Origin of the sequence: Treponema peruense (assembly GCF_016117655.1) — a bacterium.
In the GTDB taxonomy this organism is placed as follows: domain Bacteria; phylum Spirochaetota; class Spirochaetia; order Treponematales; family Treponemataceae; genus Treponema_D; species Treponema_D peruense.
In genome coordinates, this window is the sequence record NZ_CP064936.1 from 1 (window position 1) to 115,343 (window position 115,343).

Sequence of the window (115,343 nt, forward strand, 5' to 3'; positions counted from 1 at the left end):
ATGAGTGAACAGAATTACAAGGCTTTCTGGGATGAAGCATTAAAACAGATACACGAAGAATACAAGTCACAAGGTCAGGAAGACCAGTTCTCGCTATGGTTCAACATGACTTATCTTGAAGATTCAATTTCAGAGATAACTGTAACCGTTCCTTCTTCATTTATGTGGGGACAGATGGTAAAAATGGGGAACGTAGCCAAAGTTGAATCAAAAATTAAAGAACTCTGCGGCCAGACAATTTCAATCAATTATATAGTAAAAAAAGCTGAACCAGCACCAGAGCCGGTTACCACACAGACACAATCTGTACCCAAAACTGAACCCCAAATTCAGGCTGAACACCTTGAAACAACAGACACTTCTTCTGATAACACAAATTCTGTAAGTCAAACAGACAACGCGGCGGCATCTGTACCCAAAACTGACACCGTACAATTCAGAAAACATCCGTTACTACGTGAAGATTATACATTCGACAGATTCGTAACAGGTGACAACAGTGAATTTGCATACAGTGCCGCACTGGCCGCCGCTAAAAATCCCGGAAGAAGATTCAATCCTCTTTTGATATACGGTGGCGTAGGACTTGGAAAAACCCACCTCATGCAGTCAATAGGCAATTACATCTACAACAATGCAGACCCTGACTCAAGGCTCAAAATCTGTTACATAACTGCAGAAAACTTTACAAATGAATTTACAGCTTCACTCAGAAATAACACAATAGAAAAGTTCAAGTCAAAATACAGACAGCTGGACGTACTTTTACTGGACGACATCCACTTTTTAAAGGACAAGGTCGGAACCCAGGAAGAACTGTTCCACACTTTTGAAGCTTTGTCTCAGAAACACGCGCAGATGGTATTTACATGCGACCGCCCTCTTTCAGAACTGAACGGTATTGAAGAAAGACTTAAGTCGCGCTTTTCTCTGGGAACACCTATTGACCTGCAGCCACCAAACTACGAAACAAGGCTTGCCATTCTTCAAAAAAAGCAACACCTGAACGGAACACAAATATCTGACGAAGTAATTGAATATATTGCAAAAAATGTTCAGTCAAACGTAAGGGAATTAAGTTCTTGCCTGGACAAAATGGTACGCTATGCAGAAGTTATTCAAAAGCCTGTCACTATAGATATTGCCCAGCGTGAACTCAGGGACTTCTTTAGTGAATCGGCAGGTGGTTCTGTAAACATAGAAACCATACAGAAAGTCGTTGCAAACCATTACAATATTTCACTGAGCGACATAAAAAGCAAAAAGCGTAACAAAAAATTCGTTGTTCCACGCCAGATTGCAATTTACATCGCACGTGAGCTTGCAGATCTTTCCTACCCTGAACTTGGTAATGAGTTCGGAGGAAGAGACCATACTACGGCAATGCACAGTTACGAAAAAGTTGTTGACCAGCTCAAAACCGACTCAACACTGAATTCGACTGTTCAGCTTTTGATTAGAGAGGTTAAAGACTATAAAAAAATATAATTACCTGTGGAAAAACAGGTACCTTTATGATAAAATACTGTGGAAAACCTGTTAGATTCTTGGTATTCTGTGTAAAAGTGAAAATCCTGTGAATTCAAACACACCGGTTATGCACTTTGCAATTTTATTCAACAAAAAGAATTAAATGATTTTTCCACGAATTCACAGGCCTTATTATTATTACTACTAAATTTTATAAATTTATAAATTTAATAAGAGCGTGAATTAAATTTGAAATACCCGGTGTAATCCCAAAAGATTACCTTAATAAATTATAGGAGTTTTTATGAAATTTACTTTTGAAAAAGATGCGATGATAAAAGAAATATCTATCGCCCAGGAAATTATTTCTACAAAGAATGCCGGTTCTATGCTTTCAAATGTTCTGTTGATTGCAGAGAATAATACTCTTACCATTAAGGCAACAGACATAAAAGTAAATTTCCAAACACAAATTCCTGTAAATATTGATATAGAAGGAACAACGACAGTTTACTGTGATAAATTTATGGGAATTCTCCAGTCACTGCCGGAAGGTGATGTTGAATTCATTCAGGAAGAAAGCCCTGACAATGAAAAATCAATAACAGTAACAATCAAACCTGTTCTTAAAAAAATCAAATTCCAGATGAAGAGCATGTCAGAAGAAAAGTTCCCCGAATTTGATTCTGCAGAAAAAGTTCCTTATTTTGAGATTCCTTCTAAAGAACTTAAGGAAATGATTCTTCATACAGCATTTGCAGTAAGTGTAGATGAAACACGCTATTTTATGAACGGCGTATATTTTGAGAAAAAAGATGATTCGCTGAATCTTATTGCAACTGACGGTCGTCGCCTGAGTTTTGCTTCAAAAAATATTCTTGCCGGAGTAAGTGATTTTACACCTGCAATTGTTCATCCCAAAATTCTGAATATTATTTTAAAGCATGCTCCTGTTGAAGGAAACATTTTTATGGCAATTGTGGACAAAATGATTTTCTTTAAGTTCGGAAGTTACAGTTTTGGTTCAGTGCTTATTGAAGGACAGTTTCCCAATTATTCACGTGTAATTCCCGACCACCAGGATTTTGTGTTCAAAGTACAGAAAGATGAACTTATGGGTGCATTCAAGCGTGTTGCACTTATGGTAGACAAAAAGTCAGGAAGAATTTTCTTTGACATAAGCGATGGTGTACTTAAAATAAGTTCGCAGCAGGCAGACCTTGGAAGTTCATCAGAAGAAATTCCGTGTGAATATTCCGGTGAACCTGCAGTCATAGCACTTAATTACCGCTATATTGATGAGCCTTTGCGCGGAATGGACTGTGAGAGAATAGCCTTCGAGTTTACTGCCGAGATGAAAGCAATAACAATGCGCCCTGAGCCGGCCGAAGACTATTTTGACATAATAATGCCGATGCAGAAAGAATAGTGCCGTTTCTATCTCTTAATCCCGTAAATTTCAGAAATCTCAAAAACGAGACAATCGATCTTCTTGCGAGAGAAGTTTATTTTACGGGAGAAAACGGCCAGGGTAAAAGCAATCTGCTTGAGGCCCTTTACTATTCTGCCTACGGAGCGTCTTTTAGAACAAGGGCAGACTCTGAAATTATACGGAATTCTGAATCTGCCTGTGCGCTGCATACTTTATACAGGGAAGAAAACGGTTCAACTCATACAACTTCAATAAAGATTATAAGGAATGCAAACAAAATAGACAAAAAAATCGAAAAAGACGGAAAAATCCTTCATGATCGTAAGGAATTAATTAATACGATGCCGTGTGTTCTTTACAATCATGACGATTTGGATTTTGCTGTTGGTTCTCCGGAGAGGCGCCGTTTTTTTATAGACCAGTCCCTGAGCATGTACGATGTTCTTTACATTGACGTTATGCGCCGTTACAAGCGTGTTTTGAAAAACAGAAACCTTTCGTTAAAAAACAAAGCCTTTGATTTGATAGATACTTATGATGCCCAGCTTGTTCAAAACGGAATTGAAATACAGAAAAAAAGAAATGATGCAGTTTTCAGCTTTAACCAGATTTTCGGTAGGCTTTATGAGGAAGTAACCGGAATAGACGGCGTAAGTATAAGATACTGCCCTTCATGGAAAAAAAATGCAGAAGTCTTGCCCTCCCCTTCCGAAGTGTATGACATTGTTCACTCACACCGCGAGGCTGAACGTGTAATGGGTACAACACTGACCGGTCCCCACCGTGACAGAATTGTTTTTGTCCGCAAAGGAAGTGCCTTTGTTCCGACTGCATCTACAGGACAGAGACGGCTTCTTGCCCTTATACTCAGAACTGCACAGGCTGTATTTTATACTCATGCAACTTCAAAAAAGCCCGTTCTTCTTATGGACGATGTGCTTTTGGAACTGGACCCCGAAAAGAGGCGGCGTGTAACGACACTTCTTCCCGATTACGACCAGCTTTTTTGTACATTTCTCCCGGGTGAACCTTATGAACATTACAAAACCGATGCGACAAGGGTTTATTCAATTGAAAAAGGAAACTGGAAGCAAATATAGACTGAATCATTCAGTTTTTGAAAGGGAAAAAAATGGAAGAAGCAGAAAAAATATCTTTTGTAATAGAAAGTGCATTTGAAAATATACGTACGGCAAATGCAGGTGATGCTCTGAATATTTACAATGTGTGGAAAAATGTTCTTTGCCGCATAAAAGGACGTTCCCCAAACGAAGGACAGAAACTTGCAGACCACAGTCGCGTAATTGACTACAAAAATGGAATTCTTCTGGTAGAAGCAGATCATCCCGGCTGGATAGAGCTGCTGCGTCTTCACAAAAAATATATCATGACCGGACTTGAGCGTGATATTCCACAGATAAAGATTACGAATGTAGTTTACAGACTTGCAGGACACCGCGGAGAAATTTTTGACACGCGTAATATGCAGGAAAAAGACAGCGATACCAGATCAAAAATGCAGCAACGTCTTGATGAAGAAGAGAAAATTATTGAAAAAACAGGAATTTCTGTTGATAAAAAGCATGGAACTGCTCCAAAAAAGGCTCTTCCGCCGGAATTGGCAGCAATTTTTGACGATTTAAGGCAAAGTATGTTGACCAATTCAAAAGATTAATGGTAATATACGCACTACTGTAATCGAAATTATTATTTTTATATAGGAGTCATCATATGTTACGCACATACCAACCTAGTAAAGTAAAGCGCAATAGAAAATTCGGATTCCGCGCACGCATGGCAACCCGTGGTGGTCGCATGGTTCTCGCGAGAAGAAGAGCAAAGGGTCGCCATAAGCTTACTGTTTCTGACGAAAAGAAGCCTTACTGATTTTTCTTAGCGGATGGAAGCGGACTTGTTAAAAACGGGGCGTTTTAAGCGTGAAGAACATATAAAGCGCCCTGCCGACATCCAGAAACTTTTTAAGACAGGGAAGCGAGTCAGTGTTGCTGGAGCAAAGCTCTTCTATATGCTGAATGACCGAAACATAAATCGAATCGGATTTCCACTTCCCCGCGGTTATGGAAACGCTGTGGAGCGAAACACATCCAGGCGCTACAGCCGTGAAACATATCGCTTTTTTAAGACACACCTGAACACCGGATACGATATGCTCCTTCTAGTATATCCCGGAAATGACTCGTTCCAATCGCGGTGTGAAAAATTTAAGACATTATGCCAAAAGGCTGGTTTATTAAAGGATTAAGGGATTTTTTTACAAAATTCCTGTGTTCTTTAATACGTTTTTATCAAGTTTTTATCTCTCCTTTATTTCCGCCGAGTTGCAGATTTACACCGACGTGTTCTCAGTATGCTATGGAAGCAATAAGAAAACACGGCCCGCTAAAGGGTTTTTATCTTGCCGTAAAAAGAATAATCAGATGTAATCCGTTCAATAAAGGCGGATACGATCCTGTTCCATAATCCGGCGAAAAAAAGGAAAATAATATGGACAAAAATACCATTCTGGCTATAGTTCTGTCTACTTTGGTACTGTTTGTGTCTCTTTTTGTACAGACAGTTTATGTTGCTCCAAAACAGCAGGCCGCAGCCCAGGCACAGCAGATTGAACTTGAAGCACAGAAAGCTCTGGAAGAAGAAAAAGCACGCGAAGAACAGTCTTTGATAGACAGCGTTGTTTCTGCAGATAATGAAACTTCAAAAGTCGATCAGATTCCTCTTCAGGAATTTACAGTCACTACAAAAAAAGCAAAAGTTGTTCTTACAAACAGAGGCGGAGACATAATAAGTTACCAGCTTCTTGAACATAAGGATAAAGATACTGGTCTGGGTGTCGAAATGGCAGACAATGTTTCTGAAATGAACAGAGCCTTTTCACTTTCGTTCGGCGGACCGGAATCTTCTGTAATTAACGAAAACTTCAATGTAAAAGTATTTGACGATTATACAATCGGTTTTTTCAAAACGTATGAGTTTAAGGACGAGTCAGGAAATACACGCCCTGTAACTCTCGGAAAAAAGTATACCTTTATGCCTGATGATTATGTTTTTAAACTGGATGTTACCTTAAAAACTGGTGACGGCGGACTGGACTTTAACGGAGCTTCCTATACCATAAGAACGGCTCCGCAGATTGGACCGCACTATGACAGAAAGCATGACCGCTACGAAGTAAGACAGTTTATTTCGTTCAACGGGTCAAAGAAAACTGTAAAACCAATAACAGATAAAACATATGACAAGCCGTATGACTGGGCTGGTGTTGCAGGAAAATATTTTACTACCCTTGTAAAACCTGTTGCTCCTCTAAACATGCAGAACAATGTAAAGACTTCTGTTCAGAGCAGCAATGACTATGAAAATGCCCAGATTTTCCTTACAAGAAATCCTGTTGAGTCAGGCGATGTAAATGATTCTTACTACATTTATGTCGGACCAAGAAGTGAAAATGAGCTCATTAAATACAATTCAAAGGAAAAGAACTCCTGGGGTCTTTCTGGAGTAAAATTCAATCAGGCTTTGCAGACAAGCGGAATGCTTTCGTGGATTGAAATTGTACTCAAGTGGATTCTCGAAAAAATAAATATTGTAATGAAGAACTGGGGAATTTCTATCATAGTTCTTACAATTATCTTGAAGATTGTTTTGTTCCCGCTGAATAAGAATTCTGCAATGGGTTCCCTTAAAATGCAGGAACTTCAGCCAAAAATGACAGCGCTTCAGGAAAAGTACAAAGATGACCAGCAGAAACTTAGTATAGAAATGCAGAAACTTTATAAAGAAGTCGGGTATAATCCTATGAAGGGTTGTCTTCCGATGATTCTGCAGATGATTATCCTGTTTGCTCTTTACAATGTATTCAACAATTACTTTGAGTTCCGCGGAGCAGAATTTATTCCGGGATGGATTGACGATCTTTCAAAGGGAGACGTTCTGTTTACATGGAACAAACATATTCCGTTTATTTCGGGATTTACGATGAATACTTTGCGTCTTCTTCCGTTTATTTATACTGCTTCACAGCTTTTGAACGGTGTTATTACACAGTACGGCGGTTCGGCAGGTGGCGGTGCTGCACAGAAACAGATGAAATTCATGATGTACGGTATGCCTATTATGTTCTTCTTCCTGTTCTATAATGTACCGAGCGGACTTCTCCTTTACTGGACTGTAAGCAACATTCTTCAGATTGGACAGCAGCTTGTTATTAACAATGTAATGAAGAAAAAGCGTGCCGAAATGGAAAAAGCAAAACCGGTTGTTAACAGTAACGTTCTTAAATTCAAGGGCGGAAAGAAAAAAACACGCTGATTATTGAGTAAAATTCTTGGAGGAATAAAATGGTTTACGAATATGAAGGAAAAACAGAAAAAGAAGCTGTAGAAAAGGCAGCTGTTGAACTTGGTCTTGAAAAAGATCAGTTTGATGTAGAAATTCTTGAGTCACAGAAAAATACTCTTTTCAAAAAAGGTTATGTAAGAATCAGAATTCACACTGTTGACTCTCAGGATCATGTTTCCCCTGAATTTGACGGAAAAATTCCGAATGCAACTGTCCGCGCAAATAATCCTGCGATGGTTGCAAATCCCATGCCTCAAGGTGAATTCGAATCAAAAATCATCGATTTTGTTACTGAGATGATAAACAAGATGGGATACGAAGTTACTGTTGAAGTTATGTTCCGCGAAGAAAAGAAAATTGGAATAAAACTTACAAGCGACAGTTCTTCTATTCTTATTGGACGCAAGGGAAAGAATCTTGATGCAATGCAGCTTCTTGTAAATGTTTATGCAGGCCACCTTGGACACGAAGATGTAAGAATTATTCTTGACAGCGAGAATTACAGAATCCGCCGTGAGGAAAGTCTTGTTCGTCTTGCATACGTTACTGCCGATAAGGTCAGACAGACAAAGAATTCAATTCTTCTTGAACCGATGAATCCTTTTGAGCGCCGTCTTATTCACACAACTCTTAATGACATTGGCGATATTGAAACTAAAAGCGAGGGAGATGGTTTATATAAGCAGGTGCGCGTAATTTACAAAGGCGTGCGCTGAAAATCATTTTCAGGACTGTGTATGGCGGAAAACCTAAAGAAAAAAATTCTGCTTGTTGCTGTCTGTTTATTTTCCGGACTGGAAGTTTTTGCATTTTCAGCCCGGGACATTGTTGACAGTTCAATTTATGATAAACTTGTTTCTGACGGAAAGATTCAGGTTAATCACTTTAAAGAAAAGACATACGAACTTAAGCTTTTGCCAAAGACAGAGCTTAGTAAAAAAATTTCTTCAGTCTGGCCTTCTGAGTTTGGGATTCCGGTTATTTATGTAGAGAATCTTTACCTGATTCCAAAGAAGAACCTGAACAGTTCCAATCCGCAGAGTGTTAATATTGAAAAGGCATCACGTGTAATCCGTTCGGTAAGCAAAATGGATAAAATGCCGTATATTGACGAAGGTGTTGAAAAAATTCTTTACAAGGAAGCCTACTGTATTGCAGGTCCAAGAGACAGAACAAGAGTTGCTGACCCTGTTGACGGTGACATTGACGGTAAAAAAGCTTATGTTCTTTTAAACGATAAATCGCTTGGAAAGATTAATTATGTTCTTAACTATTTTGGTAAAGAACAGGAAATTGCTGCAGATTTTGCAAATTGTAGTGACGTTTATGTTGGTCCGATTAAATGTGTAGAAACTGAGCAGCTTAGAATTAATCTTGTTGTAATGGATTGTGAAGAAGACCTTATGGTTTATATGCTGGTTCAGACAAAAGTACCGGCGATTTCGTTTCTTGAAAACAAATTCTATGATACTTTTTCAAAGAGACTTGATGCAATTTACCGCTGGTTTTTGAAACAGTTTTAGGCAACCGTATAGGAGGGCAATATAAATGAAAAAAAATTTGGCTGTGCTTCTTTTTGGAGCTGTATTATTAAGTTGCGGAGGATGTAAACCCATGGGAAACAGTTTGAAATCTATCGAAGGCAAAGACGGACTTTTTGCTGATATAGAAACAACACGCGGTGATATTGTTGTAGAACTTTATTACAAGCAGACACCACTTACTGTTGCTAACTTTGTTGGTCTGGCAGAAGGAACACTGGACAGCCACAAGGGAAAGAAATTTTACGACGGACTCAAGTTCCACCGTGTTATTGCAGATTTTATGATTCAGGGTGGAGATCCTGCAGGAAACGGAACAGGTGGTCCCGGATATAAATTTGCTGATGAAATTGTAGAAGAACTTGACTTTAAGGGACCGGGAGTTCTTGCTATGGCAAATGCAGGACCCGGAACAAACGGAAGCCAGTTCTTTATTACACATGTAGAAACACCGTGGCTTAACGGGCACCACACAATTTTTGGACATGTTGTTGATGACGCAAGCCAGGATGTTGTTAATGCGGTTAAGCAGAATGATGAAATCAAGAGCGTAAAGATTATCAGACACGGTGCAGAAGCAGAAGCTTTTGGTACAACACAGTCTGATTTTGATAAATATGCCGCTGTTGCAAAAAAGAATGCCCTTGCAAAGAAGGAAAAGGCTCTTAAGGACAAGATTGCTGCTGTAGAAAAAGCTTTCCCCGGATTTGAAAAGGATGAAAACGGAATTTACTTTAAGACAACAAAGGAAGGCTCTGGAAGTAAGTGTGGTGCCGGTAAAAAAGTTGCCACTGAATACAAGGGATATTTTGTTGACGGTCTGGTTTTTGATAAGTCTGAAGGCCGTGGTCCATTGGATTTTGTTACTGCAGCCGGCCAGATGATTCCGGGTTATGATGTTATGGTTCAGGATATGAAGCTTGGAGAAAAGAGAACTGTTGTTCTTCCTCCTGATATGGCTTACGGTGAAAATGGAATTCCGGGTGCTATTCCGCCGAATTCTTATCTTGCCTTTGATATTGAACTTGTTTCTATAAGATAATAAAGAATATAAAAACTTGCGTATTCTTTATTGGCGGTTTTTAGAACGGTTTCTTTCTGTATATTTGCGGGAAGAAGCCGTTTTTTGTTTTAAATTTTTGGTTTTTGTGCTAAACTTTCTGCATGTTTGAGAAGAAGGCTGCAAACCCTGCCCTACCCTTTTTTACAGCTTTGTGTATGTTTCTTTCTGCCGTGGAATATGCTGTTCCCAAGCCGCTGCCGTTTATGAGGCTTGGACTTGCGAATGTTCCGTTAATGCTGGCTTTTGGGTTTATGAATTTTTCTTCTGTCCTTTTGCTTGCAGCACTTAAGGTTTTTGTTCAGGGTGTAATTTCTGGGACTTTGTTGAGCTATGTTTTTGTGATGAGCTTTTTTGGCACTTTTTTGAGCGTTATTTTTTCTTTTGCGGCGTATTCTCTTTTTTTTGAAAAAAAAATGATTTCTTTTGTCGGAGTTTGCATTTTTGGTGCGCTGGGAAATGTTCTGTCGCAAATGTTTTGGTGCCGCATATTCTTTTTTGGAGAGACGGCGCGCGCGGTTTGGGCGGGGATTGTTGTCTGGGGATTTGCAGCGGGAATTATGACTGGATGTTTTACTAAGAAATTTGCAGATTGTTCGCAGTGGTATGCCGGTTTACGGGCGGGAACGGTTAGGTTTTTGCGCGCGCCGGTGTCAGTTAACGAAAAAAAGCGTTTTAAATTTACAGACGCGGCGCTTTGGCTCACAAGCGCCGCGGGTGTGGCAGGACTGATGTTTTGTAAAAATATTTTTGTCATGTGGGGAATCTGCGCGCTCTTTTTCATAGCGGCGTCTGTCAGGAGAAAAAAGTGTGTGCGAATTTTACCAGGACTGGCGGTTGTTTTGTTTATGACAGCGGCTTCTGTTTTTACGCCATACGGAAAGATTTTGTTCAGCGTGGGGTCAGTTATGGTTACTGAAGGTGCTGTTACAGTCGCTTTGATGAAAGCCGCAAGACTTTTGGGAATATGCTGGATTTCGCAGACGGTGGTTGCCAAAGAAATATATTTTGGCACAAGCGGCCATATATTTTCTGAAGTAATTGCTTATTTTGACGCTCTTACCGGACAAAAATGGAGACTCGGAAAAAAAGGATTTTTTAAATCTCTGGACGGAATTCTTACTGAGGTATGTACAAATGTCTGATATTGAAAAACTGCCGGTTTATGAGTACCTGGATGAAATCTGTGAAAAACTGAAGAATTCCCCTTCCCGCTTTCTTGTGCTGACTGCAGAAACGGCCGCCGGAAAATCTACTGCAGTACCTGTAAGTTTACTAAAGCATTTTTCGGGACAGATACTGATGCTTGAACCCCGCCGCCTGGCTGTTGTAAATATTGCTTCACGGGTTTCCGAACTTTTGGGAGACGTACCCGGCGGCCTTTGTGGCTATACTGTTCATCTTGAAAAAAAAGTAAGCCCCAGAACACGCTTTACGGTGCTTACAGAGGCTGTTCTTACGCGCATGATGCAGTCTGACCCTGTTTTGGAAGGTGTGTCGGTTGTTGTAATTGATGAGTTCCATGAAAGAAGTGTACATTCAGATTTGGCACTGGCTTTTCTTAAAGAAGCCGTGGCTTTGCGGGATGACCTTTTTGTAATAGTTATGTCGGCAACTATTCAGACAGATCACCTTTGTTCTTATCTTGGTGAGTCGTTTACGGGGTCAGATAAGGGTACAGATTCTGTACCCTTTGTTCCTGTAATGAAAATTCCGGGCAGACGCTTTCCTGTTACTGTGGAATATGAGCCCAATCTGTCACCGTCGCGTGCTGTTATTAAGGTTTTGTCTGAATCTGTCACCGTTAATAAATCTGTACCCAAAACTGTACCTGTTGAAGAAAATAGGAAGAAATCTGACACCTTATCTGTACCTGTAAATGCTTGCCCGGGTCAGGACATTCTTGTATTTTTGCCTGGAATTGCAGAAATAAGGCGTACTAAAACCGAGCTGGAATCGCTGTTAATAGGTACATATTTGGAGAAGGGTACAGAAATTTTTGTTCTTCACAGCTCTGTACCCTTTGACGAGCAGAAGAAAATTCTTAAAGGACACAGCTACTCAAATTCTGCGGATTGTGCAGAAAAAAGGCGCGTAATTCTGAGCAGTTCCATTGCAGAAACGTCTCTCACAGTACCTGACGTTGGGATTGTCATTGATTGTGGTTTAAGCCGCTACAATATTTTTAACCAGTCACTTCTTATGGACACTCTGGTGACCCGCAGTGAAAGTATGTTCAGCGCGCAGCAGAGGGCAGGACGTGCAGGCCGTATGGGTCCGGGTCGCTGTATAAGGCTCTGGAGGCAGTCTGAACCGCGTCCCGAGTCGTTGTCGCCCGAAATTCTTCGCAGTGATCTGAATTCACTTGTTCTTGAGTGTGCGGAATGGGGTGTTTCTTCGCGAGAAGGTCTTTCTTGGCTTGATGTGCCGTCAGAGTCTGCGTGGAACAGTGCCGTGCAGGTTTTGGAACTTTTGGGCTGCCTTAAGGAAGGCAAAATTACTGAGTTGGGTAGGGCATGTCTTTTTCTGGGACTGAACCCGCGTGTTGCATGCGTTGCGTTAAGCGGAATTCCGTTTGGAAAAGTGGAGTTATCCACATGTATCGCGGTAAAATGTGCACTGGGTGGGACGGTGACAGACAGAATGCAGCAAATGTATGAGCAGGACCTTAAAAAACGGGTACAGATTTACGCAAGAAATCCACAGGTTGTGGATATTTTTGCACTTGAATTCACAGAATTTTCCACAGGTTGTGCACTTTTGTGTGGATATCCCGACCGATTGGCAGTTGCGGATGTGGAAAACCGAGGCAGATATAAATTTGCCTCCGGGCGTGAGGCAGTTTGTTCTGAAAAAGGCAGATCGGCTTACGGCGGCTCGCTTAGCACTTATATTGTTGCTCCTGAAGTTGATGCCGGCAGTTCGTGCGCGCGCATTTATGACTGGGCTTCTGTTGACGAGGCTGCAGCTTTGTCTTTTATGAACAGCCGCGCGCACAGTTTTTCTACAGCAGCATTTTCTTCTGACGGCAAACTGGTCAAGACAGAAGGCCGGGCATACGGTAAAATAATTTTGGAGAGCCGCCGTTCTGCGGTTAGCGAAGAGGATTATTCTAAAGCTGTATGCGCTGCGGTTAAGGCTGACGGGATAGAATGGCTTCCGCTTGAAAAAAACAGCATGGATTTTTTGAAACGGTGCGGGTTTTATGCCGAAAATTGCGGTTCCGGGGAAGACGGGTTCAGGCTTAAATTGAAAAATCTTGCTCTTAATGCAGAAGAATGGCTTGTTCCTTTTATTCCGCGAGGTGAAAAAGTGAATGCGCAGTCTGTTTATAATGCCCTGTACTGGTATCTGGACGGCGCTAAGGTATGTGAATGTGTTCCGGCTGAAATTACGCTTGAAAACGGGCGGCACCGTAAACTTTTGTATGAAAAAAACGGTGACAAAACTGTACCCGTTCTTGAAGTGATTATCCAGCAGGTGTTCGGGTGCTTTTCTACGCCGCGTGTGATGGGAGTTCCTGTACTGATGCGGCTGCTTTCTCCTGCCAGGCGGCCGCTTCAGGGTACTACAGATTTGGAAAACTTTTGGAATGGTACTTGGAAAGAAATTTGCTCTGAAATGAAGGGGCGCTATCCAAAGCATAACTGGGATTATACTGTGAGTGAGGGGGAATAATTTGAATAAGGCTGAATTGAATAATATTGAATTGCACAAGGTAGAATTCAGAAATGCGTGTGCTGGTGACATTGACTCAATTATGGACGTGGAAAGGGAAGCTTTTATTCCCGAAATAAACGAAAGCCGCAGTGTTTTTCTGGAAAGAATGAATGTTTTTCCTGAAGGATTTTTTGTTCTTTTGGATGAAGGAGAGGTGTGCGGTTACTTTTGCTGCGAAATATGGAAAGACGTTCCGAGCGGTAAGCTGTCGTTTGTTTTGGGACATTCGGCGGCGGCCAGTCACTGTTACGAAGGCGGCGTACTTTATATAAGTTCGGTGGCTTTGCTTAAAAAATGCCGGGGACGCGGTTTGGGCAAGCGCATGTTTGCAGAGTGTGTTTCACGGGTTTTGCAGAAGTTCCCCGGTGTTCGTGAATGCGTGCTGCTTGTGTGCGAAAAGTGGGGAGCCGCCAGACGCATTTACGAAGATATGTCTTTTTGCGAATACGGCCGTCTTGAGGACTTTTTTCCTTCGGCTGCGCGTGCTTTTGGTGAAGGCCGTGACAGTTTGGAAAAAACAGGCGGCTTTGACTGCGGGATTTTAATGAAAACAGACAGAGAGTCTTTGGAAAAAAGTGTGGGAAATGTTTCGGGAGGAAATGTATGACAGAAGGGCAGTGGAAGGCATTTTGCAGTTACAGGGATGGGTACAGATCATTGTGTGCCAAGTGGAATTCTTTGGCAGGAAGTCTTTTTCCGCTTCAAAAGGCGGCTGCTTTGAAAGACACTCCCGAATATCCTTTGCAAAATGCAGTTGTATATAACACGGCCTATGATAAAGTGACGCAGGATGATGAAATAAATTACATTGTTATAGGTGACAATCCTGGTAAGGAAGAGCAGCTTAATGCAAAACGTGCATATCTTGTTGGCCAGAGCGGGCGCATTGCAGAAGGGTTTTTTAAGCGGAATGCCGAATTTTACACTGACTTCAGGAAGAATGTTATTATAATGAACAAGACTCCTGTTCATACTGCAAAAACTGCGCATCTTAAGTTTCTTAAGAAAAACGGCGGTCCGGAAATCTGTACCCTTATTGATGACAGCCAGCGTATTATGGCACAGATGGCTGCGGAACTGCACCGTTCTCTTTATGAATATGCGGCGGAAGGTGGACGAAAACCGGAACTTTGGCTTGTGGGATATTCGGAACTTAAGGAAAAAGGGATTTTTTCTATTTACAGGGACACGCTGCTTTCTTCTTATAAAGGCGGGAAAGACAGTGCGTGGGAGTCGGTTTTTGTGTTCCAGCACTTTTCGATGAATCGTTTTCTGGTTGATTTGAATAAATTTAAGGATGAAAATCCCAGTTTTACGAACGAACGGTCGTTAAAAACTATCGGTCGTAAGCACAGAATCGAGATTTTTGGGATATGATATTTGTAAACTAACGAGTGGTTGTAAAACACCCCTCCTGGTCGGCCGGTGAAACCGATAACCGGTTTTTCAACAAAGTATGTACTCATACTTTGTTGAAATTACTTGATTTGATTTTTGCTTGGAAACTATCGTATGTCGCTTCGCGACAGCTAAAAATCAAATCATTATCGTTTCCCTCGTCCTCCCGCGCGGGGAATTTATTTAACTAACGTTAGTTTTCATATATCGTTTTAGTTAAGAATTAAGCTCTTTAAGGAGGGCCAGTTTTTTTTAACTAACGTTAGTTAGTAAAATAAATTCCTCATTTTATTTGAAATGGTAAAGGAGATGTATATGAATGTTCATATTTTGGAAATGCCACTGGATTATGGCGGACGGCGTCATGGCAGCGATATGGGGCCTTCGGCTATTCGTCTGGCGGGGCTGCGCGAAAAGATTGAAAGTCTTGGGCATAATGTTTTTGTAAACAAAAAAGGCTTTAACATTGTTGCGCAGGAATATGCCGATGCAGGTTCAAATCCGAAGGCAAAGTATCTTGATGCTATTGTTGATGCCTGTACAGATCTGGCACGCGAAGTAGAGGCCGTCAGTGACACGGGGGATTTTCCGCTTGTGCTTGGAGGCGACCATTCGATAGCGCTCGGTACACTTGCAGGACTGGGTGCTTCATACAAAAAGAGCGGAAAAAAACTGGGCGTTCTTTACGTGGATGCACATGGCGACTTTAACACCGCAGAAACTTCTTCTACGGGAAACATTCACGGCGAGTGTATGGCTGCGAGCGCGGGTTACGGACTGGAGCGGCTGGTGAATCTGTATTATGAAGGCCGTAAGGTTGATCCCAAAAACATCTGCTATGTGGGAATACGTGATCTTGATCCCGGGGAGAAAAAACTTATGCATGAAGCAGGCGTTACTGTTTTTACGATAAGTGACATTGACCGCATGGGATTTTCTGAAATTATAAAAAAAGTTAAGGTGTTTTTCAAAACCCACTGTGATACAGTGCACATCAGTTTTGATATGGACTCGCTGGATCCTTCCATTGCACCTGGTACCGGTGTTCCTGTTCCGGGGGGACTTAGTTACAGGGAAGCGCTTCTTTTGATGGAAGACATGAGTTCACTTGGAATGGTGCGTTCAATGGAGATTGTAGAAGTGAACCCTATTCTTGATGTAAGAAACGACACTGCGGCTATGGCTGTTGCTCTGGCTGCACGTATTCTTGGGGAAAAACTTTTTTAGTTCCGGCCGGATTCAGTCTTTTTAGAGCTGTTCAAGTTCATCCAGGTACTTCTGGAGTTTTCCACTCAGAAGAATATCCGAAATAACTGTCTGGTTAAGTGACGAAAGCGGGCATTCGAATCCTTCATAGCGTGATTTGTATTCTTCTGCAAGTTTTTTTGGAAGAACTGCAAAAGCCGCTTTTATTGTTCCAAATGTGGAAGTTTCAAAAGAGTTTGTGTAAATTACCTTGTCGGAATTTTCGTGAAGGAAGGGTGTAGCGTCTTCGGAACAGGTGGATGTGTCGTATTCTATTATGTATCTGTAAGGTTCGGCTGTGACCCATGAAAGAATTTCGTTTCTTCTGGAATCCAAATCTTTTAACGGACTGTCGCTTGGGGGAACATCGGTTGGTGTTGTAAAAACCATTGTTGCGCCGCTTGTGACAAGGAAGTCAAAGTTCATTCCTGAGTCATCCTGCGGAATTTCTTTTACGGGCTTTCCGGTAAGTGAGAGTATTTTTTTCATTGTCCTTTCTGTTCCTTCGCAGATTGCAATTGAAGGATTTACGTTTGGATGTCCGTTTCCTGAAGAAAGTTCTGCAAGTTGGAGAAGACCGTGTCCCTGTGATTTTATTCCGTTTTCTGAAAGAGACGGGAGTGACAGTATGTTGAATATAAGCTGCTTTATGTCTGTCCCGATTATTATGTTTGCCGGGTTTACGTCTGTTTTGCGGAAGTTGTATAGGAATGCAGCTACTGCGATTCTGAGAGTTTCGTCTCCAATCAAAGAGTCTTCTTTGTTTACTTTGTGCTGTTTGTTTTTTATGAATGCCTGTCTGTAAAGTTCTGAAAGTTCCTGTTCGGGGGTTGAAAGAGACGTTTTGTTCAGTTCTGAATTCAATTCAGCAGAAGACTGGATTACCTGGCCTGAACTTAATATTATGGGTGCAGATTCGCTTTGTTTGGGTACAGTTGGTTCGTTGCGTGTGTCTTCTTCTGAATCAAACGGGTCTGCCATTACAAAAGTGTCTTTTTTTGATTCAACGGCGGCGTCCATTATTGATTCTACTGTGGGAATCTGGTCTTCCTGGTTTGTGTTGATTGAGTTCAATTCTAATGTTTCTCCCGGTTTTTTTACAAAGAAGCCGCTTTTGGGTACAGATGTAATGTAGCCGGCTTTTTCGAGTTCTTCATATGCTTTTGTTACTGTATTTTTGCTTATGCCTTGTTTCTGGGACATTACGCGCACTGAAGGTAATTTTGTTCCTGTTTTGAGAGTGTTGTTTTCTATCTGCCCGGATATTTCGCGGAAAAGCTGATAGTACAATTTTCTTTTGCTGTCTTTGTCGAGTTCAAAATCTTTCAACAGAATGTCCCCTCTTTTTATTTCTGAACTTTTTTATCTGTACCCATATTATAGGGTTGAACGTCTGAAAAAGCAAATTTTTTTTGTGTCAGAAGTCGGGCTTTTCTATTGGCGTCAGACAGAATCTTGAGGCAAAGTCGCGAGCCTTCCATGCGTTGAATATTACGTCTGAAGGATGGTGTGCGTCTGAATTGCAGATTACTCTTGCGTTTGAGCGCGATACCATTTCCCAGAATTCGCAGTACGGATAGGCGTAGCGGATTCCGCGGCGGGTGTCACTTGGTGTGCGTGTTATTCCGAGTCCGTTTATTTCGAGCGGCAGGTCAAGATCGCAGGCTGCATCGAGTATGGCCTGAAGGCATGCTTTTGACTGTTCGTCCCATTCTTTGTAGCCTGCCATAAAAAGGTCGGGGTGTGCTACAAAGGCGAAGTTTCCGGAACGCATGCCGTCTATTGTCTGGTCAATGTATTTGTTGAGAAGCATGGGGTTGTCTATGTCGGGCGCGTAAATGTGGCTTGAACCGTCTGTTACCCAGTGTGGCCCCAGAACAAGATAGTCTGCTTTGTAAGTAGATTTGAGGTCGTCAGAATACCATGCCGAAAAATCGCTGTCCCATTCACATTCGTAGCCTGTGTAGACGGGGAACGGAGCGGCTTCTTTTGCTTCTTCTATCCATTCAAGGTAAGTGGGAACTTCATCTATGGACATTCTTATGTTGGGCCAGCAGTCATCGAAAGAGTCCGGGTAAGGGCAATGGTCTGAAAATCCAAGCTGTGTGCAGCCTTCACGGATTGCCTGTTCAACATAGTCGAGGGGCGTTCCTTCTGCATGATTGCAAAGCTGTGTGTGTGTATGAAAATTTGATATTGGGTTCATGGTATTATTGTAACATATTTTGAGTTTATTTTCATGCTGTACTGGCGGGTTGGCTATGGGTGCTTTTTACTGCACTGGCTGCATCCTGTGACAATTACGTGCTTTTTTCCTGAAGTTTTGTTAAAGAGCCTGGCTACGAGGTGGCCGTCTTTTACAGGAACTTCTTTGTGGCAGACAGGACAGATTCTTTTTATGCCAGGTTCGGGGTTTGGAAAGCAGTGCGGGCAGCCACTTATGGTACACAGCTGGTCGGGTACATTCATTGGCCTGTAGACGCGGCTTATGAGGTCTTCTCCCGGAAGAAGAGGAGTGTTGCAAAGGGGACAGTTTATCAAAAGGCCTTTTGAGGCTGCTTCCTGTTGTTTTTGCCGGGCGAGCTTTTGCCTGTGTTCTGATTCACCGTAGGCTTTCCACTTTATGTAGAAGTTCAGGAGCAGTATAATGAGTATTGCGGCTGCTGCCATGAGAATAAAGGTTAGTGTGCCGGACATTTTATTTCCTTAAAATAAAACAGTTGTGCAAGATCTGAAATAAAAAAGGCTCCATGCAAAATACATGAAGCCTTTACAATGGGCGGTGAGAGGATCGAACTCCCGACAACCTGGGTGTAAACCAGGTGCTCTCCCAGCTGAGCTAACCGCCCGATGTTTTTATATGATAGCATATAATTTTTTTTGTGTCTAGTGGGGAATGTGGGTTTCTGCGTATTTGGGGACCTTTTTGTTTAAATTTCGTAGGCCTGCAGGCATTTGTATCCCGGGTGAATAAATGTGCTGAACTTGTGACCGTAGATTTGTTCAAGAATTTGCGGTGACATAACTTGGTCAAGGGAGCCTGAAACAAGGGAGCCGTTTTTCTGGAGAAGGGCCAGTCTGTCTGCGAAGCGTGCGGCTGTATTAAGGTCGTGTATGCAGACGAGTATGCCTTTGTTTTCGCTGTGTGCCAGTTCTTTAAGGAGTGCGAGAAGGTCGTTTTGGTATGCAAAGTCAAGGTTGGCGACCGGTTCGTCCAGCAGAAGAAAGGCCGTGTTCTGCGCGAGGGCGCGCGCTATTCTTACTTTTTGGTACTCGCCGCCGGACAGGGACAGAATGTTTTTGTCGGCAAGGTTTTGTATCTGTACCTTTTTTATGGCTTCTTCTGCGGCGGCGTAATCGATGGGTGTGTATATGCCTGATTTCGCGCGCCCGAATCTCCCGGTTAGCACAACGTCGCGGGCGGTGTAATTCCACGCGGGGAATTCAGCTTGTGTCAGGTAAGCGATGTGGCTTGTTATTTTAAGGCGTGACAGTGCTTTTAGGGGGACAGAATCGAGCAGAATATCTGTACCCTTAAGGCCGTTTTTCCTAATGCCGGCCATGAGTGTAAGGAGAGTGGATTTTCCGCTTCCGTTTGGGCCAGAAAGACAGACAAATTCTTTTGTGTTAAGGTCAAGGTTTATGTTCTGTAGTACGTTTTTTTTGTTCCACGAGGCTGTTAGATTTTTGGCGCTGAGAGTGTGTGTATCTGTACCATTATCTGTCGCTGTTTGTAAAACTGTACCCGTTTCTGTACCTATATCTGTGCCTTTAACTGTACCTGTATTTGGATTTGTTTTTATATCTGTACCCATAACTGATCCCTTAACTGTACCCTTATTTTTTTGAAAGGAGCAGCCATACAAAAAACGGTGCGCCAAGAAGTGCTGTGACTGTTCCGACTGGAATTTCTGCAGGTGCGGCGGCTGTTCTGCAAACAGTGTCTGATATGAGAAGAATTATGGCTCCACACAACATGGATGCCGGTAAATGTACAAGAGCTTTTGGTCCTGCAAGTTTTCTGGCACAATGCGGGGCAATGAGTCCTATAAAACCGATTGTTCCGCCTGCGCAAACTGCCGCTGATGCTGCAAGTGTTCCTGCGAGGAGTGTCTGCGTTCTGAGTTTTTGTACTTCAAGTCCAAGGGACGCAGCTGTTGTTTCGCCTGCGTAGAGTAAGTCGAGTTTTGGGCTTAGTAAAAGAAGCGCCGGTATTGAAATGAGTGCGGGTATTGCAACAAGTTTGAGTTCGTTCCAGCCGCGCCCGCTGAAGCTTCCGAGCATCCAGATGTACATTGACTGGATTTTTTGGGAATTGAGGGAAAGTGTTATTGATGTAAGTGCGGAATACAATGTTCCGAGTGCTGTTCCGCAGAGGAGTATGGCTGTAGTTGAAGCTTCGCGTGTTTGTGAAAGGAGTGCCACTGCAAGGCCTGCGATGAGGGCTCCTAAAAAAGATCCCGCGTTTAGTATTGCGCCTCCTGCAAAGCATGCTGCACTTACCGCGCCAAGTGTTGCGCCCGATGTGATTCCCAGGATGCCAGGTTCTGCGAGCGGGTTTCGGAATAAAAGCTGAAAGGCGGCGCCGGATCCACCGAGCATTATGCCTGCTGTGGCTGCAAGTAGTGTTCGTGGCAGTCGAATTTGCAGCAGAATATTCTGCGCCGCCGTGTTTGTGTTTGCGAGGAGCTGTTTGAAGTCCAGATTTGTGGCACCGAGCGCGATGGAGAGAGCAGCAGTCAGTAAGAGGATAATTGTTAGCAGAGTGAATTTGGTGGCGGTTTTCATACTGGGTGTTTGTTATTGCAGAGATGCGGTTTGGGTTGGGGCGCTGGTTTGTGGAGCGGGGATGCTGTTGTCGCACAGGATTTGTTCAACTTGTTTTAGTGCAAGAGTGATTCTTGGTCCCGGACGTGAAATTATGTCTGCGTTTATTGTGTAGATTTTTTTGTTTTTTACGGCGCTTATTGTGTTCCAGCCCGGGCGCTGTTCTACCTGTGAAGGGGAAATTCCGTTTGAGTCTGGAAGAATTATTACGTCGGGGTTTGCGGCAATTATTGCTTCTTCTGACACGAGCGGATACTGCGATTGCAGAGAGGAAAATATATTTGTTCCTCCGGCGGCCTGAATTATTTCTGTTATATAGGAAGATTTTCCGGCGCTCATGTAGGGTGAATTCCATACTTCGTAATAGACGTTTTTTTGTTTGGAGAGAGACTGTTGGACTTGCGTTTTGTTTTGTGCTGCGGTGAATGCGTTTTGTATGCTTTGCGCAAGTTCGTTTGCTTTTTTTGTGTGGCCGGTGAGTTCCCCCATGTAAATAATTTCCTGTATAATAGAAGAAACTGATTCAGCTTTTGACAGATAGACTTTTATTCCGGCTGATTCGAGCTGTGGTTTTGCAAAGTCGTGCATTCCTTCTGAACCGTAAACCATGTCCGGTGAATAGGAAATTATTTTTTCTATGCTGAGCGATTTTTCTGAAAAGCCGCCGACGCTTGGTTTTTGCTGCATTTGTTCTGGCCAGTCGCAGAAGTCTGTTCGGGCAGCAATCTGACTATATGCGCCTATTTCACAAAGGATTTCGGCCGCAGACGGTGAAAGAACGACTATGCGTTTTGGAACGTAGCGCGGGGAAGCGGCGGCAACGGTTTGTGCATTTGCAGTTTGGGAAGAGTCGGTTTTTGTTAATGGAACTGCGCTTTTTGTTTTTGCACAGCCGGCAGCAAGTAATGACGCTGTTAACGAAATTATTGCTGCGGCTGCCAAAATAAGTGCGCGCGTTTTTTTTGTTTTGTTCAATTTATTCTGCTTGTTCTGCGCTTTTTGTTTTTGCACTTTTTTCTCTTTTGCTCGATGTTACCGGGCGCCCCATTCTGCGTAGTAAGCGTCGATTTCTTTTTTGAGTTCGTCGGTAATTATTCCGTTCTGGCCGGGTTTGTAAAGATATTCAACTACGTCTTTCATTGTTACGATTGCGCGTGCAGGGAAGCCGTATTTTTCTGTTATTGCGTCCAGTGCGCTCTTTTGTGAGTCGAGTGCGCGTTCCATTCTGTTGAGCGAAACCATTTCTCCTACAATTGTTATTGCGTCGGGTGTTGTTCCCTGGGCTTTTACTACGGGATATGTTTCTTCGATGGATTTTCCTGAAGTGGTTACGTCTTCTATTATTACTATGCGGTCACCGTCGTGTATTTCACTTCCGAGCAGATTTCCTTTGTCTGCACCGTGGTCTTTTGCTTCTTTTCTGTTTGAGCAGTAGCGTATTTCTTTGCCGAACAGTTTCTGGTAAGCGATGACGGTTGCTACACTGAGCGGAATTCCCTTGTATGCGGGGCCGAACAATACGTCGAAGTTGTCTCCGAAGTTGTCGTGTATTGCGTGCGCGTAGAATTCGCCGAGTTTTGCGAGCTGGCTGCCTGTTACGTATGCACCTGCGTTCATGAAGAAGGGTGATTTGCGTCCGCTTTTGAGGGTGAACGAACCGAATTTGAGTACTTTGCACTCGACCATGAAGTCAATGAATTCTTTTTTATACTGTTCCATGCTTTGAATAATAGCGTATTTTTAAAATTTAATATACAATTTTTTAATAATGTATCAAAACAAAAAAGTGGAATTATCATAGAAGTTAACATGCTCAGATTTAGGAGGTGTTTTGATGATGAACTTTGAAGAACTTAACATAGAGACTTTGAAGGAAGGAAACCATTTTGAAGCAAAACTTGCAAAAGGTGGAATTCCTAACAGCCTGTGGGAAACTTACTCATCATTTGCTAATACTGATGGAGGAATAATCCTTCTTGGTGTGAAAGAAAACAAAGATCATACCTTTATGATAGAAGATATTGAAAAGCCTGAACAGATGGTAAAAACCTTTTGGGATAACATAAACAACAAAAAAATCGTAAACATAAATATTCTCAGCAATAGTGATGTTGAAATTAAGGAAATTGGAGGAAAACATACTATTTGTATTACAGTTCCACGTGCAGAACGAATTTATCGCCCTGTTTTCAAAGGAACAGATATGTTTGCAGGAACATATAGAAGAAATGGAGAAGGGGATTATCTTTGTTCCAAAGAAGAAGTCTCTGCCATTTTTAGGGATGCTGGACAAGTTACCCAGGATAATAAAATTATTACTGAAATAAGCCTTGATACTCTTTGTAAGGAAACAATTGCACATTACAGACAGCGTTTCGTTCTGATTCATCAGGGACATGTTTGGAATGATCTTTCTGATATAGATTTCTTGAAAAAACTCGGTGCTGCAAAAATCAATTCAGAAGATGGAAAGGTTTATCCGACTGCAGCAGGGCTTTTGATGTTTGGTTATGAATCAGAAATCCTGTATGAATATCCTCAGTATTTTCTTGATTATCAGGAGCACTTTGATGAATCAACAAGATGGTCAGACAGGATTGTTTCAAGTTCCGGCGAATGGAGCGGAAATTTATTTGACTTTTTCTTTAAGACTTTCAATAAACTTTCAGAGGATGTAAAAAAACCTTTCATTCTTAATGGAATTACAAGAGTTGATGATACACCTGTTCACAAGGCAATTCGTGAAGTTCTTTTGAATACTCTTGCAAATGCGGATTATTATGGACGACGTGGAGTTGTTATAAAAAAATATAAAGATCATTTTTCTTTTGAAAATCCTGGATTATTCAGAATAAGCATTAAGGAAGCTTTTGACGGCGGAGTATCAGATCCGCGCAATGCAACAATCTTAAAAATGTTTTCAATGATTGATATTGGTGAGCGGGCTGGAAGTGGAATTCCTGGAATTGTTTCTGTCTGGAGTAAGGAATATGGATATGAACCTGAATATTTTCAGGCTGTAAATCCTGAAAGAACTTGTACTGTTTTGAAATTAAAGAGTGATAGTTTAAATGATAGTTTAAATGATAGTTTAAATCTTTCTGACAGTGAAAACAAAGTTTTTTCTGAAATAAAAAAGAATAATGCAGTAACTATTGAAGAATTAATAAAGTTGGCTGGTATTTCTGAACCAACAGTGAACCGTTGTTTGAAATCGTTGAAAGAAAAGGGAGTTCTTGATAGAGAAGGATCAAAGAAAACTGGCAGTTGGAAAATATTAGAGTAGAAATATCGAAAAATCATCGCTATGAGTTTATATTGGAGAGTAATATGAAAAAACTGATTCAAATTATCCTAACGTGTTTAACAGTGCTCTTTGCGTCCTGTTCTTCAATGCCGATGGAAAATGTAGAAAGTGTAGAAAAAGGCGTGGCACTTGAAAAGAATTGGGGATATGTAATTGCAAGAGTGATTAATCCTGATGCGGGAAAAACTATTCCTGCTTATAATCTGGACGGCGAAGTATCAGAATATATAAAACTGAATTCGGATGTTACTTTTGAAAACAAGTATCGTGTATTTGGTTCAGGCAAGTTTGTAAATGACGAAGCTCCTGTGCAGTTATATTTTTGCAGGATAAAAAAAGGCAGTTATTATGTTTCTCAAGTCGGAACAAATTCAGTTTATAAACCTGCTTATTTTTTTAATGTTAAAGAAGGCAGAATAAATTATATCGGCGATTTTTATATTGATTTGGTTCATGGCGGATTAATAACACTTAAGTTTGGGCATGACTGGTATGATTTAACAGTCAAAGATAATTTTTCTGATCTTGCAGATTTTGATTCTTATTTGTCTGAATATAAAGAATATGAACTGGTTAATTCTTCATCGGAATATAAAAAGAAACCGTGGATCTGTCCTGTTGACCGGAGTTATGTTACACCGAATACTGCTTCACAGAATACCGCGAAATAAGTTTACAACAATATAATAAAATATTATAATATTGTTTTGGGAGAGCAAAATGAAAAAACTGATTCTGTTTGCAATTTTATTGCTGGCTGTTCCGGTTGTATTTTCAAAAGAAACGGGACAGGAAGAGGACGTTATAAGTCTTGGTTCGGTTTCGTGCGAAGATTATGAAAAGAAGCGTATAGATTATAATCAGAAGACGTGGTTTTGGTTTTGGGGAATTGCATACAGGTTTGAAAATACAAATGAAAACTTGTCAAAAAATGAACTGAATGAAATTCTTGCTCCTGTAGAGGGCAATGTAAGTTTAATTAAAAAAAGTGATTTTTGGGACAGATTTACTATCGGGCTGTTAAGCTTTTGCCTTGCAAGCGGTGTTGTCTGCGCTTTTTCTGATACATATTCACCAGTGCAGTTTGTAACAGGTTCGATGAGTCTGCTTTCTTTGGTTTCGCTGAATTTTACAAACATTGCTTCTGAAACTTACCGGATGCACGCGGTTGATAATTACAATCTTTATTTGACTGAGTGAAAGGAAAAGATGTTTACAAAAATATAATAAAATATTATAATAACATTATAGGAGTACAAAATGAAAAGAATAATTTTTATGTGTATGGTTTTGTCTGCTTTATTTTTAAGCTGCAAAAATGAATTTGAAGAAGACTTTATTGTTTCTTTATCTTCTGAAAAATCAAGTGCAAATTTTACAAGTAAAATTTCACACTTAAAAGAAATAGGTTTATTTGATTCAATATTACAAGAGAAATCAGATAGAGCCATTGAAAACAGTGGTGATAAAACAGAAGTTAATTTATTTATTGAAAATCCAGATAAATATATTGAAGAAAATTCCAATGACGATAGTGAAGAAAGTTTGAACTTATTTACTTTAATATATGATGGAGGAACAATAGAGGATGTTTATAATTCTATGTTGGTTGTTTCTCCCGAAATGGCCGAAGAATATCTTGATACAGTTACAAAATCAATTAACAGTAGCGAAACTTCAGCAGGAAGAACCGCAATGGCGGTTGACAGCATAAAATCAATTAATCTTTCATTTTTTGAAAATAGCTATGATAATATGTCAAGAGGTATTTATGCCTCTAATTTAAACCGTGATACTGTAAACTGGTATTATGGAATGTGTGCTACTACAATTGCAGGATTAACAGCTTATAAATTCTTTAGTTGGTGGCAACCTTGGGTTAGAGTAGCGGGATTGGCAACAGCGATTGCCGGCGGTGCGTCTATGGCTTTTCAATTAGGGGTTTGGTATGTCTGTACGGATTTTAAGGCTTGGGTAACATCGTTTGTAAACCGAGATTCTGAAGAAGCAACAAAGATTTTGAATTCAGAAATAGGATTAAAAGTATTGGGAATTTCTACTGCAACAGCAGGTGTTGTAGCCTACTGTTATTTTGTAACACCAGAACTTTCAAGACCTGTTATAAAATTTGTTAAAGAAAAATGGAATTCAATAGTTATATTTATACGAAATGCTATCAATACAAATATAAAATTATCATTTTTTCATATACCGTTAGATTTATTATAAAAAAGAGATTACTATGAAAACAAAATTAAATCTAATTATCCTAACGTGTTTAACAATGCTTTTTGTGTCCTGTTGACCGGAGTTAGGCCTTATGTACAAGAAATTAATTTGTTTTATAAGCCTCTTTGCTTTGAGTGGTGCTTTATATTCGCAGACAGCAAATAAAGATGAGCATATTGCATTTGATGGTGATTTTAAATTTTATACACCAAGTCTTTTTGGACATGTCGCGGGTAATAACGCTTATTTGGGAATAAGAGAAAATAAGGATGAACTTGATGACTGTTATACTGGTTTTATTGAAACCAGATTTTCTACTGTTAGTATAAAAAATTTTACATTAAGTTGCAGTTTTGCATTGGGTCCTTATGTTGACTATGGTAAAGATTCTTCGTCGGTTACTTCAATGAATCTTTCTTTGGGTGGAGGATTTTATTATCACAATAAGCCGTCGTTTTTGTTAACGGGATTTACATTTTACCTGTACCCGGTTTATCAGATTTCAATTTATTCACCAGAAAATTATGAGCCATATTTGAAATGGAAAATGGCAGCGGATGTTGGTTATACATTTACTATTTTTAACAGTCTGACAGTTTATCCCTATGTAAGAAATATTATTGGTTGGAACGACAAAGAATTTCGTTATGGCTTTGACTGCGGAATTGCACTTGGAATTTATTTTCCGGATGATAAATCTCAATATATAACAGGTCCTGTTGGCGAGTAGAAGGGAAAAAATGAAAGCAAAAATTTTTATAATTATCTTAACGTGTTTAACATTAGTCTTTGCGTCCTGTGCGACGATGAATGTGAATAATGTAAATAAAGGCGAAGCGCTTAAAGGCGGCTGGGGATATGTAATTGCAAGAGTGATTAATCCGACTGCAGGAAAAACTGTTCCTTTTTTTAAGTCGGATGGGGAAGTGTATAAGTATTACGAATTGAATTCAGATATAAAATTTGAAAACCGTTATTATGGCTTCAGTCCTTTTGAATTAAAGAATAATGAAGCGCCTGTTCAGTTGTATTTTTTAAAGGCAAGAAAAGGCACTTATTATATTTATGAAGTTGGAAAAAACTCAATGTATAAGCCTGTTTATTCTTTTTATATTGAAGAAGGAAAAATAAATTATATAGGCGATTTTTATCTTGATGTGATTCGTGGAACAATATCAAATCTTATTATAGGCCGTGACTGGTATGATTTGACAGTCAAAGATAATTTTTCTGATCTTTCAGATTTTGATCTGTCTGAATACAAACAGTATGAAACGGTTAATGCATCTTTTGAATATAAAAATGAGCCTTGGACAAGTCCAGTTGAACGGAGTGATGTGTCGGAGTATACAGGACATTAGGGAAGTTTTCTGAAAGCTGAATCTTTATCTTTGAAAATACAATCTTTATGTGCGGACGTTGCGTTAACAATTACGCATGTACGGGAAGATAATGTAGGGCTAACAAAGGTGCTTAAATGGCGCGTCTTTGTTGGGGCAAATGTTTTTTGCAGTTTAAGGGTAGAAATAAAAAAAACCGGTCATGCGACCGGTTTTTTTTATGCCAGGCTTATGCCTGACAGGTTTTGTGCTTACTCTGCAACTTCTGTTTCGTTTACGATGTCAACAAGCTCGAGTCTTCCTGTAAGAGTCTGTCCCTTGTAAGCATTTGTATAGATACCAAGGTCATACTGTGTAGCTTTCGTATCACCAGTTTCTTTTGCAGGAATTGTATAGCCAACAATCTTTTTGTCTGCTGAATTGTCATCTTTTACTGTAGAAACAGTAATTATGTAAGATCCATCACCTTCACCGTCTTCTACTTTTCCGTCTTTGTCAGTGTCCTCGCCACCTGCAACAACGTCTACACGGTATGTAACAGGCTTTGTGATGTCAGATGTATAGTTAGTGTAAGTTTTAAGCGTACCTTTATATTCAGTTGCTTCGCAGCCATCTTCTCCAATCATTACACCTTTAAGATCTGTAAAATTCTTTTTTTTGTTGATATTTGTATCATCAACAGCTACTTTCTTGAAGAAAGATGAGTATGCCATCAACTGACCCTCCTTATTTCTTCCAAGACCAACAAGTCCAAAGTTTTTTGCACCTGTTGGTGTTCCTTTAGAATCACTTACGTCCTGGATGTGGTAGATGAAACCGATAATTCCGTCTCCATTATCATTTTTACCGTTCATTGCACCAAGAGTAATGAGTGCAGATGCAGATGTATGCTTTGTCTTGAGAGACTTGTAACCGCGCTTGTATCCAGTGGTAGAGTCGTTGGTAAGTTCAAGATCTTCACCAATTGAGCCTGTTTCTCCTGCAACTTCCGGGCATCCAATAAACATGGTTGATGCCATCAAAAGAGCCATTCCACCCATAAGAATCTTTGTTGAAAGTTTCATATCGTATCTCCTGTAAATTAAGAGATTGGTTTGGTTGTGATTCCGACAAACCTTTCTCTTTAGAAATAATTGATATATACAATGTATTACAAGTCTTTGTGTAAATCAAGTCTGTTTTATTAAAATTGTTTTAAACTTTTCTCCCGCGGACGTTACGTTAACAGACGCTCATTTACGGGAAGGTCCGCGTGGTAAGACGCAGTTTCTTTAGATAAGGGGCAGCGATAGGTTAAAATGCTCCCAGTCAGCCGCGGAAATCGAAAACCGGGCCATATGGCCCTTGATGTGATTTTTGCGTAGAAACTATCGTATGTCGCTTCGCGACAACTAAAAATCAAATCATTTCCGCTTCCCGCGTCCTCCTTCGCGCATTTTAACTCTATCTAAGATTTATCTATTTAAAGGTAGCGTCTTCTCCCGCGGACGTTACGTTAACAGTCTGGTTTTTAACATCTTGCTAACATTCTGTTTCTGTGATATAATACACAAGTTACGCTCTTGATTGTGGTCGGGGCGTAATTCTCTGGAGAGTTCCTGCCGAACCTGGCGGGACGCCGAAGGGTTAAGGTTATTCCAGCCGATATCTCAGGCAAAGTGGACAGAAAACTTTTTTCAACACACACTCTTTAGAGAGCCGGTATGAACCTGTAAATATGGTTATAGTCCGGCTCTTATTTTTTTCTCAAAGGAATACTTTATGTTTGAAGAAATCCTTGGTAAAATTGATGACATTGTATGGGGAATTCCTACAATCGCGCTCATCCTTGTAACTGGTATTGTTGTTACAATAGCAACAAAGGGAATCCAGTTTTCAAAATTAGGCCGTGCTTTTAAGGGCATTTTCAAGCAGAACGAAGGTCATGGTGAACTTTCGGGATTTGCAGCTCTTTGTACAGCACTTTCTGCTACAATCGGAACAGGAAATATCGTTGGTGTTGCAACAGCAGTTGTTGCCGGCGGACCGGGCGCTCTCTTCTGGATGTGGGTTGCCGCTATTCTGGGAACAGCAACAAAGTTTTCTGAATGTATGCTTTCTATCAAATACCGCGAAGTAAAACCGGACGGACACGTTCTTGGCGGACCGTTCTATACTATAGAAAAGGGAATGGGAAAGAACTGGAAGTGGCTTGCAGTTCTCTTTGCCATCTTTGGAACTTTCGTTGGTCTTTTTGGTATCGGAACATTTACCCAGGTAAACGGAATTTGCGGTGCTGTCCAGAATGCATTCGACCCCGAAAATGCACACATTGCATTCAGCCTGTTTGGTCACGACTATTCATGGGCAATAGTAATCGGTGGTGCAGTTATTACAATTTGTACAGCCTTGGTTGTTATTGGCGGACTCAAGCGCATTTCAAAAGTAGCAGAAAAAATTGTTCCGGTTATGGCAATTATTTATGTCTTCCTTGGACTTTCTGTAATCATAATGAACGCAACAAAGATTCCGGCTGCATTCGGGCTTATCTTTAAGAGCGCATTTGGATGGACTGCTGTTGCCGGTGGTGCAGCAGGTTATGTTCTTAAACAGGTTACCGATTCTATGCAGAAAGGTATTGCGCGCGGTATTTTCAGTAACGAAGCAGGACTTGGTTCAGCTCCAATCGCGGCTTCTGCTGTTCAGACAAACGAACCTGTTGAACAGGGACTTGTTAACATGACAGGTACAGTTATTGATACACTTATTATTTGTACAATGACAGGTATTACCCTTGTTATAGCCGGAATGAATGAAGGTATCTGGACTAACCTTACAAGCGCTTCGGGCGAACCACTTAAGGGTGCAGCTCTTACGGCAGCATCTTTCTCTAAAGTTCTTGGAGGAGACCAGCACAGCGTTCAGTTCCTTCTTATGCTTTGTCTTGTGTTCTTTGCATTTACTACAATACTTGGATGGGACTACTATTCAGAAAGGTGTCTTGAATATCTTTCTGGCGGAAAAATGGGAATTGTTAAGGTATACAGATGGCTTTATATTATTGCCGTTGCAATCGGACCTTATATGACAATTTCTGCTGTATGGACAATTGCCGATATTACAAACGGTCTTATGGCTATTCCTAACTGTATTTCCCTTCTTGTTCTGAGCGGAATTATCGCAAAGGAAACAAAGGTCTACTTTAACAAGTGCCCGACACTGTAATTTTTTACTAACTGAGGGTTGGTTTAGAAAACTGACCCTCCTGCGCAGGAAGACGCTGCTTCTAAAAAGATACCCCTTAACGAAAGTATTTCATGAACAACTCAAATAGCGTTGTTCATGAAAACTTCAGTTGTTGCACAACTGCCTTTATTAACGTATACGCTCACGCGTACTAATTGTACTCAATCGCAAGTTGATACTTGCTCAATCGTACAATTTTATGGAAAGTTAAAATGCGCGAAGGAGGACGGGAAAGGCCGAAATGACTTGGTTTTTTGCCGTCGCGAAGCGACAAACAATAGTTTCCTTGCAAAAACCACGTCAAGGGCCTTATGGCCCGGTTTTGGACTTTACCGGACGACTGGGAGCATTTTAACACTCGCTGCACTTATCTAACTAAACTGCGTCTTACCACGCGAACCTTCCCGTTATTATAAAGCCCGACGCTGTTTACATTGATTTTTTGCTTAATTTGGGCTATAATAAGATATGCTAGAACTTAATGTTAATGCACGGTCGCCGGCCGCGATAAATACTGCATTTAAGAAAATCAAGGAAATGGTAACCAGCGGTGCCGTTTCAAAGACTACTCCTGTTCATATTCTTCTTGAACCCGGTTCCTACAGAGAGATTGTAAAATACAACATGTCCAATCCCCTTGTCATGGAAGGCGTTTCCGGCGCAGGTCCGCAGGATTGTGTAATTCAGGCCGACAACTGTGAATCTTTTAACAAGGGTGCAGAAAACCGCAGCATTCTTTCATTTGGCCCTAACTGTACAAACATCACTTTAAAAAATTTTTCGGTAACAAATGCCCATTTGAAAAATTCCGCAGACACAAACGCATTGTCAGACAGTGCCGAAGCTCTTTCGTGGAACAACACAACCGGAACTCTTTTTGCCGAAAATATGCATTTTGAAGGCCGCAAAAATACACTTGGCCTTAAGGGATTCAGCTGGTTTTTGAACAGTTATGTAAGCGGCGACGTAGATTTTATATATGGTGAATGCGATACGGCTTTGTTCGAAGACTGCGAGATTCATGTTCGTGAGGATAACCGTGGTGATTTTGACGGGTATGCTGTAAAAAGCAATGCCCTTGCAGAAAAGAGCGGTTTTGTTTTCCTTTCATGCCGTTTTACTGCAGAAAAGAGACGCAAGAGCAGCGTGTATGTTTACAGAACAGAAGGCCGAGGATCTTCTGCTTCCCCAAAGAACTGGGACAGCGCGGCATTCATTAACTGCTACATAAGTGATGTTTTTGACCCTGAACTTGCGTGGGATGACGATATGTCAATGCAGATTTACCCGCGTGGAAATGCAAAAAACGGAATTCGCGAGTACAATACGCGTGTTGTTACAAAGAGCGGTAAAGTAAGTGAAGATGACACTTCACGCAGGAATATACGCTCTTACACAATGACAGAAGATGATTACTTTCGCGGTTATGCAAGCCGTTATCTGATACTGCATGATACACCGTTTGCTGCTATTACACAGGAAATTTAGTCAATTTCCTGTTAATTAAGGATTATTTATGAAAGTTGTTACATTCGGCGAGCTGCTTCTGAGACTGGAACCGGAAGGTTACTACAGGTTTGTTCAGGTAGACAAAATGACTTCCACCTTTGGAGGGGCAGAAGCGAATGTTGCTGTTTCGCTGGCCAATTTTGGAATTGACTCTTATTACGTGACAAAACTTCCCTGTCATGAGATAGGTCAGAGCGCGGTTAACTCTTTGCGTCGTTTTGGTGTTCATACTGAATATATTTCGCGCGGTGGAAGCCGTGTCGGCATTTATTACAATGAGCGCGGGGCAAGTCAGCGGCCTTCAAAGTGCATTTACGACCGTGCACATTCTTCTATTGCAGAAAGTGTCCCCGAAGATTTTGACTGGGATTCAATATTCAAAGACTGCAGCTGGTTTCATCTGACCGGCGTTACGCCAGCCCTCGGAGGGAATCTTCCTCTTATTTGCGAACAGGCATGTGCTGCTGCAAAGAAAGCCGGAGCCATAGTGAGTGTAGATTTAAATTACAGAAGCAAGCTTTGGACACGTGAAGAGGCGCGCGCTGTAATGGAAAGAATATGCCGTTATGTAGATGTATGTGTCTCAAACGAAGAAGACGCGCGCGACGTGTTTGGAATAGAAGCCTGCGGTTCCGATGTAGAAAACGGTCTTATTAACCGCGAGTCGTATAAAGAAGTTGCAGTTAAGCTTGCACAGAAATTTGGCTTTAAAAAAGTGGCTGTTACTCTTCGCAAATCTGTTAACGCAAACAACAACCGCTGGAGTGCACTGCTTTATGACGGAAGTGAATTTTATCTGAGCCGCGAATATGACATGGTGATAGTTGACAGGCTTGGTGGCGGTGACAGTTTCTGCGCAGGGCTTATTTATTCTTTGCTGAACGGTTTTAACAGCCGGAATGCAGTGGAATTTGCGTCTGCCGCATCTTGTCTTAAACACAGTGTTGAAGGCGATTTTAATATGGTAACAGCCGACGAAGTAAACAGACTGGCGCGCGGTGATATTACCGGCCGCATTCAGCGTTAGGCGTTAAGAGCCGCTTTTGTCTGCACCAAGTCCAAAGAGTGCAAAGTCCGCGCGCACCGGGTCATCGGGAAACACCTGCCGCAGGCATTCCGTTAATTGAACGGCGGTTTTGAGAGAAGCGGCGCGCGGTTTACCGGACAGGGCCGGCGGTATAAGTTCAAGATTTGTTGCTTCCTGCATGACGTGTGTGTCCAGTGGCATAAGAAGATCCTGCTTGGGGTACCAAGTCCATAGCCCCAGGTCTACAGGAGAATTGCCCCTTACCATCCAGCGCAGAAACATATTCAGCTTTTTTGAGGCACTTTCTGCTGTATGCGGAATAAGATTGCATTCTGAGGGAAAAAGACTTGAGATAAGTGGTGCCAGTAGTGGAGAGCCGCTGAAGGCCGCTGCATATTTAGCATTACCGTTGCGCGCCGTTTCGTAAAGTTTTTGCATGTGCGCGCCAAGAGTTTCGCTTTCGTTAAGAATTTTCCTTATTGTGTCAAAAAACAGGCGCATCGAAGAAAAAGTGTACATTCTGTAAAAAGATGCGGCCGACTCTGGAAAAAAAGATTCATATTTTTTGTCCAGAATCCACTGTGCAGGGGAAGAGCCGGAGCGGTCAAGAATCTGCTCTATGTGCAAAAGAATCTGTTCGCGGCGCCCAAAAGCCAGATTTGCCGAAATAAAAGCAACTATTTCCTTATCCTGTACGGAATTATATCTGTGCATAAACTGTGACGGGTCTTTTTTTAGAAACGCTGCCGTTTCATATTTTTGTGCAAGTTCAATAAGAGTGGCTTTTGTCTGGTCATTCATGCCGTGATTTTAGTGTTTTGCAGTTGAATTTACAATAATTTAATCAATTCTGAATAGTATTTTTGCATTCAGCCTTTAACAAAGATATGGACGACTGGGAGCATTTTAACCTGCGCTGGCGCTTATCTAAACAAACTGCGTTTTACCACGCGGACCTTCTAGTACACACGCGTCTGTTAACGCACGTCTGCGCGGGAAGACGCTACCTTTAATTAAATAAATCTTAACGAAAGTTAAAATGCGCGAAGGAGGACGGGAAAGCACGAAATGATTTGATTTTTAGTTGTCGCGAAGCGACATACGATGGTTTCACCGCAAAAATCATATCAAGGCCAATATTGGCCGGTTTCGTGATTTAACGGACGACTGGGAGCATTTTAACATTAGCTGGCGCTTATCTAAAAAATTAAATTCCGGACTAACAGTTTTTTAAGTTGCAAACCTTTTGCAAAATACCCTGATTGTGTTATAATTCAATACCGCAGAGGGCATTTGTTTTATGGCACAGATAAAAAAGATAAAAGTCGACGCTTCCAAAGTTCAGCTGGCAATCAGAGCCGGAATTCCGCTGACACTTACTACATATACTCTTCCGCATGCGATGGAAGAATATATCTGTGAAATTCTAAAAATTTTTCTAGAAGATTTGGGCCAGAACCACATGGTCGACAGCCTTACTTACTGCATTAAGGAACTTGTAAACAACGCAAAAAAAGCCAACACCAAGCGCATTTATTTTCAGGAAAAAGGGCTTGATATAAACAATTATTCTGATTATGAAAAAGGAATGAAGACCTTTAAGCAGGATACCCTCAACAATATCCGCTATTATATGGAACTTCAGCGCAGAAAAGGCTACTACATTAAGGTTTCGCTTCAGACACGCAATAATAAAATCAAAATAGAAGTACGCAACCGGGCTGAACTTACTGTTTTTGAATACAAGCGCATTCATGACAAGATTACCCGCGCACAGCAGTATTCGTCTGTAGAAGACGGACTTGTACAGCTTTTGGATGAGTCAGAGGGAGCCGGTCTTGGTCTTGTTATAATGATTCTTGTTCTGCGCAAAATTGGCCTTACCGAAGAGAACTTCCAGGTTAAATGCGAAAATGGCGAGACAATTACAAGACTTATTCTTCCGTTCAGTGCGGCTACACTCAATGATATTAATGCTCTTTCTACTGAATTTGTTAATCTTATTGACGGGCTTCCTGAATTTGACGAAAACATTATGCAGATTAACCGCATTATTGATGACCCCAAGAGCAAAATGAGCGATATTGCCATGAAGATTTCAAACGATGTGTCGCTTACTGCCGAACTTCTTAAAATGGTTAACTCTGCCGCATACGTTTTGTCTACTCCGTGCAGTTCTATTGGAGACGCCGTTAAAATAGCCGGAATCCGCGGTATACGCAACCTTTTGTTTTCTATCGGAACTATGCATAAACTTACGGTCAATTCAACCGGCAAAAACAAAGAGATGTGGGACCATTCCTACCGTGTGGCTTTTTATGCATACAATATCGCGCGCAATTTCTGTGCAAAAGACAGAGGTTGTGTAGATGACAGTTATGTATGTGGTCTTCTGCATGATATGGGCAAGATTATTTTTGAAAACGCCATGCCCGATGTCCTTTACAAGATTAATTCCCTCTGTACCATGCGCGGAATTGAACCCGAACTTTTCGAAAGAATGATTTCGGGCGTTAACCACGGCGAACTTGGTGCAAAGATTGCACAGAAGTGGAATTTTCCGCAGGTTTTTGTTGATGTAATCCGCTATCACCACGAGCCCGCTGAAGCTCCTGAAAATGTGCGCAAACTTACCAGCGTAATCTATGTTGCAGACATTATGACTCATTACGAGGAAGGCAAGGTTTTGTTCGAAGATATTGATTCCGCAGTGCTCAAGACTATTGGAATAGAAAAAGAAGAGCAGTTCCACGGAATTTCTGAAAAGCTGAGCCACGCATTCAGGCGCGAAAAATAATTTTTTTAACAAATGTCAGTTGTTTTTTAGAAGGGCATTTGTCCATGCCTGCATAAGAATTCCAAAGGCAACTCCTACGTTAAGTGACGCTTTAAGGCCTGTCATTGGAATTGTTACGCGCCCGTAGCTTGCCCTGTGGAGTGCTTCCGGACTTACGCCAAGTTCTTCTGAGCCTATTATTACTATTCCTTCTTTTGGAAAGTTGAATTCATTTATTGGTGTTCCGCCGGTTTCTAGTACAAAAACCGGCCTGTCTTTTGGAAGTTCTTCGAGCGGGCATCTTGTGTAACCCATCGTTTCTATGCAGCCCATTCCACTTCTTAATGCTTTGCTTTGTTCGGGGTCGGTGCATTGCGGTGAAATATACACGCTTTCACAGCCCATTGCTTCTGCCGTGCGGAATATTGAACCTACGTTGAACGGCGAGCGGATGTCTTCTGCATAGACGCTTACTCCCTTAAAGAAGCTGCGCTTTTGTACGCTGAGTTTTTCGTTTGCGTGTGGTGCTATTACAAGATCCCATTCTGCCGGGAAGGTTCCTATTACTGCAAGCAGCGCATTTCTTGCTTCGTTGCATAAGCGCCGCTCGTCTGTGTCTTTTTCTGAAAGAAGTGCGGCTATTCTTTTTGCGGCATCCTGGGGAAGTTTGGGGTCGTCCAGTACGATTTTTGCAAGTTCGCGCGTGTATTCCAATCGTGTCAGTTTTTTAAAGTTATATTCCAGACCGCTCTCTGCTATTCCAGCTATGTCACGTTCCAGTTCACCAAAGGTAAGTGCCAGTTTGCGTCTTTTTTGTCCCGCCGTAAGCTGAAAAAGTTTGTCGGGTGCTATCATCAGTATGCCTTCTTTATTAGTTCAAACAGGTCATCTGTTGTCATGCTGCGCTGGAGGGAATCTATTAGATCTGTTTGTCCTGCGTCTTCTACTGCGAGTGAAAGCTGTTCTATACTGAGCGAAAGGTCTTTGAGACGGGCCGGAATGTTTATTTTGGCAATGCGCTGCCTTATGTATTCGGCAAGTGACAGGGCTTTTTTTTCGTCAGTGTCTTCGTTGCTGTCTGTTATTCTGTAGATGTCGGCAATTTTGGCGAGTTTTGCGGCTGCAAATGTTGTTGCATCTTCGATTATGTAAGGAAGAAGTATTGCGCTTACCAGTGCACGCGGTATTTTATAGCGTGTATTGATTGTCAGTGACAAAAGTGTCGAAGCTCCTGCTGAACAGGATGCCAGTCCGAGTGATGCCATGCAGCCGGCCTGTGTATAAAGAACTTCGGGTGGGGTTGTGACTGTTAGCGTAGGGGAGCCGTCTGCCGCGTATGACATGAGCTGGAGCGCTTTTTCTATAAGCATGTCGCTGAAGAAAGTTGATTTGCGGCTTAAATAAGCTTCGAGTGCCATGCTGAATGTTTCGAGACCCATTGCGGCACTTTGTTTGTCGGTAAGCGTGAGTTCAAGATTGGGGTCCCAGAGAACCAGTTTGCAAATACCGTTCTGTGTTTTTATTATTTTTGCGCTTCCTGAACGTGAGTCGCAGAGGGGAACTCTGTCTGTGAAAAGAAAAGCGTCTCTTATTGTTGTAGGTACGCATATAAGCGGAATTGTGCCTGCTGTTGGTGTACCGCCGTCTATGTAGTCGTAGGAAGTGTGCGGTTCGTTAAAAAGTGCGCAGGCAGCTTTTGCAAGAGCGAGTGTTTTTCCACCGCCTGCAGCGATTATTCCGTGTATGTGGGAATTTCTGGCAAGGTTGAGTATTGTTTCAAGAGTCTGGGTGTCGGCAGCCTGTGTAAGTTCGTCAAAGACAAAATATTCTATTTTGCGTTCTGCGAGTGGTGCCGTTATTTTTTCTGCAGTGCCGGTTTCTTTGAGGATAGGGTCCATTATTACCATGTAGCGTGAACCCCATTCCAGAGCATTTTGTCCCAGCCGTGTTACTGTGTAGGGACCAAGTATGATATTTGGTGAAATTTTGAATATGAAATCTGTCATTTTAGTGAACTCCCGTTTGCTTTATCGTATAATCATTATGCAAAATATGCAAAAAAAAAGAGCGGAAAATTAAATTCCGCCCTTCTTTTCCCGTGAATTCCCACTGCTACAAAATTAGAATCCGTATGCGCTGAGAATTCTGTCTGCTGTTGAAGCAATTGTGGCTTCGTTAAGATAGTTCGGATCCTGAATTTTCTGCTTGATCTGTTCGACAAGCTCGGAACGAACATCGGGTGTTTCATCCGCAATCTGGCTAATCATGCGGGCTTCTGCCATTGCCTTTGCTTCGTCTGAAAGAGTGATTTCATCAGAAGAAACCTTAACACTCTGAGTAGTACTTGTGCGCTTGGTATTCGTTAAACTGGTTAAAGGATTAACTCCTGAAATCTTGTCTATCATCATAATATCCTGCCTCACTTACATTATCGGAACTTTCGTCTGAAAGTTTAGCATTTTTGTCACCGGCAATGAAAACTGCGAATTCTCCCTGAATTTTGCTTCTGGAAGCGTATGATTCAAGTACTTCGCTTGCGGCGGCGTCCGTTATTTCTTCGTGCATTTTTGTAAGTTCGCGGCCTACAACTACACGCCTTGTACTGTCAATTTCGGCAATATCCTTCAGTAATTTTACTATTCTGAAGGGACTTTCGTAAAGTATTACGGCGTATCCCGTTGCCATAAGTTCGCGAAGTCTTGCCTTTCTGCGTCCCGGTTTTGGGGAAAGAAATCCTTCAAAAACCAGGGTTTTTCCTCCTGCTCCGGCTACACTTGCCAATGTTGCAAAGGCGCTTGCTCCCGGAATGGGAATTACTGTGTGTCCGGCTTGTCTGACGGTTCCGGCTAGTATTGCGCCGGGGTCGCTTATTCCCGGAGTTCCTGCGTCGCTTGCGTAGGCTACGTTTTTGCCTTCATCAAGAAGTGCGATTATCTTTTCTGACGCAAACTTTTCGTTCTGCGAGCGGCAGCTTATGAGCGGTTTGCGTATTTCAAAATGATTCAACAGCTGAAGAGTATGCCTTGTATCTTCTGCCGCAATTACATCGACGCTTTTTAGCGTTTCCAGCGCGCGGAATGTAATATCGCCCAAGTTTCCTATGGGTGTTGCTACAATATATAGTTCGGACACATTTTAATTATATATAGAAAGAATATGAAATTCAAGTAAAACCGCGCGGATGTTGGGTTTACAAAGAAGTTCGTTAACAGACGCTGGTGTAGAGGAAGGTCCGCGCGGGAAGACGCCTCTTTTAGATAAGTGACAGCGCAGGTTAAAATGCTCCCAGTCAGCCGGTGAAGTCCAAAACCGGGCCATAAGGCCCTTGACGTGGTTTTTGCAAGGAAACTATTGTTTGTCGCTTCGCGACTGCAAAAAACCAAGTCATTTCGTACTTCCCCGTCCTCCTTCGCGCATTTTAACTTTTGCTAAGTTTTATCTTTTTAGAAGCAGCGTCTTCCTGCGCGGACGTTTGGTTTACAAAGAAGTTCGTTAACAGACGCGTGTGTAGAAGAAGGTCCACACGGAAAGACGCAGTTTAGTTAGATAAGTGTCAACGAGTGTTAAAATGCTCCCAGTCGTCCGCGGAAATCGAAAACCGGCCAATATTAGCCTTGACGTGATTTTTGCTGGGAAACTATCGTTTGTCGCTTTACGACGGCAAAAAATCAAGTCATTTCCGCTTCCCGCGTCCTCCTTCGCGCATTTTAACTTACGTTAAGTTTTATCTGTTTAGAAGCAGCGTCTTCCCGCGTGGACGTTGCGTTTACAATATTCTACTATAATATTGACCTTGCCTTTTATTTTAGGCATTATAATGATATGAAAATAAAAATAGATCATCTTTCCAAGACGTATTCTACTTCTGACGGAACGATTACGCCTGTAAATGATATTTCTCTTGAGATTCCGGATAATACAATTTTTGGAATTATAGGCCGCAGTGGTGCCGGTAAGTCTTCTCTTGTAAGGCAGATAAGTCTTTTGGAAGCTCCTGATTCGGGAAGCGTTTTTTATAATGACGAACGTGTTGATAATCTTCCCAAAAAAGAGCTTATTCAGCGCCGCCGACGTATTGGAATGATTTTTCAGAATTTCAATCTTTTTACTTCAAGAACGGCTGCAAAAAATATTGCTTATCCACTTGAAATATGTGGTACTCCTAAAGAAGAAATCAATTCACGTGTAGAAGAAATGCTTGCCCTTGTCGGGCTTGAAGGAAGGGGAGATGCGCCTGTGAGTACACTTTCTGGCGGTCAGAAGCAGAGAATTGCCATTGCGCGTGCCCTTTCTACAAAACCTGATATTTTGTTCTGTGACGAAGCGACCAGTGCACTTGATCCGCAGACAACACGTTCAATTTTGGATTTGATTCGCGAGATTCAAAAAAAGATGAATCTTACCGTCGTGATGATTACCCACCAGATGGAAGTCGTAAGAGATGCATGTGAAAAAGTTGCGGTTGTTGATGACGGCCATATTGTTGAACTTGGTCTTGTTACAGATATTTTTTCCAACCCTAAGTCTTCTGTTACAAAAGATTTTATTATGCATATTTCTCCTGCTTCTTCAGGCGGAACCTGCGGTGCTGAAAATAATTCGCTTGTGAGATGGTCTGAGGACGGTGGTAAGTATGAACTGCATTTTATTGGTTCTGATACCGGTAAGCCTGTTATAAGCGAAACAATTCGCATGTTCAATGTAGACTTTAATATTCGTGCCGGCGGAATTCAGCATTTGCCTGACCGCGATATTGGTACGATGATTGTTGACATTGACGGCGATAGTGCTGAAGTTAAAAAAGCGATTGGTTATCTTGTTGACCGCGGAGTTATTGTTGATGTGCTGGAGAATTCAAAATGATTAGTCAGATTTTTATTTTGGTCGGAACTGCGACTTTACAGACTTTGCAGATGGTTTTCTTTTCTACTGTTTTTTCTCTTGTACTGGGATTTCCTCTTGGCGTTTTTTTGTGCATGACTGATCCTACGGGAATTACACCCCGGCCGGTTTTGAACCAGGTTTTGAGCCGCATAGTTAATGTTCTGCGTTCGTTTCCTTTTATTATTCTGATGATTATTTTGTTCCCGCTTTCGAGACTTATTTTGGGTACAAGTATCGGTACTACGGCTACGATTGTTCCGCTTTCTATTGCTGCGGCTCCTTTTGTTGCAAGAATTATTGAAACTGCGCTTAACGAAGTTGATCCTGGAATGATTCAGGCTGCGCGTGCGATGGGTTCAACAAACTGGCAGATTGTGTACAAGGTTCTTATTCCTGAAGCAATGCCTTCTATTATTTCGGGAATTACGCTTACGATTATTAATTTGATTGGATATTCTGCTATGGCCGGTGCGATTGGCGGCGGCGGACTTGGCGATTTGGCCATTCGTTACGGTTACCAGAGATTCCGCACTGATATTATGATTGCGGCGGTTATTGTTATTCTTGTTCTTGTAGAAGTGATTCAGTTTGTGGGAACGCGGCTTAGTAACCGTGTTCTGGCAAAGAGATAACGGACGCGGACGGTTCCTTAACAGACATGTCTGTACGGGAAGGTCCGCATGGGAAGACGCGGTTTTGTTTAGATAAGTGGAAGCAATAGGTTAAAATGCTTTCAGTCAGTCAAGGAAATCGAAAACCGGTTTAGGTGACATGTGATGTAAGTCTTTCTAACCTACGAATTTAGTAGACTTTTTTCATTCTTACAATTATATTTAAATTATAAGCAGGAGGTTGTATGAAAATTGCTTTTTATGATACCCGTTCCTATGACAGGGATGCGTTTACTGCGGCGAATAAGAATTTTTTGTTTGACATTGATTTTTTTGATTTCCACCTGAATGAAAAAACGGCTTTTTCGGCAAAAGGTTATGATGTTGTTTGTGCTTTTGTTAATGATACTTTGGATTCTAAAGTTCTGCATATTCTTAAGGACTGCGGCATTTCTCTTGTTGCGATGCGCTGTGCCGGTTACAACAATGTTGACTTAAAGGTCGCCGCTGAACTTGGACTCAAGATAGTTCGGGTTCCGGCTTATTCACCTCATTCTGTTGCTGAACACGCTGTGGCTCTTCTTATGTCACTTACACGAAGAATTCCGCAGGCTTATATGCGTACCAGAACAGGAAATTTTACGCTTAACGGACTTACAGGCCGTGATTTGTTTGGTCTTACGGCAGGAATTCTTGGCACTGGAAAAATCGGTAAAATTATGGCAGAGATTCTTTCGGGCTTTGGAATGAAAATTGAACTTTATGACGTGTATCCTGATAAAGATTGGGCGGCTTCCCATGGATTTGAGTATGTTATGCTGGACAAGCTTTTTAAGGATGCAGATGTTTTGAGTCTGCATTGTCCTCTTACTGACGGAACAAAGCATATTGTCAATGACAAGTCTCTGGCTCTGATGAAGAATGATGCTGTGATTATCAATACCGGTCGCGGTGCACTGATTGATACACGTGCTCTGGTTAATGCCCTTAAACGCCGTGAGATTGGCGGTGCCGGACTTGATGTTTATGAAGAAGAAAGCAAGTATTTCTTTGATGACTGGTCGGTTGATGTTATTAAGGATGATACTTTGGCACGGCTTATGACTTTTCCGAATGTTATTATTACCGGACACCAGGCGTTCCTTACTACAAATGCGCTTTCTGCTATTGCAGATGTTACTTTGGGGAATATACGCGACTGGATGAACGGTACAGCACTTGCAAACGAAGTTAAATGATTTTCGTCTTCCCGCGCGGACATTGCATTAACAGGCACGCATGTACAGGAAGGTTCGCGTGGTAAGACATAGTTTAGTTAGATAAGTGTCAGCGATAGGTTAAAATGCTCCCAGTCAGCCGGTGAAGTCCAAAACCGGCCAATATTGGCCTTGATGTGATTTTTGCGTAGAAACTATCATATGTCGCTTCGCGACAACTAAAAATCAAATCATTTCGTACTTCCCCGTCCTCCTTCGCGCATTTTAACTTTCGTTAAGGGGTATCTTTTTAAAGGTAGCGTCTTCCCGCGTGGACATTGTGTTTACAAATCCGTTCGTTTACAGATACTCATGTACGTAAAGGGTAGGAAACAATTTATTTTCCGTATATGAGGAAGATGGCCGGGACTTTGTTTATTGGCGGGGCGGGGAGTTTTTTCCATTCGGCGGCGGTATGTGCGGCAATGAATTCTTGTTCTGTTGTCATTCCGGCGGCAATGCATATTTTTGTGTCGGGGCGGCAGGTCTGTGCAAGTGTTTCGAGCATTTTAAGATTGCGGTACGGTGCTTCTATAAACAGTTGTGTTTGTTTTTCTTTCCATGCGCGGCCTTCAAGCTGACGGATTTTTGCTGCACGTTCCTGGTTTTTTACTGGAAGGTACCCGTTAAAGGCAAAACTTTGTCCGTTAAAACCGCTTGCCATTACTGACATTATCATTGATGAAGGGCCTGCGAGCGGTATTACCTGCAGATTTTTTTTGTGTGCCTGTTCAACTACGATTGCGCCAGGGTCTGCTACTGCCGGACATCCTGCTTCTGAAATGACACCCATAGGAAGTTTTTGTTTTTGCAGCGGGTCCAGGTAACCGCTTATAGTGGTAAGATCTGTGTGTTCATTCAGTTCATAAAATGTGAGCGCGTCTATGTCTATTCCTTTTACAGCCTGAACTAAAAATCTGCGTGCTGAGCGTATATTTTCTACAATAAAGTGTTTTATTCCCGCGATAATCTGGCGGTTGTAGGGCGGAATTACGCGGTCCAATTCTGTTTCTCCAAGTGTTACCGGAATCAGATAAAGTGCATTTTTTATTTTGGAACCGTTAGTTTTTGGAGCCGGTGCAGAGGCGGAATTTACGGCTTTTTCTGCAAGTTCCGATATTTTGTCCCAGCTGTTTGTTTTTACAAGATCTTCTTTTACCATCCAGCTTCCGCCGACAGCAAGTACGTTGGGGCAGGAAAGGTATTCCGCCGTGTTGGTTTCATTTATGCCGCCGGTTGGAATGAATTTTACCTGCGGAAAAGGACCCGCGAGGGATTTGAGCATTTTTGTACCACCGCTGATGTCTGCGGGAAAGAATTTTAATACGGTAAGATTTTTTGCGAGCGCGGCTTCTACCAGAGTGGGGCTGTTAACGCCGGGAATTATTGGTACGTCGCGGGAAATACACCAGTCCACGGTTTGTTCATTGAATCCCGGCGCTACGATAAAGTCGGCTCCTGCTTTTTGGGCAAGTTCGGCAAGGCGGGGGTTGATTACGGTTCCGGCGCCAATGAGCATCGCTGGGTGTGCTGTTCTGACGGCTTTTATGCATTCAGCTATTTTTTCGAGGTCTTCTTCTCCCTGCGTTGTGCGGAATGTTATTTCAATTGCATTTATTCCGCCCTGGAGAAGAGCACCTGCAAGATTTACGGCATTTTGTGGAATGTCTGTTTTTACTACCGGAATTATTTTTGCGTCTTTTATTTTTGCGTATATCTGCCCGAACATTTGTGCTCCATTTTTACAATTTGTTGTTCCAGATTAGTATAGCATAAATTTTTGGTGAGGTGGAGTTTTTTAGCAGTAGAAATGCAGGGTTTATTCTGTTTTTGGAATCATGGTATACTTTTTTTATGACTTGGGATTTTTACAAAAATAAATCGCTTTTTGAGATGAGCGATGAAGAATGGGAAGCTCTTTGTGACGGCTGCGGAAAATGTTGCTATAGGAAATTTATTGAAGGCCGCGGAAAAAATTCAAAATTGTTTTTTACGCGGATTGCCTGCAACTTTCTTGACCTTAAGACAGGGCTTTGTAGCGAATATGAAAATCGGTTTAAGCTGAACAAAGAATGTACGCATCTTACAAAAAAGAATGTAAAGGAATTTTCATGGCTTCCAGAAACCTGTGCGTACCGGCTTTTGTATGAAAACAAACCTTTGCCACAGTGGCATCCTCTGGTGTCGGGGAATAAGAATTCTGTCAGGGAAGCGGGTATTTGTATTGAAGACGCAGTTCACGAGAAAGATGCCGGCGACTGGGAAGATTATATTCTGTAGGAAAAGATTTTCAGTATCTGCACAGTGCAGGGATTTTGACAAAAAGTCTTATGCTGGCAGATTTTGAACTTTAAAAATCTTATAAGGAACGATATAATAATGGTTATGCGGATTGCTGTCTCATAGGGCACTGCTCTCTTCCAAGATACTATAAATTTTATAAGATATATGCTAAAATAGAGTATATTTGGGAGGATATAATGGGTTTTGTTCCACATTTAGTTCAATATCAAGGGTCTAAACGCAATTTGGCTTCAAAAATTCTTAAATATATACCCAGCAATTCCAATACAATAATCGAACCATTTTCTGGAACGGCTGCAATTACATTGGCATGTTCTTATAATAACAAAGGAACTCGTTATATTGTAAATGATTTAAACAAACCTTTATCACAATTATTGAAGTTGGTAGTTGAAAATCCAGAATATGTTTCAACAAAATATGAAGAAATTTGGAATGGACAATTAACAGAAGATTCCATTTCTCATTATTATAAAGTCAGAGAACAATTCAATAAAAATAATGATCCTGTTTTATTTTTATATCTGCTTGCTAGATGTGTAAAAGGCTCTGTAAGATATAACTCAGAAGGAAAGTTTAATCAGAGCCCGGACAAGAGAAGACATGGCACAAAACCAGAAACCATGACAAAAAATATCGTTTCAGTATCTAAACTTCTAAAACAGAAAACGACTTTTAAATCTTGCGATTACAAAGATATTTTACAAGGTGCAAACAAAGGCGATTTGATTTATATGGATCCTCCTTACCAAGGCGTTTGTGGAGATAAAGACTCTAGGTATTTTGCAGGAATAAACCACGATGAATTTATCGAAGAGTTAAAGAAACTCTCTCAAAAAAATGTTTCTTTTATCGTTAGCTATGATGGAAAATTAGGAAATAAAAGTTATGGAAAAGAAATTCCTTCAAATACAGGGGTTCAACACATTTATCTAGATGCTGGAATTTCATCTCAATCAACACTTTTAGGAAAACAGGAAAAAACTATAGAATCACTGTATATTTCTAATGACCTCGTTGAAATATACAATTATAATTTATGCAAAAGAGAAGACGATGATGAATTACTCAAAAGAGTTTCTTGAATTATTAAATTCGGTAAAAGAAAAACGTCCTCGAACCGTAATAGATCATATATTAAAATATGGATTTATAACAACTGAAGATTTGAAAGATAAATATGGTTATAACCATCCACCAAGAGCAATAAGAGATGTTCGTGAACATGGAATACCTTTGATAACATATCGAGTTGAAGGTAGTGATGGTCGAAAAATCGGTGCTTATAAATTTGGAGAATACAATAAACAAGAAATTCAAAAAAAGCAGGGCGCACAGTTTTATCAAAAAAATTAAAAGCTTCTTTATTGGAAAAGTATGGGGCAAAATGTTTTATTTACAATGAAAAATTACCAGAGAATGAATTACAAATAGATCATAGAGTTCCTTTTGAAGTTGCAGGAGATTCAGATGGAGAATTAAATCCAGATGATTTCATGTTACTATCACCTTCTGCAAATAGAGAAAAAGACTGGGCTTGTGAACATTGTCCTAATTGGAAAAATGAAAAAGATAGAAATGTTTGTAAAAAATGTTATTGGGCTTATCCAGAAAATTATTCACATGTTGCCACAAAAGAAATAAGAAGAATTGATATTGAATGGGAAGAAAATGAAATTCCATGGTATGATCAACTTGTAGAAATGGCTAAATATGTTAATAAAGATATACAGGAAATAATAAAAGAAATGATTAAGGAGTATAGAAAATAGAATCAGCTAACTCAGTTTTCGTGCGGACACGCCCCACCGTTAGTGGCGGCCGGCCACGCCGGTTCGGCGTGCAGCACAAGCCTACGTTACGTGGACGATGTCGCATTTTTAAGAAAGTTCTTTTCCGTTACGAAGAAAGAATCAGAAAACACGGACAATCAATCTTCAAAAAGAAACAAAACCCCTTTAAAAACAAAAGACCGCCCTTTGCATCTAAGAGCGGTTCAATTTAAAGATTTCATCTTTAATCTTTTTCCTTAATCTTTCAATTGCTTTAACAATCTTGAGTTCCATTTCAATTTCTAAGGAAGTCAAGCCAGTATCTATAATTTACTAAAATTCTTACAGGAACTGACTAATCTATTTTAGGAACTTGTAAAGCAGGAGAATCAAAAAGCGTTACAAGAAGTTCAAATTATGTAACTTCTCTTCCTGTTACCTTTGATTGGACATGGACATTTTCTTATGACGGAGCTGAATATACAGTTACCGGAAACTACACCTATGAAGAAAAAAATAGACTTGAGTTTTTAATAATCAACTTGATTTCTGACAAATTTTATAGTATATTACAAACAGTGGTGAGTCCTACCCTAAGTGGAATCTTTAAAAGCAGTGAACCCTACTGTGAGTGGGAACTTTAAAAGCGGTGAGTCCTACCGATAAGTGGAGCCAATAAGGCCGTAGTTCAGTTTTACTGCTACGGCTTTTTTTATTGCAATAAGGAAAACAAAATGGAACAACAACGCCTAAATCTATACTTTATGGATATGAAATACATCCGGGATTTACACAATGCAGATGACAGAGTTCAATCTGTTTCTCCTCAGATTCATAAAAGCAGACGTCCGTTTATTGGAATTGTTATAATTTGTGATGAACATAAATATTGCGTTCCTCTTGATTCTGCAAAAGAAAAACATAAGACTCAGAAAAACGATGTAGATTTTGCCCGTATTTTTGACGGCGAGAAAGTTATCAGTGTCTTAAATTTCAACAATATGGTTCCGATTGATGACCAGTTTATTACTAAGATAAATTTAAAACCATCCCCGAAAGATTCTCTGGCTCAAGCAAATTACAAGAAACTTTGCATCAAAGAAATCAAGTGGTGCCGTAAAAACCAGGAAGCAATCGTAAGAAAGGCAAATAAACTTTACTATTTGGTTCAAAAACCGAATTGCAGCAGTATGCTTAAGAAAAGATGTAATGACTTTAAGAAACTCGAAAAAGTTTTGGAAAAGAAGTTGCAAAAGAAATAAATCATATAACTCCGGCTTCGTGCGGACAACTTGTTTTGTCACAGTTTTTGCTGGTCGCCTTCGGCTCCTTAACGCAAAAACTGCGACAATTTTGCCTTCGGCAAAACCGCAAAACAACGTTATGTTGACAGGTGCTATGCGCACCTGCGCTTGACGAAGAAACTTCGCCCCTTATTTATTCTAACAATATTTCTTTCAAGTTGTTCAAGTACGGGATTTTTAATGGCTAAACCAGAAGTATTAAAGTATGGACAACTTTTTCCAGACTGAAAGTTCATTTAAAATGAAAAAAGCACCTGTAGTTAAACAGATGCTTTCTCTTATGTGGGCCATACGTCACTTCGTTCCGTTTGCCGAGAGGAAAGGATTGACATATGCGCTCACGCGCATGGCGTCATCTAGGACTTGCCTTCCGTTCGCAGACGTCCTGGCTCCTCCTTACAGGCCGGCTTCATTCGCTGACGGCGACCTCCTGTCGCCTTTTCGCGGCACCTGCCGCGCGCTCATTGCGCTTCAAGTCCTAGTCTTTCCAGACTGAAAATTCATTTAAAATAAAAAAAGCACCTGTAGTTAAACAGATGCTTTCTCTTATGTGGGCCATACGTCACTTCGTTCCGTTTGCCGAGAGGAAAAGATTAACATATGCGCTTTCGCGCATGGCGTCATCTAGGACTTGCCTTCCGTTCGCAGACGTCCTGTCTGCTCACTACAGGCCGGCTTCATTCGCTGACGGCGACATCGTGTCGCCTTTTCGCGGCACCTGCCGCGCGCTCATTGCGCTTCAAGTCCTAGTCTTTCCAGACTGAAAATTCATTTAAAATAAAAAAAGCACCTGTAGTTAAACAGATGCTTTTTTTGATGTGGGCCATCTAGGACTTGACCTCCGGCCCGCTCCCTGCCGATTGCTCCCACTTGGTCGCAACCAGCAGGGCTTCAAGTCCTAGTTTTTCCAAAGTAAAAATTCATTTAAAACTAAAAAAGCACCCGTTTACTAACAGATGCTTTTTCTTGATGTGGGCCATCTAGGACTTGAACCTAGGACCAAAGGATTATGAGTCCTCTGCTCTAACCGACTGAGCTAATGGCCCGTTTGTATTGGATATTATATAATATTCTTAACAGGGTGGTCAAGGGGTGGGGTGGAACTGGGCACATTTCCTTTCAATAATTTTTTTTAAATTTACTTGACATTTAGAAAATATAATATTATATTTCGTATAATATTATATAAGAGAGGTGCAACAATGACGTTCAGTATGGGCGCTTCGCTTTTGGACGCTGTTGTTCTGTCCGTTGTACAAAAGGAGGGTGCGGATGGTTCTTACGGCTATAAAATTACGCAGGACGTGCGCTCTGTAATGGATGTTTCTGAAAGTACGCTTTACCCGGTTTTAAGGCGGCTTCAGAAAGATGAGTGTCTTGAAACCTATGACCAGGCTTTTCAGGGACGAAACAGACGCTACTATAAAATAACAGTCGGCGGTGCAATGCTGCTGGACAATTACAGGCGGGAATGGGCTGAATACAAAACCAAAGTAGACCACATTCTTATGGGAACAGAATAATTTTTACAGGGGAGTATATGAACAAAGAAGAGTATCTTAAACAGTTGGAAAACTGCATCATGGCTTTGCCTGCCGCTGAACAGAAAGAGGCGCTCGATTATTACAGAAGCTTTTTTGACGAAGCCGAAGATGATCAGAAAGCAATTGATGAACTTGGTTCGCCCGAAAAGTTGGCGGAATCGATTAAAGAAAAGTTTGCGTGCGTTCCCGAAAAAAAAGAGAATGCAAAGAAAAGCGAAGGAAAATCAGACGAAGGTTTTTTTGGTTCTGGCGCGGAACATGGCTCTGGGGAATGTGAGCGCGTATTCTATTCGTTTGAGACAGCTTCAGTAAAATCAGTAACGGCATCACTTAGTGCAGCAGACATACGCTTTATTGGCGGAACAAAATTCAGCCTTGAAGCACGCGGCGTTGATTCTTCGGCAGTGGACTGTTCTCTTGGCGGTGACGGAAATTTAAGAATTGAATGTAAGCCAAGCATAAGCGGACGTTTCTGGAATCACAGCAGAAGTGTTGCAACAAAACCGCGTGTACTGATTACAATTCCGTATGGGGCAGTGCTGGACTCATTCAAGCTTAGGCTTGGTGCTGCAAATCTTATTGGACGCGATGTTGAATTCAGTTGCGGTATGTTTTATATAGATGTTGGTTGTGCAAACGCAGCGTTGGGTTCAATAGAAGCAAAGCGTGCAGACATCCGCTGTGGAATGGGTAATGCCGAAATTTCAGGTAGGCTCGGTGAACTCTGCAATATTGACTGCGGAATGGGAAATGTTAAACTTGTACTTAAAGGCGATCCTAAAAAGGTTTCAATTGATTCAAAAGTCGGGCTTGGTTCAATCAAATTCAACGGACAAAGAAAAGCCGGTGTTATGAAAGATTTTGCTCAGGTTAGACTGGACAATCATTTTTCGGTAAACTGTGGAATGGGAAACGTTGACATTAATGTGAGGGAAATATAATGAAAAACAACAAAAAACTTTGTAAATCAAGAAACAGAATGTTGTTCGGTGTTTGCGGCGGTGTGGCGGAATATTTGGGAATTGATCCTACGGTAGTAAGATTTATAGTTGCTTTGGTGACACTTTTTACAGGGTTTTTTCCATGCGTGTTTGTTTATATTGTTGCAGCATTGATTATGCCGGAATACTCTCTTGACGACATTGATATTGACAGCCTTAAGAGGGCAAATGTTGATGAGCGTGAGGAGTTTGAACAGCGTACAAAAACTGAGTCAAATGATGATTTTGACAGTTATTTTGAGAAAAAGAAATAACAATACGAATGTATTTTACCGAACGTTAGTTAGCGGAACTTAGCGATTATAACTATCGTTCGGTAATTAATGGCCGATAGTTAAATTAAACAAAACGACCGTTCGTTAGGCAAAAGGCGTTTGTTAACGAACGGTCGTTTTGTCTAGAAGAAGGTTTGTGTGGAAAGGCACGGCAGGTGTAAATAAGTGACTGCGAATGTAAAAATGCTCCCAGTCGCCCGGTGAAGTCCAAAACCGGGCCATAAGGCCCTTGATGTGATTTTTGCAATGAAACTATAGTATGTCGCTTCGCGACAGCAAAAAATCAAATCATTTCGTCCTTCCCCGTGCTCCTTCGCGCATTTTAACTTTTGCTAACAGCAGTCTTTTTTTGAAGATGTGCCTTTCCACACAGACATTGTGTTTACCAAACGTTTGTAAATAAGTGGCAGCGAATGTAAAAATGCTCCCAGTCAGCCGGTGAAGTCCAAAACCGGGCCATAAGGCCCTTGATGTGATTTTTGCAATGAAACTATAGTATGTCGCTTCGCGACAGCAAAAAATCAAATCATTTCGTCCTTCCTCGTGCTCCTTCGCGCATTTTAACTTTTGCTAACAGTAGTCTTTTTTTTTGAAGATGTGCCTTTCCACACAGACATTGTGTTTACCAAACGTTTGTAAATAAGTGACTGCGAATGTAAAAATGCTCCCAGTCAGCCGCGGAAATTGAAAAAAAGCCATTATTGTTCTTTGTTATGATGACGTTTTTTTTCATTTGGAATATAATCTGCATGTGGAAAATTTTAATTCAGATTTGGGTGACTGGAAAAGTCGTTTTAGTGAAAAAGTACTTAATTCAGGAAAAGCATATTATGATGGCGGTAAGGTGAACGTTATTCACAATACCTACGATGAATGTTACGCAAATGTTGCCGGAACTTACATGTACCGCGTGGTGCTGCGAAGAATCGGGCCGGGAAACTGGGTGTCTACCTGTACATGTCCTTACAATCTTCCGTGTAAACATGCCGCTGCCGTTTTTTTTGCAAGGGAACGGCTTATGACTTTTTTTGAAGAAGAGACACCTGCACAAAAAAATATCCGCGATTTTTTGGGTTCGGCATATTACAGTCAGAAAAACAAAATTGATACTTTTGAAGAAATAGAAGAAGAAAAAGATTTGCCTTCAGAAGAAGAAGTTTACCCTTTTGAAAACTTTATTACAAAGGCAGACGGCTACCACTATTTTGACATGGAAGTTATGACGCAGCATCTTTCGTTTACAAAAAGAAATGTGGATGCTGCAAAAAAGCTTATTGAAAATAAACAAATAATTTTGGAAACCGTTACGACCCAGTTTGATCAGGGAAGTGCAGAAGCGCATATTCAGGTTGGGGCACATTTTTATCCTGTAAGAGTTGAATTTTCCAACGAAGAAATTTCTGAGATTGAATGCAAGTGTCCTGAATGCAAACAGTATGTCGCGCGCTGGCACATGCATTACAATATGGTAATTCCGTGTAAATGTACAACTGCTCTTCTGATGCTTGCGGGTGAACGTTTAAGAAAAGAAAATCCCGGTGACGAAACAGACAGTTCCGCTTTGGAATTGATGGATATGATTCAAAAGCAGAATAATGTTCCGGCTGCAGAAGAAAGTGTAGAAAAAAAAGAAGTGTATAGTTTTGTTCCTTATCTTGAATATGACAATGATATTCTTTACGCGTCTTTTAAAATCGGAAGTTCACGCATGTATATTCTTAGAAAACTTTCTGAGTTTTTTGAAAGTGTGCAGAGCGGCGTTTCTTTTGCGCTTGGAAAGAATGTAAACTTTGACATAAAGAATGCTGAATTTGATGAGCTGTCACAGAAATATTTTGACTTTGCAAAAAAAATTGTACTTGATGAAAAATCAAAAATGGACATGATGGATTCAACTTATGTTGAACTGGGCTATGAAAAAATCAAGGGACGCTTTGTTCTTTTTGGAAAACGCCTTGATGATTTTTTTGATATTTCTTTTGGTTCCAAAGTTTATTTTACGGCAAAAAACAGACGCGGCAGTGAAACGGTAGAGATTGCGCTTGAAGAAAGAATGCCCAGGCTTGAAGCACAGGCTGATGTAATCAAAAATGATTTTTCTGGAGAACTTGAACGCATTGGTGTTAGAGGCCAACTTCCTGAATTTATTTACGGTGCTTCTACTAAATATTTTATAGATGAAAATCCGTATACGCTGTGCAGGGTTAACGCAGAAGACAATAAAAAAATTTCGGTGCTTGAAAAACTTGCCGAGTCAAACAGGTGCTGGGGTTTTGGAATAGGGCGCAAAAATTTTACACACTTTATGAACCACGTTCTTCCGTGGCTGCGGGACTTTGTAAATGTAGATGAAAGCGAGCTCGAAGTAGTGCAGAAAGTTCTTCCGCCTCCTGCAAAAATGAAATTCTTTTTGGACAAAGACGGCCCCGAAGTTTTTTGTGATGCGAAAATTTATTACGGTGACGATGAGTATAAAATAACAGATGCATTTTTTCATTTGCCTGTAAAAGACTTTCGCGATAAGCAGACAGAAGCAAACGCGTTTTCTCTTCTGCAGAAATATTTTGACCAGAGCAACTCTGAACGGCAGATTCTTTTTACAAATGATGAAGAAAAAATTTTTGATTTATTGAATCGGGGCCTTTCAGAACTTAAGTCTTTGGGCGACGTTATGATGTCTGAATCTTTTTCTTCCCAGAAAATACGTCAGAAGATTAAGCTTGCGACAGGTGTTTCCCTTAAAAGCGGTCTGCTTGATTTTTCTGTTTCTTCTTCTGAACTTAACCAGGAAGAACTTTATGAAATTCTTTCGGGAATGAAAAAAAAGAAAAAGTACATTCGGTTAACGAACGGAGATTTTGTAAATACCGGCGATGAAAATATTCAGCGTCTTAAAGAAATTACAGATACACTCGATATTACGCAAAAAGAATTTCTTCGCGGAAAAATTAAAATTCCTGCTTACCGTGCACTTTATCTTGACGGCATGCTTGAGTCAAATGAAAATATGTACACCGAGCGCGACAAGAATTTTAAGAATCTGATTAAGGAATTCAAAACTGTTGACGAGTCTGATTTTGAAATTTCGCCTGAACTGCGTTCAACAATGCGCGAGTATCAGGTTTACGGACATAAGTGGCTGCGTACAATAGGGGCATATAACTTTGGCGGAATTCTTGCCGATGATATGGGACTGGGAAAAACGCTCCAGACTATTTCGGTTTTGCTTGCAGAAAAAGAAAACGGCCAAAGCGGAACATCTCTTATAATTTGCCCTTCATCGCTTTTGTTCAACTGGATAAATGAGTTTTCAAAGTTTGCGCCAGGCATGAAAGTCGCTGCAGTTTTTGGTACTGTACCGGAGCGCGCAAAAATTATTTCTTCGTACAAAGATTTTGACGTGCTTGTTACTTCATACGATTTGCTTAAGCGCGACGTTGCTGAATATGAGGATAAGGAGTTTTTCTACGCGGTAATTGACGAGGCTCAGTTTATAAAAAATCATTCCACCGCAAATTCAAAGTCGGTAAAAACGATTACGGCTGTTCACAAAATTGCGCTTACTGGAACGCCGATTGAAAACAGGCTTTCTGAACTGTGGAGCATTTTTGATTTTCTTATGCCGGGCTTTTTGTACAAGTATGAAACGTTCAGAAAAAATTATGAAGCGCCTATTGTCAAAAACCAGGATGTCGATGTTACTGAAAATCTTCGCAAGATGGTTTCGCCATTTATTCTGCGCAGACTCAAGAGTGATGTGCTTAAGGATCTTCCCGAAAAAATTGAAGAAGTTCGTCTTGCACAGTTTGGTGACGAACAGAAAAAACTTTATGATGCACAGGCACTTAAACTCAAGAAAACAATAATGTCGCAGAAGGGCGATGATTTTGCAAAGAACAAAATTCAGATTCTGGCAGAAATTACTCGCCTCAGGCAAATCTGCTGCGACCCGTCGCTTTTGTTTGAAAACTATATCGGTGAGTCGGCCAAGCGTGAGGCCTGCGTTGAACTTATTCAGAGTGCAATTGAAGGCAATCACAAAATACTTGTATTCTCGCAGTTTACTTCTATGCTGGAACTGCTGCAGGCCGATCTTAAGGCAAACGGCATTTCGTTTTATACAATCACCGGTTCTACTGAAAAAAAGAAGCGCGTAGAAATGGTAAAGCAGTTTAACGAAGATGACACGCAGGTATTTTTGATTTCGCTTAAGGCGGGTGGAACAGGACTGAACCTTACAGGCGCTGATGTTGTAATTCATTACGATCCGTGGTGGAACCTGGCGGTGCAGAATCAGGCTACTGACAGGGCGCACAGAATTGGCCAGACTAAATCTGTTTCTGTCTTTAAGCTGATTGCCGCCGGCACTATTGAAGAAAAGATTATTGAACTTCAGAACAAGAAGAGCGAACTTGCCGATGAGATACTTTCCGGCGAAGGAGCAAATATTATGTCCATGACAAAGGACGATCTTCTGGCTCTAATCTAAAAGTACAAATTCTGCGGAATAGGGCGGACACAAACTATCGGTCGTTTGTCCAGTGAGTAAATCGGTGCCTTTGAAGCTGTATTCCACATAGTTTTCGCTTTTGTTTATGATAAAACCTACCGACCGTTCGTTTTTTAACACTTTTTTACCTATAAAATACTCTGAAGTGCTTTTTTCGGTTACCAGGTCTCCTTTCCACATAGCAGGATAGTTCGAACGAACGTTCATTAGTTTGCTTGTATATTCTACTAACGACCGTTGAGTTATTGTCAATTGTTGTGGATTGAAAAAAAGTGTCTTTTCATCAGGCAGCCTTCATTTGTTCACCGTCCACAAAAATTATATTTTTGGCGACAAGTTCAAGTTGTTTAAATCCCCTGAGCCGTCGCCAGTTTTTCTCTGCCTGAAGACAAAGCTTGAAAGCCATTGCAACAGAAGCAGCGGAAGAGCCGTTTCCTTTTGTTGACTTGTGGCGCAACCTGACTGTTGCAAATGTCGATTCAATCGGATTCGACGTTCTAATGTGAGCCCAATGTTCCGCCGGATAATCATAAAAGCGGAACAAATCCTCCTTGTCTTTTTCAAGACATTCCGTTGCCTTCGGATATTTTTTTCCGAAAGTTTCTATAAATAAGTCGTAGGCTTTCAAGGCGTTTGCACGTTTGTCTGCCTGCCACATATCCCGAATCATTTTTGTGGCCTGAGTCTGCACACAGTCAGGCAATTTGTCCAGAATGTTCATGGACTTGTGGAACCAGCATCTCTGAATTTTTAGCTGGCCCCAGATTTCATCAACTGCATTTTGAAACCCAAGCGCTCCGTCGCAGACTGCCAATTTTGGTGCTTTTGTCAGTCCGCGGAATTTCAAATCAAGCAAAACTCCACGCCAACTTTCCGTTGACTCGCGAATTCCGGCCTGTACAGCCACAAGTTCTTTTTTGCCTTCAACAGTTACGCCAATTATTACCAGAAGGCAGGTCTTTTCACCGTCAAGCCGGGACTTTACGTAAATTCCGTCTGCCCAAACATAAACGTATTCCTTTCCGGAAAGATCTCGTTTGCGCCATTCGTCATATTCAGCCTGCCATTTTACAGTAAGCTTTGTTATGACTGACGGACTCAGGCCCTTTGCTTCTTTACCAAGAACATCATGGAGCATGGCTGAAAACTTGTTTGAAGAAATTCCTGCAAGGTAGGCAGCGGAAAGTATTGCTTCTACTGTCGGAGTTTTTCTTGCAAACGGAGGAAGGACTTTGCTTACAAAGCGATCCTTTTCTTCAAGTGCACGGTCATCAACTCTGGGAAGCCTGACTGTAACGTAACCGTTTGTAGTAAGAATTGTCCGTTCTTTGTGAAAGCCGTTTCTTACTACAAGTTTGTTTCCGGTTTTGTCTACGATAGAAGAAGTTTTATTAAGAAAACGCTGAACTTCATCCTCGTAAAGACTTTCAATTACTTCACGTGCTCTTGCGCGGATTGCTTTTTCAAGCAAATCAATCGTTGGACTATTGGAATTTTCTTCAATTTCCAGTATTCTTTTCATAAGAGGTCTCCTTCGGTGTTTATTTTTTTTTCCAAAGAAAACTATACCTTAGACAGACCTCTTTTTCTATGCCTTCTCAGGCAATCCACAACTTTTGATTATAACTCACGACCGTTCGTTTTCTGTAAAGTTGTCTACCTTACCGGACGTTCGCGAACTGTTGTCGTTGTATGCTCCAAGGTCTCCTTCTTTGTTGTAGCCGGCGGTGTATGCGCCCCATTCGTCTCCGTAGTAAAGAGTGATTGGACCTGAATAAACGGCGAGTATTGCTATGGCCGCGCGGTGAAGTCCAAAATAACGTTCGGTAGTATTGTCGTCGCCGAATTTGCGGTTTATTAAGTTTCCGAATCTGAAGAGGTCGTGGTTTGTTATGAAAAGATTTGGTATGTAGCCACCGTCCGGGTGCGAGTAGCCTTTTGACGATGCTGATTGTAAACAGTAACTTACCGCCTCACCGAGCGATGTTGTTCCGGTATTAGTGCCTTCTTCTTTTGCAAGTGACTGAACAATTTTGTATCTTGCCGGAAAGTCAAAGCACGATCTGAGTCCGTAGCCGTCTGCGCTTCCGGGGTTAACGGAACCTTTTTGAATTATTGCGGCGTTTCCGTTCCAGTGTTCGCCTACCATATAACCCAACGTTCCGTTTGAGGCGGCGGCTTCTTCTACGGTTTTTCTTATTTCGTACCAGTAGTTGTGGCCTCCGGTATAGCAGTTGTCGCCGTCACCGTTTGCGTGCTCACCAAGTCCAACCTGGTAACACTGGTCAAGTCTCCATCCGTCTATTTTAAAATTTTTTATCCAGTAAGCTGCAACTTCTTTAAAAAATGCAAGGCTTTCGGGATAGTCGCAGCCTTTGTACTGACCGTGGCTTCTTTGGGGTAAGTTTCCGGAGGGGCTCTTTTTTATTCCATCCTTACTCCAGTGACCGAATACTCCGTCAAGAATTACTGCTATTCCCATGGAGTGGGCTTTTTCTACAAGTTCTGTGAGGTCGTCTTTTGTTCCGAAGTGCTGGTCTATATTAAAATAATCATATGCGTAGTAACCGGTTGAATTGAGTTCTTCTTCGTTTTTGCCTGCGGAGTCGAATATTGGTGTCATCCAGATTGCGTTCATTCCTAGTGACTTTATGTAAGGAAGTGCATTTATTATTCCGCGCAAATCGCCGCCTGTTGTCTGGTCCCACGGGCCGTATGCCTGTTTGTAACCGATTGACGGGTCGCCGTCCTGAAAGGCGCTTACCATAACCTGATAGATGCGCAGGTTTTTCCATTCATCGGGTATTGATGAGACGGCTGTTTCTTTTGTTGTTTCTGCTGGACAGGCACTGAATACTATTGTTGTGGCAAGAACCGCGGTGGCAAAAAATGTACGGACGTTTAACTTCATGATTTATGATAATACGTGCACGTTTGTCTGTCAAAGTTTTTGTAATTTTATAACTATGGTATTTTTTTGTAGAAGAAATGCAGGAAAAGTGCCAGTTTCGCGCATTTTAAATTTCGCTAGCAAACACTTCTCCAGGAGTATCATTCCCCTTAATATGCTATGATTACGAATTCATGTTTACGGATTTATTGTAGGCGGCGGTGGCGGCGTCGATTACTGTTCCGCGGAAGCCATGTCGTTCGAGTGAGATGACAGCTTCTATTGTTGTGCCTGAAGGTGAGCAGACGGCATCTTTTAGTTCGCTTATGGAACGTTCATCTTCGAGTGCCATTAGTGCAGCGCCCTTAAGTGTCTGTGCGGCATAAGTGTAGGCCTGTGCGCGCGGAAAACCGAATTTGACTGCAGCGTCGGCAAGTGCTTCTATAAAAAGGAATGCATAGGCCGGTCCGCTTCCGCTTATGGCTGTAACACCGTCCATGAGTTTTTCGGGAACGCGCTCGACTTTTCCGGCTGTAGAAAGAAGTTCTTTTACAGTTTCAATTTCTTCCTGCGGAATATCATCAGAAGCGCAAACTGCTGTCATTGCTTCACCGTAAACGGCAGGAAGATTGGGCATAATGCGAACAAGATGCGGCATTACAAAAGTTGAATCCTGTGCAGAAAGTTCACTTGGTTTGCAGGCAGCTTCCAGTTTTGAAAGGGAAAGTCCTGCTGCCATTGAAACAATGATTTTTTCTTCGGTAAAGGCGTCCCTTATTTCGGTAAGTACAGACTTTATGAAAGCAGGTTTGACGGCAAGGAAGATGTAGCGGCACTTTTTTGCAAGTTCAAGGTTGGATTCGAGTGCATTGCAACCGGTTTCTTTTGCAAAGTCAGCGGCCTTCTGCGGATGTTTTGTTGTAACGTAAATATTCTTTGGGCTGTATTTTGAAGTAATTGCCTTGAAAATAGAACCGCCCATTGTTCCGCAGCCAATGCATCCGATAGAAATTGAACTGATTTCTTCCATATAATACCTCTTTTTATAATCTTTTTTAGATGAAATTCATGTTCAGTATGTTTTGTCGTTTCCTGTAATTATTTTGAACAAAGAAGTATCGTCTGTTGTAAAAAGTGTTCCTGCGGCTGTTCCTTCTGCCAGTGAAGAAAGAATTGCGGGGCGGCTTCCGTTTGCGATTACCATTGGAATTCCCGAAGCGGTAGTTTTTTCTGCGGCTTCTATCTTTGTTTCTATTCCGCCTGTGCCGAATGAATTTGTTGCGCCTACAGTAATTGAACTTCTGAGTTCCTTTATGTTTTTTACTTCTTCGATAAGTTTTGCGTGCGGGTTTGTTTTTGGATTGTCTGTGTAAACGCCGTCAATGTCGCTGAACAGAATGAGCAGATCTGCACTCCAGAGAATTGATGTTAACGCGCTTAGGTTGTCGTTGTCGCCGATGCGTATTTCATCTATTGCGATTGTGTCATTTTCGTTGATGATTGGAATTACGTTTTCGTCTACGAGCGTAAACATTGTATTGCGTATGTTGAGCGTACGGTGGTCGTCTTCAAAGTCGTCTTTTGTCAAAAGAAGCTGTGCTACGTGAATGTTGTGGTCGCGGAATGCCAGACGCCATCTGTCCATGAGTTCAACCTGTCCTATGGCGCAGAGTGCCTGTCTGTAGTGGACATCGCGCTTGTGTGCCCAGCCGCTTATTGTTGCAAGACCTGTTACCTGTGCTCCCGAAGAAACGATGATAAGCTGTTTGCCTTTTTTGATAAGACCTGCGCAGTCGTCTGCAAATCTTGTAAGGAATTCTGTGTTGATTGAACCGTCGCTGTGAACGAGTGTGTTGCTTCCTATTTTAAGTACAATTTTTCTTGCGCCGTCAATTGCTTCTTTTATTGTCATCGAATTTGTCCGTCTCCGTCAATAAGGAATTTTGTTGTGGTAAGAGCCTGTGCCCCCATTGGTCCGCGTGCATGAAGCTTTTGTGTGCTTATTCCAAGTTCTGCCCCGAAGCCAAACTGGTTGCCGTCGGTAAAGCGGGTGCTTGCATTTACATAGACGCAGGCAGCATCTACTCTTGTCTGAAAAGCGCGCGCATGTGAACGGTCGTTTGTAACAATAGCCTCGCTGTGTTTTGTATTATGCGTGTTTATAAAATCTATCGCTTCTTCTACGGAATCTACAGCTTTTACTGCAACAATATAGTCAAGGAATTCAAAGCCGAAGTCTTCGTTTGTGGCGCGCGAGAGAAATGAACTGTCCTGTGAAGACATTTGCGCTTGCAGAATAGGATAGCAAATTTCGTCTGCCCTTATTTGAACTTTGCCAGCAAATGTTTTTACAAGAAGCGGAAGAAATTCGCCTGCAATTTTTTTGTTTACAAGAATTGTTTCTATTGCGTTACAGGCACCCGGACGCTGCGTTTTTGCGTTAAGTGCAATTTGGGCAGCACTTGAAATATCTGCTGTTTCGTCTACATAAAGATGGCATACACCGCTTCCGGTCTGAATTACGGGAATCTTTGCATTTTGTACAACAAGATTTATTAATTTTGCAGAACCGCGCGGAAGAACTACGTCGATTTTTCCTACAGCGCCAAGAATTTGGTTTACTTCTGCATGGTCGCCGCTTTGGCAAAGATAAAGCGAGTGTTTTACACCGTCTGAGCCGGCTTTTGCCAAACCTTCTTCTATTGCTTTTGAAAGAGCCAGATTTGATTCAAGTGCAGATGAAGAGCCTCTTAAAAGAATTGAGTTTCCGCTTTTGTAGGCAAGGGTAAAGGCATCTACGGTTACGTTGGGGCGTGATTCGTAAATTATTGCAACTACTCCAAGCGGAACACGTGTCTGGCGGATTTGCAGTCCGTTGGGAAGAGTCCAGCCGGCGATTTCTTCACCTACAGGATCTTTCTGCTGAATAACAGTATTGATTCCGTCCAGAATAGACTTGAATTTTTTGTCGTCAAGAGCCAGCCGTTCTACCAGGGCTTCTGTCATTCCCTTTTGTCTTGCTTCGTTAACATCACGTGCGTTTGCGGCAAGGATAATTTCGCGGTTGTTTAAAATAGAAGCAGCCACACATTCAAGAGCATGGTTCTTTTGTGCGGCTGTGTGCAGTGCGAGCTGATTAGCACCCTTACGAAGAAGAGCGCATACTGAATCGATGTCCATTTTTTATCCTAGTAGTTGGCGAGGAAGTACATTCCCAGAAGAATTGCAATGCGGCTTTTTGTCTCTGACCAGCGTGCGTCTTTGGGAAGATTGCGCATATACCACCAGAACATTCCGAATTCAGGGTCTATACGAAGTGCATATTCATCAAAGGCGTCTGTTTTGGTCTGGTTTCCGAACATAAGGTAAACTACATCATCTACTATACTGAAGAATGGTGCATAGGAAGCAGTGTAGGAACAGGCATTAAGCTGGCGGCAGAATTCTTCGAGGTGATATTTTACCTGCGCTTTAAGCTCTTCGTCGGTTTTTTCTATCCAGGTTTTTTCTATTAAAAGTATAAGATTGTTGTGAAAACTCTGTATTAACTTTTTTTCTGCTTCCGGTTCTGAATTTGCTATTTTTTTGAATGATTCACCGGCTCCAAAAACATTTGCCAGCTGAACGGCTGAATCTTTTGCCTCATCGTCTTTGAGTGTAGAAACTAGTGTTTGCATGGCGTCGAAAGACTTTTTGTCAATAAATTCTTCAATTAAATTGATTCTCATACTTTATTTATTGTAGAGTTTTGCTTTGTTTTTTTCAAGTAGCACCTGTTTTAGGGCATATTTCCAAAGGGTACTCCATTGGAATATTTGCGTCGTATTCTGCTTTTTGCCCTTCTATTTCTTCTTTTGTCCAGAGACGGCCGCTGTTTATTCCGGGGCAGTCTTTGGCGCAGTCATTCCAGGTTTCGCGGTCGGCTATCATCCATGACCAGAAGGGGTATGTTCGGCACTGAAGAGGTCTTGCTTCGTAAGCAGTACAGCCGTTTTTCCAGAGTGTGCAGTCGTAGTTTTTTTCTTCTTTTAAGGCAACGACTTGTTTTCCTTCGTAGTAGTTTGCGCAGCGGCAGTATTTTTCTATAAATTCTTTCTGGGAAAGATTAAAATGGCGGCTTAAAAGATATACGTCTTTTTGTGAAAGATAGACAAATCCCGGGGAATGACCGCAGCAGTAAGAGCATCTTTTGCATTCAAAGCGCAGGCCGTTTTCGTAAATATTATGCATTCCCATAGCGTAAATGTTTTTTTCCTTACAGAATATCTATGTTTTCGCCGGCGAGGGCTTTGTTCATGCTGCGTACCGAACAGAATTTGCCGCACATACTGCATGTGTCGCTGTGGTCGTCTTCGGGTTTGCGGCTGTCACGAACGGCTCTTGCTGTGTCGGGGTCGAGCGCGCACGCAAACTGGGCTTCCCAGTCCAGCTTTCGTCTGGCATCTGCCATTTTGTCATCTATATCGCGTGCGTGCGGTATTCCCTTTGCAATATCTGCTGCATGGGCCGCAATACGTGATGCAATAATTCCCTGTTTTACATCTTCTACATTAGGAAGGGCAAGATGTTCAGCCGGAGTAACGTAGCAAAGGAAGGCGGCTCCGTTCATTGCCGCAACTGCACCTCCAATGGCGCTTGTAATGTGGTCGTAACCGGGTGCAATGTCAGTAACAAGAGGGCCAAGTACATAAAACGGCGCGCCCATACAGATAGTCTGCTGCACTTTCATATTCGCCGCAACCTGGTCGAGCGGAACATGTCCCGGTCCTTCTACCATAACCTGCACATTGTGTTCCCACGCACGCTTGGTAAGTTCCCCCAGGCGAACAAGTTCTTCTATCTGACAGACATCGGTTGCATCTGCAAGACATCCTGGGCGGCAGGCATCTCCCAAAGAAATTGTAACGTCATATTCCTCGCAGATATCAAGAATTTCATCATAATACTCGTAGAAGGGATTTTCGTTTCCTGTCATGCTCATCCATGCAAAAACAAGGCTTCCTCCGCGGCTTACAATATTCATCTTGCGCTTGTGGGTTTTAATCTGTTCAATTGTCTTGCGTGTAATTCCGCAGTGAACGGTAACAAAATCCACTCCGTCCTGTGCATGAAGGCGCACTACATCTATAAAATCTTTTGCGGTAAGAGTGGCAAGATCTCTCTGGTAATGAATTACGCTGTCATAAACCGGAACAGTTCCTATCATTGCGGGACATTCTGCTGTAAGTTTCTGTCTGAACGGCTGCGTGTTTCCGTGGCTGGAAAGATCCATGATTGCTTCGGCTCCAAGCTGAACCGCGCTCATAACTTTTTGCATTTCTATATCGTAGTCTTTGCAGTCGCGCGATACCCCAAGGTTTACGTTTATCTTTGTACGGAGCATACTTCCGATTCCTTCTGGGTTAAGGCAGGTGTGCTTTTTGTTTGCCGGAATTGCAACTTTTCCCTGGGCAACAAGTGACATAAGCTTGTTTACGTCCATGTATTCTTTTTTTGCAACGGCTTCTATCTGGGGTGTAACAATTCCCTTGCGGGCTGCGTCCATCTGTGTAGTGTAATTCGTGTTCATATAACTCTATTCTAACAGAAATGCGCTTTTTTTAGAAGACGAGGCGGTGTAGACAGCGATGAAAAATCTGCGACTTACAAAAACTTTAACCGCAAAATTTCTGTATGCGAAATTGCAGATTATGCAGATTATTCAGAATCATATTTTATGATGCTGTTCAAAAAGGAATTCGTAAAAAGTTCGTCTGCGTTCAGGTTGCCCTTTCTCCCTTGAAAATACGCGCGAATAATACTAAAATAAGGCAATCGTAATTGCTTTAACAAATATTATTTTATAGGAGAGATGTATGGCAGAAAGAACCTGGTTTGTCTTTACTACCGGTCAAAAAAAATATGCGCTTCTTTCTTCAGAAATAAAAGAAATTTTAAGAAATGTGCCTGTTTTTGCGCTGCCGTTTGTTCCGGAATATATCGATGGAATATTAAACCGTTACGGTGAGCCTTATGCTGTCATTGACCCTTCACCTTTACTTGGGGACGCAAAACAAAATTCCGCACTGTTTATTGTTTTAAAAAGCGAGTCGCACATCTGCTTGAGAATAACTGACGTTCTTGAATTCCAGACAATCGCTGATTCAAAGTTAAAATATTTTTCAAATTCAGAAGGCCAGAGTTACTACGAATGTTCTTTCGAATTCGACGGAACAGAAGTGCTTGTCCTGAATCCGCTTGCGTTTATAGAAAAGGTAGAAAAAGATATTGAAGCCTCATGATGAATTGATTTCGCTAAGATACAACACAATAGAATTTCTTATCGAAAAGAACAGAATTGTTACAGCTTCTCTTTGCAAACAGAATTGCAGTTGTGAATTTGATTTTGACAAAGCAGCACTTTTGTATAAATGCACTTTTCAGAATAGTCCGCATACATTGACTTCAATACAAATTAAAAATGGTGAGCAGATAGTTACGGCTTTGACTTCAGCCCTGTGCCGTGTTGTAAATAAAGATGAATATGCGCCCAAAGAATTTTGCGGTGTACTTGAAAATTATTTTTGCAATAACGGAATTCTTGCGTGTTCTTTTCTTGACGGCGGAATGCAGCTTCTTGTTGAACCAATAAAATTTCTGGAGGCATGCAGATGATCCGCGTAATTTTGGCAGACGGTTCGGCAGTAATACGTTCTGTAGAAAAGCAGATATTTTCTGATGACAAAGAATTTTCTGTTGCGGCTGTATGTTCAAATGCGCAGGAAATTCAGCAGAGCCTCGCGCGTGAAAAACCGGATGTACTTGTTTATGATGAAGAACTTGCGGGAATGCGTGATGTTTTGCGTTCTTTGCAACCGACACAGACTGTTACGGTGCTTTTGTCTGTAAACAACTGCGATTTGTTTTGTTCTGCAGATGTAAAGTTTCTTAAGCCCGACTTTATGTCAATGACTCTTGGCGCACAGAATAAATTTGTTCATGAAGTCAAAGAAAAAATTTTGCTCGCGAAAAATCTAAAAAATGCAAAGAGTAGCACAAGTTCATGCGGTTCAGGAAAATTGTACAGCATCAGAACAAATGTTCCGGATTTGGGCGGTGCAAAATTCAGTGCAGTTCTGGTTGGAGTTTCTACCGGCGGACCAAAAACTTTAAAGACGCTGCTGGACTCACTTGGTGGCAGTATTGGAGTTCCGGTTTTTATTACACAACACATTGATTCAACTTTTGACAAAAATATGGTTTCGTGGCTGGACAAGACAGAAGAAATTTCTGTAAGTCTTGCGGCCGACGGAGAAGTTCCCAGAGCAGGCACTGCTTATTTTGCACCTTCCGACAGTCATCTGACTTTTGTGCGCGACGCTTGTGGAACAGTCAGAATTCATCTGGACAAAGGTGCGCCTGTAAATTTTTTAAGACCAGCAGTAGACAAAATGTTTGAAAGTGGCGCGCATGTTTTTGCAAAAGAATGTCTCGCCGTTTTGTTGACAGGAATGGGCAGCGACGGTGCTGAAGGTTGCGGTGCAATAAAAAAAGCCGGCGGTTACACAATTGGCGAGTCTGCCGAAACATGTGTAGTTTACGGAATGCCAAAAGCTGCATACGACGCAGGGTTTATTGACGAACAGCTTCCTCTTTACAAGATTGGATGCAGGGTAAAAGAACTTCTGGAGAGGAAAGCATGACGCAGGAAATAGTTTCTAATGTCATCATTCCCAGAATCAATGATTACTGCGGAATAAAAATCGGCACAGTACACGAAAGAAATATTGTAAGATATATAGAAAATAAAATTTCTGAAAACAAAACGACTCTTGAAAATTATACGCAAAAACTTGTTGTCGGAACAAAAGAATTTGACGAGCTTATAAACTGTGCGACAGTAAATGAAACATATTTTTTCAGGGAACAGATTCAATTTGATTTTTTGCACGAACAGTTTTTTCCAAAGTTTAAGGGACGTTGCGTAAAAATCTGGAGCGGTGCCTGCGCTTCAGGAGAAGAACCGTTGTCGCTTTGTGCGCTTGCGTTAAGTTGCGGTGCTGTTCCCGAAGTTTTTGCTTCTGACATAGACAGCAGCGAACTTGAGTTTTTCAGAAACGGAATATACAAAAAGTATTCGTTTAATAATGACGGTTCAAAATACAAACATCTTCTTGAAGAAACAGATTGCGGCACTTTCTGCGACGACGAGTTCAGAATTTCGCAAAAATGTAAAACTTTCTTCCATATAATACGATATAATTTAAAGGACCAGAACCCGCCGGATTTTTTTGGTAAGGTAGATATTATTTTTATTAGAAATGCATTTATTTATTTTGACATTCCGCTCAGAAAACATATTCTTGAAAACGCGTGCAAAAAACTTGTTCCTGGCGGACTTCTTTTTCTTTCTGTAGGTGAAATCTGCTGTATAGAAGATTCGATTATTCCGCGCGGAATGGAAAAGAAAAACTGGGGAAATGTATTTTATCTTCAGAAAACAGAAGGCACAGCCGGCGAACAGACGTCGGTTTGTGAAACGAACTGCATTAAGAATACGGACAGTTTGAAAAACTCAAATGCAGTAAACGTTGCCTCTGTTAAAAGCCAAAAGCAGAAGAAAATTCCTGCGCAACAGAATTTAAATCATAGCAAAGAATGTGATGATCCGAAGGCTGCCTATGAAAAAATAAATTCATTTCTTGCAAAACAAAATTATTTTGAAGCAGAGCTTACTGCAAGAAATCTTTCACTTCCAATGTCAAAAAAGTTCTATCAGGATTATTTTATAGCGATGGTGTTAAAGTCGGCAAAACGTTATGATGAAGCAAAAGAGTATTTTGAATCTGCACAGTCTTTTTGCCCCTCTTTCTGGCCTGCATTTTTTTACAATGGAATAATGTTAAAGGAACAGGGACTTGATAAAGACGCGTCACGCAGTTTTGAAAAGTGTTTGGCAAAACTTCAGAAATATCTGGACGCAAATAAAACTGAATTTGATTTTCTTTCAGAATCGTTCAGCCCTTCCTATTTTATAAATATTTGCAAAAAACTTACACTTTCGGAGAGTGCTTATGAAAATAGATAGAAGCGAATTTTTAAACGAATATACCGATGAAGCGCAGGAACTCATAAATAAATTTTCAGATTCAGTACGGCAACTTTCCAAGGTGAATACAGATTCAGAACTTATTGAACTCATTCTGCGTACCCTGCACACACTTAAGGGAACTTCGCGCATGATGGGTTTTTCTTCTATAGAAAAAGTTGTGAATGCGCTTGAAGATGTTTACAAAAAAATTCAGAGCGGTAATATTGTACCCGATGACAATTTGACATATATTTGTACAGGTGCTGCAAATATTCTGGGTGACTGTATTGCCGGTATAAAAAAAGACTCAAAAGAAAAAGTAGAAAAGTTTGAACCGCTTGTAAAAAATCTTGAACTTGCTTCCCTCGGTGAAAATTTTGAAACAGATTTTTTTGCAGGAGAAACAGACTGTTCCGCACAGGAAGATGAAACAGATTTTTCTTCTGTACAGACAATAAGGGTAGGGCTGGGGTCTGTTGACTCGCTCGTTAAGTGTTTTGACAAAATTATTACAAATGAATTCCGCTTAAAGAACAGTGTGTGCAAAATAGAAGAGTTGTCCGCTGCGGAACAAAAATATGCTCAGATGTTCAAAACTATAAAAGAAGATATGAATATGCTTGAGCGCCAGATTTTTTATACGCAGGAACAGATTATTTCCATGCGAATGTTCCCGCTCGATATGATAATGCGCACACTCAGGCACTCGGCAGAAGAAGAAGCGACCCGCATTGGAAAAGAAATTGATTTTGAAATTCCTTCAGCAGACATTTCACTTGACAAGCTTATTCTTGAAAAACTTCCCGGAATAATAATTCACCTCGTAAGAAATTCAATTGACCACGGAATTGAACCGCCGCAAGTACGTGAACAGCTTGGTAAAAACAAAAGAGGAAAAATTTCAATAGAAGCAAAACAGGTTGCAAACAGAATAAACATAATTGTTTCTGATGACGGACAGGGACTGGACTTTGACAAAATAAGAAAAAAAGCCGCGGCACTTTTTCCTTCCAGAATAGAAGAAATTTCTTCAATGGATGAAAAGTCGCTGCAGCAGTTTTTGTTTGTATCGGGATTTTCTACACTTGAAAAACAGACATCGCTTTCGGGACGCGGCGTTGGCCTTGACGGCGTTAGAAAAGAAATGGACAAACTTAAAGGAAGAATACGCATTTTTTCTGAACGCGGCAAAGGAACAAGTTTTGAACTTTCGCTTCCAATGTCACTTGCTGCACAGAGCGGACTTTTCTTTACGGCTTCTTCCAAAAAATTTCTTGTGTTCTCGCATTATGTTTCTGAAGTTGTATCCTGCTGCGAGTCAAAATTAATTCAGCTTAGGAATGGAACTTTTCTTCCTTTAAGAAATGAACTTCTTCCTGTTTACGATTCTTCCATTTTCTTTGGAAAAGCAGACACGCAGAATTCAAGAAAAAAATCGCGTTCAATTGTCGTGGTGGAATATCTTGGAAAACGGCTGGGACTCCTTGTTGATGAAGTTACAAATTATATAACAGTCCTTGTAAAACCGTTGCCGCCTGCACTCAAAAAATTCCGCGCGGTACAGGGAGTTGTGTTCGATGAAGATTATAAAATTGTTCCCATAATTCACATTCCCGATTTGATGAGCCGCCTTAATGCAATAAAAGATTTTGAAGTAAAAAAAATTGAAGTCGACAACAGAAAAAAGGAATATTCAGTTCTTATAGTTGACGACTCGCACACCACCAGACAGATAGAAAAAATGATTCTGGAAACAGAAGGTTATGCTGTTTGTGAAGCCTCTGACGGAATCGAAGCGCTGGAAAAACTTAAGTCCGGCTCTTTTGACATTGTAATTACAGATATAAAAATGCCACGTATGGATGGATACATTCTTATAGAAAATATGCGCCGTCTTGATGCAACAAAAAATATTCCGGTAATAGTAATTTCTTCTGTTTACGAAGAAGATACAAAAAAGCGTGTTGCTGAATGCGGTGCACAGTCGTATATAGTAAAATCGGACTTCGAACGCGGAAACCTGATTATGTCCGTAAAGGAGCTGCTGAATGGAATTTAAAGACAGAAACGTTCCCGAAATACTTGTTGCAGCATCATCGCAGACAATGGCCCACTTTATAGAGGAACATCTTTCGCAGTGCAATTGTCGTATTCATGTTGAACTTACCGGAGAAAAAGCACTGGATTATATTGTAGAAAACGAACCGTTCTGTGCAGTTTTTGATACGCGACTTGAAGATGCAGACGGTGAAACAATCTGCAGGATTTTAAAAGACGGTTATGAAAAATGCGCAACAAAATTAATTCTTTTCGGACTCAACCGGAATGACATTTTTTACGCAACAAAATCCGACGGTCAGATTTATGAAAGCGAAAATGAAATACCTGAACTTGTGGAAATGATAAATTCTTTGCTGCAGGAATATTGCACAGAACAGAAAGAAAATGAACAGACAGATGATGAAGTACAGAAAACAAAAATGCACCCTTCGGCAAAAAAATGTGCATTCCGCGCAATGAAAAAAGAACAGCTCTGCTACGAAATAATGAATTCAATTTACGAAGCCGGAATGTTTACAATTGACTTGGATGAGTTTTCAGAACGGCTGTTGAAAATTGCGGCATCAGTTTTTGGTGCAGATTGTGCAGTGTTGATTTTGAATACAAATCCTCCGCAGATTTATACATTTGGTTTTTGCACAGAAAATAATTTCCTTGAAGAGTTTATAAATGTCTGTCTTTCTGATTTTAACCGTGAAGATAAAAAATTAAAATCCGAAGACTGCATTGTAAGAAACCTGCCGTCAGAAGATGAATATCTGCAGAACAGATTTGAATTAAGTTCATACAGATGCATTGAATTGAACGGAACCGATTTTAATGGAACAATTCATCTTGCATCAAATGCACGTGGCTCTTTCGGGAATTCAATGGATTCCCTGATAGAATTTTTTGTAGAAAAGTCGGTGATTTTTCTTGAACAGGCTTTGTATTACAAAAGAGCATCTTTTACTGAACAAAGACTCAGGCGTGCTTTTTCGCGTTTTGTTCCCGAAGAAGTAATTGACAGACTCACAGAAGATGCCGCTTCAGAAACAGAAAGCATAAATGAAAAAAGAAAAGTTGCAGTTCTTATCTGCGATATAAGAAATTTTACTTCAATAAGCGAGCGCAACAAACCCGAAAACGTTGTTTCTTTTCTTAACGAATATTTTAAAAAGATGGTTGAGGTAATAAAAAAACACGGCGGTGCAATAGACAAATTTATGGGAGACGCAATAATGGCTTTGTTCGGCACACCTGTAAGCTATGAAGACAATGCCAGGCGTGCAGTAGATGCGGCGCTCGAAATGCAGTCACTTGTTCCGAGTATTTCATGCAGCAATCTTTTTATTCCAGAAGGAATGAATTTTAATGTTGGCATAGGAATACATTATGGAGATGTAATTGTGGGAAGTATTGGTTGTGCAGAAAAATCAGACTACACTGTAATCGGCGACACAGTTAATCTTGCTTCACGTCTTGAAGGACTTACAAAATCTTACGGAGCAGGAATAATTATTTCGGAAGCGGTAAAAAACGAACTTAACAGGAAATACAATCTGCTTCACCTTGATTCCGTAAAAGTAAAGGGAAAGTCGGTTGGCGTTCAGATTTACCGCGTGGACGAAAATGCACTTAACGCTGATTATGTACAGTGCTATAAAAAAGCGCTGGATCTTTATACAAACGGCGCATGGAATTTGGCAGCTTCGTATTTTGAACGTGCACAACAGTTGTCGCCTGCAGATAAGTCTGCTTCAAAAATGTATGAACGCTGTTTGGAATTTATAAGTAATCCGCCTTTAAATTGGGACGGAGCATATTCTTTGAATACAAAATGAGGTGTTTATGGAAAACAAAAACATGAAAGACACTGGCGGAATAAAAAAAGAAAAATCTTTTGAAAAGAAAATGCTTGACGCCGGAGCTGTACCCAATCTTGTTGCGGGACTTGTAACAATGGTTTACATTGCAACGCTGTCGGGTATGGACAAAGAAAAATGTATTCCGGCAATACTGTTTGCACTGGGACTTACATTTGTTTTGAATTTTATTGTAGCGCCTCTTACAAACAGAATAATTACACACAGACTTTCAGAAGATTTATATGAATGGGAACATTACACAACAACTGAACGCGAGTGTACGGGACTTTTGAAAAGAATAATGGCGTGTCCGCAGTACATTTCGTTTCAGGTTTTTCTTGTTTTCGGAGGAGGAGCCGTATTCTGGGTTTCGACTTTTGACTGGCTGTTTCATTTTCAAAAAGGATCAATAAGCCTTTCTCTTTATGGCTGTGCAATGGGAGCGTTTACCGCCGCTGTACTTGCAATGGTCCGCGCGCAAAAACTCTGCTCATCTTACGGCTGCAGAATTGTAGCACAGGGAATTGACAGAGAAGAAATAAAGAGACGCCATACATTCGGACTTTCTTCTGTTTACATGGTTTTGTTTCACATAATTATTCCGATGCTTTTGATAAACGGAATTTCACTTTTGATTGCATGGAAGGCATCTGATCTTTGCGGTTTTTCAAATGAATTCAATTTGATTCAGGTTGTAATTCTGAGTGTATTTAACATACTTTATCTTATTGGATTTACGCTTCTGATTTATAAACGAATGATGAATTCGATTGACGAGATGAGAAAAATGCTCGAAACGATGGACGATGGAAATATGCACAATATAAAAATGGTGCCCACTGATCTTTCTAATGAATTTATGTACAACATTTATCTTGCAAATTCTATAATTGAGCTTTTGCAGAATATCCTTAAGTTCAGTGCAGAAATAAGCGCGCAGGTAGTCGAAGCAGGAAGTGAACTTTCTGTCGTGTCAAAAGAAACTGCCGTCACTTCACTTGAACAGTCGTCGGGAATAAAAGAACTGCTTACGGCAATGGAAGAGTCAGACAAACTTTCGCGCGAGATTGCAGTTAAAATAGGTGAAGTTGCGGTTGTTGCAAGAAAAACCACGCAGGACGTAGGTGACGGATTCGATGTGCTCAAACAGAATATGCACAAGCTTGACGAAATTCGCGTTGCAAATGAAACAACACTTAACGGAATAAAAACTCTTGGCGAAAAGATTTCCGGAATTTCTGACATTGCGCTTATGATAAATTCAATTGCCGACCAGACAAACATAATTGCATTCAATGCAGAAATAGAAGCATCAAGTGCAGGCGATGCAGGAAAGAACTTTTATATTGTTGCAAGCGAAATCCGCAGACTTACAAACAGCACGATTGAGTCAACAAAAGAAATACGCAACAAGATAATAGAAATACAACATTCGTCAGAAGAACTTCTGCATACTTCCAAAAACGGAAGTGTGCGCATTTCTGAAGGAGAAAAAATTGCCGGTGAACTGCATACAAACTTTGAAGACATAAAAGCTTCTTCAGAGTCAGCAGATGTCGCTTCAGAAGATATTAAAAAAATCATTCAGTCGCAGACAGCCGCGTTTGAACAGATTGTCGTAACATTAAGGCAGATTGCAGCAGGAGCAGAAGGCTTCTCTGAATCTACGCAGACAATAAACAATTCTGCAGAAAAACTTTGCAGCGAAGCCGAACAGCTCGAAAAAATTCAACCCGAAATCAAAACAGGAGAAAACTGATTATGAAAAACAAACAGAGTTCATTTGAAAAAGAAATTCTTCTGGCCGGAATAATCCCGAATCTTCTTTCATCGGTGTTCATTTATTTTTATTCAATATTTGTTCTGCAGACAAATTTAAAAACAATTTTTATTTTTTTCTTTGTCGCACTTGCCCTTATTGCAGTTGCACAGATTATTTTTGCACCTTTGACAAATATTTTTCTTTCACGAAAACTTTCGCAAAAAATTGAAGTCTGGAAAAAAGGCGGAATGACCTGTGAAGAACGCACATCGCTGTTCAAGGAAATACAGTCTTATCCGTTCAAAAAACAGTTAGAAACTTTTGTTTACTTTTTTGTCTGTTCAATAATTTTAGCACTGGCATACAAATTAATTTTAAAACTGGATTTACTTAGTAATTTAATCAGCATATTCGGCTGTCTTTTCGGAACATATATTGCCTGTATTCTGGCGCTTTCGTTTTCTGTAAAAATTTGTTCGCGTTATGCAGAACAGATTGTTTCACAGGGAATCGATGACAATGAAGTCCAGCAGAAAAAAATCTTTGGCCTTACATTCGGAAAGTCTATTGTGATGTATGTGATTCTTCCGATTGTAATATGTACAGCACTTTTTGTCGTAACATTTATTCTCTATTATTTGAAAAGTTTTTCGTACGAAAAGATAGGTTCTGCAGATTTATGGTCTCAGGTTTCTGTTGCCAAAAAAAAGATGAGCCTTACTTCAAACCAGTTTATAAGAATTGCTGTTCTGATTGTCGTAAACAGTTGTGCTCTTTCTGTACTTGTATTTTCTTTCTTTAAAAGAATTTCAGATGAGTCAAAATTGATTCAGACTTCAATGACGCGCATTATAGAAAATGACATTTTTACAGTGGATTTGATTCCGACAGATGTCTCGAACGAAATTTATTACAACATGTATCTGGTAAACAGAGTTATAATAATGTTCCGCTCGGTTTTGGACAGAGTGCGCGAAATTGGTGCAAATATAAGCAGCCCTGTTCAGTTGCTTACAGAAACTGCAAATGAAACAGCATCCACTTCTCTGGAACAGTCTACCGGTGTAAAAGAAATTCTTGCAACCATGGAAGACAACGATGCGCAGACAAGGGGAATTGTCGCAAAAATTTCTGACGTTACAAAAATTTCTGAGCGAACAACAGCAAATGTAGAAACTGGTTTTGCAACACTAAAAGAAAACCTTAACAAAATGAACGAAATTACACAGGCAAATGTTGCAACTATAAACGGAATAAAAGCGCTCGGTGAAAAAATAGAAAGTATCTGGGAAATTGTAAACATAATAAATGACATTGCAGACCAGACAAGAATAATTGCATTCAATGCTGAACTCGAAGCGTCAGAGGCAGGCGACGCAGGCAAAAACTTTCACATTGTTGCAAATGAAGTGCGTCGTCTTGCAGCCGGAATCACAGATTCTGTAGCACAGATTCGCGAAAGAATTACAGAAATCCAGCACTCGTCAGATAACCTCATAATTACTTCTGAAAGCGGAACAGAAAAGATACGCGAAGGCTGCGAGCTTACAGAAAATCTTGAGTCAAAGTTCAGCGACATAAAAAGCTCTTCTGAGATAACCGCAGAGTCGGCCGCAGATATTCAGAATATAATTCAGCAGCAGTCTGCTGCCTTCGACCAGATTGTCGCTACAATAAGACAAATCTCTGCAGGTATAGAAAACTTTTCTGCTTCGACAAGTACGGTAAACGCCGCCACCGACCGTTTGAAGATAGCGGCCGACCGTCTGGAAAACCTTCACCGCGAAGTAATCAGCGCAGAGAAGTAAAATATAAAGTTTATTCGGCAACGTCAAATGTAGTAAAAGAGGCATCAAGATGAAAAGTCAAAAGTTCATATTTCTATTTATGGCACTTCTTTCGTTTTCTAGTTGTATAATAAATGTAGATAACATACCGGATTCAGAAGTATTTAAAAGTTTTGAGCCGTTGGAATGGTCAGATGATTATGTTTTTTTACCGACGGATTTACCACAGCAGATACAGGTATGGAATTCAAAAACAAAAAAACTTGTGTATACTTATGAATTGTTAAAAGAAATGAAGGTATATGGAAAAAGTTTTGAAAGAGCATTGTCAATAAACGATATGGTAGTTATTGATAAGGATATCTGGCTTTCAGGAACCGGTGTAAATAATAATTTATTGAAAATTAATGTGCCAACTGGGCAAGTTAAATATCTTTTAAGAGACGATAGAATAGTCTCTATGGTGGCCGATAGAACATGGGAAAACAATGAAGGGTGTTTATTTGGAATGACAGTATCTATTCCAAATAAGGGTATGACTGTCTATAAATTTTCTTTGAATGGTAATTTATTGGAAAAAAAAGAAATAATCGATGAAGACTTATACATAACAAATTTAAATTCTGTTCAATTTATTGATAATCAGTATTATTTGATCGGTTCGAAATATGAGCATTTCTATCCTGAAATTCTGAATCAGAAAGGAATTAAACTTATTAATTTATCGGAAACTGGAAATTATATTAGTAATGTTGAATATGAAAAACTCTTTCCAAAACAGTTTTTAAATGATAATTTAAAAATTGTCCCAGATTCTTTTTTGATAAATTTTAATGCCTTTTATAATATGAAAGATAATTATTTATCAGCAGCTATTGCTGGGTATAAAGATTATGAAAATAAAGATAGCGAATATATTTGTGCTAGATTTTTATTTAAAATAATTTCATTTAATTCTGATTTTGAAGTCGAATATACAGGAATAAATTATCAGGATGAAGAAAGCCGTGCAATTTGTACAGTTTCAGAAAATGAAGAAAATATATTTTTAACAGGAAGAGTTTTGTACGGTAACAATTTTACAGGACTGGAAACAGGAGTTTATTCAAAAGCAACCGGAAAAGAACTGTACAGAATGAGAATGGAAAATTCAAACCAGCTTCATTGTGAAATAAAAGATGATAAAACATGGTTTCCTCAGGATGTAAATTTGCAGGACCAAAATTTAAAGAGATATTCAATTCCAAAAGGCTGCTATATGCTGGATCATAAAACAGGAAAAACATACTGGTATGATGAAAATGGAAATGGAAAAGAAATTGAACGTATTTCAGGACAACTCAAATAGAGTTGTCCTGAAAACTTCAGTTGCTGCGCAACTGTCTTTATTTACGTGTGCGCTCCCGCGCGCAGTCCCGCCCCGTGATTCAAAGGGCCGCTGCCTTTACCCAAGTTAAGCCCGGCGGCGAGGGTTTGTGAAATATATGACTTTGCTTTTTCTACCGCGGTTTTTATATCGCATCCCTTCGCAAGATTTGCGGCGATGGCACTCGAAAGAGTACAGCCTGTTCCGTGTGTGTTGGGGTTATCAATTCTTTTTCCTTTAATCCAGCTGCCGCCTTGTTCCGTTAACAGAAAATCATTTGCGTCGTTAAGTGAATGTCCTCCCTTTAACAGAACAGCGCCACCGAATTTATTCAAAATTACAGCCGCTGCACTTTCCATATCACGCTCACTCAAAATTTTTTGTCCGCACAAAACTTCTGCTTCTGGAATATTCGGTGTAATAACATCTGCCAGAGGAAAAAGATTATCACAAAGCGCACTCACTGCTTCTTTACTTACAAGGCGACTTCCGCTTGTGGCAACCATAACCGGGTCAACAACAATATTCTTAAGGCCAAATTCCTTAATGCATTTTGCACAGACTTCAATAAGTTCAGGAGAAGAAATCATTCCTGTCTTGACTGCATCGGGGAAAATATCTTCTGCGCAGGCTTTAATCTGTTCAAAAAGAAAATGCGGTGTAACTTCCATTACGTCAAAAACACCTGTTGTGTTCTGTGCAGTAAGGGCAGTAATTGCGCTCATTCCGTAGACACCGTTTGCAAGCATTGTTTTCAAGTCAGCCTGAATCCCGGCTCCTCCGCTACAGTCACTTCCTGCAATAGAAAGCACGGTTCTCATTTTCTGAGTGTCGCTCATATTACAAAGTCTCCCGGCGTTTTTAAGTATTCATTGCAAATCTTTTTCATTTCAAAAGAATCATCTGCGCTTAGTTCATCAAAAACGCCTACAGTATAAAAACCCGCGCGCGCAGCTGTTGTTGCGGCAAAAAGTGCATCTTCAAAAACCGCAGTTTCGCCGGGATGTGTTCCCAAAAGTTGTGCTGATTTTTCATATATAAGCGGAACATCTTTGTGAGTGTTAAGCTCAGGGCATGTTAAAATTACAGAAAAATATTTGGTAAGTCCTAGTCTTTCAAACGCTGGTTCAAAAAGATTGCGCGGGGTCGCCGTAGCAAGTGCACATTTTATTTTTTTAGTATACAGTCTTTCCAAAAGTTCCCGCGCGCCGCTCTTGGGTTCAACTGAATATTTGTACGCATCTGCAATTTCTGCTGCCACACCTTTGCCGACTTCTTCTGCACTCGAATCAGGAAAATACTTTTTCTGAAGATAAGCGTTACCGTCATTCAGGCTCATGCAAAAAAGTTTTTTCGAAAGCCCTTCTTCGGGAACAAGATTGTTTTTAAGAACAAAATTTTTTCCGCAGTCAATCCAGAATTTCATCGAGTCCAAAAGTGTACCGTCTAGGTCAAAGATGCAGCCTTTAATCATACAATCTGTTCCACCAAAGATTTTAATTCTGCAGTTGCCGCAACAATATCGTTCTGTGCAAAAATTGCGCTTATAACCGAAACGCCGGCAATTCCACTTTTTTTCAATTCAAGAATATTGTCTTTAGAAATACCGCCGATTGCCACAACCGGAATATTTACCGCACTGCATATTTCTTTAAGAGTCTGCACTCCCAGAACCTGCGCGTCATCTTTTGAACCTGTAGGAAAAACCGCACCTGTTCCAAGATAGTCGGCGCCGCATTTTTGTGCCTCAAGCGCCTGTTTAACTGTCTGTGCAGAAACACCAAGAATTTTATCTTTGCCAATAAGAGCGCGAACGTCTTTTGCCGCCATGTCACTTTGTCCAACGTGAACACCGTCTGCGCCGATTTTGACAGCAAGTTCCACATTGTCATTCACAATAAACGGAACACAATATTTTGCGCACAAAGACTGAATCTGTTCTGCTTCTTTAAGAAACGCATTTTCATCAAGATCTTTTTCGCGAATCTGAATCATTGTTGCACCGCCTTTGAGAGCAAGTTCAACCTGGGAATAAAGCGTTTTTCCGTTAAGCCAGTGCCGGTCTGTAATTGCGTAAAGCAGCAGGGACTTATTTAATTTCATATTTTGCGCCTTCGTCCAAAGTATCGCCGGTCATATTGCAGATTGCGTCAATAATTCTGTTTCTGTAAGTAGAGTTTCCGTCACCGTCTGCCATTTTTTTCCACGCAAGTTCTCCTGCAAGACCCATTGCACATACAGCAGCAGCACTGGCAGTGAGTGTGTCGTCAGGATTTGCCGCAATAAAAGCCGCTGTCATTCCGCTAAGCTGGCATCCTGTTCCGGTAATTTTACCCATTTCTGCGCGGCCGTTTCTTATAACAAAACACTTTGTTCCGTCAGAGACAAGGTCAATGGCGCCGGTTACTGCAACAACGCATTTGTTTTTCTGCGCAACTTCCTTAACAAAGGCAACAGATTTTTCAAGATTATCTTCTGTTACTGCATCGCTTATGTCGGCATCAACACCTTTTGTTGTTCCGTTTCCCAAAGCGATTGTTTTTATTTCAGAAATGTTTCCGCGTATTACACTGAACTGAATATTCTGTATAAGTTCTTTTGCCGTGTTTGTACGAAGTGCACTTGCTCCGGCTCCAACAGGGTCAAGAACAATTTTGTGTCCCAGTGACTGAGCCTTTTTTCCGGCAAGAAGCATGGACTCAATGGTTCTTTCGTTAAGTGTACCAATGTTAATGTTGAGTGCAGAACATATAGACGTAATTTCTTCGACTTCGGTCCTGTCGTCTGCCATAATGGGACTTGCACCACAGGCAAGAATTACATTCGCAACATCATTTACGGTAACATAATTTGTAATGTTGTGAACCAAAGGGCAGGATTTTCTTACATTGTCAAAAGTTTTCTTGAACATAACAGCCTCACTAAAAAAATATGGGCCTGTTTGAAAATACTTGATAAAAGAATTCTATTATACATATCTCTGCATGCCGGGCGGAACAGCACTTCGCGTAAAGACAGTATAATTTTTATTCCCTACGTTGGCATTATCCAAATCAGGTTTACGGGTCAAGAACAAACGTGTTCTACTCTCAGCCGGCCTTGCACCAGCTCCCCATGTGTATATTATTAAAAATATATGTTCTTTGCAAGCGAATATTGTTTTTTTTGCAAACCGTGTGTTATAATAAAAGGGAGGCTCCTGTTTTTGGGTATTGGAGTTAAAAATATACAGTGATTCTTTGCTGTAAAATCTTTACTGGAGGGATATTATGAAGAAAAATTTCAGAATCCTTTTGGCATTATCATCGGTTGTCTGTCTGGTTTCCTGCGGCGGACTCACAAATCCCCAGATTCCGCAGTCAGTTTCTATTGCAACAGACGCCCAGTTCAAGGCGAATATGGGAACTGCGAGCTATGATTTGTCAGAAAAATTCGGTTCAGACGCGATTTTAAAGAAAATGCAGGATGCGCTCGGCTCACAGGTTGGAATTTACGACTATAATAAGGGTGACGACGTTCTTACTTACATGATCCGTTACCCGATTTACGAAGTTCCAATTGATATTCAGTCTTATCTTCAGAATCTTAATCTGGACGAAATCCTTAAAAGTTCTGATATAGGACTTAACTTTACGCAGGAAGTTTCAATTCCCGAAGTTACCAAAACAGGAAGCCAGACTGTTAAGATTGACGTGGCTTCAAAAATAAAGGAATCTGTTTCTGAAAACTTCAGTACAAGTTACACGATTGCAGTTCCTGAAGGTCTTCCTCCTATTCCGGGAATGGAGCAAAATACATCAATTTCTTCTATATTAAGTGCAGCCGGTGCAGAAAAAATAACCGTTGACTCACCTGCGCAGATTATCGAATACGAGACAGGTTCGGCAATATGCATAGACATTTCCAGAATCGATTACAACGCTCTTTCTGTTGACTATAAATTCAGTCTTTCGGCAGCAATTTACGCAAAAGATGACACTTCAAAGACAAAAGCGCTTTCTTCTGCAAACGTAGACGCAAGGGACGGCGGTACGCTTCTGCTGCCTCTTGATGTTACGGGCGGCATTCCGGGTGATTTCTTTATTGCCGTAGACGGAACAGTAGAAGGCAGCCACCCGGCAGACACTTCTTATGCACACGCATATTCAATGAAGGTTTCACTTACTCCTGAAACAACACCTACAGTAATTACCGGCATTGAAAAATCTTCTGCAGATTTGGGAATTGAGTCCTATACAATTAAGGATATGAGCGTTTCTCTGGCAGAACTTGAAGGTCTTTTCAAAAATGCAGAAGTCGGTGAAGGATACCTTGCACTTTCTGCAGAACTTCCGGCCGGATGGAAGAATCTTAAGGCAACGGCAAAAATAAACATAAACGGCGCAGGACTTGAAAACCTTGAAATTGCAGATGTTACGCCTCCTTTAAAGTTTATTGACAAAAAGCTTGATCTTAGAGCCAAAAAGATAGACCTTTCGCTTGGAAAGGAAATTACTGTTACAGGAAGCGTTGGTTTTGAGATTCTTGGAGCAACAATTGACTTGCGCTCGGGTGATCTTGAAATAGGCTACGAAGCGTCTATAACAAAGCTTAATTCCGTAGTAATTGACCTTAACAGCGACAAATATTCTGTAATCAAAGAAAAACTCAATTACAGTCTTCCGACAGACGGTTCAACAGGTTCTGTAAAACTGCCTTCAGAAATGCTCAATTACGTAAAGTCAATCGGCTTTGGTGAACTTGCCGCAGACGGCAAGCACTACAAGCATAAGGAAGATGGTACTCTTTCTACAGAAGAAACAGATGTAAGCGAAGGTTTTGGAATAAAGGCACGGTTTGTAAATACACTGCCGCTCCAGTCAGAAATAAACCTTACGCTTTCTTCTGCTGTATTCAATCTTACCGGGGCTAACGCGATTGCAATTTCTATTCCGGGAAATACAGGCGATACTTACAAGGAAGAAACGTGGAAAGCATGGCCTTCAGTAGATTTTTCTGCTCTGGACAAAAACGTTGACCACTATGTAGACATGTCGCTTACAGCTGCTTTTGAAAACGACGAACTTAAGCTGAAGGACGTTGTAATGGGTACAAGCTACAAGATTGGCTTTGAACTCGAGTCAATGCTTTACGACTTTGACAGTGTTGTGCTCAATACATCAGACCTTGCATATTCCGGAGAGCAGTCACTTGAAGGCTTTGACCTTAATACTATGCTCGGCGGAATGGGAATTGCCGAAAACGACATCAAAAAACTTGGAATACCTTCGCTTCCTGTATATTTCTATGCACAGACACCGGCAGATGACGGCAGTGCACTTGGAAATATTCTTGGCAAAATAGGAATTTCGGGCGATGTGAGCATAAGCTACGATACAACTACAACTTCTGCAGAGGGAATAGAAACTACAGAAACTAAAACTGTAAATCTTCTTGAAGACGCAAACGGTAATGTTAAACCAATCCATACTGTTAAGGCTGTAAAATGGCCTGCTTCAGGATCTACAATAGATGCATCAAAATGTACTTTCACAAAGGACGGTAACTACAGCTTCAGCTTTACTGATGCAAACGCCGGCGGCCTTGCACAAATTATAAGCAGTTTCCCGAGCAACCTTAAGTTTACGTACAGCATAGGTCTTACAAACAACGGCGGAGCCTCAGAAATAACTGTATATTCCAGCATGATACCAAAGGTTGGTGTTACAGAAGGTTCTGTTACAACAACAGAAAGCGCAACCAGCCTTAAGATAGACATGGCCGCGATTCTTCCGTTAAGCATAGAAATTGGCAGTGACATTTCGCTCGACATAATGGAACTTACAGATTCAGAGTGGAACACAACAAACGCTCAGAAAGACCTTCTTAACCGCGATGATGCTTCCACATATCAGGAATATGTAGACTACATTGACTCTCTTGAAAGCTTTACAATGTCGTACAGGATGAATGTAGAAGAATTCATAAGCGGAATAGAACTTGGCCTTAGCATAACAGATGAAGCAAGCGGACTGTCAAAGAATGTTTCTGTAATTGGCTCGGGCCAGAAGGAAATGGTTATAAAAGGAGAGGAAATAAAGAGTATTCTTACGACTTATCCGTTCCACCCGTCGGTAAAGCTGACACTTCCGGCAAACACAATAAAAATAAAGCGTTCGGCCTTTATAAAATCAGACGATGCGGCAGAAACTCCAAAAATCGGGGTAAATGTCGGCCTTAAGATAAAGATGGACGGCGACACTCCTATAACAGTTTGGGGAGGTAAAAAATGAAAAAGCTTGCGGTAATAACGGCTATGGCCCTTGCAGCAGCGTCGGCCTTTGCAGAACTGTATCCTTCAAGCCGTTACTTTGAAGTCGGTGTCGATGCTACAGTACAGGTTGACCAGAATACATTGAGTGCAAGTGACATACTTGTAGAAAACCTGGTAATAGATTTTTCAAAATATGCACAGTCAATGGGCGAAGACGGATTCGTAATGAATCTTGCCTTTTCTCCAAAAGCGTTTGTAAACCTTAACACGCCGCTTTTTAGTGCTGGTGTCTTTACAGATGTAAAAACTTCTGCAAGGGTAAGCACAGGAAAGGGACTTTTTGAGTTTTTGGGCAACGGAAATACGTCGGATACTTTCGGAACAACGATGAGCACCCAGATGGACATGTTTGTCGAAGTCGGCGCCCCTGTTAAGTTCAGTTTTGGAAGCTTCAAACTGCGCGTAACACCTACATATTATGTTCCGATAGTATATGTGCCGCGTACAGAAGTCCCGCTGAGCGTAACTATGGATGATAAACATCTGTTTGCTGCCAAAGCATCTGCCAATTTAGACATTTATTCGCTTGTAGATATAGGGCTTATGTTTGACGAAAACATGGCTTTTCTTGGACCCGATGCTTTGATAGAATCAATGCAGTCACCCGAAGTACAGGACAAAATTGCTTCAAGCGGTGGTTTTACACTGGGGCTCGGGGCAGAACTCCCGCTGTTCCACACACTGGACGTTGGAGCCTATGCAGATGTTCCTATTATTCCGGGGCATCTTAAGTACAAGTCTTCTGTAACCGCAGAATTTGCCGCCGAAATGGCACCGCTCCTTGACACAATGAGTAGCGGCGGTTCTACAGAAGTAACAACAGATTATTCTGCCAAATTCAACGGAACAACAGCTTCTGACTATTCTGTCTGCACTCCGCTCAGAGTGGGACTTGAAGCAGCATGGCGGCCGTTTGGAAAATGGCTTACGTTCAGACCAAAATTTGCTCTTGCAGCACGCAACCCGTTTGGCGAAGACTTTGACCCCAAGTACAGCATGTTCCCCGAGTACAGTCTGTCTGCCGAAATGCGCCTTCTGTATATTCTGGGACTGGATTTCTGTACTTCATACATAAATCAGGTTTATTCACAGCAGTTTGGTCTTGCGCTTAACCTGCGTATAGCAGAACTTGATGTAAAAGTTGCCACAAGCGGTGCCGACTTTGCAAAAACCTGGAGCCTTACTGGAGCCCAGGTCATGGTAGGTGTAAGAGTAGGCTTCTGACAAATAAAAACCCCCGAACTTTTGTTCAGGGGGTACATAGGTAAAAAAAACGCGGCTGTCCAAAATGTTAGGGCAGCCGTTCTTGTTTTTAAATAAACGGGGTACCAAAAGATACCCCTTTTTGTTAGCAGATAACAACAGAATTGTCTGTGTGTGAGAAGGGAGCAGGAATATATTTGTCTGCTGCCCAGTCATTTTCCCAGTGCTTTCCGTCAAGAAGGTATCTGAACTGGTATTCCTTACCGGGTTCAAGCGGAATCTTTACAGAGAAAGAACCGTCCTTTCCTTTCTTGAGCGGTGTCTCTGTGCTGCTCCAACTGTTAAAATCGCCGGCGATAGTTACTCTTTCGGCTCCGTGAGCGGCTTCCTGTGAAACAGAAAATGTGACATTGCAGGTTTTCTTGTCTTTTGAATAAGATTTCTTTAATGACATTGAATATCTCCTTTTTAATCTAATTTGTTATAAAGAATCCGAAAACGGCTTCAGACTATTACTGAATAGATTCAATAACGCTATGTAGATAATATCTAATATTTAAAATAAAATCAACAATGCAGTGTAAGAATATCGTGAATTCTTGTTACAGTTGCCGCTCCAGGGTAAAGGTTATAGATGAGAGGTGAGAAATGAGAGGGATTTAAAAACTTTTCACCTTTCAAATCTTACCTTTCACCTTAAATTTTCGTGAGTTCTGTAGAAATAGGCAATTCCGGTTGTAAAACTACACGAAAAGTGTTTTGTGTGGTATATTTAATTTAGATGGAGGTATTTATGTCATATGCAGTTTTACAACAAAAAATAATGTCTTTGCCTGAAGAATATATCAATATTGTTTCTGCCTATATTGATTCTTTACCACCTGTAAAAGACAAGGAAAAAAAAAGTGCCAGGGGAATCGCTGCAAAGTATGCAAATCCAGCTTTAATAGAAAAAGAAAATGAAGTAATGTCAAAAGCATTTGGAGAAAAATATGAAGACATTGATTGATGCTAATGTTATTCTCCGTTATGTTTGAATGATATTCAGGAAATGGCAGACAAAGCATCTCTTGTTATAAATGAAGGATCTTTTACAACCGTTGAAATCTTGGCCGAAGTGTCCTATGTTTTGCGAAATGTTTACAAAATGCCAAAACCTGAAGCAGCTAAAACAATAAAGGCTGTACTTTTAGAAGTAGAAATTGAGCAAAAAGATTCTGTTCTTTATGCTTTGGATTTATTTGAAAATTATTCACTTGATTTTGTTGATTGCCTCATTATTGCAAAACATAGAGTTATTGTCAATTGTTGTGGATTGAAAAAAAGTGTCTTTTCATCAGGCAGCCTTCATTTGTTCACCGTCCACAAAAATTATATTTTTGGCGACAAGTTCAAGTTGTTTAAATCCCCTGAGCCGTCGCCAGTTTTTCTCTGCCTGAAGACAAAGCTTGAAAGCCATTGCAACAGAAGCAGCGGAAGAGCCGTTTCCTTTTGTTGACTTGTGGCGCAACCTGACTGTTGCAAATGTCGATTCAATCGGATTCGACGTTCTAATGTGAGCCCAATGTTCCGCCGGATAATCATAAAAGCGGAACAAATCCTCCTTGTCTTTTTCAAGACATTCCGTTGCCTTCGGATATTTTTTTCCGAAAGTTTCTATAAATAAGTCGTAGGCTTTCAAGGCGTTTGCACGTTTGTCTGCCTGCCACATATCCCGAATCATTTTTGTGGCCTGAGTCTGCACACAGTCAGGCAATTTGTCCAGAATGTTCATGGACTTGTGGAACCAGCATCTCTGAATTTTTAGCTGGCCCCAGATTTCATCAACTGCATTTTGAAACCCAAGCGCTCCGTCGCAGACTGCCAATTTTGGTGCTTTTGTCAGTCCGCGGAATTTCAAATCAAGCAAAACTCCACGCCAACTTTCCGTTGACTCGCGAATTCCGGCCTGTACAGCCACAAGTTCTTTTTTGCCTTCAACAGTTACGCCAATTATTACCAGAAGGCAGGTCTTTTCACCGTCAAGCCGGGACTTTACGTAAATTCCGTCTGCCCAAACATAAACGTATTCCTTTCCGGAAAGATCTCGTTTGCGCCATTCGTCATATTCAGCCTGCCATTTTACAGTAAGCTTTGTTATGACTGACGGACTCAGGCCCTTTGCTTCTTTACCAAGAACATCATGGAGCATGGCTGAAAACTTGTTTGAAGAAATTCCTGCAAGGTAGGCAGCGGAAAGTATTGCTTCTACTGTCGGAGTTTTTCTTGCAAACGGAGGAAGGACTTTGCTTACAAAGCGATCCTTTTCTTCAAGTGCACGGTCATCAACTCTGGGAAGCCTGACTGTAACGTAACCGTTTGTAGTAAGAATTGTCCGTTCTTTGTGAAAGCCGTTTCTTACTACAAGTTTGTTTCCGGTTTTGTCTACGATAGAAGAAGTTTTATTAAGAAAACGCTGAACTTCATCCTCGTAAAGACTTTCAATTACTTCACGTGCTCTTGCGCGGATTGCTTTTTCAAGCAAATCAATCGTTGGACTATTGGAATTTTCTTCAATTTCCAGTATTCTTTTCATAAGAGGTCTCCTTCGGTGTTTATTTTTTTTTCCAAAGAAAACTATACCTTAGACAGACCTCTTTTTCTATGCCTTCTCAGGCAATCCACAACTTTTGATTATAACTCCAAAACATAATGTGTTGGGTGTACCAGTATTTTCTTTTGATGAAAAACTTAACAAACGGCTTATATAATTGATTGGGGTAAAGAATCTTAAACACTACGGATTTGCTCAGCCCTAACGGTCTTCGCTTTTTTTAAGGTGAGAGGGGAAAGGTTATAGGTGAGCTTTTCGAAGGAAACGTTGTTCCAGTAATACAGTTTGTAAAACAACTGCACGAAGTTGTTGCAGCATAAAGATTGCCTTACGGCTGCCAGTCCGGAGTAAATCCGTTGAAGATGGCATTGCTGTACATAAGGGCAAGTTTTGAGTAAGTATAAGTTTTGAAATCTTCCTTGACCACAGGAAGATCAACATTACAAAGTTTTTGATTCCGCAGATTAATGGACTGCAAAAAGTGCTGTGTTGTTAGACGGTTGGACTTTTTGGAATTGCATGATGGACAGGAAAGTACAAAATTCCACACTTTATCGTCTTTTGTAAAGCTCCATGGAATAAAATGATCAACGGCATTTTCAGAAAGAGGCTTTCCGCAGTAGAAACAGGTTGTTTGCCCGAATGTAAAAAGTGCATTTCTATACTGATTAAGATTTTGCCGTTCAGTAGAAGCGTCAAGTTTTTTTGCCAGTTGGTATGACTGCTCTTCTGTATTTACACTTTCGAGATATTTTATCCATTCAAAATAATTTATTTTTTCAAAGTCACTTTTGTATTTTGCAAGGGTAACAAAAGCGTCATGATTCAAATATATTCCGTTCCATTTTTTTGCTTTTGAAAAATGATAGAATTCAAAATTTGTGTCACTACAGAATGCGCCGAGTACATTTTTTTCTACGACAGTTTTTTGAATGGTTTTTGCAATTTCAAGCTGAAGGGAAGGCTTAAGACTTTCAAAAGGAAAATTTATGTCCGGAAAGTTGAACCCGTATTTTTTACAAAAATCAAAAAGTTTTGTTTCTACAACTGTTTTTTTTTCATACTGGTTTTGAGGCATCTGTGAAAGCCCGAACTTTAAAACCAGGTTCCAGTAAATTTCTGTAAAGCGCATGGAAATTGAATCAAAACTTAAAAAACATTCCGGCATGCTGTTCAGGTCAACATTAAAAAGATTATCCAGAATTGACTTAAAAAAAGCAAATTTATAACTTGTAGCTCGTTTTACGTTACTCAGAAGCGCAGAATTAACAATTTTAATAACATCTTCATCTGTGAGTTTAGAAAACGGCTTTATGCTTTCCTGTAAATTCCATCCGGCAACTTTTTGTTTGATACCGTTCATTTTGAAAGCTTGCCTTGTCTAAAAAAAGGACCGTTTTTTGAGACAGTAAAGAGGTTTAAAAATTATTGAAAAGTTGATAAAAATGGGTTATTATATTCAATATTATATAGAAGGAAATGAGTAATTCTAAACTTAATAAAAACATGCATGTTGTCTCAAAAAACGGTCAATTAATAAGACAGTTTTCATCGGCATTAATATTCTATTGTGACAAATGCAATATTCCGCTGATTCAGGATTTGAATGAACAGGAAAATTACTGTCCTTCCTGCGGGGAAAAAGTCCATTACCTTTCAGCTGATTTACGTCCGGTTTTTCCAAAAGAAAGGTTGCTTTTTGAAATCATAAAAAAAGTTCCTCTCGAATTTTCAAAATCATCTGTCTGGGCTTCCAACAGCCGGTATTATGTAGACGGAAAATCATATAATCTTTCAACAAAGGAATTAAAAGAAGCTGATGTAGAAAAAATAATTTCAGAATTAAAAAAATATTCTGCTCAAAATGAAAAGAATAATTTTGAACTTTATGCTGAACGTTTTTGTAAAGCAAATCGCACAAGACTTAATGAAATAATTGACGAAGCAATTGCTTTTATAAAAGAAGTTGCTTCAAAAACAGACAACGAGCACCTGGTTTTGTCTTTCAGCGGTGGAAAAGATTCTACAGTGACGGCAGACCTTGTTACCAAGGCTTTAAGTAATCCAAGTTTGGTTCACATTTTTGGTGATACAACTTTGGAATTTCCTTTTACGACAGAATATGCCAGTCGATTTAGAAAAGAGCACCCGCGTGCAATTTTTATGACAGCCAAAAATGAGGAACAGAATTTTCTTGAAGTAGCAAAACAGATTGGTCCTCCGGCACGAATGATGCGCTGGTGTTGTTCAATGTTCAAAACAGGACCTATTACAAGAATATTGAATAATCTGTTTGGTGAAGAACATATAATTACATTTTACGGAATCAGAAAAGTAGAGTCGACAGCCCGAAGCAAATACAACCGTGTGCAGGAAGGCGGTGAAAATGTAAAGATACAAAAACAGACTGTCGCTTCTCCCATTTTTGAATGGAAAGATGCAGATATCTGGCTTTATTTACTTTCCAATAAGGTTGATTTTAATGATGCTTATAAACTTGGATATGACAGAGTCGGTTGCTGGTGCTGCCCAAATAATAACGAGCGTGCTCAGTTTCTCTCGAAAATTTATATGAGTGAACAGTCAAAAGTTTGGAGAAATTTTTTAATTGACTTTGCAAAGAATATCGGTAAGCCTGATCCCGAAGAATATGTTGATTCAGGAAACTGGAAAAAACGTCAGGGAGGAAACGGGCTTGCTGCAAGTGAAGATGTAAAAATAAAATTTACAAACTGCACGGCAGAAGACAATGCAAAAATCTACCGGCTTAACAAACCTGTTGATGAAAATTTTTTGAATCTGTTTATTCCATTCGGAAAAGTCTCAACCGAACTTGGACAAAAACTTTTGAATGAAACCTTGGTTCTGGACATAAGTTCAAATGTTCCAATTCTTTCAATTCAACCTTTCATCCATGATGGTTATTCATTTGCGGTAAAAATCAAAACGATGAATGTCGACAAAAAAGGGCATGAAACATTGCAGAGACAATCTGGTTACCAGGTCAGAAAATTTAATTCCTGCAGGCAGTGCTTAAAGTGTGAGTCGCTTTGTTCTTCTGGTGCAATTTCTATTTTGGGAAATAAATATTTTATAGATAAAGAAAAATGTGTGCATTGTAAAAAATGTGTGTCGCAAAGTTTTTTAACCGGCGGATGCATGATGGATAAATATTTAAAAACAAAGGTGGAAAACTAAATGAAGTTTAAAGGACATGAGACTTTTTTTATTAGAAAAGGTTGGCTTTCCAAAGGGATGAAAAATATAAATACAAATCCAATTTTGTTTGTAGACAAAAATAATAACCCCATGGACGAACTCGGCCTTGGATCGAATATGGTAAAGTCTCTGCGATATTGGCTTTTGGCTACAGGTTTGACTATTGAAGAAATAAGTAAGGAAGATAAAAAAAGACATCAAAAACTTACAGACGGTTTTGGACAGATTATTTTCAATAATGACAGATTTCTTGAAGAAACCGGAACGCTGCATTTAATTCAGTACAAGCTTGCTTCGAATAAAAAAGATGCAACTTCCTGGTATTTTTTCTTCAATAAATTCAATATGAACGAATTTACAAAAGAAGATTTTATAATTGAAATGAATAAATATCTTGCAGACGAAAAAGAGACTGTTCCGGCTACGTCATCAATTGCAGATGATTTTACCTGTATAATAAATACATATTTATCACGAGCAAAAACTCAGCAAAAAGAAATCGACAGCGAAAATAATATTGATTGTCCTCTTGGAGAACTGGGGCTGGTCGATGTTGTTAACAGAAAAAAGGGAATATATAAAAAAACAATTCCGCTTGCAGCAACTTTTAATCCTTGGATTGTAATGGCTGTTATTTCTGATAATGCAAAAAATCAACGGGAAATAAATTTAAATGAACTGCTGATTGGAGAAAATAATATAGGAAAAATATTCAATCTGGATTCTGTAGCGATGCTTGAAGTTCTGCACACTGTGGAAAAATCAGGAATGATAAAAATTATCAGAACAGCAGGATTGGATGTAATACAAATAAAAAAAATGTATTCGTTTTCTGAATGTATTGAAAACTATTTTAAGGAGATTGCATCGTGAATAATGACATGATTTCAATAGAAGAAGGTTTTCAATATTCAATAAATATCTCTTATGATTTACACAATGAGAAAAAATTAAATTCATTTATTCCTACAAACGCTTCTCTAAAGTTAATCAGAGAGGTTGTTTTAAGCACAAATAAAAATTCAACAGACAGAGCAAGAGTTTTGGTTGGAGCATACGGAAAAGGAAAATCTCATATAGTACTTACAATCCTTTCGCTGCTTGAAGGAACTCCCGTTGAAAAATTTGCAAAACTTAACGCAAAGATTCAGGGAACCAAGTTGGAGCAGCTATTGAAAAACTATCAAACTTCAAAAAACAGATTGCTCCCGGTTCTGATTACAGGAAACTCTAATAGTATTTCCCAGAATTTTTTACTGGCTTTGCAAAGAACACTTTCTGAAAATAATTTATTGAATCTGCTTCCTGAAACAAATTTTAAGGCAGCAGAGAAAACTATTTTAAAATGGAAAAGTACGTATCCAAAAACATATAAAGAATTCGAAAACAAAATTTCCTGCAGCGGTGAAGAATTTATTTCACAATTACAGGATTTTGACAACGATGCATATAAACTTTTTGAAGACATTTATCCAGAACTTACATCAGGTGGAAATTTTAATCCGTTCCTGGGTTTTGATGTGACAGAAGTTTATGAAAGTGTTGTAAAGAGTCTTTGCGAAAGTAATTGTGCATATTCAGGAATCTATGTTGTTTATGATGAATTTTCAAAATATCTCGAAGCAAATATTGCAGAAACTTCAAGCAATGATATGAAGATGCTTCAGGATTTTGCAGAAAAATGCAACAGGTCGGGAAGCAGACAAATGCATCTTATGCTTATCTGCCATAAAGAAATCAGTAATTATATCGACAGCCTTCCAAAACAAAAAGTCGACGGATGGCGCGGTATAAGTGAAAGATTTACCCATGTTCATCTGAATAATAATTTTTCTCAAACCTATGAAATTATTGAGAGTGCAATAGTAAAAAACAAAAAACTGTATGAAAAGTTTATTCAGAAAAACAAAAGCAATTTTGAAAATCTGGTTAAGATTTATAAAAATGATCTGACATTCAGTGACTTGAGTGAAGAAGAAATTCAGAAAACATTTACAGGCTGCTATCCTCTTCATCCGGTATCGATTTTTATTCTTCCGCGCCTTTCAGAACTTGTTGCTCAGAATGAGCGTACCTTATTTACATTTTTGTCATCTTCAGGAGCAAACGGACTTAAAGCGTTTTTGGAAAAACAGAAAACTGCCGGGAAACAAAATGAATTTAATCTTTTGACACCAGATATTCTTTATGATTATTTTGAGCCTCTGTTAAAAAAAGAAATTTATACTGACGATGTATATAAATTATATACGCTTACAAATGTTTTGCTTGAAAAGTTGAATTCAGACTCGTTGGAAGCGAAAATAATCAAAACATTGTCTTTGATATATATACTTTCACAATTTGAACGACTTGCACCCACTGCAACAACGCTTCATCATATTTTTGACAAATCAAATACAACAGAAGAACTGGAAAGTGCACTTGATAATTTAATAAAAAAAGAATGCATAGTGTATTTAAAACGCAGTAACAATTTTTATTCGTTAAAGCAAACTTCCGGTATAGATATTAATGCACAGATTCAGCAGGAAAAAGAAAAAAGATCCAATTTATTTTCACTTAAAGAAATCCTTGCAGCGTGCAATTATGACAAAGCATTTTATCCGCTAAGATATAATGATGAAAAAGAAATTACGCGGTATTTTTCATTTGTGTTTATTGATGCGGCAGAAATAACAAAAGATGTGGACTGGAATATTAAATCGTCTGCGTTTAAGGGTGACGGCGTTGTTTATGGAATTTTGCCTTCACAAAAAATCAGCAGGGAACAGATTGTTGAAAATCTAAATGAAACAAAATCCAGCAGCGGAAAATGTATTTTTATTCTTCCCAAAAGATTGAACAATGTTCAAAAAAATATTATTGAATATGCAAAAGAATATGATGCTGTTAATGAATTAATAGAAAATGCCGGTGATGATAATGTTCTTCATGATGAATACGAAGTTATACTATCAGATTTGCAGGAAATAATTTTAAGTTTCATTGGACTTTATACACAGAGTGAAAAAGAAAATGCTTTTTACATTTATAATGGAGAAAAAATTAAGATAAAAAGAAAAGCAGATGTTACAGAAAAACTTTCTAAAATATGTTTTGAATATTATTCTGATACTCCAAAAATAATAAATGAATCTGTCAATAAAAATGAAATTTCAACCGCCGCAGAAAACGCCAGAAATAAAATTGTATCTTCATTGTTGAGAACTGAACTCGAAAAAAATCTTGGACTTTCTGGTGGTCAGGAACTGGCTGTAATGAGAAGCCTTCTTTTGAAAACTAATGTATTGGATACAAGAACAGATGATCTAAAAATAAATTTGAATCCACCTGATAAAAACTTATCAAAAGTATTTGAATTGATCCAGAAGTTTTTATTCAGTGCCAGAAATAAAGAGAATATTGACTTTTCTATATTATACAAAGAACTGACTACAGAAAAAAAAAGAATTGGTCTTAGAAAAGGATTGATACCTGTTTATTTGGCCTGTGTTCTTCATGAATATAAAAAACAAGTCAGCATTTATTGCGGAATAAATGAAGTTGCACTTTCTGCAGATATTTTGTCTGAAGTAAACAGGGAGCCGCAAAATTATACAATTAAATTCATGGATTGGACCCAAAAAGAAGATGAATATATTAATTCCTTGATGCACTTGTTTTCAAATTATATACATGAAAGTAAAAAAGAAAATACTACATATGAAACAGTATTTAATGGAATCAGGAATTGGTATATGAATTTGCCAAAGTATTCAAAAGAAATGAAAGTTGATTTTGAAGGAAGAAAAGTACCCAAAGAATATTCTGACTTATTGAAAAATATAAAGTCAACGACAAATATTCAGGATTTTATATTTAAGAAATTAAGGGCGTTTAAGTCTGTGCACGATTTGGAAAAAGCAAAAATTTTCTATGACACCTTGATAAGCAATTCTATAAATGTGTTTGCAAAAAAAGTAAGTGAAATATTTTGTCCTGGAAAAAACTTGTGCGATGCTTTATCTGTCTGGTCCTCTGGGTTAATGTCAGAAGTGTTTGAAACAGTTTATGCAGACGGTACTGAAAGATTTTTAAAAATATGTATAAGTGCAAAAGATAACACAAAAGAGGATAGCTCGGTTGCGCGACAGATTGCATATGTTTCTACTGATTTGCAAATAGAAGACTGGAATGATTCAATATTGGAAAATTCATTGAAAGCAATTTTTGGTTTTAAGAAAAATGCAGAAAGTGAAAATACAATAACACGTAAGAGTTCTGAAGCAGGTATCAGATCAAGCAACATAGATGAAAATCAGTTTGAAATAAATTACGTAACAGAAAAAGGTGTGCAAAAAACCAAGCGCTTTGAAAAATCACAAAGAACACCGCGTGGAAAAATCCTAAGCCGTTCTTTAAAAAGCAGTTTGGACGGAATGGGTCTTTCGGTTACAGATGCAGAAAAGCGTCAGGTGTTAATGGAACTTTTATTGGGCTTATGCGGAGAAAATGTATGAGTGAAGATAAAACATATTCAGCGTATTTTGATAATGCTGCAACAACATTTCCAAAGCCTCAGATTGTTTACGATTTTATGAATGAATTTTATCGTACAAATGGCGGCAATGCAGGCAGAGGAAATTCAACACAATCATTGAGTTCCGGTTATTTGATTCAGGATACAAGAGAAAAAATTCAGGAACTTTTTCATGCTCCTTCCAGGCAGGTTGTTTTTACTTCTGGAGCGACAATGTCTTTGAATATAATAATTCAGGGGTTAATAAAAGGAGGAGTAAGAAATATTTACATTTCACCTTTTGAACACAATGCAGTTACAAGAACCTTGCATGAGTTTGAAAAAGAAAAAAAGATTTCTGTTTTTGAATTGAATTTGGACAGGAATTTAAATTACGATTCTGAAAAAATACGATATGCGTTTGAAAACAAAAAACCTGACCTTGTAATAATAAGCCATGCAAGCAATGTTTTTGGTTTGATATCTCCGGTAGAAAAAATATTTGCACTTGCAAAAAAATACGGGGCAGTTACTTTAACCGATATGGCACAGACTGCAGGCTTGGTCGATTTGAATCTTGAACAGGAAATATTTGATTTTGCTGTTTTTGCAGGTCATAAAACATTATACGGACCAACCGGAATAGGTGGTTTCTTAATGAAAAAGAATTTAAGTCTGGAAAATGTTTTTTTTGGCGGAACAGGATTTGAAAGTGCCAAACAGGAAATGCCTTCTTCGCTGCCCGAAAAATTCGAAGCAGGTACGTTGAATATTCTGGGAATTGCCGGATTGAATGCATCTGTTAAATGGATTTTAAAAACAGGTATAAAAAATATTTATGCAAAAGAAATTGAAAACCGCGAAAAACTGTTAAAAATATTCAGCAACTACGAGTTTGTAAAAATAGCAGGAAATAAATCTGAAAATCATTACACAGGTATTGTTTCTGTTTTGCTGGATGGAATTCCAAGCGATACTGCAGACCAGATTTTTTCTAAACAGGGCATAAGTGTAAGATCCGGCCTTCAGTGCGCCCCTTCTGCCCATAAAACACTGGGAACTTTTCCGGCTGGAACAATAAGATTCAGTCCTGGTTATTTCACCATCGAAGAAGATTTTGAAAAATTAGAAAATTGCTTTAATTATATAGAAGAAAATTTATAGGAAGAGGAATGGGAAGATGATAGAAAAGAATGGCTCTGATTTTAAGGAAATTGTTCGAAAAATTGAAAACGAAGATATTTTGCTTCCAGATTTTCAAAGGGAGTTTAAATGGAAAGATGAAGATAAACAAAAAGGCGTTGTATGTTCTGTTTTATCCCGGATGCCGATAGGAAGTATTCTATTATTACAATCTAAATCTGATGAATATGCATGTAAAAGAATTGGTTCTAAATTAGATGCTACAATTTCTGATTCAGATAAAGTAATTGATTTTTTATTAGATGGACAACAACGATTAACAGTTCTGGCGAATGTTTTTTCAAATGTAATTTATGAACAGACAGAAAAACTAACAGATTTAATTAGTCAACAAGGATTAAAAAAGCGATTCTTTTTAAGAATTCCAAAATGGATAAATATTGATAAAGAAAATGATCTTTTTGGGCTTAAAAGATTTTCTTTTCCGATTCAAAATCTTGATTCTGAAGATCCGACTTTTTTAACTGGAGATATTAAACCATTTATAGAATGCTTAAATTTTACAGCGAATGATAAAACACCATATAATCCGAATAGTAATCTATCAACAGATTTAGATACATTTTGTTTATCTAATGAAACGGGGTATTTAATACCATTATTTTTGTTATGCCCTACGGGAGATGATGCAAATTTAATTGGAGACAGATTTGAAATTATTATTGAAGATATTGCAAAAAAAATTAAAGATGAAATTTCTTTATCATATGGAGCTCTAAAAACTGATGCTGAAAAGAAATCTTTTTTAAATGAAATTTTTGATGAATCAAAAATAGATAAAATCATTTTAGATTCAAACAAATTAAATACTGAATTAGATTCAAAAAGTCGTTCATGGGCAAGAAATATAAAGTCTTATCTGAATACTTGTATAAGTCAAGCAAGATTAAATCAAATTATAGTTACAGAAACTAATAGAGCCAGAGCTATTGATATTTATGAAAATTTAAACAGAGGAGGAGTAAGTCTTAATACATTTGATTTGATTATGGCGAAGGTAGCAAAAGAAAGTAAACAAAACTTTTTTAAGCGTTTGGTGAATAATATAAAAATATCAAAAAAATATAATTTAGATGTTGTACCAGAAAAAATGGTAAATATAATTACAACTTTCATAAACAGCCATAATGGATACAATGCAAGTTATCAGGTTGGAGCTTACGATTCAAATAAAAATGAGATTTCTACTAAATATACAGACGCTTTTTTAAATGTTGCTGCATTATGCTCATATAATAAAGATTTTGATTTTAATGCGGCTAAAAATGATCACATGAAAAGAGATTGTATCTTAAATCTAGATTCAGCATATATTAATAATCAATGTGAAAATATATGTAATGCTTTGGATAGAGCTTTTTTCTTCTTTCAAACTCGTTGTGGAATTAGAACTATTAATGAAATAAATTATACATTAATGCTTACATTAGTTGCTACAATCTTTATGAATGATGATTGGTTCAATGATAAAAAAGTTCATAATTTACTTGAATCTTGGTATTGGTGCTCAATTTTTTCAGGTGAATTTGACAGTGATCAAAATCCACAAACGATAAAAAACTTAAAATTAATTACAAATTATTTACTAAGAAAAAACACAAATTTAAGTTGGTTAGATGATTTGAGAAATTCGGTATTAAATACTAACAACTTTTCTGATAAAGCCTTATTGCTTATGGAAAAGACTGCATATGATAGAATTCCTAAAATTCCATTGAGGCATTTTATTTGTCAATATTTTTTATCAAAAACATATACAGATATGTTTGATGAAAATCTAACTGTAAACGTATTTTCGGAAGTATCTGACAAATTAGAAGCCCATCATATTATTCCTTTAGGTTCTCAAAAAAAGGTTGGTGAAATTACTGATGAATTAAGAGGTGATGATAAAAATATTTGTAATTCTCCATTAAACTTTGTTTACATTACAAAACAATCAAATATAACAATTTCAAGTGATGATTTGCCTGATTATGCTAGAAAAATTACTAATCAAGCAAAAAGTGATTTAAAAATACCAAGCGAGTTTTCGGAAGCCAAATTAGATGAATATATAAAAGCAAATAAAACTGAAAATGAAAAACTAGGATTTGTTAAAGAATTTTTATCAAATAGATTTGATGCAATACAGGGAGATATAAAATCCCATACAAAGGCTTTAATAGGTTAATATCATGCCCTTTCCGTCACTCCAGCTTCAAAAAGAATATCGTTCTCCACAACATGATGTTGCAAATGAATTTTTTGCGCCGGTTCTTGCGTGTTCAAAAATTTATAAACGCTCGGTTGGATTTTTTTCTTCGACTTCTCTTGAAATAATTACAAAAGGTATTTCGAGCCTTGTAAAAAATGGTGGAAAAATTCAAATTGTTGCTTCCCCAAAATTAAGCGAAGAAGACATTGAAGCAATAAGAATCGGTTATGATAAAAAATCAGAAATAATCGAAAAGCGTTTGCTTGGTGAATTGGAAAGTAAAGAAGAAAATTATTTTACAAATCAAAGATTGAATCTTCTTGCAAATTTGATTGCCAAAGATATTCTGTCAATAAAAATTGCTTTCAAAGATAATGGAAGCCTTGTAGGAATCTATCATGAGAAGCTCGGTGTGTTTGAAGACTTTGAAGGAAATATAATTGCATTCGACGGAAGTATGAATGAATCAAAAACTGCAATGTGCTATAACTACGAAAGCATAAATGTATACTGCGGTTGGCTTTCAGAAGATAAAAGCCGTGTCGAGCTAAAAATAAAAGCATTTGACAATATCTGGAATAACACAGAAGAAAATTTAAAGGTAGTAGAATTTCCGTCTGTTACAAAAAAGATTTTGGACAAGTATAAAACAAAAGATTTGGACGTAAATGAAATAACAGCAAAACTTGAAAATTTGGATAAAGAAGATAGAAAAAAAACTGAATATAAAATTGATCGTTCAAACATGATAGGTGATGTAAAACTTCCAATAGCAAGTCCTAAACTCAACATTCCAATTATTCCTTATGATGTTGATCTATATGATTATCAAAAAGATGCTATTGATGAATGGGCTGATAATAATTTTTGCGGAATTTTTGATATGGCTACAGGTACTGGTAAAACATTAACTGGATTGGGAGCTATAACAAGATGTAGTAAAGAACACGAAGATAACCTCGTCGTTATAGTTGTTGCTCCATATCAACATCTAGTAGAACAGTGGGTAGAAGATATTGAAAGATTTAACATAAAACCAATTATAGCTTATTCAACTTCATCTCAAAAAAATTGGAAAGATAGATTAAAAAGAGCAATTCGCGATAAGAAGCTCAGACTAAAAGACAAAGAATTTTTCCTTCTTGTTACAACAAATGCAACATTTAAAAGTAATTTTGTTCAGGAGCAAATTAATAACATTGATGGAGATATTCTTCTTGTTATAGATGAAGCTCATAATGCAGGCTCTGGGGAATTTAAAAAATATCTTGATTCAAAATTTAAATATAGACTTGCTCTCTCAGCAACTTTAGATCGCCATAATGATGAAGAAGGAACTGATTTTCTACACAATTATTTTGGTAAAGTTTGTATTCATTATGACTTGGAAAGAGCTATTGATGAAAAAAAATTAACTCCTTATAAATATTTCCCAGTTTTAGTTTATCTAACAGAAGAAGAGTTGTCTGAATATAAACATATTTCTGCAGAAATGATTAATCATTTAAAGAAAAACAAAAGTGGGAAAATGGAACTTGATACATATGGACAAAAGCTAGCGATAAAAAGGTCTCGTATTATTGCCGGAGCTCAAAATAAACTTGATGTATTTAAGGAGCAAATCCTTCCGTATAAAGATAAAACAAATATTCTTGTTTATTGTGGTTCAACTACAGTTATATCAGATGCTGTAAAAGAAGATTATGACAAATCAGAAATAGGTGAACGCCAAATTATTGCTATAACAAAAATAATGGGTCAAGAAATGAACATGCAGGTTTCACGTTTTACTTCTGAGGAAGATATCGAAACTCGGAAAGTGATAACTGAAAGATTTAAGAGTGAGAAATTACAGGCAATAATAGCTATAAAATGTCTTGATGAAGGAGTAAATATTCCTTCCATAAAGACTGCATTTATCCTGGCTAGTACAACAAATCCAAAAGAGTATATTCAACGTCGTGGTCGTGTCCTCAGAATGTGGCCAGGTAAAGAATATGCCGAAATATTTGATTTTGTTACTTTACCAAGAGAACTTGATAGCGTTCCCAATCATACAGAAGAAGAGGTAAAAGGAGATTTGTCATTAGTAAAAAATGAATTACGTAGAATTAAAGAATTTTCAAGCATTGCAATGAATAGAATGGATAGTTTTAGTTTGATAGATGAAATACAAAGTACCTATCAGATTACAGATAAAGATTTGTATGGAGATAATAATTCTCAGGAGGAGGATTTTAATAATGGAAACTGATAACGAAATTAAAGTGGATGAAACAAAAGTCGAGGCGTTAACAAGAAAAATTATTTTAATGGAAAATATGAATTTGAAGACTCACAATAAAAGTGATCCTCAAATGATTAGTGATATTCAGAAAGCAATAGAGGAGGCCGTTCAATGTTACTCGAATCAATAAAACTTCATAATTTTAGGCAATATAAGGATACATCGCTTGATTTTGCGCAGGATATTCAAGGAAAAAATGTCACTATTATTATTGGTGAAAATGGCAGTGGAAAAACTACATTCTTACAAAGTTTTTTCTGGTGCTTGTACGGAATAACTAATTTCAAAGATCAGGTAGTTCTAAACAAAGATGAAGCTTATAATATGACTCCAGAAACACCAAGAGATGTTTATGTAGAACTTAAATTAAAACATGGTGACAATCAGTACACAATCACTAGAAAACAGAAGTTTAAAAAAGATAACTCCAATAATGTGAAGGCTGACGGCAATTCTGTTTGTGAAATAGTAAAAAAAGATAGTACAGGTAATGATTCATTTATTGAAGCAACTAAACGAGAAATGACAATAAATTCTATTCTTCGGAATGAACTTGCAAGATATTTTTTCTTTGATGGTGAACGAATCGAAACCATGGGAAAGGAAATTTCAGGTTATAAAAAAACAGAAGAATTTGCAGAAGCTGTAGAAGGCTTACTTGGATTAAAGGGTATGCAAAAAGCCATTGAGCACCTGAACGGCGGACCTAAAAATTCAGTTATTGGAAAATATAACCAGCAGTATGATTCTTCGAGTGACTCAGAAGTAAAGCGACTCACAGATATTATTACTGATTGCGATGATAAGATTTACTCTATGGAAAAACGTATTGATGAAATAGAAAGCGAAAATAAAAAAGCTGAAGAAATAAAATATAATAAACAGGAAGAATTAAAAGAATATCAGTCTAGCAAGGAACTTCAAGAAGAAAAGGAAAAGTTTGAAAAGGAAATAAAATCAGAGAATTTAAATAAGGCAGATGCTCAAAAAGATATTTGCCGAGAATTTAATATTCAATCTACTTCTTTTTTGTCTGCAGGCTTAATTAAACCGGCTTTTGATATTCTTGTTAAACTTAAAATATCTGGAAGTGATATTCCAAATATTACCGACAAGACTATACAATATTTGATCGACCACAAGCGCTGTCTTTGTGGAACATGCCTTTCAGAAGGTTCTGCAGAGTTAGAAGAAGTAAAGAAATGGTTTGAAGTTTTGCCACCTAAATCAATAGGAAATATGGTCAATGATTTCAAAATGACAGCAAGGACTAGACTTAATGCTTTAAATGATTTTATTGCATTCAGAGACCAAAAACTTGCTAAAATTGGAGAATGTGATGATCAAATAACAAATGCAGAAGATTACATTCATAATAATATAGATCCGAAACTTAATGGCAGTGATGTTGAAGAAATTGTTAGAACAATTTCTTCAAAGATTTCTGAATGTGAACGGACTATAAAAAAAAATAATCAGGACCGTAGTGAATTAGACCGTAACATAGGCGGAACAAAGAAGGAACGAGAAAGTGCTGAAAATCAACGCAAAGAACTTGCCCTTAAAAACAAAGCCAATAGGCAAATCGAAATATACAAAGCTTATGCAGGGCAAATATTTGACAAATTGCTAAATAAATATAATGAGAGCGAAAAAGAAGTAAGAGCCCGTCTTGAAAATAACATGAATGAAATTTTTAAGACAATTAACAATGGTGACCTTACGGTTCATATTAATAATAAATATCAGATTGACGTTATTGCTAACAATGTTAATGGAAAAGTCGAAACATCAGAAGGGCAAAGCATTTCAGTAATTTTCTCATTTATTACAAGTATGATTAAAATGTCTCGTGAAAATAGGCTTTCCAGTGATAAAGATAAACAGGAACTTTCATCTGATATTTATCCTCTTGTGATGGATGCACCACTTTCAAAATTCGATAAAAAACATATTAAAGCAGTATGCGAAACAATTCCGCATTTAACAGAGCAGGTTGTTATCTTTATTAAAGATACTGACGGTGATTTAGCAAAGGAATATATGAGTGATAAGATAGGAAAATCACATCATTTTAGAAAAATCAGCGAAACAGAAACTGTGCTTGAGTAGGAATAGGAGGAATAATTATGTTTGATAAAGAAATTCGTATAACAGGAAAACATGGTTTGTATACGAATATGCTTGCCAATAATTTTGGTGAAATAAATGCTAAACTTTTCAATCGCAATATTGATGTATATATTCAAGCCCCTATTATAGGTTTCTTGTACCAAAGAAAAGCTTTAAAGGATACTACAACAAAAGATCAGAATGGAAAAGTTCCTGATGCTCATATTTTGAAAGACCAAATGATAAATGCTAAGGATAATCTTACATTTAATATGCAACTGATACTTCTACTTGATGAAAATTATGAGAAAAACGAAGAAGAAAGGATTAATAGAGCTTTTCGGAATTTCGGTAAAGACGAGAAAGACTTGGAACTATTTGATTCTTACGTTTTAGGCGGTATTGAGGTATTATATGAAAAACTTTTGCAAAATGCTTCTAAACCTGATGACTACATCGAAAATCTTACAATGTTTACAGATGATATAAATGACTTATTTAATTCTGAGATAAATAAGGAAGAACTTTTAACTAAACTTCAGTAAAAATTTATAATGACAGAACAATTATTGGATAAATCTTTTAATCTTCTCATGCAAAAATCAAAAGAGCAAGGTTATTTGCTCTTTGATGATATTTTTAAAATGTCAGAAGATTATGAATTAGATGTCCAAGATATTGATACACTGTCTTCAAGGATTCTGGAGAATGGGGTCATACTGTTAGAGCAAAAACCTGTTAATAAAAAGATAGTAAAAAACAATACTGAAAATACGGAAGACTTTGAGGATTGGTCACATAATGACTATGAGCCTGTTTTTAGTGAAATAATTGAGAAGGAGCCTGAACAAGAACTTTTTATAAATTATATTCGGAATATAGTTCCTCCGCAAAGACATGAAATGCAGAATTTGAAATATCAACTCTTGGAAGGAAATAAATTTGCTCGTAAAAGAGTAATTGAGATGCATTTGAGACTAGCTGTAAAACAAGCCTTAAAATTTTCAAAACAGTTTGAACAAGATTTAAATGAAATGATTTCTTGTTCATGTGAGGGATTAATTCTTGCAGTGGATGCATATAAGCCTGATGAAAATAGAAAATTTTCTGCATATGCTTCTCTATGGATTATGAATGTAATGAAACGTAATATAAATACCAAGCGCCTGCTTTTTTATTATCCTACACATGTTTTAGAGAAATATATAATTCTATTTAAGAACAGAGAAAAATTTAATCGAAACTTTCATGAAAAACAGATTCAAGACGATTATTTAGAAAGAATTGCTGAATTTTTAGAAGTGGATTTGGAAAATGCAAAATATATTACATCTGCCTTTAATGAAATTCAAAGCTTGGATAAAATACTTGATAATGATACATGGGAAGTTGAAAAAGAAATAGAAAAAATCGATTTTAAAAAAGTAGATAGGTATTCTTTTGAAGACAACATGATTTATCCTATATTTATGGAACATTTTCATTCTGTTATAAAATCTGTAATTGATAGTATTCCTTTCAGAGAGGAAAAAATATTAAAATATAGATTTGGATTTGGTGAATCATTCTTTACACCCATTCAAGAATTAACTCTTGATAGTATAGGAAGATTGATGGGAGTTAGTAGAGAAAGAATAAGGCAATTAGAGCTAAAATCCTTAAAACGTCTTAGACATCCAAGAAGAGCCGGTCTTTTACGCCCCTATTGGGAGTCTGAGTAAACCACTTAAAATATAAAAAATCTTCCGTGAAAATTACATAGTTTTTGCAAAATAGTGCAGTACAATGTGCTAAAATTTGCAGAATAGTGCAGTTTAACTTGACTTTTTTTGCAGAATAGTGCAGTTTTTAAGTATGGAAGAAAAATTAATAGAAGAAGCGCTTGCAGAACAAAAAGAAGAATTTGCATTAAAGTTAAAAACTGATTTCTGCAAACGACGCGAAGAATCTCTTGTAGACTTGAATTCATCACTTGCGCAGGTTGTTATTGGAGTCCGTCGAAGCGGAAAATCAACAATGTGTACAAATATTTTGAAATCAGGGGGAATTCTTTTTGGCTATGTAAACTTCGATGATGAACGTCTTTCCAATCTTAAAGCAGAAGACCTAAATCTTGTTCTTGAAACTTTGTACAAAATCTATGGTGATTTTAATCATCTTTTTATAGACGAAATTCAGAATATCAGCGAATGGTATCTCTTTGTAAACCGCTTGATTCGTCAGGGAATGCATATCCTTATAACCGGCAGTAACGCAAAACTCTTAAGCGGAGAATTAGCAACCCATTTAACCGGCCGTCATATGCAAACAGAACTTTTTCCATTTTCATTTGCTGAATATTGTGCCTGCAAAAAAATAAATACAAACTCAACTACAACAAAAAACAGAGCATTTTTGCGAGCCACTTTTGATGATTATTTGAAAGATGGAGGCTTTCCGGAACTACTTACCGAAAAACGAAAACAGACATATATAAATTCACTTGTCCGGAATATTTTGAAAAATGATATAGAAAAACGATATTCAATAAAATACAAGGCAGCCTTTGAACAGCTTGCAGACCACCTTTTGAATAATGTCCCTTGTGCTATAAACTACGCTGAACTGCAAAATACATTTAAATTAAAGTCAGCCCACACGGCAGAAAATTATGTTCAGTATCTCAAAAATGCTTATCTGATTCAGGGTCTTCATAAATATTCAAACAAAAGTAAAATACGTGTCCGTGCAGAAAAAGCCTACCCGGTCGATGTAGCTCTTATGAACAACCGTGAAAATGCCTTTGCTGGAGAAAATCTTGGCTGGCGTTTGGAATCAATCGTTTACATTGAACTTCTGCGCCGTTATAAGCCACTTGAATATGACGTGTATTATTATGATGAAAATCGCTCTGAATGTGATTTTATTTTATGCAAAGGAAAATCAGTTGAATGTCTTATTCAGGTTTCTTACGATATTGCAAATTCAAAAACTTTGCGGCGTGAATTAAACGGTTTGGAAAATGCCTCCAAAGCAACCGGTTGTAAAAAGCTTCTTCTTTTGACCTACGCAGATGAACAGCAAATTGAACAGAACGGGCTGCAAATTGAAGTGCTGCCGGTTTGGAAGTGGTGTGTAAACTAAAGCGTTACCAGACTGTTCCTTTAAATGAAACGGTTAATGCAGGTTTTTCAAATTAACCAAATCGTTTGCAGAAAATTTTTGAACTCAAACTTGATATGATTATTGAACTTCAAAAAAGTGAACATCAACAAAACGAAGAAGATATTTCAGATTTGCAGCACATTTTTGGAAAAGTCAAACATTAATTGAACAAAACCAAGCATCCTGCCGCCGCTGTTTGTAAAGGCAGGGTGTTTCCCTCCTGAACAAGCCGCCGGGAGGAACTAATTTACCCTGGCTTCCAGTTTTTGCAGGGCGGCTATGATGCGGTCGGCATTTACTGCTTTGGGTGCGTTATCCATTATTACCTTAATGTCAGATATGCCCGAATACATTCTGTCCCGGTCAATATAAAATTCATGGAAAATATCGCGCACGTCTTTTTCTGAGCGCGGATTTCTTTTGGCAATATAGGCAGGCAGGTTGCAAAGATTACCTTCGGCATCTATCTTTATTTCTCTGACAATTCTTTCTGAAGCAATATCTTCTTTTGCGCATAAAAAAACGAATGTTCCGAGCGGCCGCAGAATTTGCAGAGCCGCCGGGTTCATGCAAATGCCGCCGCCTGTTGCAATAACAGCGCTCCTTCCGCAGCCGGCAATTTTGTCAGAAACAAACGTACATGCCGCAGCTTCAGCAGTCTTGAACGCTTCTTCCCCAGACTCGGTATAAATTTCTCTGGCGCTTTTGCCTGTCATGTCGACAATAACCTGGTCAGTATCGTATGTATCAAAGTCAAGTTTTTTTCCAAGAAGGACCGACTGTGATGACTTGCCGCAATGTTTGATGCCCAAAAGAATAACAGACTTCATGTTTCAATTATACATATAAATGCGTGAATGTTCAAATATCGGGCAGTTATTCCGACAAAAGCGCAAAAAAAGTGCTAAACAAGTGAGTTGAACAGCGCCTCTACGGATTCTTTTGTGGCTAGAGTTTCAGAAAAAGCGCTGGCAGATCCTGTACATACGGCTTTTTTAAGTGCGGCTTTTCCTTTAAGACCTTCGGACACTGCGCAAAGAAAGCCTGCAATCATGGAATCTCCGGCTCCCACAGAATTAATGCATTTACCTTTTGGAGCATTGCAAAACCAGACTGAACCCGCTTCATCGAGCAAAAGCGCACCGTCCTTTGCAAAAGAAACCAGCACGTTTTTTGCACCCATCTTTTGTAATTTCTGCGCATACGGAACAGCATCTTCTTTGCAAAGAATCTGCGTGTCAAAAAGAGCGCCTAGTTCATGCTGATTCGGCTTTATTAAATAAGGGCTGAACTTAAGTGCCTCAAGCAAAAGCTTCTGTTCGGCATCGACCACGACATTCACTTCCTTTGCTAACAGGCCGGCCATGCAGTCAGCATAGAAAGACTGCGGTACAGAAGGCGGAACACTCCCTGCAAGAACAAGAAAATCACCGCGTGACAGGCCGGCCAGTTTCTCTAAAAGACATTCAACCGCGCCGCCGTCTATACACGGACCGCGTGCGTTAATTTCTGTTTCTTCTGCCGCAGCATTTTGCAAGTTGCCGTCAGTTGTCCTGAGCTTTATGTTAATACGCGACTCGCCCGCTTTAAGCTCAATAAAATCAGTGCAAATCCCCATCAAATCCAGGCGGCGCTCTATCTCGCGGCCGGTAAACCCTGCCGTAAAGCCAATCGCTGTATTTTTTATTCCAAGATTGGAAAGAACAACAGAAACATTTATTCCCTTGCCGGCAGCAAAAATGCGTTCAGAGCATGTGCGGTTTACTTTTCCGAGTGAAAAATTACTGCAGTCAACAACATAGTCAAGCGAAGGATTAATTGTAAGTGTAAAAATCATGTTCTGCCTCTGCCGCCATTCTACACCAAAAAAGATAAATTTGCTAATATAGGCGAATGGTAAAAATACTGTTTATTTGTCACGGAAATATTTGCCGTTCCACCATGGCTGAATTTGTAATGAAGCATCTTGTAAAACAGGCCGGACTCGAAAACGAATTTTACATAGCGTCAAAGGCTACCAGTACAGAAGAAATAGGGAACCCGCCCCACGCAGGAACACTTGCCAAAATGAGACAAGAAGGAATTCCCGTTTGCAAACATCGCGCGGAACAAATGAATCGAAGCGATTATTCTTCTTACGATTTAATCATAGGAATGGACCGTGCAAATTACGCAAATATACTTCGCATAACCGGCAGCGATCCGCAGGACAAAGTAAAACTGCTGCTTGACTTTACCGACTGTCCGCGCGACATTGCTGACCCGTGGTATACTGGAAACTTTGACAGAACATACGACGATGTACTAAAAGGCTGTACCGCGCTTTTGGAACACCTTACAACTAGTCTTTGAGAAGTTCAAGAATTTTATCGGCAACAAAAACACCGCTTGCAGACGCGTGTGAAAGAGAGTGTGTTACGCCGCTTCCGTCGCCAATGACATAAAGTCCCTTGTAGCGTGTCTCAAGGTTTTCGTCCAGTTCGACTTCCATATTGTAGAATTTTACTTCAACGCCGTAGAGAAGTGTGTCATCGTTTGCTGTACCGGGCGCAATTTTGTCCAAGGCGTGAATCATTTCTATAATTCCGTCCAGAATGCGCTTTGGAAGAACAAGACTTAAATCCCCCGGGTTTGCAGAAAGTGTTGGACGTACGCGGCTTTCTTCAAGGCGTTCTGCATTTGTTCTGCGACCGCGTTCAAGGTCACCGAATCTCTGTACAATTACACCGCCACCCAGCATGTTTGAAAGGCGTGCAATGCTTTCTCCGTAGCCGTTGCTGTCTTTGAATGGTTCTGTAAATGTCTGTGAAACAAGAAGAGCAAAGTTTGTGTTTTCTGTCTTTTTACCGTCGTCTTCAAAACTGTGTCCGTTAACGGTGATAATTCCGTTTGTGTTTTCATTTACAACAATTCCGTTTGGGTTCATGCAGAAAGTGCGCACATTGTCTTCGAACTTTTCTGTACGGTAAACTATTTTGCTTTCGTAAAGTTCGTCTGTAAGGTGTGAAAAAATAACTGCAGGAAGTTCCACGCGCACACCAAGGTCAACCCTGTTTGATCTGGTAGGAATCTTAAGGTCGCGGCATACTGTTTCCATCCATTTGCTTCCACTGCGTCCTACAGAAACAATGCAATATTTGCATTCATCTGCGTGACCGTCGTGGAATACACGGAATTCGCCGTTTTCTGAAACCTGTATTTTCTGAACCGGCGTGTTAAAGAAAAACTGAACCTTATCTTTGAGTTCGTCAAAGATGTTTCTTAAAACCACGTAGTTTATGTCAGTGCCCAGATGCCTTACGCTTGCGTCAAGCAGGAAAAGCTTGTTCTGCATGCATATTTTTTTAAATTTGGTTCCGCCGGTGGAATACATTTTTGTATCTGCGCCGCCGTGTGAAACATTTATGCTATCTACGTAGCGCATAAGTTCAAGTGCTTTTTTCTTGCCGATATGTTCGTGAAGTGTACCGCCAAAGTCGTTTGTAATATTGTACTTGCCGTCAGAAAAGGCTCCGGCACCGCCAAAACCGCTCATTATTGAACAGGTCTTGCATTTTATGCAGGATTTTATCTTGTCGCCGTCAATTGGACACTTGCGGTTCTGCAAGGGAGCGCCTTCTTCAAAAACAGCTACTTTAAGCGAAGGATTTTTGTTTACAAGCTGGTAAGCCGAAAAGATACCGCCGGGACCGGCGCCAATAATAATTACGTCGTATTTCATACATTCCCCCATAAAAAGAAACTGCCCCCAGATTGCTCCGGGGGCAGAACGTTCGGTTTCCCGAACTAAAGGAGAGAGTTTTATCAGCTTTATAAGCTGTTTATAATATACATTACGGCACAAAAAATGTCAAACGTTTTTAAAATAAATTCTTCGGTTATAACATATTTTTATTTTAACTTAAAAAAAGAAATTGTCCGTTTTGTACAAGAAGAAGATGCCTGTTTTGTGTATACTTTCAGAATAATTTGTACATTCAAATTGGAGGCAGCAAAGTGTCATTTGTTTACGATATTCCTACAAAAGTTTTTTTTGGTGAAGGCCAGATAGAAAATCTTGGTGCACAACTTTCTGTTTACGGAAGCCGCGTTCTTTTGGTTTACGGCGGTGGTTCAATAAAAAAGACAGGGGTTTATGACAAGATTGTTGCACAGATAAAAGGCGCCGGTCTTGAACTATATGAACTTTCGGGAATAGAGCCCAATCCCAAGGTAGAATCTGTAAGGCGCGGAATTGAGATTTGCAAGAAAAACAAAATAGATGTCTGTCTTGCGGCCGGCGGCGGTTCTGCAATGGATGCTTCCAAATTTATTGCGGCCGGTGCCTGCTCTGATGAAGATATATGGACTATTGTTAGCAAAAAGATTCCCGTAACAAAAGCTCTTCCTATTGTAACTGTTCTTACAATTTCTGCTACAGGTTCAGAAATGGATCCGACTGCAGTTTTGAGCAATATGCAGACCAACGAAAAGTCGCCCATGAGTTCGCCGCTGTTTTTTCCAAAGGCATCATTCTGCGACCCGACATTTACCTATTCTGTAGGAGCAAACCAGACCGCCTGCGGTTCCGCCGATATTTTAAGCCACCTTATGGAAGTTTATTTTAACCGCAACCAGAATCTTTTTATGCTGGACAGATGCATGGAAGGAATGATGAAAACTGTTATAAAATATGCACCTCTTGCCATGCATGAACCTGACAATTACGAAGCCCGCGCCAACCTTATGTGGACGTCTTCGTGGGCAATAAACGGTTTTACTTCGGGCTGCAATAAGGCACCGTGGAGCTGCCATCCTGTTGAACATCAGCTTTCGGCATATTACGACATTACACACGGACTGGGACTTGCCATCGTTACACCGCGCTGGATGCGTTATGTTCTTGCCAATGACGATGAACAGGGAAGCCGTGCACAGAAATTCTACGAGTTTGGTGTAAATGTATTCGGAATTGATCCTTCTACAGGAAAAAATCAGGCCGCAGAAATGGCTGTAGAAAAAGTAGAAGAATTTTTCTATTCAAAACTTGGGTTAAAGAAAAGCCTTTCTGAAATTGGTATTGGGCGTGAACATTTTTCTGACATGGCAAAAAAAGCGGCTGAATGCGGCGGCGGTGACTGTGTTAACGGCTGGCAGAAACTGTATGCGGCCGACATAGAAAAGATTTACGAGGCCTGTCTCAACTAGCAAGCAAAGCCGTTTTCTGTTAAAATAGTGTAATAGGGAAAGACAGCTTCAAAAAAATGGGGCTGACTTGGACTGAATACAAACCGACTGTTTTAACGGAGTGGCAAATTGCTTAACATAAACAACAATACTGCAAACATTAAACGGGAAATTCTTGTAAGAATAGCACGGCTTCAGCTGGAAGGAAAACTCGAAGAGGGCGTTCACTTTATTCCGCGCGAAATGGCACCCCGCAACAAGCCGCCCATGAGATGCTGCATTTACCACGACCGCGAAATCTTAAGAATGCGCACTATTGCCCGTATGGGATGGTCTGTAGAAAACATCGACGAAGAAAGAACGCTTGCTTCTTTTGCAAAGGAAGCACTTGAACGCGAAAAGCCCACGTGGCCAATGCTTACTGTTCTGCACGATGCCTGCAATGCCTGTGTACGCTCGCATTATATGGTAACAAACGCCTGCCAGGCCTGTTATGCACGCCCGTGTATGGTAAACTGCCCCAAAAAAGCAATAAGCATAGACCGCCGTGCACACATCAACGAAGACATCTGCATTAACTGCGGAATCTGTATGCAGAACTGCCCGTACCACGCAATAATAAAAATTCCTGTTCCGTGCGAAGAAGCGTGTCCTGTAGGTGCAATTACAAAAGACGCGTCAGGCCACGAAAGCATTGACTACGACAAATGCATTTTCTGCGGAAACTGTATGCGCGAGTGTCCTTTTGGCGCCATGATGGACAAAAGCCAGCTGGTAGACGTAATAAAGCACATAATGGACGGCAGCAAAAAAATTGTTGCAATGTATGCTCCTTCAATAGCAGCGCAGTTCCGCGCAGTTCCGGGGCAGCTCGAAGCAGCTCTTCTTAAGGCAGGATTTGACAAAGTTTGGGAAGTTGCAATCGGTGCAGACATCTGTGCAACAAACGAAGCACATGAATTTGAAGAAAGAATGGCGCGCGGTGACAAAATGATGACGACTTCATGCTGTTCGGCATATGTAAGGGCCGTCAATATACATGTACCGGCACTTAAGGAATGCGTTTCGGCAACAAGAAGTCCCATGCACTACACTGCAGAAATTGCCAAGAAAGCCGACCCCGACTGCATAACGGTATTTGTAGGCCCGTGTCTGGCAAAAAGACGCGAAGGTTTTGACGATGAGCTTGTGGATTACGTTGTTTCTATAGAAGAAATTGAAGCGCTTTTTATAGCAAAGGAAATTGAAGTTCCAAAAATGGATGTTGCAGAAGAAAGCATAATTCCAACAGCAAGCGGACGCAATTTTGCAAAAAGCGGTGGTGTTCTTGAAGCGGTAAAACTAAGGCTCAGTGACGATTCAATTTTGAAGCCTGCAAAAATAAACGGTCTTAACAAAGCCGGAATGAAAACTCTCAACATGTACGGAATGATCAACAGCGGTAAGCTCAAACCCCCAAAGGACTGCCCGAACCTTATCGAAGTAATGGCCTGCGAGGGAGGCTGTATTGCCGGTCCTTCAGTAATTACCAATGTAAAAACCGCAGAAATTCAGCTTGAAAAATACGTCGAAAGCGGTGCAGTCAACAAAATAGAAAGCAGACACGAAGACACAAAATGATCCGCCGTACAGGACATGCAGATCTTCCGCTTCATACCGGTACTGTTCCAAAGTGGCTTGCCGACAGAATGCGCGATCTTGGAACACAAATAGTTGAAGCTCTTCTTATTCAATATGGAAAAAAAGAAGTATTGCGCAGGCTGAGTGATCCGCTGTGGTTTCAGTCACTTGGGGCCGTACTTGGAATGGACTGGCATTCTTCGGGAATAACGACCAGCGTAATGTATGCCTTAAAGCGCGGAATAAATGCACGTGCCAGGGAATTTGGTCTTTGCATCTGCGGTGGCCGCGGTAAATATTCCAGGCGTACACCCGAAGAACTTTTGTATCTGAGTGACGCAACCGGAATGGACGGCGATGCACTTGTCAAAGCAAGCAGACTCTGTGCAAAAATAGACAGTACCGCCGTTCAGGATGGATTCCAGCTTTACCAGCACAATTTTATTCTTTCTGATGAAGGAGACTGGGCCGTTGTTCAGCAGGGAATGAATACTGAACAGAAAACTGCGCGGCGCTACCACTGGTGTTCGCAGAACCTCAAGTCTTTTGTAGAAGAACCGCACACGGGTGTTACCGGGGAAAATCGCGGTCTTATTCTGAATCTTACCGACACAAATGCAGGCTCTACAAGAAATTCAATTCTGAATCTTTCCAAAGAAAATCCCGACAGAATTTTACGGGAAGTAAAACTTATTAAAAAAACAGATGCTTTTGCAGGGGAACTTGCCTTTAGCGAAGAAGACGGTTCACGCAACTGTATAATGCCTTCGCACCACGATGTAAAAGCACAGGATGTTGACTTAAAAAGGCTTGGAGGTGTTCTTGCGGCGGCTTATGAAAGCGAGCCTTCTGATTTTGAAAGCCTGCTTCTTACTCCGGGGCTTGGACCGCGCACGCTTCAGTCTCTTACACTTGTAAGCGAAGTCATAAACGGAACGCCGTCGCGCTTTACGGACCCGGCCAGATTCAGTTTTGCACATGGCGGAAAAGACGGCCATCCTTTCCCTGTCCCGCTGCGTATTTATGACGAAAGTATACGTATTCTTGGTGACGCAATAGAAAAGTCAAAGCTTGGCTACAAGGACAAGTCTGAATGTATAAATCGTCTGCATAAAACTGCACTTCAAATAGAAGAAAACTGCAGCCCGCAGGCAGATTTTGATGCTGTTATGGAGCGTGAGCGGCGCAATTCACATGAGTGGGGCGGCCGTACTGTCGCTGGAACGGTTTAGATTCTTAACGCGCAAATTCCTGAGTCCACGGTGTGTTGTGAAGAATGTCTGTTACGGCGAGGCGCATTCTTTTGAGTTTTTCTGAGCCGCTTATCTGTGTCTTTTGAATAAAACCTATGTCGTAGTAACCCAGCGCGTTTCCTGCACTGTGCGAAATAAATCCTTCGCGGTAAGGGCCGTTTTCCAAAACTATGCGCGGAACAAGTCCTATGCCCAAACCAAGCGCGGCAAGTGCCATAACGGCTTCGTTTCCTTCTGTTTCTGCGGCGATTACCGGCTTAACGTTGCGGCTTTTTGTCCAGGAGTCAAACCGCTGCCGGGCCAGGCCGGCCTTTGGTAAAATAAGCGGCACTGATGAAACAATATCCTGCGGGCTTCCGCTTACGGTGGTGTAGGGACCTGTTGCACTTGCGGCAAACACGAGCGGGCTTGTCAGAACAGAAATGCAGTCAAATTCGGCACATGCGGCAGACGGAATGGCGGCAACCGCGAGTTCGGCACGTCCTTCCCTTACCGTATTCATTGCAAGAGCCGGGTCTCCTGTTTCTACAGAAAGGTGGATTGCGGGATATTTTTCGGACAAATGTCTTATAAATGGCGGCATTATTGAGTAACAGGCCGTAACGCTTGCAAAAACGTGCAGAGTTCCGCCGGGTTCATCGGTTTTTTTTGAAAAATCTTCCATTAACTCACGCTGCCCGTTAACGCACGATTCTGCAAATTCAGCAAATTTCATTCCGGCCGGGGTAAGAATTACTTCACGGTTGTTGCGGTCAAAAAGTACGGCTCCTGTTTCTTCTTCAAGTCTTCCAACAAGGCGGCTCAGGGCAGAAGGGCTTAAGTTAACAATTTGCGCGGCTTTTGCAAAATGAAGTGTTTCTTTAAGGGCCAGAAATGCATTCAGTTCAAAAAAATCCATTCACTGATTTTAAAAGTATTGAAGATATTGGTCAACATAAACCAGCGTACTTCCGAAAATATAAGTGGTTAATTTGTAAAAATTACGCTATAATTTAAGTTGAATTGATTTTGCAGCTTTTTTGGAGGAAATATGAAAAAGAGTATTCTTGCATTCGCGCTTTTTACGGCTGTAACGGCCGCATTTGCTTTGGATTCAGGTTCGTTTACGCCTAAAGGAAGCATTTCTTCCTATACAAAAACGGACTACAATGTAACGTCAAAATTCGGTGACTACTTTCGCTCTGTAAACGAAAAGCATGTTCATGTTTACAGTGCCGACGGTCTTGTTTCTGAAAGTGCAACTTACACTGCACGCGATGAACTTGTAGACAAAATTACATATAAGTATGACGTAAGCCGCAATCTGGTGGAATCAGTTTATTCAGGTGCCGACGGTGTTGTTATCTACAAAACCCAGATTGAATACCAGAGCGACGGTAAAATAAAGAGCGAGTCAGAATACAAGGAAGACGGAACTCTTGCTTCAAAAACAATTTACAAATACGAAGACGCAAAAGTTACTGAAAGTTTTTATGACGGTGAAGGAAAACTTCTTTCACGCATAATCACAATTCTTGGCGAAAACGGCAAACCTGCAGAAGAAAAACAGTATTTTGCAGACGGAAGCCTTTCTCTTAAAAAAGTGTATACATGGCTTGATGCAGTAACTGTTTCTTCAATCGAAGAATTTGACGAGACAGATAGTTTTGTAAAAAAGCACGTTTACCGTTACGACGAGTCCGGGGCTTTGAGCGAAGTTCAGACTTACAATGCTTCAAATGTTCTCTGCACACGCGAAATTTACAAAAATGATTCTTTGGGAAATCCTGTAAGAATAAGTGTATACGCTGTTGCAGAAAAATTCGGTGCGACTGTAAATGAAC

Annotated in this window: 99 protein-coding genes, 2 tRNA genes and 2 riboswitches (1 of these 103 running past the window's edge); of the genes, 66 read left to right on the plus strand and 35 right to left on the minus strand. The window is 39.8% G+C overall.

The features are described 5' to 3' along the window. The 16 genes from dnaA to rocF all read left to right on the plus strand — a co-directional run bounded on the left by dnaA (position 1) and on the right by rocF (position 16,207). Positions 1-1,488: a chromosomal replication initiator protein DnaA gene (gene dnaA, locus IWA51_RS00005; RefSeq protein WP_198442664.1), complete on the plus strand. Its 1,488-nt coding sequence runs from the start codon at positions 1-3 to the stop codon at positions 1,486-1,488. A gap of 286 nt (positions 1,489-1,774) precedes the next feature. Next, entirely contained in the window at positions 1,775-2,899 is a 1,125-nt protein-coding gene (gene dnaN, locus IWA51_RS00010; RefSeq protein WP_198442665.1) for a DNA polymerase III subunit beta, read from the plus strand. Further along, the gene (gene recF, locus IWA51_RS00015; RefSeq protein WP_177527761.1) at positions 2,899-4,002 is read left to right on the plus strand and encodes a DNA replication/repair protein RecF; all 1,104 of its coding nucleotides are present in this window, start codon (positions 2,899-2,901) and stop codon (positions 4,000-4,002) included. Before dnaN ends, recF begins: the two co-directional genes overlap by 1 nt. 32 nt (positions 4,003-4,034) lie before the next feature. Further along, a complete protein-coding gene (locus IWA51_RS00020) occupies positions 4,035-4,577 on the plus strand; it encodes a DciA family protein (RefSeq protein ID WP_177527762.1) in 543 nt (180 codons plus the stop codon). 56 nt (positions 4,578-4,633) lie between these two features. Continuing rightward, on the plus strand, positions 4,634-4,789 hold the full coding sequence (rpmH, locus tag IWA51_RS00025; RefSeq protein WP_177527763.1) for a 50S ribosomal protein L34: 156 nt from the start codon (positions 4,634-4,636) through the stop codon (positions 4,787-4,789). Between the two features lie 13 nt (positions 4,790-4,802). Next, entirely contained in the window at positions 4,803-5,165 is a 363-nt protein-coding gene (gene rnpA / locus IWA51_RS00030; RefSeq protein ID WP_177527764.1) for a ribonuclease P protein component, read from the plus strand. Next, positions 5,135-5,383, plus strand: coding sequence for a membrane protein insertion efficiency factor YidD (yidD, locus tag IWA51_RS00035; RefSeq protein WP_177527765.1), 249 nt, complete (start codon positions 5,135-5,137; stop codon positions 5,381-5,383). Before rnpA ends, yidD begins: the two co-directional genes overlap by 31 nt. Positions 5,384-5,407: 24 nt before the next feature. Continuing rightward, positions 5,408-7,231, plus strand: coding sequence for a membrane protein insertase YidC (gene yidC, locus IWA51_RS00040; protein ID WP_198442666.1), 1,824 nt, complete (start codon positions 5,408-5,410; stop codon positions 7,229-7,231). A 29-nt stretch (positions 7,232-7,260) separates the two neighbouring features. Then, positions 7,261-7,977 (plus strand): RNA-binding cell elongation regulator Jag/EloR, encoded by a 717-nt coding sequence (gene jag, locus IWA51_RS00045; protein WP_198442667.1) that lies wholly within the window; start codon positions 7,261-7,263, stop codon positions 7,975-7,977. A gap of 21 nt (positions 7,978-7,998) precedes the next feature. After that, on the plus strand, positions 7,999-8,784 hold the full coding sequence (locus IWA51_RS00050) for a DUF6675 family protein (RefSeq protein ID WP_198442668.1): 786 nt from the start codon (positions 7,999-8,001) through the stop codon (positions 8,782-8,784). Positions 8,785-8,875: 91 nt separating this feature from the next. After that, the gene (locus IWA51_RS00055) at positions 8,876-9,844 is read left to right on the plus strand and encodes a peptidylprolyl isomerase (protein ID WP_230402666.1); all 969 of its coding nucleotides are present in this window, start codon (positions 8,876-8,878) and stop codon (positions 9,842-9,844) included. 122 nt (positions 9,845-9,966) lie between these two features. Next, complete coding sequence (locus tag IWA51_RS00060) at positions 9,967-11,007, plus strand: Gx transporter family protein (RefSeq protein ID WP_198442670.1); 1,041 nt, start codon at positions 9,967-9,969, stop codon at positions 11,005-11,007. Continuing rightward, positions 11,000-13,540 carry an ATP-dependent helicase C-terminal domain-containing protein gene (locus IWA51_RS00065; RefSeq protein ID WP_198442671.1) on the plus strand — a complete coding sequence of 847 codons (2,541 nt, stop codon included), beginning with the start codon at positions 11,000-11,002 and terminating at the stop codon, positions 13,538-13,540. Before IWA51_RS00060 ends, IWA51_RS00065 begins: the two co-directional genes overlap by 8 nt. 1 nt (position 13,541) lies before the next feature. Continuing rightward, the gene (locus tag IWA51_RS00070) at positions 13,542-14,189 is read left to right on the plus strand and encodes a GNAT family N-acetyltransferase (RefSeq protein ID WP_177527772.1); all 648 of its coding nucleotides are present in this window, start codon (positions 13,542-13,544) and stop codon (positions 14,187-14,189) included. After that, a complete protein-coding gene (locus tag IWA51_RS00075) occupies positions 14,186-14,959 on the plus strand; it encodes a hypothetical protein (RefSeq protein ID WP_198442672.1) in 774 nt (257 codons plus the stop codon). Before IWA51_RS00070 ends, IWA51_RS00075 begins: the two co-directional genes overlap by 4 nt. A gap of 336 nt (positions 14,960-15,295) precedes the next feature. Then, positions 15,296-16,207, plus strand: a complete 912-nt coding sequence (rocF, locus tag IWA51_RS00080) for an arginase (RefSeq protein WP_177527774.1) — start codon at positions 15,296-15,298, stop codon at positions 16,205-16,207. 21 nt (positions 16,208-16,228) lie between these two features. Here the strand turns inward: rocF and IWA51_RS00085 are convergent, their stop codons facing one another. The 8 genes from IWA51_RS00085 to pyrE form a co-directional block, all read right to left on the minus strand. Further along, positions 16,229-17,554: a GntR family transcriptional regulator gene (locus IWA51_RS00085; RefSeq protein ID WP_177527775.1), complete on the minus strand. Its 1,326-nt coding sequence runs from the start codon at positions 17,552-17,554 to the stop codon at positions 16,229-16,231. Positions 17,555-17,642: 88 nt separating this feature from the next. Next, positions 17,643-18,431 carry a histidinol-phosphatase gene (locus tag IWA51_RS00090; RefSeq protein WP_177527776.1) on the minus strand — a complete coding sequence of 263 codons (789 nt, stop codon included), beginning with the start codon at positions 18,429-18,431 and terminating at the stop codon, positions 17,643-17,645. Between the two features lie 53 nt (positions 18,432-18,484). Then, positions 18,485-18,922 (minus strand): hypothetical protein, encoded by a 438-nt coding sequence (locus tag IWA51_RS00095; RefSeq protein ID WP_177527777.1) that lies wholly within the window; start codon positions 18,920-18,922, stop codon positions 18,485-18,487. A 79-nt stretch (positions 18,923-19,001) separates the two neighbouring features. Next, positions 19,002-19,074 (minus strand) — tRNA-Val (locus IWA51_RS00100). An 81-nt stretch (positions 19,075-19,155) separates the two neighbouring features. Next, positions 19,156-20,040, minus strand: a complete 885-nt coding sequence (locus tag IWA51_RS00105) for an ABC transporter ATP-binding protein (protein WP_198442673.1) — start codon at positions 20,038-20,040, stop codon at positions 19,156-19,158. A gap of 22 nt (positions 20,041-20,062) precedes the next feature. Continuing rightward, positions 20,063-21,013 (minus strand): FecCD family ABC transporter permease, encoded by a 951-nt coding sequence (locus IWA51_RS00110; protein ID WP_198442674.1) that lies wholly within the window; start codon positions 21,011-21,013, stop codon positions 20,063-20,065. A 12-nt stretch (positions 21,014-21,025) separates the two neighbouring features. Next, positions 21,026-22,063, minus strand: a complete 1,038-nt coding sequence (locus IWA51_RS00115; RefSeq protein ID WP_198442675.1) for an ABC transporter substrate-binding protein — start codon at positions 22,061-22,063, stop codon at positions 21,026-21,028. 21 nt (positions 22,064-22,084) lie between these two features. Continuing rightward, positions 22,085-22,771: an orotate phosphoribosyltransferase gene (gene pyrE, locus IWA51_RS00120; protein ID WP_198442676.1), complete on the minus strand. Its 687-nt coding sequence runs from the start codon at positions 22,769-22,771 to the stop codon at positions 22,085-22,087. Between the two features lie 115 nt (positions 22,772-22,886). Here pyrE and IWA51_RS00125 point away from each other — a divergent pair, with 115 nt between their 5' ends. The 6 genes from IWA51_RS00125 (at position 22,887) to IWA51_RS00150 (ending at position 27,949) form a co-directional block, all read left to right on the plus strand. Then, on the plus strand, positions 22,887-24,338 hold the full coding sequence (locus IWA51_RS00125) for an ATP-binding protein (protein ID WP_198442677.1): 1,452 nt from the start codon (positions 22,887-22,889) through the stop codon (positions 24,336-24,338). A gap of 44 nt (positions 24,339-24,382) precedes the next feature. Next, on the plus strand, positions 24,383-25,030 hold the full coding sequence (locus tag IWA51_RS00130; protein WP_198442678.1) for a hypothetical protein: 648 nt from the start codon (positions 24,383-24,385) through the stop codon (positions 25,028-25,030). A gap of 49 nt (positions 25,031-25,079) precedes the next feature. After that, entirely contained in the window at positions 25,080-25,559 is a 480-nt protein-coding gene (locus IWA51_RS00135) for a hypothetical protein (RefSeq protein WP_198442679.1), read from the plus strand. Between the two features lie 60 nt (positions 25,560-25,619). Continuing rightward, on the plus strand, positions 25,620-26,588 hold the full coding sequence (locus IWA51_RS00140; RefSeq protein WP_198442680.1) for a hypothetical protein: 969 nt from the start codon (positions 25,620-25,622) through the stop codon (positions 26,586-26,588). A 91-nt stretch (positions 26,589-26,679) separates the two neighbouring features. Next, entirely contained in the window at positions 26,680-27,318 is a 639-nt protein-coding gene (locus IWA51_RS00145) for a hypothetical protein (protein ID WP_198442681.1), read from the plus strand. A 10-nt stretch (positions 27,319-27,328) separates the two neighbouring features. Then, the gene (locus IWA51_RS00150; protein WP_198442682.1) at positions 27,329-27,949 is read left to right on the plus strand and encodes a hypothetical protein; all 621 of its coding nucleotides are present in this window, start codon (positions 27,329-27,331) and stop codon (positions 27,947-27,949) included. Positions 27,950-28,179: 230 nt separating this feature from the next. Here the strand turns inward: IWA51_RS00150 and IWA51_RS00155 are convergent, their stop codons facing one another. Further along, a complete protein-coding gene (locus IWA51_RS00155; protein ID WP_198442683.1) occupies positions 28,180-28,992 on the minus strand; it encodes a hypothetical protein in 813 nt (270 codons plus the stop codon). 513 nt (positions 28,993-29,505) lie between these two features. Then, positions 29,506-29,604, plus strand: a riboswitch (glycine riboswitch). 85 nt (positions 29,605-29,689) lie between these two features. Between IWA51_RS00155 and IWA51_RS00160 the strand changes: the two genes are divergently transcribed. The 3 genes from IWA51_RS00160 (at position 29,690) to IWA51_RS00170 (ending at position 33,689) form a co-directional block, all read left to right on the plus strand. Continuing rightward, the gene (locus IWA51_RS00160; RefSeq protein WP_198442684.1) at positions 29,690-31,132 is read left to right on the plus strand and encodes an alanine/glycine:cation symporter family protein; all 1,443 of its coding nucleotides are present in this window, start codon (positions 29,690-29,692) and stop codon (positions 31,130-31,132) included. A 489-nt stretch (positions 31,133-31,621) separates the two neighbouring features. Continuing rightward, entirely contained in the window at positions 31,622-32,641 is a 1,020-nt protein-coding gene (locus IWA51_RS00165; RefSeq protein WP_198442685.1) for a pectinesterase family protein, read from the plus strand. A 28-nt stretch (positions 32,642-32,669) separates the two neighbouring features. Further along, entirely contained in the window at positions 32,670-33,689 is a 1,020-nt protein-coding gene (locus IWA51_RS00170; protein WP_198442686.1) for a sugar kinase, read from the plus strand. Positions 33,690-33,692: 3 nt separating this feature from the next. Here the strand turns inward: IWA51_RS00170 and IWA51_RS00175 are convergent, their stop codons facing one another. Further along, positions 33,693-34,490, minus strand: coding sequence for a TIGR02757 family protein (locus IWA51_RS00175; RefSeq protein WP_198442687.1), 798 nt, complete (start codon positions 34,488-34,490; stop codon positions 33,693-33,695). A gap of 499 nt (positions 34,491-34,989) precedes the next feature. Here IWA51_RS00175 and IWA51_RS00180 point away from each other — a divergent pair, with 499 nt between their 5' ends. Then, the gene (locus IWA51_RS00180; RefSeq protein WP_198442688.1) at positions 34,990-36,486 is read left to right on the plus strand and encodes an HDOD domain-containing protein; all 1,497 of its coding nucleotides are present in this window, start codon (positions 34,990-34,992) and stop codon (positions 36,484-36,486) included. A 15-nt stretch (positions 36,487-36,501) separates the two neighbouring features. Here the strand turns inward: IWA51_RS00180 and IWA51_RS00185 are convergent, their stop codons facing one another. From IWA51_RS00185 to rsmI, 4 genes are all read right to left on the minus strand, one after another. Further along, the gene (locus IWA51_RS00185) at positions 36,502-37,320 is read right to left on the minus strand and encodes a TrmH family RNA methyltransferase (protein WP_177528656.1); all 819 of its coding nucleotides are present in this window, start codon (positions 37,318-37,320) and stop codon (positions 36,502-36,504) included. Continuing rightward, positions 37,320-38,471 carry an iron-containing alcohol dehydrogenase gene (locus IWA51_RS00190; RefSeq protein ID WP_198442689.1) on the minus strand — a complete coding sequence of 384 codons (1,152 nt, stop codon included), beginning with the start codon at positions 38,469-38,471 and terminating at the stop codon, positions 37,320-37,322. Before IWA51_RS00190 ends, IWA51_RS00185 begins: the two co-directional genes overlap by 1 nt. Positions 38,472-38,585: 114 nt before the next feature. Further along, entirely contained in the window at positions 38,586-38,873 is a 288-nt protein-coding gene (locus IWA51_RS00195) for a flagellar biosynthesis anti-sigma factor FlgM (protein ID WP_177528654.1), read from the minus strand. Next, positions 38,845-39,597, minus strand: a complete 753-nt coding sequence (gene rsmI, locus IWA51_RS00200) for a 16S rRNA (cytidine(1402)-2'-O)-methyltransferase (protein WP_177528653.1) — start codon at positions 39,595-39,597, stop codon at positions 38,845-38,847. The genes IWA51_RS00195 and rsmI overlap by 29 nt, the downstream gene beginning before the upstream one ends. A 690-nt stretch (positions 39,598-40,287) precedes the next feature. On the opposite strand from rsmI, the gene IWA51_RS00205 reads away from it, so the two are divergent. From IWA51_RS00205 to IWA51_RS00215, 3 genes are all read left to right on the plus strand, one after another. Further along, positions 40,288-41,328, plus strand: a complete 1,041-nt coding sequence (locus IWA51_RS00205; protein ID WP_198442690.1) for a methionine ABC transporter ATP-binding protein — start codon at positions 40,288-40,290, stop codon at positions 41,326-41,328. Next, the gene (locus IWA51_RS00210) at positions 41,325-41,981 is read left to right on the plus strand and encodes a methionine ABC transporter permease (protein ID WP_198442691.1); all 657 of its coding nucleotides are present in this window, start codon (positions 41,325-41,327) and stop codon (positions 41,979-41,981) included. Before IWA51_RS00205 ends, IWA51_RS00210 begins: the two co-directional genes overlap by 4 nt. Positions 41,982-42,205: 224 nt before the next feature. After that, the gene (locus tag IWA51_RS00215) at positions 42,206-43,198 is read left to right on the plus strand and encodes a 2-hydroxyacid dehydrogenase (RefSeq protein WP_198442692.1); all 993 of its coding nucleotides are present in this window, start codon (positions 42,206-42,208) and stop codon (positions 43,196-43,198) included. A 355-nt stretch (positions 43,199-43,553) separates the two neighbouring features. Here the strand turns inward: IWA51_RS00215 and eda are convergent, their stop codons facing one another. Further along, positions 43,554-44,945 (minus strand): bifunctional 4-hydroxy-2-oxoglutarate aldolase/2-dehydro-3-deoxy-phosphogluconate aldolase, encoded by a 1,392-nt coding sequence (eda, locus tag IWA51_RS12580; RefSeq protein ID WP_230402667.1) that lies wholly within the window; start codon positions 44,943-44,945, stop codon positions 43,554-43,556. A 125-nt stretch (positions 44,946-45,070) separates the two neighbouring features. On the opposite strand from eda, the gene IWA51_RS00230 reads away from it, so the two are divergent. The 5 genes from IWA51_RS00230 (at position 45,071) to IWA51_RS00250 (ending at position 48,554) form a co-directional block, all read left to right on the plus strand. Continuing rightward, complete coding sequence (locus IWA51_RS00230) at positions 45,071-45,496, plus strand: YcgN family cysteine cluster protein (protein WP_198442693.1); 426 nt, start codon at positions 45,071-45,073, stop codon at positions 45,494-45,496. A gap of 200 nt (positions 45,497-45,696) precedes the next feature. Continuing rightward, positions 45,697-46,605 carry a Dam family site-specific DNA-(adenine-N6)-methyltransferase gene (locus tag IWA51_RS00235; protein ID WP_198442694.1) on the plus strand — a complete coding sequence of 303 codons (909 nt, stop codon included), beginning with the start codon at positions 45,697-45,699 and terminating at the stop codon, positions 46,603-46,605. After that, positions 46,577-46,876, plus strand: a complete 300-nt coding sequence (locus IWA51_RS00240; RefSeq protein WP_198442695.1) for a helix-turn-helix domain-containing protein — start codon at positions 46,577-46,579, stop codon at positions 46,874-46,876. The genes IWA51_RS00235 and IWA51_RS00240 overlap by 29 nt, the downstream gene beginning before the upstream one ends. 11 nt (positions 46,877-46,887) lie before the next feature. Beyond that, the gene (locus tag IWA51_RS00245) at positions 46,888-47,292 is read left to right on the plus strand and encodes a hypothetical protein (RefSeq protein ID WP_198442696.1); all 405 of its coding nucleotides are present in this window, start codon (positions 46,888-46,890) and stop codon (positions 47,290-47,292) included. A 764-nt stretch (positions 47,293-48,056) separates the two neighbouring features. Next, entirely contained in the window at positions 48,057-48,554 is a 498-nt protein-coding gene (locus IWA51_RS00250) for a type III toxin-antitoxin system ToxN/AbiQ family toxin (RefSeq protein ID WP_408059018.1), read from the plus strand. 1,014 nt (positions 48,555-49,568) lie between these two features. Here IWA51_RS00250 and IWA51_RS00255 read toward each other — a convergent pair. Beyond that, a tRNA-Ile gene (locus tag IWA51_RS00255) sits at positions 49,569-49,642 on the minus strand. A gap of 156 nt (positions 49,643-49,798) precedes the next feature. Between IWA51_RS00255 and IWA51_RS00260 the strand changes: the two genes are divergently transcribed. The 4 genes from IWA51_RS00260 (at position 49,799) to IWA51_RS00275 (ending at position 55,905) form a co-directional block, all read left to right on the plus strand. After that, positions 49,799-50,119: a PadR family transcriptional regulator gene (locus tag IWA51_RS00260; RefSeq protein ID WP_177527264.1), complete on the plus strand. Its 321-nt coding sequence runs from the start codon at positions 49,799-49,801 to the stop codon at positions 50,117-50,119. A gap of 17 nt (positions 50,120-50,136) precedes the next feature. Further along, the gene (locus tag IWA51_RS00265) at positions 50,137-51,081 is read left to right on the plus strand and encodes a DUF1700 domain-containing protein (RefSeq protein ID WP_198442698.1); all 945 of its coding nucleotides are present in this window, start codon (positions 50,137-50,139) and stop codon (positions 51,079-51,081) included. Beyond that, positions 51,081-51,395: a PspC domain-containing protein gene (locus IWA51_RS00270; RefSeq protein ID WP_177527267.1), complete on the plus strand. Its 315-nt coding sequence runs from the start codon at positions 51,081-51,083 to the stop codon at positions 51,393-51,395. Before IWA51_RS00265 ends, IWA51_RS00270 begins: the two co-directional genes overlap by 1 nt. A 772-nt stretch (positions 51,396-52,167) precedes the next feature. Next, on the plus strand, positions 52,168-55,905 hold the full coding sequence (locus tag IWA51_RS00275) for a DEAD/DEAH box helicase (RefSeq protein ID WP_198442699.1): 3,738 nt from the start codon (positions 52,168-52,170) through the stop codon (positions 55,903-55,905). A gap of 304 nt (positions 55,906-56,209) precedes the next feature. Here the strand turns inward: IWA51_RS00275 and IWA51_RS00280 are convergent, their stop codons facing one another. The 8 genes from IWA51_RS00280 to thiC form a co-directional block, all read right to left on the minus strand. Beyond that, a complete protein-coding gene (locus tag IWA51_RS00280; RefSeq protein ID WP_198441892.1) occupies positions 56,210-57,448 on the minus strand; it encodes an IS256 family transposase in 1,239 nt (412 codons plus the stop codon). A 105-nt stretch (positions 57,449-57,553) separates the two neighbouring features. Beyond that, complete coding sequence (locus IWA51_RS00285; protein ID WP_198442700.1) at positions 57,554-58,837, minus strand: alpha-amylase family protein; 1,284 nt, start codon at positions 58,835-58,837, stop codon at positions 57,554-57,556. Between the two features lie 163 nt (positions 58,838-59,000). Next, a complete protein-coding gene (gene proC / locus IWA51_RS00290; RefSeq protein WP_198442701.1) occupies positions 59,001-59,846 on the minus strand; it encodes a pyrroline-5-carboxylate reductase in 846 nt (281 codons plus the stop codon). A 42-nt stretch (positions 59,847-59,888) separates the two neighbouring features. Further along, a complete protein-coding gene (gene proB / locus IWA51_RS00295; RefSeq protein WP_177527273.1) occupies positions 59,889-60,728 on the minus strand; it encodes a glutamate 5-kinase in 840 nt (279 codons plus the stop codon). After that, the gene (locus IWA51_RS00300) at positions 60,725-61,996 is read right to left on the minus strand and encodes a glutamate-5-semialdehyde dehydrogenase (RefSeq protein WP_198442702.1); all 1,272 of its coding nucleotides are present in this window, start codon (positions 61,994-61,996) and stop codon (positions 60,725-60,727) included. Before IWA51_RS00300 ends, proB begins: the two co-directional genes overlap by 4 nt. Before the next feature lie 8 nt (positions 61,997-62,004). After that, positions 62,005-62,544, minus strand: coding sequence for a hypothetical protein (locus IWA51_RS00305; protein WP_198442703.1), 540 nt, complete (start codon positions 62,542-62,544; stop codon positions 62,005-62,007). 34 nt (positions 62,545-62,578) lie between these two features. Continuing rightward, complete coding sequence (locus IWA51_RS00310) at positions 62,579-63,052, minus strand: YkgJ family cysteine cluster protein (protein ID WP_329601789.1); 474 nt, start codon at positions 63,050-63,052, stop codon at positions 62,579-62,581. Positions 63,053-63,071: 19 nt separating this feature from the next. Beyond that, positions 63,072-64,385 carry a phosphomethylpyrimidine synthase ThiC gene (gene thiC, locus IWA51_RS00315; protein ID WP_177527276.1) on the minus strand — a complete coding sequence of 438 codons (1,314 nt, stop codon included), beginning with the start codon at positions 64,383-64,385 and terminating at the stop codon, positions 63,072-63,074. A 286-nt stretch (positions 64,386-64,671) separates the two neighbouring features. On the opposite strand from thiC, the gene IWA51_RS00320 reads away from it, so the two are divergent. From IWA51_RS00320 to IWA51_RS00360, 9 genes are all read left to right on the plus strand, one after another. Continuing rightward, positions 64,672-65,097 carry a chemotaxis protein CheW gene (locus tag IWA51_RS00320; protein WP_198442704.1) on the plus strand — a complete coding sequence of 142 codons (426 nt, stop codon included), beginning with the start codon at positions 64,672-64,674 and terminating at the stop codon, positions 65,095-65,097. After that, positions 65,084-65,470 carry a hypothetical protein gene (locus IWA51_RS00325; RefSeq protein ID WP_198442705.1) on the plus strand — a complete coding sequence of 129 codons (387 nt, stop codon included), beginning with the start codon at positions 65,084-65,086 and terminating at the stop codon, positions 65,468-65,470. Before IWA51_RS00320 ends, IWA51_RS00325 begins: the two co-directional genes overlap by 14 nt. Beyond that, positions 65,467-66,498: a chemotaxis protein CheB gene (locus tag IWA51_RS00330; protein WP_198442706.1), complete on the plus strand. Its 1,032-nt coding sequence runs from the start codon at positions 65,467-65,469 to the stop codon at positions 66,496-66,498. The genes IWA51_RS00325 and IWA51_RS00330 overlap by 4 nt, the downstream gene beginning before the upstream one ends. Further along, positions 66,495-67,883 carry a CheR family methyltransferase gene (locus tag IWA51_RS00335; RefSeq protein ID WP_198442707.1) on the plus strand — a complete coding sequence of 463 codons (1,389 nt, stop codon included), beginning with the start codon at positions 66,495-66,497 and terminating at the stop codon, positions 67,881-67,883. Before IWA51_RS00330 ends, IWA51_RS00335 begins: the two co-directional genes overlap by 4 nt. After that, positions 67,870-69,945: a hybrid sensor histidine kinase/response regulator gene (locus tag IWA51_RS00340; protein WP_198442708.1), complete on the plus strand. Its 2,076-nt coding sequence runs from the start codon at positions 67,870-67,872 to the stop codon at positions 69,943-69,945. Before IWA51_RS00335 ends, IWA51_RS00340 begins: the two co-directional genes overlap by 14 nt. Next, complete coding sequence (locus IWA51_RS00345; protein WP_198442709.1) at positions 69,935-71,770, plus strand: adenylate/guanylate cyclase domain-containing protein; 1,836 nt, start codon at positions 69,935-69,937, stop codon at positions 71,768-71,770. Before IWA51_RS00340 ends, IWA51_RS00345 begins: the two co-directional genes overlap by 11 nt. Before the next feature lie 7 nt (positions 71,771-71,777). Beyond that, on the plus strand, positions 71,778-73,553 hold the full coding sequence (locus IWA51_RS00350; RefSeq protein ID WP_198442710.1) for a methyl-accepting chemotaxis protein: 1,776 nt from the start codon (positions 71,778-71,780) through the stop codon (positions 73,551-73,553). 2 nt (positions 73,554-73,555) lie between these two features. After that, entirely contained in the window at positions 73,556-75,364 is a 1,809-nt protein-coding gene (locus IWA51_RS00355) for a methyl-accepting chemotaxis protein (protein WP_198442711.1), read from the plus strand. Between the two features lie 79 nt (positions 75,365-75,443). Further along, positions 75,444-76,691 carry a hypothetical protein gene (locus tag IWA51_RS00360; RefSeq protein ID WP_198442712.1) on the plus strand — a complete coding sequence of 416 codons (1,248 nt, stop codon included), beginning with the start codon at positions 75,444-75,446 and terminating at the stop codon, positions 76,689-76,691. A gap of 41 nt (positions 76,692-76,732) precedes the next feature. On the opposite strand, the gene thiD is transcribed toward IWA51_RS00360, so the two are convergent. The 4 genes from thiD to thiM are packed head-to-tail and all read right to left on the minus strand — an operon-like array spanning position 76,733 to position 79,620. Beyond that, complete coding sequence (gene thiD, locus IWA51_RS00365) at positions 76,733-77,548, minus strand: bifunctional hydroxymethylpyrimidine kinase/phosphomethylpyrimidine kinase (RefSeq protein WP_230402669.1); 816 nt, start codon at positions 77,546-77,548, stop codon at positions 76,733-76,735. After that, entirely contained in the window at positions 77,545-78,183 is a 639-nt protein-coding gene (locus IWA51_RS00370; RefSeq protein WP_198442713.1) for an HAD family hydrolase, read from the minus strand. Before IWA51_RS00370 ends, thiD begins: the two co-directional genes overlap by 4 nt. Then, on the minus strand, positions 78,180-78,812 hold the full coding sequence (thiE, locus tag IWA51_RS00375; protein ID WP_198442714.1) for a thiamine phosphate synthase: 633 nt from the start codon (positions 78,810-78,812) through the stop codon (positions 78,180-78,182). Before thiE ends, IWA51_RS00370 begins: the two co-directional genes overlap by 4 nt. Beyond that, entirely contained in the window at positions 78,799-79,620 is an 822-nt protein-coding gene (gene thiM, locus IWA51_RS00380) for a hydroxyethylthiazole kinase (RefSeq protein ID WP_198442715.1), read from the minus strand. Before thiM ends, thiE begins: the two co-directional genes overlap by 14 nt. A 101-nt stretch (positions 79,621-79,721) precedes the next feature. Beyond that, positions 79,722-79,834, minus strand: a riboswitch (TPP riboswitch). A 144-nt stretch (positions 79,835-79,978) separates the two neighbouring features. Between thiM and IWA51_RS00385 the strand changes: the two genes are divergently transcribed. Then, positions 79,979-82,981, plus strand: a complete 3,003-nt coding sequence (locus IWA51_RS00385; RefSeq protein ID WP_198442716.1) for a hypothetical protein — start codon at positions 79,979-79,981, stop codon at positions 82,979-82,981. Then, positions 82,978-84,246, plus strand: coding sequence for a hypothetical protein (locus IWA51_RS00390; RefSeq protein ID WP_198442717.1), 1,269 nt, complete (start codon positions 82,978-82,980; stop codon positions 84,244-84,246). The genes IWA51_RS00385 and IWA51_RS00390 overlap by 4 nt, the downstream gene beginning before the upstream one ends. 124 nt (positions 84,247-84,370) lie before the next feature. Here the strand turns inward: IWA51_RS00390 and IWA51_RS00395 are convergent, their stop codons facing one another. Further along, a complete protein-coding gene (locus IWA51_RS00395; RefSeq protein WP_198442718.1) occupies positions 84,371-84,679 on the minus strand; it encodes an isoamylase early set domain-containing protein in 309 nt (102 codons plus the stop codon). A 339-nt stretch (positions 84,680-85,018) separates the two neighbouring features. Between IWA51_RS00395 and IWA51_RS00400 the strand changes: the two genes are divergently transcribed. Then, a complete protein-coding gene (locus IWA51_RS00400) occupies positions 85,019-85,234 on the plus strand; it encodes a hypothetical protein (RefSeq protein ID WP_198442719.1) in 216 nt (71 codons plus the stop codon). A 327-nt stretch (positions 85,235-85,561) separates the two neighbouring features. On the opposite strand, the gene IWA51_RS00405 is transcribed toward IWA51_RS00400, so the two are convergent. Next, a complete protein-coding gene (locus tag IWA51_RS00405; protein WP_198441892.1) occupies positions 85,562-86,800 on the minus strand; it encodes an IS256 family transposase in 1,239 nt (412 codons plus the stop codon). A 346-nt stretch (positions 86,801-87,146) separates the two neighbouring features. Further along, positions 87,147-88,181 (minus strand): HNH endonuclease domain-containing protein, encoded by a 1,035-nt coding sequence (locus IWA51_RS00410; RefSeq protein WP_198442720.1) that lies wholly within the window; start codon positions 88,179-88,181, stop codon positions 87,147-87,149. A gap of 116 nt (positions 88,182-88,297) precedes the next feature. Here IWA51_RS00410 and IWA51_RS00415 point away from each other — a divergent pair, with 116 nt between their 5' ends. The 11 genes from IWA51_RS00415 (at position 88,298) to IWA51_RS00465 (ending at position 105,460) form a co-directional block, all read left to right on the plus strand. Further along, positions 88,298-90,016: a phosphoadenosine phosphosulfate reductase domain-containing protein gene (locus IWA51_RS00415; protein ID WP_230402670.1), complete on the plus strand. Its 1,719-nt coding sequence runs from the start codon at positions 88,298-88,300 to the stop codon at positions 90,014-90,016. Continuing rightward, on the plus strand, positions 90,017-90,910 hold the full coding sequence (locus IWA51_RS00420) for a DUF4007 family protein (RefSeq protein ID WP_198442721.1): 894 nt from the start codon (positions 90,017-90,019) through the stop codon (positions 90,908-90,910). After that, entirely contained in the window at positions 90,907-94,539 is a 3,633-nt protein-coding gene (locus tag IWA51_RS00425; RefSeq protein WP_198442722.1) for a hypothetical protein, read from the plus strand. The genes IWA51_RS00420 and IWA51_RS00425 overlap by 4 nt, the downstream gene beginning before the upstream one ends. Then, complete coding sequence (locus tag IWA51_RS00430) at positions 94,536-95,702, plus strand: aminotransferase class V-fold PLP-dependent enzyme (RefSeq protein WP_198442723.1); 1,167 nt, start codon at positions 94,536-94,538, stop codon at positions 95,700-95,702. The genes IWA51_RS00425 and IWA51_RS00430 overlap by 4 nt, the downstream gene beginning before the upstream one ends. A 16-nt stretch (positions 95,703-95,718) precedes the next feature. After that, positions 95,719-97,914, plus strand: a complete 2,196-nt coding sequence (locus tag IWA51_RS00435; RefSeq protein ID WP_198442724.1) for a DUF262 domain-containing protein — start codon at positions 95,719-95,721, stop codon at positions 97,912-97,914. A gap of 4 nt (positions 97,915-97,918) precedes the next feature. Next, positions 97,919-100,192: a DEAD/DEAH box helicase family protein gene (locus IWA51_RS00440; protein WP_198442725.1), complete on the plus strand. Its 2,274-nt coding sequence runs from the start codon at positions 97,919-97,921 to the stop codon at positions 100,190-100,192. Further along, positions 100,182-100,355, plus strand: coding sequence for a hypothetical protein (locus IWA51_RS00445; RefSeq protein ID WP_198442726.1), 174 nt, complete (start codon positions 100,182-100,184; stop codon positions 100,353-100,355). Before IWA51_RS00440 ends, IWA51_RS00445 begins: the two co-directional genes overlap by 11 nt. After that, positions 100,337-102,337 carry an AAA family ATPase gene (locus tag IWA51_RS00450; protein WP_198442727.1) on the plus strand — a complete coding sequence of 667 codons (2,001 nt, stop codon included), beginning with the start codon at positions 100,337-100,339 and terminating at the stop codon, positions 102,335-102,337. The genes IWA51_RS00445 and IWA51_RS00450 overlap by 19 nt, the downstream gene beginning before the upstream one ends. 17 nt (positions 102,338-102,354) lie before the next feature. Then, the gene (locus tag IWA51_RS00455; protein ID WP_198442728.1) at positions 102,355-102,882 is read left to right on the plus strand and encodes a hypothetical protein; all 528 of its coding nucleotides are present in this window, start codon (positions 102,355-102,357) and stop codon (positions 102,880-102,882) included. A gap of 9 nt (positions 102,883-102,891) precedes the next feature. Next, on the plus strand, positions 102,892-104,058 hold the full coding sequence (locus tag IWA51_RS00460; RefSeq protein ID WP_198442729.1) for a sigma-70 family RNA polymerase sigma factor: 1,167 nt from the start codon (positions 102,892-102,894) through the stop codon (positions 104,056-104,058). A 133-nt stretch (positions 104,059-104,191) separates the two neighbouring features. Continuing rightward, a complete protein-coding gene (locus tag IWA51_RS00465) occupies positions 104,192-105,460 on the plus strand; it encodes an ATP-binding protein (RefSeq protein WP_198442730.1) in 1,269 nt (422 codons plus the stop codon). Between the two features lie 263 nt (positions 105,461-105,723). Here the strand turns inward: IWA51_RS00465 and IWA51_RS00470 are convergent, their stop codons facing one another. Both IWA51_RS00470 and pfkB read right to left on the minus strand, forming a co-directional pair. Beyond that, positions 105,724-106,311, minus strand: coding sequence for a shikimate kinase (locus IWA51_RS00470; protein ID WP_198442731.1), 588 nt, complete (start codon positions 106,309-106,311; stop codon positions 105,724-105,726). Positions 106,312-106,385: 74 nt separating this feature from the next. Beyond that, positions 106,386-107,318 carry a 1-phosphofructokinase gene (pfkB, locus tag IWA51_RS00475; protein ID WP_198442732.1) on the minus strand — a complete coding sequence of 311 codons (933 nt, stop codon included), beginning with the start codon at positions 107,316-107,318 and terminating at the stop codon, positions 106,386-106,388. A gap of 56 nt (positions 107,319-107,374) precedes the next feature. Here pfkB and IWA51_RS00480 point away from each other — a divergent pair, with 56 nt between their 5' ends. Next, positions 107,375-107,833, plus strand: a complete 459-nt coding sequence (locus tag IWA51_RS00480) for a low molecular weight protein-tyrosine-phosphatase (RefSeq protein WP_198442733.1) — start codon at positions 107,375-107,377, stop codon at positions 107,831-107,833. Here the strand turns inward: IWA51_RS00480 and IWA51_RS00485 are convergent. After that, a complete protein-coding gene (locus IWA51_RS00485; RefSeq protein ID WP_198442734.1) occupies positions 107,823-109,202 on the minus strand; it encodes an NAD(P)/FAD-dependent oxidoreductase in 1,380 nt (459 codons plus the stop codon). The two genes, IWA51_RS00480 and IWA51_RS00485, sit on opposite strands and share 11 nt — an antisense overlap. Positions 109,203-109,477: 275 nt before the next feature. Between IWA51_RS00485 and IWA51_RS00490 the strand changes: the two genes are divergently transcribed. The 3 genes from IWA51_RS00490 to IWA51_RS00500 all read left to right on the plus strand — a co-directional run bounded on the left by IWA51_RS00490 (position 109,478) and on the right by IWA51_RS00500 (position 113,499). Next, positions 109,478-110,668, plus strand: coding sequence for an iron-containing alcohol dehydrogenase (locus IWA51_RS00490; protein WP_198442735.1), 1,191 nt, complete (start codon positions 109,478-109,480; stop codon positions 110,666-110,668). A 108-nt stretch (positions 110,669-110,776) separates the two neighbouring features. Further along, positions 110,777-112,267 (plus strand): monomeric [FeFe] hydrogenase, encoded by a 1,491-nt coding sequence (locus tag IWA51_RS00495; protein WP_198442736.1) that lies wholly within the window; start codon positions 110,777-110,779, stop codon positions 112,265-112,267. Beyond that, positions 112,264-113,499: a DUF763 domain-containing protein gene (locus IWA51_RS00500; protein ID WP_198442737.1), complete on the plus strand. Its 1,236-nt coding sequence runs from the start codon at positions 112,264-112,266 to the stop codon at positions 113,497-113,499. Before IWA51_RS00495 ends, IWA51_RS00500 begins: the two co-directional genes overlap by 4 nt. A gap of 4 nt (positions 113,500-113,503) precedes the next feature. Here the strand turns inward: IWA51_RS00500 and IWA51_RS00505 are convergent, their stop codons facing one another. Next, positions 113,504-114,418, minus strand: coding sequence for a LysR substrate-binding domain-containing protein (locus IWA51_RS00505; protein WP_198442738.1), 915 nt, complete (start codon positions 114,416-114,418; stop codon positions 113,504-113,506). Positions 114,419-114,550: 132 nt separating this feature from the next. On the opposite strand from IWA51_RS00505, the gene IWA51_RS00510 reads away from it, so the two are divergent. Further along, positions 114,551-115,343: the 5' portion of a hypothetical protein gene (locus tag IWA51_RS00510; protein WP_198442739.1), read on the plus strand. It continues 50 nt past the right edge of the window; the window shows 793 of its 843 coding nt (coding positions 1-793); its start codon is at positions 114,551-114,553; its stop codon lies off the right edge, out of view.

Coding starts and splice junctions, on each gene's coding strand:
- IWA51_RS00050 (WP_198442668.1), top strand. CDS start 7,999: ATGGCGGAAAACCTAAAGAAAAAAATTCTGCTTGTTGCTGTCTGTTTA.
- yidD (WP_177527765.1), top strand. CDS start 5,135: ATGCCAAAAGGCTGGTTTATTAAAGGATTAAGGGATTTTTTTACAAAA.
- dnaN (WP_198442665.1), top strand. CDS start 1,775: ATGAAATTTACTTTTGAAAAAGATGCGATGATAAAAGAAATATCTATC.
- dnaA (WP_198442664.1), top strand. CDS start 1: ATGAGTGAACAGAATTACAAGGCTTTCTGGGATGAAGCATTAAAACAG.
- IWA51_RS00405 (WP_198441892.1), bottom strand. CDS start 86,800: ATGAAAAGAATACTGGAAATTGAAGAAAATTCCAATAGTCCAACGATT.
- IWA51_RS00320 (WP_198442704.1), top strand. CDS start 64,672: ATGGCAGAAAGAACCTGGTTTGTCTTTACTACCGGTCAAAAAAAATAT.
- IWA51_RS00390 (WP_198442717.1), top strand. CDS start 82,978: ATGAAAAAGCTTGCGGTAATAACGGCTATGGCCCTTGCAGCAGCGTCG.
- IWA51_RS00505 (WP_198442738.1), bottom strand. CDS start 114,418: ATGGATTTTTTTGAACTGAATGCATTTCTGGCCCTTAAAGAAACACTT.
- IWA51_RS00470 (WP_198442731.1), bottom strand. CDS start 106,311: ATGAAGTCTGTTATTCTTTTGGGCATCAAACATTGCGGCAAGTCATCA.
- thiD (WP_230402669.1), bottom strand. CDS start 77,548: ATGAGCGACACTCAGAAAATGAGAACCGTGCTTTCTATTGCAGGAAGT.
- IWA51_RS00140 (WP_198442680.1), top strand. CDS start 25,620: ATGAAAAGAATAATTTTTATGTGTATGGTTTTGTCTGCTTTATTTTTA.
- IWA51_RS00420 (WP_198442721.1), top strand. CDS start 90,017: ATGAAGTTTAAAGGACATGAGACTTTTTTTATTAGAAAAGGTTGGCTT.
- IWA51_RS00190 (WP_198442689.1), bottom strand. CDS start 38,471: ATGACAGATTTCATATTCAAAATTTCACCAAATATCATACTTGGTCCC.
- jag (WP_198442667.1), top strand. CDS start 7,261: ATGGTTTACGAATATGAAGGAAAAACAGAAAAAGAAGCTGTAGAAAAG.
- IWA51_RS00250 (WP_408059018.1), top strand. CDS start 48,057: ATGGATATGAAATACATCCGGGATTTACACAATGCAGATGACAGAGTT.
- IWA51_RS00450 (WP_198442727.1), top strand. CDS start 100,337: ATGTTACTCGAATCAATAAAACTTCATAATTTTAGGCAATATAAGGAT.
- IWA51_RS00395 (WP_198442718.1), bottom strand. CDS start 84,679: ATGTCATTAAAGAAATCTTATTCAAAAGACAAGAAAACCTGCAATGTC.
- IWA51_RS00195 (WP_177528654.1), bottom strand. CDS start 38,873: ATGATGATAGACAAGATTTCAGGAGTTAATCCTTTAACCAGTTTAACG.
- IWA51_RS00130 (WP_198442678.1), top strand. CDS start 24,383: ATGAAAAAACTGATTCAAATTATCCTAACGTGTTTAACAGTGCTCTTT.
- IWA51_RS00340 (WP_198442708.1), top strand. CDS start 67,870: ATGAAAATAGATAGAAGCGAATTTTTAAACGAATATACCGATGAAGCG.
- IWA51_RS00360 (WP_198442712.1), top strand. CDS start 75,444: ATGGCACTTCTTTCGTTTTCTAGTTGTATAATAAATGTAGATAACATA.
- IWA51_RS00060 (WP_198442670.1), top strand. CDS start 9,967: ATGTTTGAGAAGAAGGCTGCAAACCCTGCCCTACCCTTTTTTACAGCT.
- IWA51_RS00180 (WP_198442688.1), top strand. CDS start 34,990: ATGGCACAGATAAAAAAGATAAAAGTCGACGCTTCCAAAGTTCAGCTG.
- IWA51_RS00280 (WP_198441892.1), bottom strand. CDS start 57,448: ATGAAAAGAATACTGGAAATTGAAGAAAATTCCAATAGTCCAACGATT.
- IWA51_RS00330 (WP_198442706.1), top strand. CDS start 65,467: ATGATCCGCGTAATTTTGGCAGACGGTTCGGCAGTAATACGTTCTGTA.
- IWA51_RS00150 (WP_198442682.1), top strand. CDS start 27,329: ATGAAAGCAAAAATTTTTATAATTATCTTAACGTGTTTAACATTAGTC.
- IWA51_RS00335 (WP_198442707.1), top strand. CDS start 66,495: ATGACGCAGGAAATAGTTTCTAATGTCATCATTCCCAGAATCAATGAT.
- IWA51_RS00215 (WP_198442692.1), top strand. CDS start 42,206: ATGAAAATTGCTTTTTATGATACCCGTTCCTATGACAGGGATGCGTTT.
- thiC (WP_177527276.1), bottom strand. CDS start 64,385: ATGAACACGAATTACACTACACAGATGGACGCAGCCCGCAAGGGAATT.
- IWA51_RS00385 (WP_198442716.1), top strand. CDS start 79,979: ATGAAGAAAAATTTCAGAATCCTTTTGGCATTATCATCGGTTGTCTGT.
- IWA51_RS00125 (WP_198442677.1), top strand. CDS start 22,887: ATGATGAACTTTGAAGAACTTAACATAGAGACTTTGAAGGAAGGAAAC.
- IWA51_RS00435 (WP_198442724.1), top strand. CDS start 95,719: ATGATAGAAAAGAATGGCTCTGATTTTAAGGAAATTGTTCGAAAAATT.
- IWA51_RS00175 (WP_198442687.1), bottom strand. CDS start 34,490: ATGAATGACCAGACAAAAGCCACTCTTATTGAACTTGCACAAAAATAT.
- IWA51_RS00240 (WP_198442695.1), top strand. CDS start 46,577: ATGATGAATTACTCAAAAGAGTTTCTTGAATTATTAAATTCGGTAAAA.
- IWA51_RS00065 (WP_198442671.1), top strand. CDS start 11,000: ATGTCTGATATTGAAAAACTGCCGGTTTATGAGTACCTGGATGAAATC.
- IWA51_RS00480 (WP_198442733.1), top strand. CDS start 107,375: ATGGTAAAAATACTGTTTATTTGTCACGGAAATATTTGCCGTTCCACC.
- IWA51_RS00090 (WP_177527776.1), bottom strand. CDS start 18,431: ATGAACCCAATATCAAATTTTCATACACACACACAGCTTTGCAATCAT.
- IWA51_RS00260 (WP_177527264.1), top strand. CDS start 49,799: ATGACGTTCAGTATGGGCGCTTCGCTTTTGGACGCTGTTGTTCTGTCC.
- IWA51_RS00350 (WP_198442710.1), top strand. CDS start 71,778: ATGGAAAACAAAAACATGAAAGACACTGGCGGAATAAAAAAAGAAAAA.
- IWA51_RS00170 (WP_198442686.1), top strand. CDS start 32,670: ATGAAAGTTGTTACATTCGGCGAGCTGCTTCTGAGACTGGAACCGGAA.
- proB (WP_177527273.1), bottom strand. CDS start 60,728: ATGACAATAAAAGAAGCAATTGACGGCGCAAGAAAAATTGTACTTAAA.
- IWA51_RS00265 (WP_198442698.1), top strand. CDS start 50,137: ATGAACAAAGAAGAGTATCTTAAACAGTTGGAAAACTGCATCATGGCT.
- IWA51_RS00445 (WP_198442726.1), top strand. CDS start 100,182: ATGGAAACTGATAACGAAATTAAAGTGGATGAAACAAAAGTCGAGGCG.
- IWA51_RS00370 (WP_198442713.1), bottom strand. CDS start 78,183: ATGATTAAAGGCTGCATCTTTGACCTAGACGGTACACTTTTGGACTCG.
- IWA51_RS00210 (WP_198442691.1), top strand. CDS start 41,325: ATGATTAGTCAGATTTTTATTTTGGTCGGAACTGCGACTTTACAGACT.
- IWA51_RS00145 (WP_198442681.1), top strand. CDS start 26,680: ATGTACAAGAAATTAATTTGTTTTATAAGCCTCTTTGCTTTGAGTGGT.
- IWA51_RS00430 (WP_198442723.1), top strand. CDS start 94,536: ATGAGTGAAGATAAAACATATTCAGCGTATTTTGATAATGCTGCAACA.
- IWA51_RS00345 (WP_198442709.1), top strand. CDS start 69,935: ATGGAATTTAAAGACAGAAACGTTCCCGAAATACTTGTTGCAGCATCA.
- IWA51_RS00485 (WP_198442734.1), bottom strand. CDS start 109,202: ATGAAATACGACGTAATTATTATTGGCGCCGGTCCCGGCGGTATCTTT.
- proC (WP_198442701.1), bottom strand. CDS start 59,846: ATGGAAGAAATCAGTTCAATTTCTATCGGATGCATTGGCTGCGGAACA.
- pyrE (WP_198442676.1), bottom strand. CDS start 22,771: ATGGAACAGTATAAAAAAGAATTCATTGACTTCATGGTCGAGTGCAAA.
- eda (WP_230402667.1), bottom strand. CDS start 44,945: ATGTTCGGGCAGATATACGCAAAAATAAAAGACGCAAAAATAATTCCG.
- rocF (WP_177527774.1), top strand. CDS start 15,296: ATGAATGTTCATATTTTGGAAATGCCACTGGATTATGGCGGACGGCGT.
- thiM (WP_198442715.1), bottom strand. CDS start 79,620: ATGTTCAAGAAAACTTTTGACAATGTAAGAAAATCCTGCCCTTTGGTT.
- IWA51_RS00095 (WP_177527777.1), bottom strand. CDS start 18,922: ATGTCCGGCACACTAACCTTTATTCTCATGGCAGCAGCCGCAATACTC.
- rnpA (WP_177527764.1), top strand. CDS start 4,803: ATGGAAGCGGACTTGTTAAAAACGGGGCGTTTTAAGCGTGAAGAACAT.
- IWA51_RS00410 (WP_198442720.1), bottom strand. CDS start 88,181: ATGAACGGTATCAAACAAAAAGTTGCCGGATGGAATTTACAGGAAAGC.
- pfkB (WP_198442732.1), bottom strand. CDS start 107,318: ATGATTTTTACACTTACAATTAATCCTTCGCTTGACTATGTTGTTGAC.
- IWA51_RS00500 (WP_198442737.1), top strand. CDS start 112,264: ATGATCCGCCGTACAGGACATGCAGATCTTCCGCTTCATACCGGTACT.
- yidC (WP_198442666.1), top strand. CDS start 5,408: ATGGACAAAAATACCATTCTGGCTATAGTTCTGTCTACTTTGGTACTG.
- IWA51_RS00415 (WP_230402670.1), top strand. CDS start 88,298: ATGAGTAATTCTAAACTTAATAAAAACATGCATGTTGTCTCAAAAAAC.
- IWA51_RS00270 (WP_177527267.1), top strand. CDS start 51,081: ATGAAAAACAACAAAAAACTTTGTAAATCAAGAAACAGAATGTTGTTC.
- IWA51_RS00300 (WP_198442702.1), bottom strand. CDS start 61,996: ATGGACATCGATTCAGTATGCGCTCTTCTTCGTAAGGGTGCTAATCAG.
- thiE (WP_198442714.1), bottom strand. CDS start 78,812: ATGAAATTAAATAAGTCCCTGCTGCTTTACGCAATTACAGACCGGCAC.
- IWA51_RS00465 (WP_198442730.1), top strand. CDS start 104,192: ATGGAAGAAAAATTAATAGAAGAAGCGCTTGCAGAACAAAAAGAAGAA.
- IWA51_RS00440 (WP_198442725.1), top strand. CDS start 97,919: ATGCCCTTTCCGTCACTCCAGCTTCAAAAAGAATATCGTTCTCCACAA.
- IWA51_RS00165 (WP_198442685.1), top strand. CDS start 31,622: ATGCTAGAACTTAATGTTAATGCACGGTCGCCGGCCGCGATAAATACT.
- IWA51_RS00110 (WP_198442674.1), bottom strand. CDS start 21,013: ATGAAAACCGCCACCAAATTCACTCTGCTAACAATTATCCTCTTACTG.
- IWA51_RS00160 (WP_198442684.1), top strand. CDS start 29,690: ATGTTTGAAGAAATCCTTGGTAAAATTGATGACATTGTATGGGGAATT.
- IWA51_RS00285 (WP_198442700.1), bottom strand. CDS start 58,837: ATGAAGTTAAACGTCCGTACATTTTTTGCCACCGCGGTTCTTGCCACA.
- IWA51_RS00310 (WP_329601789.1), bottom strand. CDS start 63,052: ATGGGAATGCATAATATTTACGAAAACGGCCTGCGCTTTGAATGCAAA.
- IWA51_RS00105 (WP_198442673.1), bottom strand. CDS start 20,040: ATGGGTACAGATATAAAAACAAATCCAAATACAGGTACAGTTAAAGGC.
- IWA51_RS00355 (WP_198442711.1), top strand. CDS start 73,556: ATGAAAAACAAACAGAGTTCATTTGAAAAAGAAATTCTTCTGGCCGGA.
- IWA51_RS00020 (WP_177527762.1), top strand. CDS start 4,035: ATGGAAGAAGCAGAAAAAATATCTTTTGTAATAGAAAGTGCATTTGAA.
- IWA51_RS00075 (WP_198442672.1), top strand. CDS start 14,186: ATGACAGAAGGGCAGTGGAAGGCATTTTGCAGTTACAGGGATGGGTAC.
- IWA51_RS00055 (WP_230402666.1), top strand. CDS start 8,876: ATGGGAAACAGTTTGAAATCTATCGAAGGCAAAGACGGACTTTTTGCT.
- IWA51_RS00155 (WP_198442683.1), bottom strand. CDS start 28,992: ATGAAACTTTCAACAAAGATTCTTATGGGTGGAATGGCTCTTTTGATG.
- IWA51_RS00460 (WP_198442729.1), top strand. CDS start 102,892: ATGACAGAACAATTATTGGATAAATCTTTTAATCTTCTCATGCAAAAA.
- IWA51_RS00305 (WP_198442703.1), bottom strand. CDS start 62,544: ATGAGAATCAATTTAATTGAAGAATTTATTGACAAAAAGTCTTTCGAC.
- IWA51_RS00185 (WP_177528656.1), bottom strand. CDS start 37,320: ATGATAGCACCCGACAAACTTTTTCAGCTTACGGCGGGACAAAAAAGA.
- IWA51_RS00400 (WP_198442719.1), top strand. CDS start 85,019: ATGTCATATGCAGTTTTACAACAAAAAATAATGTCTTTGCCTGAAGAA.
- IWA51_RS00205 (WP_198442690.1), top strand. CDS start 40,288: ATGAAAATAAAAATAGATCATCTTTCCAAGACGTATTCTACTTCTGAC.
- IWA51_RS00235 (WP_198442694.1), top strand. CDS start 45,697: ATGGGTTTTGTTCCACATTTAGTTCAATATCAAGGGTCTAAACGCAAT.
- IWA51_RS00135 (WP_198442679.1), top strand. CDS start 25,080: ATGAAAAAACTGATTCTGTTTGCAATTTTATTGCTGGCTGTTCCGGTT.
- rpmH (WP_177527763.1), top strand. CDS start 4,634: ATGTTACGCACATACCAACCTAGTAAAGTAAAGCGCAATAGAAAATTC.
- IWA51_RS00230 (WP_198442693.1), top strand. CDS start 45,071: ATGACTTGGGATTTTTACAAAAATAAATCGCTTTTTGAGATGAGCGAT.
- IWA51_RS00455 (WP_198442728.1), top strand. CDS start 102,355: ATGTTTGATAAAGAAATTCGTATAACAGGAAAACATGGTTTGTATACG.